General features: G+C 60.1%; 99 protein-coding genes and 3 tRNA genes (2 of these 102 running past the window's edge). 35 read left to right on the plus strand and 67 right to left on the minus strand.

Features of this window, described 5'->3' with window-relative positions:
* Window positions 1-455 carry the beginning of an adenylate/guanylate cyclase domain-containing protein gene (locus HPY65_01110; protein ID NPU83058.1) on the minus strand. 994 nt of this gene lie to the left of the window's left edge, so the window shows 455 of its 1,449 coding nt (coding positions 1-455); its start codon is at window positions 453-455; the stop codon falls past the left edge of the window.
* A 755-nt stretch (window positions 456-1,210) separates the two neighbouring features.
* Here HPY65_01110 and HPY65_01115 point away from each other — a divergent pair.
* Entirely contained in the window at window positions 1,211-2,314 is a 1,104-nt protein-coding gene (locus tag HPY65_01115; protein ID NPU83059.1) for a B12-binding domain-containing radical SAM protein, read from the plus strand.
* A 157-nt stretch (window positions 2,315-2,471) separates the two neighbouring features.
* Here HPY65_01115 and HPY65_01120 read toward each other — a convergent pair whose 3' ends face one another.
* Complete coding sequence (locus HPY65_01120; GenBank protein ID NPU83060.1) at window positions 2,472-3,611, minus strand: acyl-CoA dehydrogenase; 1,140 nt, start codon at window positions 3,609-3,611, stop codon at window positions 2,472-2,474.
* A gap of 273 nt (window positions 3,612-3,884) precedes the next feature.
* Between HPY65_01120 and HPY65_01125 the strand changes: the two genes are divergently transcribed.
* The 11 genes from HPY65_01125 (at window position 3,885) to HPY65_01175 (ending at window position 18,328) form a co-directional block, all read left to right on the plus strand.
* Window positions 3,885-5,024 carry an acyl-CoA dehydrogenase gene (locus HPY65_01125; protein NPU83061.1) on the plus strand — a complete coding sequence of 380 codons (1,140 nt, stop codon included), beginning with the start codon at window positions 3,885-3,887 and terminating at the stop codon, window positions 5,022-5,024.
* Between the two features lie 39 nt (window positions 5,025-5,063).
* The gene (locus HPY65_01130; GenBank protein ID NPU83062.1) at window positions 5,064-5,834 is read left to right on the plus strand and encodes an electron transfer flavoprotein subunit beta/FixA family protein; all 771 of its coding nucleotides are present in this window, start codon (window positions 5,064-5,066) and stop codon (window positions 5,832-5,834) included.
* 11 nt (window positions 5,835-5,845) lie between these two features.
* The gene (locus HPY65_01135) at window positions 5,846-6,808 is read left to right on the plus strand and encodes an electron transfer flavoprotein subunit alpha/FixB family protein (protein ID NPU83063.1); all 963 of its coding nucleotides are present in this window, start codon (window positions 5,846-5,848) and stop codon (window positions 6,806-6,808) included.
* The gene (locus HPY65_01140) at window positions 6,809-7,090 is read left to right on the plus strand and encodes a hypothetical protein (protein ID NPU83064.1); all 282 of its coding nucleotides are present in this window, start codon (window positions 6,809-6,811) and stop codon (window positions 7,088-7,090) included.
* Window positions 7,074-8,570 carry an insulinase family protein gene (locus tag HPY65_01145; protein ID NPU83065.1) on the plus strand — a complete coding sequence of 499 codons (1,497 nt, stop codon included), beginning with the start codon at window positions 7,074-7,076 and terminating at the stop codon, window positions 8,568-8,570. Before HPY65_01140 ends, HPY65_01145 begins: the two co-directional genes overlap by 17 nt.
* Window positions 8,567-10,000: an insulinase family protein gene (locus tag HPY65_01150; protein ID NPU83066.1), complete on the plus strand. Its 1,434-nt coding sequence runs from the start codon at window positions 8,567-8,569 to the stop codon at window positions 9,998-10,000. The genes HPY65_01145 and HPY65_01150 overlap by 4 nt, the downstream gene beginning before the upstream one ends.
* 154 nt (window positions 10,001-10,154) lie before the next feature.
* Entirely contained in the window at window positions 10,155-11,399 is a 1,245-nt protein-coding gene (locus HPY65_01155; protein NPU83067.1) for a M20 family metallo-hydrolase, read from the plus strand.
* A 311-nt stretch (window positions 11,400-11,710) separates the two neighbouring features.
* Complete coding sequence (locus tag HPY65_01160) at window positions 11,711-15,151, plus strand: FAD-dependent oxidoreductase (protein NPU83068.1); 3,441 nt, start codon at window positions 11,711-11,713, stop codon at window positions 15,149-15,151.
* 11 nt (window positions 15,152-15,162) lie between these two features.
* On the plus strand, window positions 15,163-15,438 hold the full coding sequence (locus tag HPY65_01165; protein ID NPU83069.1) for a (2Fe-2S) ferredoxin domain-containing protein: 276 nt from the start codon (window positions 15,163-15,165) through the stop codon (window positions 15,436-15,438).
* On the plus strand, window positions 15,435-17,153 hold the full coding sequence (locus tag HPY65_01170; protein NPU83070.1) for a 4Fe-4S binding protein: 1,719 nt from the start codon (window positions 15,435-15,437) through the stop codon (window positions 17,151-17,153). The genes HPY65_01165 and HPY65_01170 overlap by 4 nt, the downstream gene beginning before the upstream one ends.
* Window positions 17,150-18,328, plus strand: a complete 1,179-nt coding sequence (locus HPY65_01175) for a SpoIIE family protein phosphatase (GenBank protein ID NPU83071.1) — start codon at window positions 17,150-17,152, stop codon at window positions 18,326-18,328. The genes HPY65_01170 and HPY65_01175 overlap by 4 nt, the downstream gene beginning before the upstream one ends.
* Before the next feature lie 11 nt (window positions 18,329-18,339).
* On the opposite strand, the gene HPY65_01180 is transcribed toward HPY65_01175, so the two are convergent.
* Window positions 18,340-18,861, minus strand: a complete 522-nt coding sequence (locus tag HPY65_01180; GenBank protein ID NPU83072.1) for a hypothetical protein — start codon at window positions 18,859-18,861, stop codon at window positions 18,340-18,342.
* 24 nt (window positions 18,862-18,885) lie between these two features.
* On the opposite strand from HPY65_01180, the gene HPY65_01185 reads away from it, so the two are divergent.
* The 3 genes from HPY65_01185 to ybeY are packed head-to-tail and all read left to right on the plus strand — an operon-like array spanning window position 18,886 to window position 22,929.
* Window positions 18,886-20,130 (plus strand): PhoH family protein, encoded by a 1,245-nt coding sequence (locus HPY65_01185; protein ID NPU83073.1) that lies wholly within the window; start codon window positions 18,886-18,888, stop codon window positions 20,128-20,130.
* On the plus strand, window positions 20,127-22,541 hold the full coding sequence (locus HPY65_01190; protein NPU83074.1) for an HDIG domain-containing protein: 2,415 nt from the start codon (window positions 20,127-20,129) through the stop codon (window positions 22,539-22,541). Before HPY65_01185 ends, HPY65_01190 begins: the two co-directional genes overlap by 4 nt.
* Entirely contained in the window at window positions 22,468-22,929 is a 462-nt protein-coding gene (gene ybeY / locus HPY65_01195; protein ID NPU83075.1) for an rRNA maturation RNase YbeY, read from the plus strand. Before HPY65_01190 ends, ybeY begins: the two co-directional genes overlap by 74 nt.
* A 67-nt stretch (window positions 22,930-22,996) precedes the next feature.
* Here the strand turns inward: ybeY and HPY65_01200 are convergent, their stop codons facing one another.
* From HPY65_01200 to HPY65_01265, 14 genes are all read right to left on the minus strand, one after another.
* A complete protein-coding gene (locus tag HPY65_01200; protein ID NPU83076.1) occupies window positions 22,997-24,865 on the minus strand; it encodes a LysM peptidoglycan-binding domain-containing protein in 1,869 nt (622 codons plus the stop codon).
* Window positions 24,866-24,882: 17 nt separating this feature from the next.
* Window positions 24,883-25,953 (minus strand): peptide chain release factor 2, encoded by a 1,071-nt coding sequence (prfB, locus tag HPY65_01205; protein NPU83077.1) that lies wholly within the window; start codon window positions 25,951-25,953, stop codon window positions 24,883-24,885.
* Between the two features lie 52 nt (window positions 25,954-26,005).
* Window positions 26,006-27,643 (minus strand): apolipoprotein N-acyltransferase, encoded by a 1,638-nt coding sequence (gene lnt / locus HPY65_01210; protein ID NPU83078.1) that lies wholly within the window; start codon window positions 27,641-27,643, stop codon window positions 26,006-26,008.
* On the minus strand, window positions 27,630-28,460 hold the full coding sequence (locus HPY65_01215) for an HlyC/CorC family transporter (GenBank protein NPU83079.1): 831 nt from the start codon (window positions 28,458-28,460) through the stop codon (window positions 27,630-27,632). The genes lnt and HPY65_01215 overlap by 14 nt, the downstream gene beginning before the upstream one ends.
* Window positions 28,461-28,506: 46 nt before the next feature.
* Window positions 28,507-29,388 (minus strand): radical SAM protein, encoded by an 882-nt coding sequence (locus tag HPY65_01220; GenBank protein ID NPU83080.1) that lies wholly within the window; start codon window positions 29,386-29,388, stop codon window positions 28,507-28,509.
* Window positions 29,389-29,451: 63 nt separating this feature from the next.
* Window positions 29,452-29,528, minus strand: a tRNA-Asp gene (locus HPY65_01225).
* A gap of 73 nt (window positions 29,529-29,601) precedes the next feature.
* Window positions 29,602-29,677 (minus strand) — tRNA-Val (locus HPY65_01230).
* Between the two features lie 68 nt (window positions 29,678-29,745).
* Complete coding sequence (gene lon, locus HPY65_01235) at window positions 29,746-32,202, minus strand: endopeptidase La (GenBank protein ID NPU83081.1); 2,457 nt, start codon at window positions 32,200-32,202, stop codon at window positions 29,746-29,748.
* Window positions 32,203-32,253: 51 nt separating this feature from the next.
* Window positions 32,254-33,516: an ATP-dependent Clp protease ATP-binding subunit ClpX gene (gene clpX / locus HPY65_01240; protein ID NPU83082.1), complete on the minus strand. Its 1,263-nt coding sequence runs from the start codon at window positions 33,514-33,516 to the stop codon at window positions 32,254-32,256.
* A gap of 75 nt (window positions 33,517-33,591) precedes the next feature.
* Window positions 33,592-34,191 carry an ATP-dependent Clp endopeptidase proteolytic subunit ClpP gene (clpP, locus tag HPY65_01245; protein ID NPU83083.1) on the minus strand — a complete coding sequence of 200 codons (600 nt, stop codon included), beginning with the start codon at window positions 34,189-34,191 and terminating at the stop codon, window positions 33,592-33,594.
* Entirely contained in the window at window positions 34,191-35,519 is a 1,329-nt protein-coding gene (gene tig / locus HPY65_01250; protein NPU83084.1) for a trigger factor, read from the minus strand. Before tig ends, clpP begins: the two co-directional genes overlap by 1 nt.
* A gap of 386 nt (window positions 35,520-35,905) precedes the next feature.
* Window positions 35,906-36,406, minus strand: coding sequence for an acyl-CoA thioesterase (locus tag HPY65_01255; protein NPU83085.1), 501 nt, complete (start codon window positions 36,404-36,406; stop codon window positions 35,906-35,908).
* 133 nt (window positions 36,407-36,539) lie between these two features.
* Complete coding sequence (locus HPY65_01260) at window positions 36,540-36,968, minus strand: MaoC family dehydratase (GenBank protein NPU83086.1); 429 nt, start codon at window positions 36,966-36,968, stop codon at window positions 36,540-36,542.
* Window positions 36,969-37,224: 256 nt separating this feature from the next.
* Window positions 37,225-37,311: transfer RNA gene (locus tag HPY65_01265), tRNA-Leu, on the minus strand.
* 420 nt (window positions 37,312-37,731) lie between these two features.
* Between HPY65_01265 and HPY65_01270 the strand changes: the two genes are divergently transcribed.
* Together HPY65_01270 and HPY65_01275 are read left to right on the plus strand one after the other, a co-directional pair.
* On the plus strand, window positions 37,732-38,424 hold the full coding sequence (locus tag HPY65_01270; protein ID NPU83087.1) for a hypothetical protein: 693 nt from the start codon (window positions 37,732-37,734) through the stop codon (window positions 38,422-38,424).
* Between the two features lie 316 nt (window positions 38,425-38,740).
* On the plus strand, window positions 38,741-40,384 hold the full coding sequence (locus HPY65_01275) for an HD domain-containing protein (protein ID NPU83088.1): 1,644 nt from the start codon (window positions 38,741-38,743) through the stop codon (window positions 40,382-40,384).
* A 116-nt stretch (window positions 40,385-40,500) separates the two neighbouring features.
* Here the strand turns inward: HPY65_01275 and HPY65_01280 are convergent, their stop codons facing one another.
* The 5 genes from HPY65_01280 to HPY65_01300 all read right to left on the minus strand — a co-directional run bounded on the left by HPY65_01280 (window position 40,501) and on the right by HPY65_01300 (window position 46,346).
* Entirely contained in the window at window positions 40,501-41,238 is a 738-nt protein-coding gene (locus HPY65_01280; GenBank protein NPU83089.1) for a radical SAM protein, read from the minus strand.
* 62 nt (window positions 41,239-41,300) lie between these two features.
* Window positions 41,301-41,921 (minus strand): hypothetical protein, encoded by a 621-nt coding sequence (locus HPY65_01285; protein NPU83090.1) that lies wholly within the window; start codon window positions 41,919-41,921, stop codon window positions 41,301-41,303.
* Window positions 41,918-42,709 carry an energy-coupling factor transporter transmembrane protein EcfT gene (locus tag HPY65_01290; protein ID NPU83091.1) on the minus strand — a complete coding sequence of 264 codons (792 nt, stop codon included), beginning with the start codon at window positions 42,707-42,709 and terminating at the stop codon, window positions 41,918-41,920. Before HPY65_01290 ends, HPY65_01285 begins: the two co-directional genes overlap by 4 nt.
* Entirely contained in the window at window positions 42,693-44,063 is a 1,371-nt protein-coding gene (locus HPY65_01295) for an ATP-binding cassette domain-containing protein (protein ID NPU83092.1), read from the minus strand. The genes HPY65_01290 and HPY65_01295 overlap by 17 nt, the downstream gene beginning before the upstream one ends.
* Window positions 44,064-44,135: 72 nt before the next feature.
* Entirely contained in the window at window positions 44,136-46,346 is a 2,211-nt protein-coding gene (locus tag HPY65_01300) for a TonB-dependent receptor (protein NPU83093.1), read from the minus strand.
* 760 nt (window positions 46,347-47,106) lie between these two features.
* Here HPY65_01300 and amt point away from each other — a divergent pair.
* The 3 genes from amt (at window position 47,107) to HPY65_01315 (ending at window position 49,568) form a co-directional block, all read left to right on the plus strand.
* Entirely contained in the window at window positions 47,107-48,567 is a 1,461-nt protein-coding gene (gene amt / locus HPY65_01305; GenBank protein ID NPU83094.1) for an ammonium transporter, read from the plus strand.
* A 46-nt stretch (window positions 48,568-48,613) separates the two neighbouring features.
* Window positions 48,614-48,955: a P-II family nitrogen regulator gene (locus HPY65_01310; GenBank protein NPU83095.1), complete on the plus strand. Its 342-nt coding sequence runs from the start codon at window positions 48,614-48,616 to the stop codon at window positions 48,953-48,955.
* A gap of 94 nt (window positions 48,956-49,049) precedes the next feature.
* Complete coding sequence (locus HPY65_01315) at window positions 49,050-49,568, plus strand: GNAT family N-acetyltransferase (protein ID NPU83096.1); 519 nt, start codon at window positions 49,050-49,052, stop codon at window positions 49,566-49,568.
* 25 nt (window positions 49,569-49,593) lie between these two features.
* Here HPY65_01315 and HPY65_01320 read toward each other — a convergent pair whose 3' ends face one another.
* From HPY65_01320 to HPY65_01360, 9 genes are all read right to left on the minus strand, one after another.
* Window positions 49,594-51,792, minus strand: a complete 2,199-nt coding sequence (locus tag HPY65_01320) for a CoA-binding protein (protein NPU83097.1) — start codon at window positions 51,790-51,792, stop codon at window positions 49,594-49,596.
* Between the two features lie 485 nt (window positions 51,793-52,277).
* Entirely contained in the window at window positions 52,278-53,201 is a 924-nt protein-coding gene (locus tag HPY65_01325; GenBank protein NPU83098.1) for a 3-keto-5-aminohexanoate cleavage protein, read from the minus strand.
* A 49-nt stretch (window positions 53,202-53,250) separates the two neighbouring features.
* Complete coding sequence (locus HPY65_01330; protein ID NPU83099.1) at window positions 53,251-54,270, minus strand: 2-dehydropantoate 2-reductase; 1,020 nt, start codon at window positions 54,268-54,270, stop codon at window positions 53,251-53,253.
* 227 nt (window positions 54,271-54,497) lie between these two features.
* Window positions 54,498-55,466: a 3-hydroxyacyl-CoA dehydrogenase family protein gene (locus tag HPY65_01335; protein ID NPU83100.1), complete on the minus strand. Its 969-nt coding sequence runs from the start codon at window positions 55,464-55,466 to the stop codon at window positions 54,498-54,500.
* 25 nt (window positions 55,467-55,491) lie between these two features.
* Complete coding sequence (locus HPY65_01340; protein NPU83101.1) at window positions 55,492-56,802, minus strand: GntP family permease; 1,311 nt, start codon at window positions 56,800-56,802, stop codon at window positions 55,492-55,494.
* Window positions 56,803-56,929: 127 nt separating this feature from the next.
* Window positions 56,930-57,598 (minus strand): response regulator transcription factor, encoded by a 669-nt coding sequence (locus tag HPY65_01345; protein ID NPU83102.1) that lies wholly within the window; start codon window positions 57,596-57,598, stop codon window positions 56,930-56,932.
* Window positions 57,595-59,103, minus strand: coding sequence for a PAS domain S-box protein (locus HPY65_01350; protein NPU83103.1), 1,509 nt, complete (start codon window positions 59,101-59,103; stop codon window positions 57,595-57,597). The genes HPY65_01345 and HPY65_01350 overlap by 4 nt, the downstream gene beginning before the upstream one ends.
* 124 nt (window positions 59,104-59,227) lie before the next feature.
* Window positions 59,228-60,829 (minus strand): hypothetical protein, encoded by a 1,602-nt coding sequence (locus tag HPY65_01355; GenBank protein NPU83104.1) that lies wholly within the window; start codon window positions 60,827-60,829, stop codon window positions 59,228-59,230.
* Window positions 60,830-61,124: 295 nt separating this feature from the next.
* Window positions 61,125-62,183: an alpha/beta fold hydrolase gene (locus HPY65_01360; protein ID NPU83105.1), complete on the minus strand. Its 1,059-nt coding sequence runs from the start codon at window positions 62,181-62,183 to the stop codon at window positions 61,125-61,127.
* Between the two features lie 439 nt (window positions 62,184-62,622).
* Here HPY65_01360 and HPY65_01365 point away from each other — a divergent pair, with 439 nt between their 5' ends.
* From HPY65_01365 to greA, 3 genes are all read left to right on the plus strand, one after another.
* The gene (locus HPY65_01365; protein ID NPU83106.1) at window positions 62,623-63,720 is read left to right on the plus strand and encodes a CoA transferase subunit A; all 1,098 of its coding nucleotides are present in this window, start codon (window positions 62,623-62,625) and stop codon (window positions 63,718-63,720) included.
* A 14-nt stretch (window positions 63,721-63,734) separates the two neighbouring features.
* Window positions 63,735-64,523 carry a 3-oxoacid CoA-transferase gene (locus HPY65_01370; protein ID NPU83107.1) on the plus strand — a complete coding sequence of 263 codons (789 nt, stop codon included), beginning with the start codon at window positions 63,735-63,737 and terminating at the stop codon, window positions 64,521-64,523.
* 122 nt (window positions 64,524-64,645) lie between these two features.
* Window positions 64,646-65,128, plus strand: a complete 483-nt coding sequence (gene greA, locus HPY65_01375) for a transcription elongation factor GreA (protein ID NPU83108.1) — start codon at window positions 64,646-64,648, stop codon at window positions 65,126-65,128.
* Window positions 65,129-65,227: 99 nt separating this feature from the next.
* On the opposite strand, the gene HPY65_01380 is transcribed toward greA, so the two are convergent.
* The 13 genes from HPY65_01380 to HPY65_01440 all read right to left on the minus strand — a co-directional run bounded on the left by HPY65_01380 (window position 65,228) and on the right by HPY65_01440 (window position 77,469).
* Window positions 65,228-65,635 carry a F0F1 ATP synthase subunit epsilon gene (locus HPY65_01380; protein NPU83109.1) on the minus strand — a complete coding sequence of 136 codons (408 nt, stop codon included), beginning with the start codon at window positions 65,633-65,635 and terminating at the stop codon, window positions 65,228-65,230.
* A gap of 4 nt (window positions 65,636-65,639) precedes the next feature.
* The gene (atpD, locus tag HPY65_01385; protein NPU83110.1) at window positions 65,640-67,049 is read right to left on the minus strand and encodes a F0F1 ATP synthase subunit beta; all 1,410 of its coding nucleotides are present in this window, start codon (window positions 67,047-67,049) and stop codon (window positions 65,640-65,642) included.
* Between the two features lie 40 nt (window positions 67,050-67,089).
* Window positions 67,090-67,965, minus strand: a complete 876-nt coding sequence (atpG, locus tag HPY65_01390) for an ATP synthase F1 subunit gamma (protein NPU83111.1) — start codon at window positions 67,963-67,965, stop codon at window positions 67,090-67,092.
* A 51-nt stretch (window positions 67,966-68,016) separates the two neighbouring features.
* Window positions 68,017-69,528 (minus strand): F0F1 ATP synthase subunit alpha, encoded by a 1,512-nt coding sequence (locus tag HPY65_01395; GenBank protein ID NPU83112.1) that lies wholly within the window; start codon window positions 69,526-69,528, stop codon window positions 68,017-68,019.
* 3 nt (window positions 69,529-69,531) lie between these two features.
* Window positions 69,532-70,077 carry an ATP synthase F1 subunit delta gene (gene atpH, locus HPY65_01400; GenBank protein ID NPU83113.1) on the minus strand — a complete coding sequence of 182 codons (546 nt, stop codon included), beginning with the start codon at window positions 70,075-70,077 and terminating at the stop codon, window positions 69,532-69,534.
* Complete coding sequence (locus tag HPY65_01405) at window positions 70,074-70,688, minus strand: ATP synthase F0 subunit B (GenBank protein NPU83114.1); 615 nt, start codon at window positions 70,686-70,688, stop codon at window positions 70,074-70,076. The genes atpH and HPY65_01405 overlap by 4 nt, the downstream gene beginning before the upstream one ends.
* On the minus strand, window positions 70,688-71,116 hold the full coding sequence (locus tag HPY65_01410) for an ATP synthase F0 subunit B (GenBank protein NPU83115.1): 429 nt from the start codon (window positions 71,114-71,116) through the stop codon (window positions 70,688-70,690). The genes HPY65_01405 and HPY65_01410 overlap by 1 nt, the downstream gene beginning before the upstream one ends.
* Window positions 71,117-71,410: 294 nt before the next feature.
* Entirely contained in the window at window positions 71,411-71,776 is a 366-nt protein-coding gene (locus HPY65_01415; GenBank protein ID NPU83116.1) for a polymer-forming cytoskeletal protein, read from the minus strand.
* A gap of 63 nt (window positions 71,777-71,839) precedes the next feature.
* A complete protein-coding gene (gene rodA, locus HPY65_01420; protein ID NPU83117.1) occupies window positions 71,840-72,949 on the minus strand; it encodes a rod shape-determining protein RodA in 1,110 nt (369 codons plus the stop codon).
* Complete coding sequence (mrdA, locus tag HPY65_01425; GenBank protein ID NPU83118.1) at window positions 72,946-74,868, minus strand: penicillin-binding protein 2; 1,923 nt, start codon at window positions 74,866-74,868, stop codon at window positions 72,946-72,948. The genes rodA and mrdA overlap by 4 nt, the downstream gene beginning before the upstream one ends.
* Window positions 74,834-75,355 carry a hypothetical protein gene (locus HPY65_01430; protein NPU83119.1) on the minus strand — a complete coding sequence of 174 codons (522 nt, stop codon included), beginning with the start codon at window positions 75,353-75,355 and terminating at the stop codon, window positions 74,834-74,836. Before HPY65_01430 ends, mrdA begins: the two co-directional genes overlap by 35 nt.
* Entirely contained in the window at window positions 75,352-76,173 is an 822-nt protein-coding gene (mreC, locus tag HPY65_01435; protein ID NPU83120.1) for a rod shape-determining protein MreC, read from the minus strand. The genes HPY65_01430 and mreC overlap by 4 nt, the downstream gene beginning before the upstream one ends.
* Window positions 76,174-76,431: 258 nt before the next feature.
* On the minus strand, window positions 76,432-77,469 hold the full coding sequence (locus tag HPY65_01440; GenBank protein NPU83121.1) for a rod shape-determining protein: 1,038 nt from the start codon (window positions 77,467-77,469) through the stop codon (window positions 76,432-76,434).
* A gap of 346 nt (window positions 77,470-77,815) precedes the next feature.
* Here HPY65_01440 and HPY65_01445 point away from each other — a divergent pair, with 346 nt between their 5' ends.
* Window positions 77,816-78,223 (plus strand): single-stranded DNA-binding protein, encoded by a 408-nt coding sequence (locus tag HPY65_01445; GenBank protein NPU83122.1) that lies wholly within the window; start codon window positions 77,816-77,818, stop codon window positions 78,221-78,223.
* 10 nt (window positions 78,224-78,233) lie between these two features.
* Here the strand turns inward: HPY65_01445 and HPY65_01450 are convergent, their stop codons facing one another.
* Together HPY65_01450 and HPY65_01455 are read right to left on the minus strand one after the other, a co-directional pair.
* A complete protein-coding gene (locus HPY65_01450; GenBank protein NPU83123.1) occupies window positions 78,234-78,419 on the minus strand; it encodes a twin-arginine translocase TatA/TatE family subunit in 186 nt (61 codons plus the stop codon).
* An 80-nt stretch (window positions 78,420-78,499) separates the two neighbouring features.
* Window positions 78,500-79,354, minus strand: a complete 855-nt coding sequence (locus HPY65_01455) for a helix-turn-helix domain-containing protein (protein NPU83124.1) — start codon at window positions 79,352-79,354, stop codon at window positions 78,500-78,502.
* A gap of 183 nt (window positions 79,355-79,537) precedes the next feature.
* Between HPY65_01455 and HPY65_01460 the strand changes: the two genes are divergently transcribed.
* From HPY65_01460 to HPY65_01475, 4 genes are all read left to right on the plus strand, one after another.
* Window positions 79,538-80,323, plus strand: coding sequence for an inositol monophosphatase (locus tag HPY65_01460; protein ID NPU83125.1), 786 nt, complete (start codon window positions 79,538-79,540; stop codon window positions 80,321-80,323).
* Window positions 80,324-80,655: 332 nt separating this feature from the next.
* Complete coding sequence (locus tag HPY65_01465) at window positions 80,656-81,054, plus strand: Hsp20/alpha crystallin family protein (protein NPU83126.1); 399 nt, start codon at window positions 80,656-80,658, stop codon at window positions 81,052-81,054.
* Between the two features lie 18 nt (window positions 81,055-81,072).
* Window positions 81,073-81,471, plus strand: a complete 399-nt coding sequence (locus HPY65_01470) for an Hsp20/alpha crystallin family protein (GenBank protein ID NPU83127.1) — start codon at window positions 81,073-81,075, stop codon at window positions 81,469-81,471.
* Between the two features lie 17 nt (window positions 81,472-81,488).
* Window positions 81,489-81,995 (plus strand): Hsp20/alpha crystallin family protein, encoded by a 507-nt coding sequence (locus HPY65_01475; GenBank protein ID NPU83128.1) that lies wholly within the window; start codon window positions 81,489-81,491, stop codon window positions 81,993-81,995.
* 563 nt (window positions 81,996-82,558) lie between these two features.
* Here the strand turns inward: HPY65_01475 and HPY65_01480 are convergent.
* Genes HPY65_01480 through maf form a run of 4 tightly spaced genes read right to left on the minus strand, consistent with a single transcriptional unit; the run spans window position 82,559 to window position 85,025 of the window.
* On the minus strand, window positions 82,559-82,957 hold the full coding sequence (locus HPY65_01480) for a YjbQ family protein (GenBank protein ID NPU83129.1): 399 nt from the start codon (window positions 82,955-82,957) through the stop codon (window positions 82,559-82,561).
* Window positions 82,954-83,712 (minus strand): hypothetical protein, encoded by a 759-nt coding sequence (locus HPY65_01485; protein NPU83130.1) that lies wholly within the window; start codon window positions 83,710-83,712, stop codon window positions 82,954-82,956. Before HPY65_01485 ends, HPY65_01480 begins: the two co-directional genes overlap by 4 nt.
* Before the next feature lie 16 nt (window positions 83,713-83,728).
* A complete protein-coding gene (locus HPY65_01490) occupies window positions 83,729-84,430 on the minus strand; it encodes a YggS family pyridoxal phosphate-dependent enzyme (protein NPU83131.1) in 702 nt (233 codons plus the stop codon).
* Window positions 84,408-85,025 (minus strand): septum formation inhibitor Maf, encoded by a 618-nt coding sequence (maf, locus tag HPY65_01495; GenBank protein ID NPU83132.1) that lies wholly within the window; start codon window positions 85,023-85,025, stop codon window positions 84,408-84,410. Before maf ends, HPY65_01490 begins: the two co-directional genes overlap by 23 nt.
* 100 nt (window positions 85,026-85,125) lie before the next feature.
* Here maf and HPY65_01500 point away from each other — a divergent pair, with 100 nt between their 5' ends.
* Window positions 85,126-85,644, plus strand: coding sequence for a GNAT family N-acetyltransferase (locus HPY65_01500; protein NPU83133.1), 519 nt, complete (start codon window positions 85,126-85,128; stop codon window positions 85,642-85,644).
* 27 nt (window positions 85,645-85,671) lie between these two features.
* Here HPY65_01500 and HPY65_01505 read toward each other — a convergent pair whose 3' ends face one another.
* From HPY65_01505 to HPY65_01540, 8 genes are all read right to left on the minus strand, one after another.
* The gene (locus HPY65_01505) at window positions 85,672-86,724 is read right to left on the minus strand and encodes an AI-2E family transporter (protein ID NPU83134.1); all 1,053 of its coding nucleotides are present in this window, start codon (window positions 86,722-86,724) and stop codon (window positions 85,672-85,674) included.
* A 162-nt stretch (window positions 86,725-86,886) separates the two neighbouring features.
* The gene (ilvD, locus tag HPY65_01510) at window positions 86,887-88,548 is read right to left on the minus strand and encodes a dihydroxy-acid dehydratase (protein NPU83135.1); all 1,662 of its coding nucleotides are present in this window, start codon (window positions 88,546-88,548) and stop codon (window positions 86,887-86,889) included.
* A 103-nt stretch (window positions 88,549-88,651) separates the two neighbouring features.
* Window positions 88,652-89,704 (minus strand): ketol-acid reductoisomerase, encoded by a 1,053-nt coding sequence (ilvC, locus tag HPY65_01515; protein NPU83136.1) that lies wholly within the window; start codon window positions 89,702-89,704, stop codon window positions 88,652-88,654.
* Window positions 89,705-89,770: 66 nt separating this feature from the next.
* Window positions 89,771-90,262 carry an acetolactate synthase small subunit gene (ilvN, locus tag HPY65_01520; GenBank protein NPU83137.1) on the minus strand — a complete coding sequence of 164 codons (492 nt, stop codon included), beginning with the start codon at window positions 90,260-90,262 and terminating at the stop codon, window positions 89,771-89,773.
* Between the two features lie 99 nt (window positions 90,263-90,361).
* Window positions 90,362-92,113: a biosynthetic-type acetolactate synthase large subunit gene (gene ilvB, locus HPY65_01525; protein NPU83138.1), complete on the minus strand. Its 1,752-nt coding sequence runs from the start codon at window positions 92,111-92,113 to the stop codon at window positions 90,362-90,364.
* Window positions 92,114-92,382: 269 nt separating this feature from the next.
* On the minus strand, window positions 92,383-93,162 hold the full coding sequence (gene hisF, locus HPY65_01530) for an imidazole glycerol phosphate synthase subunit HisF (protein NPU83139.1): 780 nt from the start codon (window positions 93,160-93,162) through the stop codon (window positions 92,383-92,385).
* Window positions 93,152-93,790: an imidazole glycerol phosphate synthase subunit HisH gene (gene hisH, locus HPY65_01535; protein NPU83140.1), complete on the minus strand. Its 639-nt coding sequence runs from the start codon at window positions 93,788-93,790 to the stop codon at window positions 93,152-93,154. Before hisH ends, hisF begins: the two co-directional genes overlap by 11 nt.
* The gene (locus HPY65_01540; GenBank protein NPU83141.1) at window positions 93,787-94,734 is read right to left on the minus strand and encodes a TIGR01212 family radical SAM protein; all 948 of its coding nucleotides are present in this window, start codon (window positions 94,732-94,734) and stop codon (window positions 93,787-93,789) included. Before HPY65_01540 ends, hisH begins: the two co-directional genes overlap by 4 nt.
* Before the next feature lie 645 nt (window positions 94,735-95,379).
* Here HPY65_01540 and HPY65_01545 point away from each other — a divergent pair.
* The 3 genes from HPY65_01545 (at window position 95,380) to ychF (ending at window position 98,708) form a co-directional block, all read left to right on the plus strand.
* On the plus strand, window positions 95,380-96,195 hold the full coding sequence (locus HPY65_01545; GenBank protein NPU83142.1) for a magnesium transporter: 816 nt from the start codon (window positions 95,380-95,382) through the stop codon (window positions 96,193-96,195).
* A gap of 76 nt (window positions 96,196-96,271) precedes the next feature.
* On the plus strand, window positions 96,272-97,507 hold the full coding sequence (locus HPY65_01550; GenBank protein NPU83143.1) for an Nramp family divalent metal transporter: 1,236 nt from the start codon (window positions 96,272-96,274) through the stop codon (window positions 97,505-97,507).
* 169 nt (window positions 97,508-97,676) lie between these two features.
* Window positions 97,677-98,708 (plus strand): redox-regulated ATPase YchF, encoded by a 1,032-nt coding sequence (ychF, locus tag HPY65_01555; GenBank protein NPU83144.1) that lies wholly within the window; start codon window positions 97,677-97,679, stop codon window positions 98,706-98,708.
* A gap of 520 nt (window positions 98,709-99,228) precedes the next feature.
* Here the strand turns inward: ychF and HPY65_01560 are convergent.
* The 5 genes from HPY65_01560 to HPY65_01580 form a co-directional block, all read right to left on the minus strand.
* Window positions 99,229-100,341 carry a DUF362 domain-containing protein gene (locus HPY65_01560; protein NPU83145.1) on the minus strand — a complete coding sequence of 371 codons (1,113 nt, stop codon included), beginning with the start codon at window positions 100,339-100,341 and terminating at the stop codon, window positions 99,229-99,231.
* A complete protein-coding gene (locus HPY65_01565; protein ID NPU83146.1) occupies window positions 100,338-101,312 on the minus strand; it encodes an alpha/beta hydrolase family protein in 975 nt (324 codons plus the stop codon). The genes HPY65_01560 and HPY65_01565 overlap by 4 nt, the downstream gene beginning before the upstream one ends.
* A 10-nt stretch (window positions 101,313-101,322) precedes the next feature.
* A complete protein-coding gene (locus HPY65_01570; GenBank protein NPU83147.1) occupies window positions 101,323-101,970 on the minus strand; it encodes a zinc ribbon domain-containing protein in 648 nt (215 codons plus the stop codon).
* Window positions 101,971-101,992: 22 nt separating this feature from the next.
* Window positions 101,993-103,159: an LL-diaminopimelate aminotransferase gene (locus tag HPY65_01575; GenBank protein ID NPU83148.1), complete on the minus strand. Its 1,167-nt coding sequence runs from the start codon at window positions 103,157-103,159 to the stop codon at window positions 101,993-101,995.
* A gap of 73 nt (window positions 103,160-103,232) precedes the next feature.
* Window positions 103,233-104,108 (minus strand): diaminopimelate epimerase, encoded by an 876-nt coding sequence (locus tag HPY65_01580; protein ID NPU83149.1) that lies wholly within the window; start codon window positions 104,106-104,108, stop codon window positions 103,233-103,235.
* Between the two features lie 304 nt (window positions 104,109-104,412).
* On the opposite strand from HPY65_01580, the gene HPY65_01585 reads away from it, so the two are divergent.
* The 3 genes from HPY65_01585 (at window position 104,413) to HPY65_01595 (ending at window position 107,155) form a co-directional block, all read left to right on the plus strand.
* Window positions 104,413-105,645 carry an ammonium transporter gene (locus tag HPY65_01585; protein ID NPU83150.1) on the plus strand — a complete coding sequence of 411 codons (1,233 nt, stop codon included), beginning with the start codon at window positions 104,413-104,415 and terminating at the stop codon, window positions 105,643-105,645.
* Between the two features lie 15 nt (window positions 105,646-105,660).
* A complete protein-coding gene (locus tag HPY65_01590) occupies window positions 105,661-106,005 on the plus strand; it encodes a P-II family nitrogen regulator (protein NPU83151.1) in 345 nt (114 codons plus the stop codon).
* A 526-nt stretch (window positions 106,006-106,531) separates the two neighbouring features.
* Complete coding sequence (locus HPY65_01595; GenBank protein ID NPU83152.1) at window positions 106,532-107,155, plus strand: glycerol acyltransferase; 624 nt, start codon at window positions 106,532-106,534, stop codon at window positions 107,153-107,155.
* Between the two features lie 90 nt (window positions 107,156-107,245).
* Here the strand turns inward: HPY65_01595 and HPY65_01600 are convergent, their stop codons facing one another.
* The 4 genes from HPY65_01600 to guaA form a co-directional block, all read right to left on the minus strand.
* A complete protein-coding gene (locus tag HPY65_01600; GenBank protein NPU83153.1) occupies window positions 107,246-110,140 on the minus strand; it encodes a PAS domain S-box protein in 2,895 nt (964 codons plus the stop codon).
* Window positions 110,141-110,402: 262 nt separating this feature from the next.
* Window positions 110,403-111,845 carry an amidophosphoribosyltransferase gene (locus HPY65_01605; GenBank protein ID NPU83154.1) on the minus strand — a complete coding sequence of 481 codons (1,443 nt, stop codon included), beginning with the start codon at window positions 111,843-111,845 and terminating at the stop codon, window positions 110,403-110,405.
* A 16-nt stretch (window positions 111,846-111,861) separates the two neighbouring features.
* Window positions 111,862-115,101, minus strand: coding sequence for a carbamoyl-phosphate synthase large subunit (gene carB / locus HPY65_01610; GenBank protein ID NPU83155.1), 3,240 nt, complete (start codon window positions 115,099-115,101; stop codon window positions 111,862-111,864).
* Window positions 115,102-115,103: 2 nt separating this feature from the next.
* Window positions 115,104-115,343, minus strand: partial view of a glutamine-hydrolyzing GMP synthase gene (gene guaA, locus HPY65_01615; GenBank protein NPU83156.1) — the final stretch only. 1,290 nt of this gene lie beyond the right edge of the window; the window shows 240 of its 1,530 coding nt (coding positions 1,291-1,530); the start codon falls outside the window, past its right edge; its stop codon occupies window positions 115,104-115,106.

Here is a 115,343-nt window from a genome sequence, read left to right on the forward strand (position 1 = left end):
AGGTCGAGATCCATGCTTCCCAAGGTTCGGCTTGAGGCCCCACATCGGAGGAGAAGACGAAAAACATTACGATTTTCAGCCTCCCGGATGGTGCGAACGGATCTGCGAAAAATTTTCTCCTCCGCCAGAGGATTGATCCAGTCGATTTCGAAATTATTGTTCAAAAGGTACGCAGGACAGGGAATCTCATCGATTGTGACCTGCAGCGACATCCCCCTTCGCCGGGCCTCTCCCTCCCTGGCTGCGAGGTTGGAATGGCCCGATCCTTTGGATGGCTCCTCATGGAGGGTCTCGGTCAATACTTCACCTTGCTTTGCTCCTGAGAGAGCCGCCGGCGGCTCTTCAGGATTCAAAATTGCTGTCTCCTGTGCTTCCTTCCCTGTTTTTTTTTCCACGGGAAAACGAACGCCAAGTTCATCGAGAATACTGTGCATATTTCTTCCCTCCCTCTTCATTCGTTGCACCGCTTCGATCCGTTCGACCACGGAAAGCGGAAAGTAGCCGATCCGTCTTGCTTTGACACGATCTCCCTCCGGCTTTGCGACGCGCGGTTTCGGTATCAGGCCCATCTGAATGTAATTGTTCAGAGTTGCCCGCGAGATTCCGGTCTTGTGCAGGATGTCCAGGCTGCTGATCCAGGAGGTTTCACTCGAGTTGTCCACGGCATCTCCTCTGCGTCTTCTCGTATGAACAGTCCAAAAATACGAATTATCGTCTTTACGTGTCCAGAATAAGTAAACAATGGTGGGTTGTCAAGAAAAAAATGGACAGTCCACGGCAATTTATTGCCATTACCGGCTGGAGTGTATAATACAACGTAAAAGAAATATCTTGTACAGTATAATGGCATTTATGCCCGCCCTCATGCCGCCTTCCGACTTTACCGTTGTCCTTTCCTCCGGCTGTGTGCTATGGTTTTCCAAATTCACGAATATGTCGAGAATCTCTCATGCTTTATTCTTACCGCAAAAAAAACATCCTTCTGGTCAATCCGTGGATCCACGACTTCGCAGCGCATGATCATTGGGCAAAACCAATGGGGCTCCTCTATATTGCATCTATTCTTAGAAAATATAACTATAATATAAAATATTTGGACTGTTTATGTTTGTGTTCTGAGTTAGGCTGTGGGCTGGATCAGGCATTCTCTCGGCGCAAGGGAGACGGGCGAGGATCATATCCGAAGGAAGAGATCCCGAAGCCCGATATTTTGGGCGGAATCCCGAGAAAGTACAGTCGATACGGATTCTCTCCCCGGCTCGTGGAGGACCGGCTGAAAAAAATGGCCAGGCCCGATCTCGTTCTCGTAACATCCTTCATGACCTACTGGTACCCGGGAGTCATCGAGACGATCAGTCTCATACGATCCGCCTGGAAGTCCGTGCCCGTGGTCCTCGGTGGCATCTATGCGACGCTCTGTACCGAACATGCTATCAGATACTCGGGGGCCGACCTCGTTCATCCCGGTGATGGAATCGCGACGCTTCCCGCTCTCCTGGAGGAGGTTTTCGCGGAGCGGCATGAACCGTCCAAATGCACAGATACGCTGGACAACCTTCCCTATCCGGCCTTCGATCTTCTGCCATATCTGGACCAGATTCCGATTCTCACCTCACGAGGTTGCCCTTTCCGCTGTACTTATTGTGCATCCCGCCGGATGGAGCCCCGGTTTCGCAGGCGAAGTCCTCAGGCTGTCGCCGATGAAATCGTCTATTGGCATGAACGTTTCGGAATTTCCGACTTTTCGTTTTATGACGATGCCCTGCTGACGAATCCGAAGGAGATGATTCTACCGCTGATCCGGGAGATGATCCGCCGGAATCTACTATGCCGTTTTCATTGTCCCAATGGCCTGCATCTGCGGGACGTCGACGAAGAGCTCAGTCGGCAACTCTTCCGGGCTGGATTCAAAACCCTTCGCTTTGGTTTCGAGACGGCGGACGCGGACCGGCAGCGGGAAACGGGTGGCAAGGCCTGCTCCGGCGACCTGAAAAATGCGATGGAATGCCTCCGGAAGGCCGGTTACCGCGACGGAGAGGTGGGGGTATACCTGCTTTGCGGACTGCCGGGACAGGGTGTTGCGGAAATCGGCGAGGGAATCGACTTCGTCCGCTCCTGCGGGGCGAGACCCATCCTTGCGGAGTATTCGCCCATTCCGGGAACGGAACTCTGGGACCAGGCGGTGTCTGTCTCACCCTACCCAATCGCCGAAGAGCCCCTTTTTCACAACAACACCTTGCTTCCCTGCGCGGAGAAGGAACTGACACTGCCGGTTTTCAGGGAATTGAAGAGACGGGCGCTGGCTCCGGACTGAATGCCGGGATTAATAAAATCCTGAAGGGAGTGAAAGCCGGGGGACAGGACGTGCCGGTGTGGTTTTCAAAGGACCGGAAACCGGACATTCGGGGAGGGGCTGCTTTGGTTTTGTCGGCCACGCAGGTAGCCGAAGGGCGACGACCGGAAGAATCGAATCAGGACCCGGCCCGGCGGAGAATCTCCGTCGCCTGGATGATCTTCATGACCTCCACCGTCCCGGAAGCCGGGAAAAGCTCCAAGGCATCATTGAGAAGCCTGGGCAGGTGGGATTGAGGATTCACGCCTTGCCCTCCCAGGATCTGCATGGCCTTCTGGGTGACCAGCAGGGCCGTTTCGGCGCCGACGGCCTTGGCCCGGGCCGCCCACTTCCCGATGCGCCGCGGCTGCACACCACGGTCCAGGGCTGCTCCGGGATAGTAAACGACCCACCGGGCCTTTTCGATCTCCGTTTCCATTTCTGCCAGCATGAACTGGATGTGCTGAAGCCGGCTGATCGGTTTCCCATAAAGGACCCTTTCCCGGGCAAAGCGGAGGGCGATTTCGAAGGCGCCCTCGGCGATGCCGAGACCGATGGCCCCGATGGTGGGACGGGAAACGATGAAGCTGGAAAGGGCAATCGCATGCCCGTCGCCTTCCCGGCCGATCAGGTTCCCGCCGGGAACGCGGCAGTCCTCGAAAAGGAGTTCGCTGATTGGGACGGAGCGGAACCCCGTCTGGCTCTCCCTTCGTCCGACCCGAAAACCGGGCGTCTTCTTCTCGACCATGAGCATGCTGGCACGGTTTCCTGTCCGGACCAGAAGGAGACAGTAATCCGCAATGCCGCCGTTTGTAATGTAAACCTTTCGTCCCCGGACCCGGAACGTATCTCCTTCCCGCGCCGCTTCCGTATTGAGGTTGGCCACGTCGGAGCCGCCGGTGGGCTCCGTGGCGGCAAGGCAGATGATCCGCTTTCCCCGAAGTACCGGGGTCAGATACCGCTTTCGCTGTTCCTCGGTGCCGTATCGCTCGAGGGCATGGACAGGGGCCAGGGTACCTTCCAGAAAGAAGGCGATGGACGGATAGACCCGGGATATTTCCTCGGCAGCGACCAGTCCCGCCAGATAACCAAGGCCCGATCCGCCGGTTTCCCGGTCCTGGGCCGCACCGATGATTCCTAGAGACGCAAGGGAAGCCGGCAGTTTACGGGGAAATTCACCTACTGCGTCCAGATCGAGGGCCCGGGGAGCAAGTTCCTCTTCCGCCATTCGACGCACGGTTGCCCGAAACTCCTGAAGTTCTTCGCTCAACTCAAACATCGTTTCATTCCTCATCGCAGGATGGTCCGATACACGCGGGGTGCAATTCTCTATCACATTACTGTCGGGAATGCCCTTCCCTTTCTTCCTCCTGGGATGAGGTCCCCCCAGATATTGCAGGAGCAGATCCGCCTCTTTGCCGGTTGAAAAAAACTCAGCCACCTGTTAGTGACAGAGAACGAAACGGCAAACCCCGACCGGCGTATCACTCCTGCCGTGAACTGCGGGAAGTCCGCTTCCGGTCCTGAACAATCCCATCGAAGGAGGGCGATCATGGATTTCAGACTTACGGAAGAGCAGGAACTCATTCGCAAGAACATGAGGGAATTCGCGGAGAAGTATGTGGACCCCATCGCCGCCGAGATTGACGAAAACAGCAGGCATCCTGTCGAGCTGTTCCGGAAGCTCGCAGAGGGAGACTGGATGGGGATTCCAATTCCCCAGGAGTACGGCGGAGCCGGAGCGGATTACCTGACGCACACGCTGGTCGTGGAGGAATTGTCGCGATCCTGCTCGTCAACGGGATTCACCGTCTCCATTCACGTGGGCATCGCCTGCATGCTGATCAACCTCTTCGGCAGCGAAGACCAGAAAAAAAAATTCCTCGTTCCCATGGCCAGAGGCCGGCACCTGGGCGCCTTTGTCCTGACGGAGCCGGGGGCCGGGACGGACGTTATGGCCGCTACGACCACCGCCGTGGCGGACGGAGGCGATTATGTAATCAACGGAACAAAGACCTTTACGTCCAACGGACCGACGGGCGACACCTACATGGTCTTCGCATGGACAGACAAGGCGGCAGGTCGGAAGGGCATGAGCGCCTTCATCGTTCCCAAGGAAACCATAGGTATGAAAGCAGGCGAACACTTTGACAAGATGGGTCTCCGCTCCTCCCAGACCTCCGAAATGGTCTTCAAGGACTGCCGGGTCCCGAAGGAAAACCTGCTGGGCAAGGAAGGAAACGGTATGGCCATGGCCATGGCGGGCTTCGACCACGGCCGAGTCGGGATTGCGGCCCAGTCCGTCGGAATCCTGCAGGCGGCCCTGGATGAGTCCATCCGGTATTCCAAGGAGCGGGTCCAGTTCGGCACCCCCATTGCCCGGCACCAGGCCATTTCCTGGATGATCGCCGACATGGCCACGGACCTGTCCGCCGCTCGCTACCTGACCTATGCCGCCGCCTGGCTGAAAGACCAGAAACAGCCCTTCAGCAAGGAGGCCTCCATGGCCAAGCTGTTCGCCGCCGAGGCCGCCATGAAACACACGATCAAGGCCGTTCAGATCCACGGCGGATACGGGTACTGCAAGGGTGCCAAGGTGGAGCGACTGATGCGGGACGCGAAGATCACCGAGATTTACGAAGGAACGTCGGAGGCACAGAGGATGGTGATATCCGGAAACGTGCTCCGCTAGGAAACCGGGGTTCGGGAATGCCCGGACGGAGGGATGAGGATGGCAGTCCTGGTTGCATGCTTCAAATGGGTCATCGACGAGGCCTACATCCGGCGGACCTCCGCCGGTGAACTGGACCTGTCTTCTGTCAGTTACAAGATCAGCGACTACGACCGGAACGCCCTGGAAGAGGCGGCCCGCCTGAAGGAAGCAGCCGGAGGATCCGTCGCCGCCGTAACCGTGGGTATCCCCGAAGCGACCAAAGGCGTCAAGGACGCCCTCTCCCGGGGCGCCGATCAGGCCTTTTTCATTGCCGATCCCTCCTTTGAAAAGCTTGATGCCTCCCGGACGGCCGCCGTTCTGGCGGATGTCATCCGGACACGCATCGGTCATTTTGATCTGATCCTCTGCGGCGAAGGATCGAGCGATCGCTACGACCAGCAGGTTGGGATCCGCCTGGCGGAGCGGCTGGGCATCCCCTGCGTGTCCTTTGTCCAGAAGATCGATCTGGAGGAAGGGCGCCTGTCGGCCGAACGGCGTCTGGAGGACGGGATCGAGCAGGTTTCCGCCCCGTTGCCCGCCGTTGTGACGGTCCTTCCGGACATCAACGTTCCCAGAATCCCCGGCGTGAAAGACACGCTGTCGGCCTCCCGCAAGCCCATCGTCACGATCGGCAGGGAGGAACTGTCCGTCACGCAGGACGACGGGCATTTTCGCACCGTTTCACTCACGGCTTCCCGACTGGAGCGGCAGTGCGAGCGTTTCGGGATGGACGAGGCGGAAATCAGCCGTTTTGTCGGAATGCTTCGACAAAAGGGAGTTCTCCGATAAAGGAACACGCCATGGCAGGAATCTGGATATTCGCTGAAAAGATCGGGCAGGCCCTGGAACTTCTCGAGGCGGGGCAAACACTCATCGCCGCAGGAATGAGCGGAGAACTCGCGGCCTTTTCGTGGCCGGGCGGACCCGACCCGGAGGTACTCGGAACGGGAGGCGCCGCCGAAGTGTTGCTGCTTCCGCCTCTGGCCGAAGATCAGCCTCTTGAGGCCTATGGACCCGCCATTTTGGCGGAAGCCCGGCAAGCAGGGCCGGACTTATTGCTCTTTTCCGCCACGGCCCGCGGCAAGGACCTGGCGGCCCGGATCGCCGGCGGTCTCGATGCCGGACTCTGCAGCGGATGCACCGCTCTCCGCTGGGACAGCGAATCCGAAACACTGGAAATGGAGAGGCTTTTGTACGGCGGAGCGGCGGTTCACAGGATCGCGGCCCTCGCCTTCCCCATTCTGGCGGCCGTGCCCCCCGGAACGTTCCGTCCGGGCGCCGGAAACCCGGACCGGAAACCCCGAACCCGTCATCTGCCGGCGCCTCCCCTTTCTTCGGTCCGCGTACTGGAACGAAAGCCCAAGGAGCGGCAGGGACTGGACGTCGCGGCGTCGAAGATCGTCGTATGCGCCGGCCGCGGCTTCGACAAAAGGGAAGATCTTGCCCTTGCCCGCGACCTGGCGGATGCCCTGGGTGGCGCCCTGGCCTGCACGAGGCCGATTTCTGAGGAAATGCACTGGCTTCCGGAAGACCTCTGCATCGGACTGTCGGGCATCCAGGTCAAGCCGGACCTGTATATCGGTATCGGCGTCTCCGGCCAGGTCCAGCACCTGACGGGAATCCGCGGCGCCAAGGTCGTCTGTGCCGTCAACCGCGACGATCAGGCGCCGATCTTTGCCGCAGCCGACCTGGGCATCGTCGGCGACCTCTATGCGGTCCTTCCCCGTCTCCTTCAGGCGTTGAAGGAAACGGCGTCTCCCTGAATGGCCGGACACGAGAAGGAGCAGAGAGGCACATTCATGGGTACTCCCCGCTGGTGGATCAGGAACGCCGTTATCGCTCTGGGATCGGCTTTTTTTCTTGCCTTCGGCGTCGAAGCCCTCGTCGCGGCCTACCGTCTTCGGAACGCCCATGAATTCATCGTTTATTTCTTCTCTTCCAGTTTCATCATCCTCATCAGCCTGGTGGGGCTTCTCTACCCGCTCCTGCAGATTCATGCCTTTTTCCGGGCCAGGAAAGGTGAAGGCCATGATGACCAGCCCTGACAGGCGCCTTGTTCTTCTCATTCTCTCGGCGCTGCTTCTCTGGGGAGGCATTGCCCAGGCCGAGGACCTGGAGGGAAGGGTCCTCCGCAAGATTTTGCCCAACGGCCTGACGGTTCTTCTCCTGGAGCGCCCCCTGAGTCCCACCGTGTCGCTCTATATTCGCTACAGAGCGGGAGCGGCCGACGATCCGGACGGCCGGACCGGGACGGCCCACCTGTTGGAACACATGCTCTTCAAGGGCACCGAAACCATCGGCCCCCTGGATCCGGCCGGAGATGCAGAGCTTCTGGAGCGGATCTTCCAGGTCGGCGGAGAGCTCGACAGGGAACGAGCCCGGGGGGACCAGGCCGATACGGGAAAAGTGAAGGATCTCATCGCCCGGCTCGAGGACCTTCAATCCCGGCACCGGAAGACGTTCAAATCCAACGAAATCGACCGGCTGTACTCCATGAACGGCGCCGTGGGTCTCAATGCCTCCACGGGGCAGGATGTGACTACCTATCATGTCAGCCTGCCCATGAACCGCATCGAACTCTGGGCCAGGATCGAGTCGGACAGGATGATCCGTCCGGTATTTCGTGAGTTCTACGCCGAGCGCGACGTGGTTCAGGAAGAGCGCAGGCAGCGCACCGATACGGATCCGGGCGGCCTCCTCTATGAGCGTTTCATGGCCGCCGCATTCATTTCCCATCCCTATCGCAGGCCGATCCTCGGCTGGCCTTCCGATCTTGCGTTCCTCGATCCGACGGTACTGAGGTCTTTTCTTCTCCATCACCACGCTCCGAACAATACCGTCATCGCCGTCGTCGGGCGGATCCGAACCGATGACGTTATCCGACTGATCGAGAGATACTTCGGAGACATTCCCCGGCAGGCCCCTCTTTTCGGACATCTAACGGAGGAGCTTACCCAGCGGGGCGAACGGAGGGTTCGAGTGGAATTCGACGCCCGTCCGCAGGTGATGATCGGCTGGCATAAACCGGCTCTCCCCCATTTCGACGACTACGTCTTTGACGTCATCGAGGCGCTGCTCTCCCGCGGCCGGACCTCCCGGTTCTATCAAAAACTCGTGGAGGAAACGGGAGTGGCGGAAAGCGCCGCCGCCGCGAGCAGCCTGCCCGGCTCCCGGTACCCGAACCTGTTCGTGTTCTTCGGAACGCCCCGGGACCCGCATACTCCGGAAGCACTGGAGAAAGCCGTCCAAGCCGAGATCGCAATACTGCAGAAGGAGCCCGTCCCGGAAAAGGAGTTGGAAAAAGTGAAGAACCGGATGCGGGCCGATTACATCCGGGAGCTGGCTTCCAACGAGGGGCTGGCGAGCAAGCTGTCCTATTACGAAGCCATTGCGGGCGACTGGCGATACATCACCGGACACCTGAAGGTCATCGATCGGATCACCCCGGCGGACGTCCAGCGCGTGGCCCGGACCTACCTGGTTCCGGAGAACCGCACCGTCGGTGTGCTGGAGAAAAAACCATGAGACGCCTGCCGGTTGTCTTTCTCGTGATTTTGCTGACTCTTATTTCCTTCCTCCCAGCATCGGCAAAGGCTGAAGATCGTTCCAAGACGGTGCCGCTGATCCGGATTTCCCCTGACCGCCTCTCCTATCCGCCCCTCGATTTTCAGGTCCCGCGGGCCGAACGCTTCCTCATGAAAAACGGCATGGTCGTCTATTTCTTTCAGGACCGCGAGGTTCCGGTCGTAAACGTCCAGGCCTTCCTGAAGGCCGGTTCCCTGCAGGACCCGGACGGCAAGGAGGGGCTCGCGGAGCTGACTGCCACGGTGATGAGGACCGGCGGCATCCGCTCCCTGTCGGGACGCGGGGTGGATGAACGACTGGACTTCCTGGCCGCCGAAGCGGGACTGGCGGCGGGCCCGCAGACCATCACGGCCACCTTTTCGGTCCTGAAAAAAGATCTGGAAGAGGGACTCGCGATCTTCTCCGGCATCCTGCGGTATCCCGTCTTTGAGGAAGAAAAGCTGCATCTGGCGAAAGAACTGAAGAAGGAAGATCTGCGGAGGATCGCCGACGATCCCCAGCGACTGGCCTTTCGTGAATTCAACCGCTTTTTTTACCGGAACAGCCCCTGGGGCCGCCTCTCTTCCCTGGCGTCGATCGACGCCGTCCGCCGGCAGGACCTGGTTCGCTGGCACCAGCGCTTCTTCTCACCCCGAAATCTGTGGATCGCCGTCAGCGGCGATGTAACCCGAAAAGAGGCCGAGGCCGCCCTGGAGCGCCATTTCGGAACCTGGCCCGCCGCGGAGCCCGCCGGGACTTCGACGCCCCCGCCCTCTCCACAGCGGCGAGGAATCCGCTTTATTCCCAAGGAGATATCGCAATCCATCGTCATCGTCGGTCACCCGGCGCCGCCGAAAAGCGCCCCGGATTACTATGCCTTTGAGGTCCTCGACTTTCTCCTGGGCAGCGGCGGCTTTTTCTCACGAATTTTCCAGGAAGTCCGCACCGACCGGGGGCTTGCCTACAGTACGGGCAGCTTTTATCGGGACCGCCGCGACCACGGGCTATTCGGCGCCTATGCATTCACCGGGGCGAAGTCAACCCTCCCGGTCCTGACACTCCTGGAACAGATCCTTGCGGAAAGCGAAAAACGCGGCTTCACGGAGAAAGACCTGCAGCTGGCCAAGGATTCCCTGCTCAACAGCTTCCTCTTTTCTTTCCAGTCACCGGAGCAGATCGTCAAGAGCCGTCTTTCCGTTGAGTTCAACGGCCTTCCCGCCGATTTTCTCGAGACCTACCGGGAAAGAATCCGCCGCGTAACCCTGGATGATCTGCAGGTGGCGGCGAACCGCTGGCTGGACGCAGGCAGGGCGTCGATCCTCGTCCTCGGAAATCCCGGCGATTTCGGAGGCAGCCTCGAATCCTTCGGAAGCGTGACCAAAGCCCCGTAGCCCGGCGGTTCCCGTTTGGACCCGGCGGAAACCGGCCTCCGGATCGGGAAATACAGGCCCCCCTCCCGCCACAGTTTTCTTTGCCTCCGGACCCTTCCTGTGGTAGAAATCGCGCTCCGTTTATCATTCAAGGAGCAGTGACCCGACGAACATGATCCGGCAAGACACCTTCCAGCGCATATCCGCGCGCATCGATCGTTACGAAGCGGACATGATCCGCCTCCAGGCCGAGTTGACGGCCATTCCCGCCCTGGCCCCGGAAAACGGCGGGGACGGCGAATACAGAAAATCGCGCCGTCTGAAAGAGCTTCTCGAAGAGTATGGCTTCCCGGAGGTCCGGGAGATCAATGCCCCCGACGAGCGGGTATCGGACGGCGTCCGCCCGAACCTGGTGACCCTGATCCCTGGGCGGACCGACCGGAGGGTCTGGATCCTGTCGCATATGGACATCGTTCCGCCGGGAGAGCTCTCCTTCTGGGACGGAGATCCCTACACGGTCCGCGTCCGCGACGGCAAGGTCTTCGGAAGGGGGACGGAAGACAACCAGCAGGATCTGGTCGCCTCCGTCTTCGCCGCCAAGGCGTTCCTCGACGAAGGAGTCGTTCCGGAGGCCGCAATGGGGCTTGCTTTCGTAGCCGACGAGGAAACGGCCAGCCACAAGGGGCTGGATTATATCCTGCAAAGCCCTGATAATCCGTTCCGCCGGGACGACCTGCTGGTCGTCCCCGATTCGGGAAACGAAGACGGCTCCCTCATCGAGATCGCCGAGAAGAGCATCCTCTGGCTGCGCTTAGAGACCATTGGAAAGCAGTGCCATGCCAGCCGGCCCGATATGGGCCTCAACGCCTTCCGGGCGGCGTCCCACCTGGTGGTTCGCCTGAACGGGCTTCACGACCGTTTCGAAGCCGTCGATCCCCTTTTCAATCCTCCGCGAAGCACCTTCGAACCAACCCGGAAGGACGCCAACGTCCCCAACGTCAACACGATCCCCGGCGAAGACGTTTTCTACCTGGACTGCCGTATACTCCCACAATACGACCTTTCGGAGGTCGAAGCGGTCATCCGGTCCATGGCCGATGAAATCGAAAAAAGCTTCGGTGTCTCCATCTCCATCGCACCGGTGCAGCGGATCCAGTCCCCCCCGGCGACTCCCGCCTCGTCACCGGTCGTTTCCGCTCTGAAGAACGCCATCCGGGATGTGTACGCTGTTTCCGCCACGCCCCAGGGGGTGGGAGCGGGAACCGTTGCCGCCTTTTTCCGGGCCGCCGGGTACCCCGTGGCCGTCTGGAGCCGCTGCCGCTACATGGCCCATCAACCGAACGAATACTGCCTCCTGTCAAGCATGACGGGCAATGCCAAGGTCTTCGCCCATCTGGTCCTCCAGGAAGCGGGATACTGAACGGCATCGGGTCCTTGCAAACCGAACGGAACAGTGTCCGGAATCGTCCGCTCCATCCGCCACATTTCCATTGACACGTCCTCATGATTTCCCTATGCTCGTTTGGAATTTCAAGCACTTGAATTGTGTGTTGAAAATAACAGAGGACCTTTCGGACACTCGGTCCTGATTCATCCAGCGGGGGCGCGTTACAGCAAAGGGGGGTTTGCTCTTTCGGGCAAGCCCCTCGCTTGTCTGTCGCAGTCCGCTGCGGCAGGGCGCCGGACAAACGAAGCGCAATGAATATACGGAAGGCTTAGGACAGGTTCCATATGATCAGCATTCGCATCGACGGGCAAGACTATCTGGTGGAAAAAGGACAGACCATCATCGATGCCGCGCGGGCCCACGGCATCGACATCCCCTTTCTCGGATACGACCCCCGGGTCAGCCCGCCAAGCAACGTGGAAGCGGCCTTTGTGGAGCTTCATGCAGGAGGCGGCATCAGATTCGTCTCGGCGACGGCCACCGAGGCGTCGGAAGGCATGGTCATCCGTACAGAATCGGATGCCCTGGCAAGTTACCGGAAAATCTACCTTCAGGCCATACTCCGCCATCACTACGGCGACTGCACCGCACCGTGCGTCCGGCGCTGTCCCGCCCACATCGACATCCAGAAGTATATCTACCACGTGGATGCCGGCAATTTCCGGGAGGCCCTGGAAGTCATAAAAGACAGCAATCCGATGCCCGCCGTCTGCGGCCGCGTATGCCCCCATCCCTGCGAATCCGACTGCCGGAGAAACGCCGTCGACGGCGCCGTCAACATCAACGGCATCAAGCGATTCGTCGCCGACAGGGACCGCTGCCAACTCACCCCCTACCGGCCGGAGTGTGCGTCCGATACGGGCTTTCGAGTCGCCGTCATCGGTGCCGGTCCCGCGGGTTTGACAGCGGCCTGGTTTCTCCGGAGGGCCGGGCATCGGGTAACGATCTTCGAGATGCAGGAAGCGGCTGGAGGAATGCTGCGCTGGGGAATCCCCTTCTACCGTCTTCCCGAGGAAGAACTCGATGCGGAGATCCAGTCCATTCTCGAACTCGGTATCGACATTCATTACGGGAAGAAGCTTGGCCGCGATTTTACGCTGGATTCCCTGAAAAAGGACGGGTTTGACGCCGTGTTCGCCGGCCTGGGCGCACAGAAGGCATCCCCGATCGGAGTGGAGGGAGAAAACCTCCCCGGCGTCGTCTCGGGACTTGATTTTCTCGCGGCACTGGCGCGGGGGGGGAAACCGGAAACGGGGGAGCGGGTGATCGTTCTGGGCGGTGGAAACACCGCCATGGACGCGGCCCGCAGTGCCGTCCGGCTCGGAGTCAGGGATGTCGTCGTAGCCTACCGGAGAACCCGTCGCGAAATGCCGGCCCAGGAGGATGAGATCGAAGAGGCCCTGGAGGAAGGAGTCGACATCCGATACCTGACAGCCCCGCTGGCCATCGAGAAGGAAGGCCCCTTGCTTCGGCTCACGTGTACAAAAATGGAACTGGGGGAACCGGACAAGAGCGGAAGAAGACGGCCTGTTCCCGTTCCGGGGTCCGAGTTCACCCTCATGGCGACGATGATCATCTCCGCCATCGGGCAGACCGTGGACGGCCTCTGCCTGGGACACGAAAAGCTTCTCGACCGGTGGGGAAATGTCCAGGCCGATCCCGCGACCATGCAGACGGCGATTCCCTGGGTCTTCTCAGGCGGCGACTGCGTAACGGGTCCCGACATCGCCATTGCCGCCATCGGGGCCGGCAGGAAAGCGGCCGCATCCATCGACCGTTATCTCCGGGAGGGAACGGTCCTGTCTCCCGACGAACCATACTCCTGCACGAAGGGTGACTGGAAGGACATCCCGAAGGATGCCTTCAAGGACGTCCGGCCCGCCCGGAGAAACGGGATCATCGTTCTGCCGCCCGAAGAAAGGAAATCAACCTTTGCGGAATCGACCCGGACCTGGGACGCCGATACGGCCATGGAGGAAGCCTCCCGGTGCCTCCTGTGCGGTTGCTCGGAGCGCTACGGATGCGATCTCCGAAGTTACGCAAGCCGCTACGGCGTCCAGCACGATGAATCACGGCCGGGAACACTCCTGCCGGTGGACGACAACCACCCGATCATCCGGCGTGACGCCGGAAAGTGCATCCTCTGCGGACTCTGCCTGAAGGTATGCCGTGAGATGGAGGGAGTCTCCGCGCTGAGCTTTTACGAGACGAACAACGTTCTCACCATCGGACCGAACGACCACCGCCCCCTGGATCTGACGACCTGTGTCGCCTGCGGTCACTGTACAACCATCTGCCCAACGGGAGCGCTGACCCTGAGGCCGGTCCTGCCTTCCGTGTACCGGGCCCTCCACACGCCGGAATGGACGGTCGTCGCCCAGATCGCTCCGGCGGTGCGCGCCGCCTTCGGCCAGCACTACGGCATTCTGCCGGAAAACGTCATGCCCGTGTTGAGCGCGGGGCTGAAGGAACTGGGATTCGATTTTGTCTTCGACACCTGCTGGGCCGCTGACCTGACCATCATGGAGGAGGGCACGGAATTCCTGTCGCGCCTGGCGGAGGGCGGCGTGATGCCCCAGATCACGTCCTGCTGCCCTGCCTGGGTGAATTACTGCGAAAAAATGGCACCGGACATCCTGCCCAACCTTTCCTCCTGCAAATCTCCCCAGCAGATGTTCGGCGCGGTCATGAAGCGCTATTTTGCAAAGCAGTTGCGGGTGAGGCCGGAACTTCTCTGCTTCATCTCCATCATGCCCTGCAATGCCAAAAAATACGAAGCCAGCCGTCCGGAGTTCCGATCGGGAGACGTTCCCGACGTGGATATCGTCATGACGACAACCGACGTCATCGCCATGTTCGAGGAGAGGCACATCGATCCCCTGTCGATCAAACCCGTTCCCGTGGACGCGTTCTTCGGGAAGGCCAGCGGCGCCGGCATCATTTTCGGGGCCAGCGGCGGCGTGGCGGAAGCGGCCCTGCGGCTGGCATCGGAGAAGATCAGCGGCCGGAGAATGGAGAGCTTCAATTACGAAGGCGTGCGGGGGATGCAGGGGGTCAAGGAGACCAGGGTCCGGCTGGGCGAGACCGACGTCCGGCTGGCTGTCGTCAGCGGGCTGCAGAACGCCCAGCGGTTGATCGACCGGATTCGGGCCGGCGACGCCCCCTACGACCTCATCGAGGTCATGGCCTGCCCGGGCGGATGCATCAACGGCTCGGGCAATCCGGCTCCACAGCTGAAAAGCGACACGGAATACCGCCTGGAGGTTCTGTACCGTCTTGATCAGGAGGCGTCCATCCGGACCAGCCAGGACAATCCCTCGGTCCAGGACGTCTATCGAAACTGGCTGGGGCGGCCGGACAGCGACGCCTCCCATCATGCCCTTCACACGACCTACCGCCGCCGCTCCATGCGCCCGCAGGAACCGGCCGCTGCCGTTCCCCGTACCGAATATCCGGTGGTTGATGTGGGGGTCTGCATCGGAACGAACTGCTACGTCAAGGGATCCTGGAAATTGCTGGAGGGCCTGTCGGCCGAGTTGAAAAGGCGGGGTCTCACGGAACGGTGCCGAGTGAAGGCCCGTTTCTGTACGGGACAGTGCCAGGACGGCCCGAACATCGCCGTCAACGGCCGGATCATCGGCATCGCGAATCCGGACGACGCGGTGGGCATCGTCGATCGGCACCTGATTCCCGCTCTGGACGGCCCCTTCAAGGAAAAAGAATAGGAATAACGCCCATGCTTGTGGTCACCATCTGTGTCGGCAGTTCGTGCAGCCTCCGGGGATCGGATGAACTGGCGTCCGGAATCCAGCGGCTCATCGTCAAGGAGCAACTCGAGGGACTGGTCGACATCGTCGGCGCCTTCTGCATGGATGCCTGTTCAAAAGGCGTTTCGGTGACAGTGGGCAGCCGCGAGTTCAACGGCATTCGCCCGGAAGACGCCGACGCCTTTTTTTATCGCGAGATCTTTCCCCTGCTCGGCAACAACGAACTCGTGAGGGCTCGCTCATGAACGAACCGGTCATCATCACGAATCCCGCCCTGTGTCACGACTGCTACCGCTGCGTGCGGAACTGCGACGTCAAGGCAATCCGCGTCCGGGACGGACAGGCCCAGGTCGTCCCCGAGCTCTGCATCCTCTGCGGCACCTGCATCCGCGTCTGCCCCCAGAAGGCCAAAGGCGTGCGGGCCTCCAGGCCGGACGTCTTGAAGGCGCACCGGGAAGGCCGGAAAATCATCGCCTCGGTGGCTCCTTCTATTCCCGCGTTCTTTCCGCTCCGAAGCTTCGCACAGGTTGAACATGCATTGAAAGCAATCGGGTTTCACGCCGCCGAGGAAACGGCCGTCGGCGCCCACATCGTGGCCCAGGCCCACCGGGACTACATGGAACAATCGAGAGACCGCTGGCCCGTGATCACCTCTTCCTGTCCTGTCATCGTCAATCTGGTCGAGCAGTATTATCCGGATCTCATCGGCCACCTGGTGCCCATCGTATCGCCCATGATCGCCCACGGCCGGATTCTGGCCCGGAAATACGGCCCCGAGGCGTACATCGTCTTCATCGGCCCCTGCATCGCCAAGAAAATGGAAATCCATGACGAGGCCGTAAGCGGCGTTGTCCATGCGGCCATAACCTTCCAGGGCCTGCAGGAATGGATGGCCGGGGCGGACGTTGCATGGCCCGAGCCGGCGGACGTGCCCGAAAAATCCGTTGAGGAAAAAGCGAGGCTGTTCCCCGTCGAGGGGGGACTGATCGGGACGGCCAGGATGAGTACGGACATCCTGGACAAGCATCTGGTCATCGCCTCTGGTCTTCGCGCCTGCCGGGACGTTCTGAACGATATCCGCTCGGGGCAGCTTCACGCCTCCATGGTGGAGCTCATGGCCTGCAAGGGGGGATGCGTCAACGGACCGGTCATGGCCGACATGGAAGGCGGTATCTACGCGGCCCGGGAGAAGGTGATCCGTTTTCACGGCCGTTGCCAGCCGGAATTGCCCGTTCCCCAAGACGAATGGCCCGATCTGGCCAGGGGATACCGGGACCGAAAGGAGCACGGCCCGGAATTCAGCGAGGAAGACATTCAGAAGGTCCTGCACCGCATCAACAAGTACGGCCCCGACGACGAGCTGAACTGCGGCGCCTGCGGCTATTCATCCTGTCGGGAAAAGGCGCTGGCGACCCTGCGGGGCATGGCGGAAGTGACGATGTGCATCCCCTACATGCGGCGCCGCTCCGAATCACTGCGCCAGGTGGTCATGGATGCCACGCCGAACGCGATCATCATCGTCGACAACGACCTTCTGGTTCAGGACATGTCCCCCTCGGCGGAAACACTGTTTCGGAAAACCCTGTCCGATGTGAAGGGGAAGCACCTTTCGAACCTCATCACGGTCATGGACGATTTCATTCATGTCCGCGACACGGGGCAGCCCGTCATCGGCAGGGCGAGACGGCTGAAGGAAGACTTGGTGGGTGAACAGTCCATTGTCCGTGTCGAGGGACAGCTTCTCATGGTCGCCATTATCCGCGATGTCACGGAGCGAGAGAAGGAACGGGAGCAGTTCCGCTCCATCCGCGAGGAAACCCTGGAGCGGACACGGGAGGTCCTGGGCAAGCAGATGCGGGTTGCCCATGAGATCGCCCACCTCCTCGGAGAGACCACGGCGGAAAGCAAGACCATCGTGACCCATCTGGCCCGGTTACTGGAAGGGGATGATCAGGAGTGAGGCAGGTCGTTGAATTTGCCTGGCGCAGTTTGAACAAGGCCGGGGAAGAACTCTGCGGCGATTCGGTCATCATCCGGACCCGCCCCGATTCGTTCGTCGCCGTCCTGTCGGACGGCCTGGGCAGCGGCGTCAAGGCGAGCATCCTTTCCACCTTGACGGCAGAGATCGCCGCCCGCCTCTTCGAATCGGGGATCTCCGTGGAAGAGGTCATGCAGACACTCGTGGAGACCCTTCCGGAATGCAATGTGAGAAAACTGGCCTATGCCACGTTCTCCGTACTCACCGTGATCGAGGGCCGTCGCGCCCATCTCGTGGAATTCGATTCTCCGCCCCTGATCATGATCCGGGACAATGCCCTCTTCGACATCCAGACGGAAAAACGGGAGGTAAGCGGCCGGTTGATCCGGGAAGCCCGTTTCGATGTCCGGGAAAACGATTACCTGGTCCTGATCAGCGACGGCTATGAGCACGCGGGCCTCGGAGGCATTTACCGCATGGGGTGGAGATGGCCGAACATCGCCTTGGCCGTGCAGCGCTTCGTCCAGACGGGCGTGGACACGCACAGGCTCATGCTCGCCCTTTCGCGGACCTGCATGAAGCTTTACGACGACAAGCCCGGTGACGATTCGACGGTCATCGCCATGAAAATCCGGCCGGCCGTGTCCATCGCCATTCTCACGGGGCCCCCCGCCGACAGGGATCTGGACGCTCATGCCGTTTCCAGGCTGATGGACGCCGAAGGCTGCAAGATCATCTGCGGAGGGAGCACCGCCCAGATGGCCGCCCGTGTTCTGGACAGGAAACTGGAGGTGGAGTGGGTTCCGCCCTGGAAACGGACGGAGGAAAAGCCCGCCCGGAAAAAAGGCTCCCCTCCCACGGCCCTCCTGCAGGGGGTCGATCTCGTCACCGAAGGGATCCTGACGCTGGGCCAGGCCGTCGAACTCATGCGCAACGCCGGAACAAGCGACGATCTTCCCCGCGACGACGACGCCGCCACCCGCCTTGCCCGCCATCTTCTGGGGGCCGACGACATCCATCTGATCGTCGGCACGGCCATCAACCCCAACCAGGTTGCCGACCTGATCCGCGGCGAGCCCATGCGCATGGTTTACATTCGTGAACTCGTTCAGGATCTTACACAGCGAAACAAGCAGGTCCGGGTCGAGCGGATATGACCTGCACCGAATCAGTCATGATCCAGAATGATCGAACGTTGCGAGGACGGGGGCTGGATCAACCGTCTGGGGAGTGCAATTCTCACCGTTGTACCCGTCGGGCCACGTTCCGGATCGGCATTCGATTCAATTCTCATTTCGCCTCGATGCGCTTTGACCGTACTGTACGCCGACGGCAGGCCGAGGCCCGTTCCCTCACCGACCGGTTTGGTCGAGAAAAAGGGCGTGAGCAGTTCGTCCAGGTGCTCCTGCGGGATTCCCGTTCCCGTGTCGCGGATCGTAATCATGATCCTTTCACCGTCGGCGCTCTCCTCCCCGAATACCGTGAGTATGCCCCCCTGGGGCATGGCCTCGATGGCGTTCCGTTCGAGATCGATCAACGCTTTCACGATGCGCTCATGATCCAGCCAGACGTCTTTGTCCTTGATTTCCGACCGGAGGGCTACATGAACGGATTCCGGTACGGAGAGGGACCGGAGGCTGTCATCCAGGATAAGGACAATGTCCGTTTTTCTAAATTTTAGTCCCTGCAAGGCCTGAAGTATCCCCCTTTGGTCATGTCTTTCATTCTGCCGCTCTCCTCCGGTATATTCCACTTTGATTGCAGAAGGAAGGCAGCTTCCGGAGGCATCCGGATTCCTGAAACCGTCCCCTGCCTTCGTACTTTTCCTGCGGGTGAAGACTATACACGAGATCGGGGTGTCCCAGCAAAACGTTTGCAATGGGAAAAGGATCATGATAGCGTCTCCTCTCGTTTTTGGGTGTATTCAATTCCCTTGTCCCTTCATGCGATTAACGGTTTGAAGCCTAGATCCGACTCCACATCCGAGGAAAGAATCGTTTTCCCGGACAACAACACTCTTCGGACGCTGCTGGGTGAACATGACCGGCACGTCAAACTTCTCGAAAAACTCCGGGCGGTCAGGGTGGGGGTTCGCGGTAATGTCCTGTCCATCTCAGGAGAAGCGGAGGCGGTGGAACTGGTCAGGAATCTTCTAACCCAGTTGTATTCCCTGACGGAAAAGGGATATCCGCTCTATTCCTCCGACATCGATTACGCACACCGGATTTTATCGGAAGATTCGCAGACGAACCTGGAGAAGATCTTCCTCGATACGGTCTTCATCCCCTCGAAAAAGCGTCCCATCTCCCCCAAGAGCATTGCCCAGAAGGGGTACATCGATGCCATCCGCAAACATGACATGGTCTTCGGAATCGGGCCGGCCGGAACAGGCAAGACGTATCTCGCCATGGCCATGGCGGTATCCTGTCTCATGGAAAAGAAAGTCCACCGGATCGTTCTGGCGCGACCGGCCGTCGAGGCGGGTGAAAAACTCGGGTTCCTTCCCGGAGACCTTTCCGAGAAGGTCAATCCGTATCTGCGCCCCCTGTATGACGCCCTGCACGACATGATGGATTTCGACCGGGCCTCGGCCATGATCTCCAAGGGCATCATCGAGGTGGCGCCTCTCGCTTTCATGCGCGGCCGCACTCTGAACGACTCCTTCGTGATTCTGGATGAAGCCCAGAACACAACGTCGGAACAGATGAAAATGTTCCTGACCCGTCTTGGCTTCGGATCGAAGGCGGTCATCACGGGCGACATCACCCAGATCGACCTGCCGGAGGAAAAAGTATCCGGTCTCGTGGAGGCCGAGCGGATCCTCGGGCAGATTTCCGGGATTCGATTCGTTTATTTCAGCGAACTGGATGTGGTCCGCCATCCTCTTGTTCAGGACGTGATCCGCGCATACAACCATCTGGGACGCAGCCGCAGGCGGGCAGACGAAAACGGAAAATGAACCCCATTGACCGCACCGTCGAGAGCATATCCTCCTGGCTTCGACAGGCCATCCGTCAGGTGGATTTCCTGCCGCCTTTCGCGCGGAACAGGCAGTTCCAGATGTGGAGCACCGCCATTTTCCTGTCGATCGTTGTGGCCTATCTGCTGACTCCCAGCGTTCATATCATCCCGCCCAATTACAAGCTTGGCTCCATTGCTACCCGCGACATCCGTGCGGACCGCGATTTCTTCGTTGAAGACAAGGCGGCCACTGAACTGAAACGCATGGAAGCCACCAACACCGTTCCTTCGATATACGACTGGGATGTGGAAGTGTCCGATCGGCAGCGGCTGCAGATCACCCGCGCCTTCTCCGCCATGGAGGGTGTCATTCGAGGAATCGACCGAACCGCATTGTCGGTGGGCGTCCTCACGGTCAGGGACCTGGCGGATATCGGGCGGGGCCGCAAGGAGTTTGAGCAGATCCTCGGCGTTACCATTCCCGAGCAGGACTTCCAGGTGTTGTTGAAACACCGTTTCTCGGCGGAAACAGCGGCAAAGGTAATCAAGCTGATCAACGCCGTTTACCGTACGGAATGGATCACAAATGTCAGTTTTCTCACCCGGGATACCAGGAACGGCATCATTGTCCGTGATCTCAAGACACAGCAGCAGGAACGGCTGACGGACCTGTCTCCCATCTGGCATGTGCAGGATGCGGCGAACCTGGCGCGCAGAAAAGCCGCACTGGCCCTGAAGGAAGAACGGGAAGACATCCGCAGGGCCGCCATCACCCTGACGGAAAGGCTCATTCAACCGAATCTGACCCTGAACCAGCCGGCCACGGAAAAGGAGCGCCAACACGCCCTCGACAGCGTCAAGCCCGTTCTCTACCAGGTCCAGAAGGGTGAGGTGATTACCCGGGAAGGGCAAAAGATCACACCGACCGACCTGGAAAAAATCGCAGCCCTTTACAAACTCGATGGCGAAAACGTCCACGACAAAATCGCCATGCTCACCGGCATGTTTCTCCTGGTGATGTTTTTTGCATTGACGATATATACCGTCGCCCGCCGGTGGCTTCGCAAACCGTATCGGGAAAATGCAGACCGCATCTTCCTTTCCCTGACGATCCTGCTTCAGTTTCTGTTGATCAAGGCGGGCATTTTCGTCGCCGGAGCCGTCAACCGCGCCTTCCCCTTCATCCCGACGGAAGCGGTCTATTACGCCATCCCATTTGCGTTCGGCCCTATGCTGGTCGCCTTCCTCATCATGAGGAAGCTGTCACTCCTGTTCGCCGTGTTTACGTCGGTCCTGGCCTCATTTCTCTTCGACAGCCTGATCTCCATGACACTGTTTGCCCTGCTGGGCAGCATCGTGGGTGCCTACTATATCGCTCATTGCCGCCAGCGGTCCTCCTTTCTGCGAGCCGGAGTCCTGCTCGGAATCGTCAACGTGGGAGTTATTCTCTGCCTGGGACTCCTGGAAGGATCCCTGTCGGATCTGTCCATTCTGGCGAAACTGTCCATGGGCTTCATCGGAGGCCTCGTGTCCGGCATTTTCGTGGCCGGCATCAGTCCCCTGTTTGAAAGCGTGTTCCCCTATACGACCGATATCAAGCTCCTCGAACTGGCGAACCTCAACCAGCCAATTTTTCAGCGCATGATCCTCGAGGCGCCCGGAACCTATCATCACAGCGTCGTCCTCGGCTCCATGGTCGAGGCGGCAGCGGAGAGCATCGGTGCCAATTCCCTGCTTGCGAAAGTGGGTGCTTACTACCATGACATCGGCAAGCTGACGAAACCCCTCTATTTCATCGAAAACCAGCGAAACGGGGAAAACCGGCACGAAAAACTCTCTCCCCGCATGAGCGCACGCGTCATAACCGCCCACATCAAGGACGGATGCGATCTGGCCATTCAGGCTGGACTGAGCCGCGACGTCCTCAACATCATCCGGGAACACCACGGGACGAGCCTGGTCACGTACTTCTACGAAAAGGCGCGCAAGGATAAGGATCCTTCCATTCGGGCCCTCCCGGAAAGCGATTTTCGTTACCCGGGTCCGAAGCCTCAGAGCCGGGAGTCGGGTCTCGTTCTCCTGGGGGATGTCATGGAGGCATCGTCCAGAACGCTGACGAATCCGACTCCCGCACGAATCCGGCATTTCGTTCAGGAGCGGATCGAGCGCGTGGTCGCAGACGGGCAGCTTGACTCCTGCGCCCTGACGCTGATGGACCTTAAACTGATCGCCGAGAGTTTTACCCGCATCCTGACCGGGATGTTCCACCATCGCATCGACTATCCCGCTCCGCCCGCCCGGGAGACAAACGGCCGGAAGGAACTGCCCGCAACCAATGGACATCTGGATCGAAAACCGGCAGAAAAAGGAAAAGATCGACCGGCGTCGAGTGCGGAGCGTGCTGCGTAAAGCGCTTCGCCGACTTGGCCGGGAAGATTCCGAAATCAGTCTGCTTTTCCTGGACGACGAAGGGATTCGGGAAATCAACCGGACCTACCTGAATCGCGACTATCCCACCAACGTCATTTCCTTCTCCATGACCGAAGGCCCCTTCGGAGACCTGAATCCCCGCGTTCTTGGCGACATTGTGATTTCCGTGGAGCGGTCCCGCCGGGAGGCCCTTGAATCAGGTCTGCCTCCGGAAGATTACCAGGACTATTTGTTGATTCACGGGCTTCTGCACCTGCTGGGATACGATCACGAAACTCCCCGGGAACAGGATGGGGAGTGTATGCGGGAGATGGAGAGGGAACTGTTTTATCGAGTTAAAGGGTATCGGATGGAGGGAGAGGATTGACCGGATCGCCGGCAGTGCCGTCCCGGTCTGGAAACGGCCATGCGGGCGCCCTGTCTGTTCCCTGATCTCACCGGATCTGAATGATCTGCCCGGGATGGATGGAATCACCATTTCCCAGGTTGTTGGCCTTCCGTAAAATTTCAACGCTTGTTCCGTTGCGGACGGCGATTCGAAACAGGTTGTCGCCTTTCCGAACCTTGTATGTCTTCCCTTCTTCTCCGGCCGATGTTCCGGCCGCCTTCCCTTTTTTCCGGTTCTTCTGAGCCTTCTGGTCCGCCGTATCTTCGGAAGTTTCCTCATTCCGCTGGGAAGGGATCTTCAGCAGCTGTCCCGTAAAAAGCTTGTTTCCCTTGACCCTGTTGAGTCTGCTGAGCTGCGCAGGAGTCGTGTTGAACCGTTCCGCCAGTTCCGAAAGGGTGTCCCCCTTTTTCACCCGGTATGATCCACTGGATCCGGCCGACCCTTTTTTCGTGATGCGGACCGGTGAAGCAGCCGCCGATCGACGTTTCGCCGGAATGACCAGCGTCTGTCCGGATCGCAACCGCGCTTTCGCCAGCGACGGATTGCAGGACCGGATGGCCTGGGGCGTCGTTCTGTGTTTTCGGGCGATGGAAGCGAGGGAGTCCCCCCTCCTCACCCGATAGCGGACAAACCGGTGTGATTCACGGTCCGGCGCCGGAAGCTCCCAGCGCGGAATGTCATCGATCCTGGCGAGCAGGACCTCCGCCTTCTCGATGGGCACCTTTAGGTCGTAATCCTTATCCGGCGTGATCCCGTGCCGCAGTTCCGAGTTCAGAAAAGACATGGTTTCCTCGGAGGTCTCGATCCGGGTGGCGATGTCCGCCAGCTTCATGGATTTCTGGATTTTCACGGTCTCGAAGGGAATCTCCTTTTCCAGCGCCTCCGGCAGTTCCATGCCATATTTCTTCGGGTCCCGAATGATGTGGATCGTGGCGAGAAAGCGGGGAACATAGCGGGCCGTTTCGTACGGCAGGAGATGGTAAAGATCCCAGAAACGGTCAAGATAGTTGAGCTTTTGCTGGGAAATGACCCGGAGCACCCTTCCCTCTCCACAATTGTATGCAGCCAGCACCGTAAGCCAGTCGCCGAACATTTCATGAAGAGCCTTCATGTAGTCGATGGCCGCCCGGGTTGACTTTTCCAGGTCCATGCGCTCGTCGACCCAGTCCGTCCGGTTCAGGCCGTATTTATAACCCGTCGAGGGAATGAACTGCCAGAGGCCGAGGGCGCGGGCCCTGGAGAGTGCGTGAATCTTGAAACCGCTCTCCACCAGGGGCAGCCAGGAAAGCTCTTCCGGCAGCCCCGCTTTCTTAAGCTGCCGGACCATGGCCGGCCGATAGATGCCGGAACGGCGATAGGACTCCATGAAGAAATTCCGCTCCACCGTTTGAAAGGAACGGATCTCCTTCTCCACATCGGCGTTCATCAACAGGGGGATTTCGCTGCGTTTCCCTTTGGCCACCGTTCGCATGGACGTGTAGATGGCGACGATGCGCCGGGCGACAAGGAGCCTCAGGTCGTCTTTCTGCCGGGCGACGGAAGGATCGCCATCCGTATCCAGCACCAGGGCATAGGCCTGATCCAGGAGCTCCAGGGCTCCCTCCAGATCCCCACGCGACCAGGAGACCTGTGACTCTTCCAGGAGGGCCAGGGCTTCCTCCATCAGGTCCTGATCCTGTCCCTCTCCGTTGTTCGCCTCCTGCGGTGATGCCGTTTCCCCGATCGGTTTCTGCTCCCCGGCAGACATCGGTTTATCGGCTGTACGAGTCTTCTCCGCAGACGGATCCCTCACATCTGCCGATGCGGCAACCGCGCTCTTCGCTTTCGACTGTTCCTCCGCACCCCATGACGTTCCGAGGAAACAAAACACGATAACAATCGAGAGGATGATCCAGCTGACGGATCTTTTCTGCATGCCGCAACTCCTTCCCTTCATCGCTTGGAGGCCGCGAGGAGATAAGCCTCGATAAAATCGTCGATTTCCCCGTCGAGGACCCGGGTTACATTGCCTGTTTCAAGGTTTGTCCGGTGATCTTTGACCATCTTGTAGGGATGAAGGACATAGGACCGGATCTGGCTCCCCCAGGCGATGTCCTTCTTCGACTTCTCCATTTCATCCAGCTTGGCCCTCTGTTCCGTGAGCTTGCGCTCATACAGGCGGGACTTGAGGTATTTCATGGCCATGGATTTGTTTTTGTGCTGGGACCGTTCATTCTGGCACTGGACGACAATGCCCGTCGGAATATGCGTGATGCGGACGGCCGAGTCCGTTTTGTTGACGTGCTGTCCCCCGGCACCCGTGGACCGATAGGTATCGACGCGCAGGTCGCCCTCATCGATTTCAATGACGATCTCGTCGCTCACTTCGGGAAAGACAAACACGGATGCAAAGGATGTATGGCGCCGGGCACCGGCATCGAAAGGAGATATCCGGACAAGACGATGGATGCCGATCTCCGCTTTCGCGTAGCCGTAGGCATACGGCCCCTCCAGGGTTATGGAAGCGCTCTTGATGCCCGCCTCTTCCCCGGGGAGCAGATCGATGACCTGCATCCGGTAGCCTTTTCTCTCCGCCCATCGGCCGTACATGCGGAAGAGCATTTCCGCCCAGTCCTGGGCCTCGGTACCGCCGGCGCCTGCATTGATGTTCATGATGGCGTTGAGGCGGTCCTCTTCCGCGCCCAGCATGAGGCGGAATTCGTCATCCCGGACATTCGTTTCGAGGTGGTCGAGATCCCGGGAAATGTCCCGGATCGTATCCTCGTCCCCTTCCTCGGACGCCAGTTCATAAAGTTGCGCCAGATCCCGGTAAACCCGATCCCGTTCTTTCCAGCCGCCGATGACCTCCTCCAAGCGGCTTTTCCTCTTCAGGATTTCCCTGGCCGTTTCCTGATCACTCCAGAAATCATCTTTCAGGACCTGGGCATCCAGGGTGCTTTTTTCAGCTTCCTTGCCGGCGACGTCAAAGACACACCCCGAGGTTTTCAATTCGTTTCTGAAGATCCTCCAATGTCTGTGCCAGTGCCTCTGACCCTTCGATCATGGTTCTTTCTCCTTACTTTTTTCGTTCTCTCGGGGGATCTTTCCGGCTGGAACGGGGCCGGCCGAAGCGGCCCGGTGATGAAAAGCCGATCACCACGAGGGTGCCGCCCAGGCAAAGGTAAACAAAGATGTCCCCATATGCCCCATAAAACGTCTTCTCGTCAATGAAATTCACGCTTCCGGCCAGGGCTGTCCTCTCGAAGATGCCCGTCTGCGCTGCGATTCTCCCGGTAGGATCCACAATGGCCGAGATGCCCGTATTGGCCGCCCGAATCAGGAACAGGCGGGTTTCCACGGCCCGGAATACCGTCATCGAAAGGTGCTGATAGGGAGCGGACGTCCGGCCGAACCAGGCATCGTTGGTAATGTTCACCAGCAGATCCGCTCCCTGGCGTTTGTAGGCCCGGCCGGCCTCTGCAAGAATCCCTTCATAGCAGATGAGGACCCCGGGCCGGTGGGCGCCCATCGTCAGAACCTGATATCCGGATCCGGACTCGAAATCGCCGATTCCTTCCGTCAGTGCCGTCAGAAAGGGGATGATCCGGCGGAACGGAACGTATTCCCCATAGGGCACAAGGTGGACCTTGTCGTACCGGCTTTGCACGGCTCCTTCCGGTGAAACGAGGAAGGCGCTGTTGAAGGAGGCGATCTCGCGCTCCCTTTGTTCGTAGCGCGGACTGCCCAGGATCAGCCAGGAAGCGGTTTCGCGGGGGAGGAATGTCACCTGTCGGTGCAGGTCGTTCCGGTCCTGGAAATAGAAAGGGGCGGCCGTCTCCGGCCAGACGACGAGACCGCCCGGCGGGGCGGGCGTCCGGCGCGAGAGGGAGGTGTAGATGTCGACCGTCTCCTGCTGGTATGCAGGGTCCCACTTCACGTCCTGCTCGATGTTTCCCTGGACGAGGCGAACGGCCAGAGAGGGGGCTCCTTCGAGCTTCTTCCCGATGTCTCCGATCCGCCACCATCCGTAACCGTGAACGGCGGCGATCAGAACGATACAGACCAGGACCTCCCGAAGCCATCGCCGGTTATCGGCCCGTTCGAAGAGAAGGCGGAAGAGAGCGGCATTCGCCATCACGACCAGGAACGTCAGGCCGTAGGTTCCGGTGAACTCGGCCGTCTGAATGAAAGGCAGGTTCGGATACTGGGAGGCTCCCAGGTCCGCCCAGGGAAAACCGCTCAGGAGGCGGGACTTGACGAACTCGAGGGAAGTCCATACCAGCGGGGCTCCCAGGAGCAGCGGAAAGCCCCGATGCCTGAAGAAGACAAGAGCGCCTGCAAAGATGGAGACATAGAGCCCCAGGTACGCCGCCAGGAGGAGCATGACCGGGATTCCTACGGCGAAGGGAAGGCGGCCGTAGTGTACCACTACGTGAACGATCCAGTAGAGAATCCCGACATAGCCCGTGAAACCGGCCGCCCACCCCAATCCGAACGCCTGCAGGATGGAGGCGTTCCGGACAGCGAGAAAAAGGGGCACGAGAGCCGCCCAGGCCACGACGGCCGACCCGTAACGCGGAAACGACAGACAGAGAAGCGCGCCGCTTGCCAGCGCCAGGAGCCAGGCACGGGATCCGTCGGCAGCCGGAATCCTTCCGGGTTCGCTGCTTCCGGCGGCTCCGTTTCTTTTCCCCGTCCGATCAGATCGCGTCATGATCGCCAGGCAGTTTCTTCATCCGGATCTTGCGTATGGTTCTCTCGTTTGCAGATTCAATTATGATTTCAAATGGATCGATAATGATGGTCTCCCCCGGCTCCGGAATCCGCATGATGTGATGGAGAATCAGTCCGCCCACGGTCTCGAACTTGCCCCGCGGCAGCTTCACGTCGAAGTGCTCCTCGATCTCCTCGATCTCGACACGGCCGTCCAGAAGAAAATAGCCGTCCGCGGCGGGCACAATCCGCCCTTCCCGGCTGTCATGCTCGTCGTGAATCTCCCCCACGATCTCCTCGATCAGGTCCTCGAACGTCACCAGCCCGGAGGTTCCTCCGTACTCGTCGATGACGATGGCCATATGGTGCTTCCGCTGCTTGAGTTCATGGAGAAGGATGTGGGTGTTCTTCGTTTCCGGGATGTAGTAGGGCTTGCGAAGAACCTGCAGAATGTCTTTTTCATCCAGGGATTTGGACCAGAATTTGAGCAGATCCTTCACGTTCATGACGCCGACGATGTTGTCGATGTTTCCCTGGTAGACGGGCATCCGGGTGTGACCGTGAACCCTCACCAGTTCCAGGATCTCCTCGATAGTCGAGCGGGAACTGATCGCCACCATCTCCGTTCTCGGGATCATGACCTCCCGGACGACGGTGTCGCGAAACGCCAGGATGTTCTGGATCATGTCTCCCGACTGCGAATCCAGAAGCCCCTTTTCCTCGCCGTCGTCGACGATGGACTGGATCTCCTTTTCCAGCCGGTCGGGATCGCTGGAAGAAAGAATTCCCCTGAGAAACGTGGATACCTTTTTCTTCAAGCCTTCCCCCCTTGTCCACCTTGTGGCAGGTCGACCACGGGCCGTATCACAGTCCGCGAAGATATTCGGGCCTCAGCAGCCTCTTGTCCCGGGATTCGACCACTTCCCGGATGAGCCGCACCGTTTCTTCCTTCTCTTCCGGAAGCCGGGCCCGGATCGGAAGATAATTCGAGGCATGGTTGGACGTAAAGAAACAGTTCGTGAACCGGGAACGGCCGATCATGATCCCCAGTTCTTCAAGAAAGCCATATTGATCGGGAAGAACGAACCGACCTGCCTTCCAGTCGTCGTACAGCGGGGTCCCCGGAACCAGCATCAGGGTCAGGGCGCCGGTATAATCCGGATCCATCTCCGTCAGGATGTTCGCCGTCTCCAGCGCATGGACTGCGCTGTCCTCCACCCCGCCGATGCCCAGCAGAACGGTCACTGACAGGCCAATGCCCGCTTCCTTCAGTTTTCTCCCGGCATCCACTAATTGTCGGGGCGTTGCACCTTTCCGGATTTTCTCCAGGATGGCCCCGCTTCCGGATTCAACGCCCAGATAAGCGATCCCCAATCCCAGCGCCCGAAGCTCCTTCAACTCCTCGGGGCTCTTTTTCCGCACGCTCTTGGCGTTTGCATAGAGTCCGACCCGCTCGATTCCTCGAACATTGGCCCTGAGGTCGGTGAGAATTTCAATAAGCCTGGCCTGCGGGAGAATCAGGGCGTCGCCGCCTACGAGAAAAACCTTCCCGACAGGCCGCCTCAGAGAGAAACGGGCCGCCTCCCGGATGTCCTCCCGGATCTCGTCAAAGGATTTGATCCTAAATTTCTCCCCTTTATAGGTCGGACAGAAGGTGCATTTGTTGTGGGAGCAGCCGACGCTGACCTGAAGAAGCAGGCTTTCTGCCTCACTGGGCGGTCTGATGATCATTCCCTCGTATTTCATGTGCCATCGCCTCTGGACGAAAAAGGGGGGTTGACCTGTCTGGCCAACCCCCCTCAGCATATTTGGCGGGGCCGATGGGACTCGAACCCACGGCCTCCGGCGTGACAGGCCGGCGTTATAACCGACTTAACTACGACCCCGTTATGCTCACTGTCTTTTTGTAAAAGAATACTCCTGTTTTTCCGCGAATGCAAACAAGAGTCTCGCTCTATCTGGTAGGCGGAACAGGACTCGAACCTGTGACATCCACGGTGTAAGCGTGGCGCTCTCCCAGCTGAGCTACCCGCCCAAATCCGGAGGACGCCCTTTAGCAGATCGAAAAGAGTCTTGTCAAGTCCAACCTTGCTCAATATCCCGTTAATGCGTGATCGAAGTCGATACGGATTCTCCGCGTGAACCGGATGCCGCGTCTTCCCCGGTTTCCCGGCGAAGGGTTCCCGCAAACAAGGGCGCTTCAGTGGATGGATCCCCTGCGAAGGCCACCTTGAGAACATCGTCCATATGCTCCACGAAGACAATCTCCAACGCCTTCAGGACATTGGATGGAACCTCCGCCAGGTCCTTCTCGTTATCCTTGGGAATGATGACGGTCTTCAGATTTCCCCGATGGGCCGCCAGAAGCTTTTCTTTCAGTCCGCCGATCGGCAGAACCCTTCCCCGGAGTGTGATTTCTCCGGTCATGGCCAGATCGCCCCTGATTTTTCTGCGAATGAATGCAGAAGCGATGGAGGTCGCCATGGCGATGCCCGCCGAGGGACCATCCTTGGGGATCGCTCCCTCGGGGACATGGATATGGACGTCAATATCTTTGTAGAAGTTCTCTTCGAGGCCGAATTTTTCCGCTCTGGCACGCACATAGGTCAATGCCGCCTGAACCGACTCCTGCATGACATCTCCTAGCTTGCCCGTCATGACCATCCGTCCCGTTCCCTTCATGAGGGAAGACTCGATATTGAGCAGTTCCCCGCCCACTTCCGTCCAGGCCAGGCCGATACAGAGGCCGATCTCGTCCCTTCCTTCCGCCTCGCCATGGCGGAACTTGGGCACGCCAAGGTACTTGGAGACATTTTTCGACGTGATCTTCAACTGGTTCTTCTTCCCGTTCGTCACGATCTCCCGGGCCACCTTCCGGCAAATGGAGGCGATTTCCCGCTCCAGGTTCCGCACACCCGCTTCCCGTGTGTACTGGCGGATGATGCCCAGGATGGACCCGTCTGTAAAAAGGATATGCTCAGCTTGCAGCCCGTTGGCCTCCATGGACTTTTTAACCAGGAATTTCTTTGCGATATTGAGCTTTTCCGGTTCCGTGTAGCCGGCAATCCGGATGACCTCCATGCGGTCCTGCAGTGGAGCCGGGATCGTCTGCAGAACATTGGCGGTGGTGATGAACATGACGTCGGACAAGTCGTAGTCGACTTCCAGGTAATGGTCATTGAAGCTGCCGTTCTGCTCCGGATCAAGCACTTCCAGAAGGGCCGACGAGGGATCGCCGCGGAAATCGGACGAGAGCTTGTCCACTTCGTCCAGGCAGAAGACCGGGTTGCTCGTGCCGGCCTTCTTCATCAGCTGTACGATCTTGCCCGGAAGCGCGCCGATGTAGGTTCTTCTGTGTCCGCGAATCTCCGCCTCGTCCCGCACGCCCCCCAGGGAGAAGCGGACGAACTTCCGGTTCGTGGAACGGGCCACGGACTTGGCGATGGAGGTTTTCCCCACCCCCGGCGGACCTACGAGGCAGAGGATGGAACCCTTGTTTTTCTTCACCAGGCTCTGGACTGCCAGGTACTCCAGGATTCGCTCCTTCACCTGCTTGAGCCCGTAATGGTCTTCCTCGAGGATGGCCTCCGATTCCTTCAGGGTGTAAGCGTTGTCCGTCTTCTCGAACCAGGGAATGTCGAGGAGCCAGTCTATATAGTTGCGGACCACCGTCGCTTCCGCCGACATAGGGGCCATCATCTGCAGTTTTTTGATCTCCTGGCGGACTTTCTTGTCCGCCTCCTCGGAGAGTTTTTTCGCCTTGAGCTTTTTCTCAAGATCCTGAATCTCGTTTTTGAAGTCGTCCTTCTCCCCCATCTCCTTCTGGATGGCCCGCATCTGCTCGTTGAGGTAGTAGTCTTTCTGGGTCTTCTCCATCTGCTTTTTGACCCGCTTCTTGATCTTCTCCTCAACCTGCAGGATCTCAATCTCTCCGATCATCAGCTCATAAACGGCCTCCAACCGCTCGTTGAGATTCGTGATCTCGAGAACCCGCTGTTTCTCCTCCAGCTTGACGTTCAGATGGGAAACGACGATATCCGACATCTTGGCGGCGTCTTCCATGGCGGAAACGGTAGCTATCATTTCCACGTGAATCTTTTTGCTGAGCTTCACATAACTCTCAAAGGCTTCCTTGAGGTTTCTTACCAAAGCCTCCGTTTTTACTGTATCTTCTCCTTCGTCACTTTCCACCTCCCGAACGCGGACCAGAAAATAGTCCTCGTTGGGGAGATATTCTTCGATAACTCCCCGACTTTTACCCTCAACGAGCACTTTCACGGTGCCGTCGGGAAGCCTCAGAAGCTGGATGATGATGCCGATGGTCCCGATCGAATAGATATCTTCTTCCGCGGGCTCGTCTTTCTGAGCCAGTTTCTGGGCCACGAGAAAAATGCCCTTCTCGTGCTTCATGGCCGATTCGAGGGCGGAGATCGACTTTTCCCGTCCCACGAAAAGAGGGACGATCATGTGCGGGAAAACGACTACATCCCGAAGCGGCAGGAGCGGAATGGAAACGATCCTGGATTTGTTTTCGTCGGCACTGCTGTCAAATATGGCCACTGGGTCACCCCGTTCTATTGTCTCTGTTTAGGCATCCGGCGTGATCGCCGCTCAGGCCGTCTCCGTTTTCTTTTCCATGACGAAGAGCGGCATTTCCTTCCGGAGCACGACCTCATCGCTGATAATGCACTCCTGGATATCGTTCCGGGAGGGAAGCTCGTACATGATGTCCAGCATCGTATTTTCGAGAATGGCACGCAATCCTCTCGCGCCGGCCTTGCGGTCTACAGACAGCTTGGCGATGGACCGAAGGGCTCCGTCGGTAAACTTCAGAGCCACGTTTTCCATCTCAAATATTTTCCGGTACTGCTTGATGATCGCGTCTTTCGGCTCCACAAGGATCCGGATCATGTCGTCCTGGGTCAACTCGTCGAGGGTTGACACGACGGGAAGCCGGCCGATAAACTCGGGAATCATTCCGTATTTCAGGAGATCTTCCGGCTGAACCTCCGCGAGGAGTTCGCTCAGCCGCCGATCCCGCTTGCTCCGCACATCGGCACCGAATCCCATGGAGGTCGCTCCGATGCGCTTGGCAATGATGTCTTCGATCCCGTTGAAAGCCCCGCCACAGATGAACAGGATGTTCGTCGTGTCCACCTGGATGAATTCCTGTTGGGGATGCTTCCGTCCCCCTTTCGGCGGAATGTTCGCCAGGGTACCCTCGATGATCTTGAGCAAGGCCTGCTGGACGCCTTCCCCGGAAACGTCCCGGGTGATCGAAGGATTTCCCGATTTCTTGGCGATCTTGTCGATTTCGTCGATGTAGACGATCCCCCGGGACGCACGCTCTACGTCATAGTCGGCATTCTGAAGGAGGCTCAGGATGATGTTCTCAACGTCCTCCCCCACATATCCCGCCTCGGTCAAAGTCGTCGCATCGGCAATGGTGAACGGGACGTTCAGGATTTTCGCCAGGGTCTTGGCGAGCAGGGTTTTTCCCGAACCCGTGGGACCGATGAGCAGGATGTTGCTCTTCTGGATTTCAACCCCGTCCAGGCTCACATTCGAGGAGAGCCGGCGGTAGTGGTTGTAGACCGCCACGGAGAGCACCTTCTTCGGCTTCTCCTGGCCGATTACGTACTGATCGAGAAAAGACTTTATTTCCCGGGGCTCCGGAATCGTCTGGCGAGGCTCGTCGAGGAGGGGCGCATCGGTCTCCTCGTCTACGATGCAACGGCAGAGTTCGATGCATTCGTCACAAATATAGGCCGTGGGCCCGGCGACGAGCTTGCGTACCTCGTTCTGGCTCTTTCCGCAGAACGAGCAATAAAGCATTCCCGGACCGCCGTGCACATCCCGTCCTTTCCTAACCATGTCATTCTCCTGTTCGCTTCAACCGCTATTTCCCGGCTTAACCAGTTCAATCCGGCAATGGATGCCGAACCGGTGTTACTTGTTATCCTTCGCAGGCCTTTTCTGCAGGATCTCATCGATGATTCCGTACTCCTTGGCCTGTTGGCTGTCCATGTAATAATCACGCTCCGTGTCTGCCTGGATTTTCGCCAGGGCCTGTCCGGTCAGGTCGGACAGAATGGCATTGAGCTCATCCTTCAGGCGCAGGATTTCCCTCGCTTGAATGTCGATATCGGTCGCCTGCCCCTGAAATCCGCCGAGGGGCTGATGGATCAGGATCCTCGAGTGTGGAAGGGCGAAACGCTTCCCCTTCTCACCCGCTGCAAGCAGGAGGGCACACATGCTGGCTGCCTGTCCCATGCAAAATGTATGGACGGGACAGCGAACGTACCGCATCGTGTCGTAGATGGCGAGTCCCGAACTGACATGACCGCCCGGCGAGTTCAGGTAAAAGAATATTTCCCGGTCCGGATCCTCCGATTCCAGGTAGAGGAGTTGGGCGATGATGAGGTTCGAGACGTGATCGTCGATCGGCGTTCCCAGGAAAATGATCCGATCCTTCAGAAGGCGCGAATAGATATCGAAGGCCCGCTCTCCACGACCATCCTGTTCAACGACCATTGGAATCAGAGGCATCAGGCAACCTCCCCGGCTCCGGCAGGTGCCGCTACGGGAGTGATCTTCGCGCGGTCGATGATGAACTCGAATACCTTCTCGTTCCGCAACTCCAGGCGAATGTCTTCGATCCGCTCCTCCTCCTCGAACTGCTGCTTCAGCGTCTCGACAGGCACCCCCCTCTTCGCGGCCAGTTCGCCGATCCTGCTCTCGACCTCCTCGTCGTTGACGTCGATCGCTTCGATCTGGGCGATCTTCTTCAAGATCAGGATCGATTTCACGACCTTTTTCGCCTCTTCGCGCATCCGTTCGAGCTGGGAGAAGGCCCGTTGCGAGGCCTGTTCCTTGGGCATTCCCTGTGCCATAAGGGACCGGTGCAGATCGCCCATCATGAGGATCACCTGCCGATCCTGAAAAGAGGGCGGAATTTCAAAATCATGACCCGTTACCAGCTTGTCCAGAATCTGGTCCCGAAGGGCGCTCCGTGAACGCGCCTCCGCTTCCTCTCCGAGGGATTTTTGAAGATCGGCACGGAATTCTTCCATGTTTTCATATTTTTCGAAGTTCTTGACAAATTCTTCGTTTACTTCGGGAAGCTTCTTTTCGCGGATATCCCGGATCTTCACCTTGAAGACGGCCTCCTTGCCGGCCATGTCCGGCACTCCGTACTCCGCCGGAAAGGTGATGGGAAACTCCTTCTCTTCCTCCTTGGACAAACCGACGAGCTGGTCTTCAAACCCCGGGATGAACCGGCCCGATCCCACTTCCAGAAAATACCCGTCCGCCTTCATTTCATCCCGGGCAACACCATCCAGGGATCCCTGGAAATCAAGCGTGACGAAATCGCCATGGATGATCGCCCTGTCGCTGCTGAGTTCTCCCAGCGTAGCGAACATTTCCCGGATCTGGTCGATCCGCCGGTCGACGTCCTCGTTAGTGACGGAGACTTCCTGCCTCTCCAACTCCATCCCGGCATAATCCTTCGGTTCCACCAGCGGTTCCACTTCCACCGTCGCCGTGAAGGAAAAGTTCTTGTCCGGCTCGATCCCCTTCTGGTCGATGACCGGCTGCGCAACGGCCTGGATATCACGAGCCTGCAGGGCATCCCAATAATGCCGGTTTACCAGGTTGGTCACGGCTTCCCCTTCCGCCTGGTCCTTATAATACACTTCCAGAACCTGCCTGGGTACCTTACCCTGCCGAAAGCCCTTGACATGAGCCTTTTTCCCGACCTGGCGGTAAGCTGCCTCCAGTTCCTTTTTTACATCCTCCCAAGGAACGTCGAATGACAGTTTCTTCTGGACAGGACTGATCTCTTCAACCTGAACCGCTGCTGTCGTTTCCGTCACAATTTGTCTCCTGAGCTGGGATAACGGCTGATGGAGAAAGGGGGTCGGGAACAAACCGGGGAATGGCGTTGTGAGAAAAATGGAAAGTGAACCCTGATCACGTCACCCGATGGATCCTGAATCCTTCAGCCGTGGTATGATAATCATCCTACAGGGGTGCGTCAATAGTGAAAACGACCCGTGCTGTCAAGCAAAACCTAACTCATGGCAGGGAAAGGGGATTTATTCGATGGTGGCATGTTTGGAGCACACCACCCGACCGTTTCCTTCCTTGCTTCGCCTGTAACCGGCTCTGTTTCAATTCCGCCGGGAAGATTCCTGATCGTACCGTGCTCAGCGTATTCAACTCCGGCCCTCTTGCTTCCCTGAACATCCGGCCTGATCGCTTAAATATGCTCCGGTTTCCGTTGGGATTCCTTTTCCCTCGTTTTTTCAGCCAGACGCGATTCCCTTCTGATCTTCGCTTCCCGGTTGCGGCGCTCCTCGACGGCCGTCTCCAGAATCAGTTCCGGCAGGGGCTGGGGGCGGTTGTTCTTGTCGAGAGCCACAAAGGTTAGGTAGGCCGTCGAGGTATGGCGTATTTCACCGGTGCAGACATCCTCCGACTCCACACGAACCCCCACTTCCATTGAGGTCCGCCCCACGAAGTTCAAGCTGGCCCGCATTGTGACCAGGTTGCCGACAAATACGGGATGATAAAAGTCCAGGCGGTCGATGGAGGCCGTCACGGCCATCGATCCGGCGTGCCGCATGGCAACGACTCCGGCGACCGTATCGATGAGCTTCATGATGACTCCTCCGTGGACGTTCCCGGCCGGATTCGCATCCTGGGGATTCATTACCTGAGCCATGACGGCTGAGCTGTTCTGCACCGTTTTTGCTGTCATTTCAATTCTCTCCCATTATCCTTTCCGATCTGTTCCCTATTCATTTCCATAACGACCTCCCGGCACATTCCGGGGATGACAAAGCCGGTCCCCTACCTTTGCCTGTCTTGACCAACGACGATGCCCTGAATCTTCAGGGGCGGTCGGTGACGAGCGTCTTGCTTGACGCCGTGATGTACCTGTTCCCCAGAGTATCGGAAACCGTTCCCTTCAACGTCACGACGGTTCCGGAAAGAGACGGTTTGTCCCGGACGTCCGTCACCTCCCAGGAGATTTCCACTTCCTGCCCTGCCTTCACCGCCCCATGGGCAATGCAGGAGAACTCGATCCCGACACCGATGCGGCCGGAGGGCCGGTAGAAATGGGTGGCCACCAGGCCCGTCATAAGCGATATCAGTTGGCCCCCCGGGACGACCAGGTCCCCGAAGCGGCTCCGGCGTGCGAAGTCCGCATCGCTGTGGATCGGGCTCACGTCTCCGGTTATGGAGGCAAAGCTCTTTGCTTCTTCGGCGGTTACCATGATTTTGCGTTTGAACCGTTCACCGATGACGATATTCTCCATACAGGGTCGCCTCCTCTGTTTCCCCGAAATTGTTCAGGCAAGGATCGGCCGAGTGGCCATCCAAATCCTGGAACTCTTCCGAACTGCTGTGCGAAATGATGGCTGCGCATGGTAGGCCCCTCAATCATGCATCATACCTGCAGAGCACAGCATTCATGCCGGTTCTCGAGAATTTACCCACAATATCACCCACAATCAGCGATTTGAAGAGCGTGGGCATCAAAACGGAAGACAGGTAAGCTCTTGATTAATATGATGGTGCGAAAGGAGGGATTTGAACCCTCAAGGGCTCTCGCCCGCTGGATCCTAAGTCCAGTGCGTCTGCCAGTTCCGCCACTCTCGCAATTTGAATGAGGTTTTTCCTTATACGCGGGATCCCCCCGCTTGTCAATGAAGGGTTCCCCGGCGGACAGCATTCCGGATAACCGCCGGGAACGCTCCCCTCATGAAAGCTGTGCAACGAAGCGGTCTCCCTTCCGGCCGCTCCGGCTTCACGGGAATTTACCGGAAGGGATGTCCCGCAGGCGGGGCGCACAATATGCCAGACCGTCCGGACGGTCAAGCCGAAATCTCCGCTACCGCTCCCGTTCCTTCTTGTGAATCAATAGCTTCCACCCTCTTGAAGGGTCACAGAACACCGGCCCCGTCCAGCCGGCGACGGTTTGTTGCCTTGATCCCCCGAGCCGTGTTATTGAGTGCAAGTGGTCGATCGGATTGAGCAAACCATTGTCAGAATTTCTGAAAGGTGCAATGGATGGGTTCCTTGGGCTGGATAAAACGAATTCTCTTTTCTTTTCTTCTCGTTGCCGCCTCCTGCGGCCTTGTCTCGGCTGCGCCTTCACACACACCGGAGTCTGCGGATGCCGTCAAAGAGGCCTCCCCCTGCCCCTCCCCGGCCAGGATTCTCATCGCCTACTGCAGCAAGTACGGCAGCACGCGCCAGTACGCCCTCTGGCTTGGTGAGCGCATTCCCGCCGATCTCGCAGAACTGGGCAAGGATGATCCGGACATCTCCCGTTACGATGTCGTCGTGATCGGAAGCTATGTAAGGATAGGACGGATCGTTGCCGCCTCCTTCATCGAGAAGATGTGGCCGCTCCTCAGGGACAAAAAGATCATTCTCTTCACCGTTTCAGGAACTCCTCCCGATCATCCTGCTCTTGCGGAATCCTACAAACGGAGCATCCCTTCCGAAATGAGAAGCAAAATGGTCCACTTCGCCCTCCCGGGCCGGCTGATTCGAGAAAACCTGAGCCTCTTCGACCGAATCCTGCTCTTCTTCGGCCGATCCTTTGAAAAGGACGAAGTCATGCGCAAGACCATGGAGGAAGACTACGATCATGTGCGCCGTGAGAATCTGCAATCTCTGGTTTCCGACATCCGGAAAATCACCGACTCTGCATGCAGCCGGCAACGCATCGATAACACAGGCGATACAAACGGAACGAAACCTTGAGATGCAGGACCGCAAGTACGATCCTTCTCATTTGTGATTCAGACCAATCCATGGATAATCCCGATGCTGTCTGGGGTCCTGGAGCATCTAAAAATCGATTCCGTCCAACTTGAATCCGCGGGAAGATCAATCATCGGGTTGACTTGCCGAGCCAATTTCAGTAGGGTTCGTTTTGATTTCCGCATTTTGCACGCACTGAAAGGAATAACCCGGCGCAGGCTTTTTTAATGCTACGCATCGGCCTTGCGACCCGGAAGCGGAATCCGCTCTTCACTGGACAGGGATCCGCATTCCACTGCTTCGATCGGGTGAACTGATGGCGCTGGTAAAATCCGTGGCGGGGAACAAGTCCAGAAAAATCTTTCTTGTTTTTTTCATTCTCTCTTCCCTTCTCCCCATCTTTTTCATGACTTACATGATCTATGAATACATCCTTCCCCAAGCGGGCACGAGGGATATCGAGGATATCAAACAAGCGATCATATTCGGCCTTCTTGTGATGCTCCCGCTGCCGCTGGTCAGTTTCCTGCTCATGTCCCGCTGGATCGGTTCGCTGGAAGTCGTAACCGGCGAGATCCAGGCAAGATCGACGGAGGTCGCGGAAGGCAGGATCGCCTTCTCCGACCAGGGCATCGACGTTCAACAAAAGGTACCGAAAGAAATTCTGGTTCGGGAAGAAAATTCGAGTCGTGACAATGAAATCCGGGTCCTGATCGACTCTTTCAACACCGTTTTCCAGACTGCGGCGGACCAGATTGCGGAGCGCCAGCGCCTTCGGGAACTGCTGGCCAAATTGATCGCCATTGCCTCCGATCTGACCTCGGAGCTGGACTTCGACCGCCTTTTTCCGCTCATCGTCGGCGAAGTAACGGCGGTGATGGGGGCGGAGCGAACCAGCCTGTATGTCATTGATTGGGAGCGCCACGAGATATGGACGAAAGTCGCCGAGGGAATTCCGCCCATCCGCCTGCCCTTCGGCAAGGGGATCAGCGGCCGCGTTGCCCAGACCGGAGAAACCATCAATGCCGCCGACGCCTGGGAACTACCCTATTTTGATCGCACCTTCGATGAAAAGAACAATTTTCGGACCCGATCCGTCCTTTGTGTGCCGATCAAGGGCCGGCTGGGGGAGCGGATTGGCGTTCTGCAGGTCATCAACAAGCTGGATCGGAAGCAATATTTCGACCTGGAGGACGAGGTCTTCATGAACGCTCTCGGCTCCCAGGTAGGGATCTCCCTGGAAAACTCCCTGCTCGTGGAAGAGGTCCGTCTCTCCTTCACGAGTTTCGTCGTCACCCTGTCCGCCATCGTCGACGCCCGCCATCCCTTCACGGCCGGCCATTCGGAACGAGTCACCGAATATTCTCTGCTGATCGCGTCGGATCTGAAGCGCCTGTCCATCGATCGTGAAGCCCTGCGTTACGCCGCCATGCTTCACGACATCGGCAAGATCGGGGTGAGCGATGCGGTCCTTCTGAAAAATGGTCCGTATACAGAAGAGGAACGGGACGAGATGAACAAGCATCCGGTCATGACGCGGAGCATCCTGGAGAAGTTCCGGTTTCCCAGAGCTCTGTCCCGGGTGCCCGTCATCGCCTGCTATCATCATGAAAAGATGAACGGGCAGGGATATCCCGACGGATTGAAGGGGGAACAGATCCCCATGGAATCGAGGATCATCGCCGTAGCCGACGTCTTCGACGCCCTGACCTCAAAGCGGGATTATCCCAAGTATGACGAGGATTCCCTGCTGACATCGGACCCGCTGCCGCTGGAAAAAGCGATCTCGATTCTTAAGGATGGATCCGGGAGCCAGTTCGATCCCAGCGTCGTGGAGAGTTTCCTGCGCTGCCTGCCCAAGGCCCTCATGATGTACCGGGGGGTTCATTTCGACCCCGAGTATGTCGATTCGTTTCTGCGGACCCGGGAACATGCGGATACGCGGGCAACGATCCACTGATCCGTGTTCACCTTCAACCTGCCGATCCCGTACGGAAACCCGAAAAAGAATCCAACTCCGGCCCTTGAATTCCCGCCTGCAGGTTCATTCTCCCGCAGCTGAACCGATCCCCATCCCTACAGCAGGCGGGTAACGGCGAAGCGGTCGTCCCGGTCTGCAAGGTTCAGGGCATGGTTCGGTGTAAGCAGCGAACTGGCTACATCCGGAAGATGCCTCCGGCTGACCGCCTCCGCCGCTGCCATCTGCTCCGGCGTCGGGGGCGGATAAGGCTGCCCGGGTACGGGGATGTATCCCATGATGTGAAACGGGATGTCACTGCTCACCGAAGACAGCCAGGCGGCGATCCCTTCCACCTGGTCGAGTTCCACGAGCCCCGGCACATAGACGACGTTCACCTTCAGTTTCATGCCCGCTTCGTGGGCGGCGGCCACATTGTCGAAAACCCGTTTCCGGTCCTGCCCCGTGACGGCCCGGTGGAGATCCTCGTCCCAGGCCTTGAGGCCGACGTTGGCCCCGTCCAGGTGCGGCAGGGGCAGCCTGCTGCCGTTCGTATGGCCCAGGCGGGTGCCGACCCGGAGTTCCTCCTTGGCGAAGCGGAGCATTTCCGGCAGATCCTTCGCCACGGTGGGTTCCCCTCCCATGAAAGACAGGTTCTCGATGGGCAGGCGGCGGAGGGCTTCCTTGATCTCCCCCGTCTCAAGGTAGCGCTCCGGAGCCGGAGATGCGAAGCCCGGCTTTCCCCCGGGACCGCTCCGCAGCTTGTAGCTGCACGTGGGGCAGCGGAAGGTGCATCCGTAATTGTGGACGGTCGCGAATCGGTGCTGCTTGTTGTAGGTCAGCTTGTAGAAGGCCACGGTTCAGTCCTTTCTTGCATGGCGGTTCTGCGGCTTCGGACGGCCGCGCTCCTTGACGTTCATCATATTCCCCCGTAGCGGGTGGCGCTGATGATGGGCTTACTGAGATACAGGCCCAGGGAGGCACCGATCATGGATCCCGCGATCCCCTGGGCCGTCTGGACGGCGATGTACCAGGGCGCGAAGAACTGGTGCCAGATGAAAGGGGCGGAGAAGCAGTAGAAGTAGAGATAGACCGTCAGCCCACGCAGAAATCCCGCCCCCAGCGCGTTTTTCATGGAGCCCAGGTAATTCCCGGTGGCAAGGAAATAGAGCTCCAGGATGAAGCTTGCTAGGAGCGCGTAGGGCCACCACAGAGGATTGATGCCGCTGGAGATCGTCTGGGCCAGGAGGCTGTGCCCGCAGATGATCAGGGTGGCCGTTCCCGCCCTGGGAATGAGACGGATGCCGATGAACAGCGTAGCCGTGTAGGGTATGGAAAAGAAGAACGACTGGATCAGGGGAACCCGGCTCAGGCCGAACTTGAACGGCAGGATGGCGATGTAGAGGAGGCTGCAGAACAGGGCCGCAGTAACCAGGTCCTGGATGCTGAAAGACGGAACCGCCCTGCGCGTCCACAGGATGTGGAAAAGGACGGCGCCCAGGACGGTAACGAGGATCAGCGAGCCGATGTAAAGGTTCATGAGAAGGCCCCCTGGAACATAACGAGCAGGACCATTCCCGTCGTGGAAAAACCGAGAACGAGCCAGTCCCGCAGGGAAAAGCTCAACTCCCGCACCAGCGTCTTCTTACCCGTGAAAGCCCGGACCTCGGCGGCAAGGGCGATGCGCCGGGCGTTTCTCAGGCTGTCGATGATCAGCGGCGGCAGGAGGTAGCGGCAGGCCCGGAATCCCCCCCGCACGCCCTTCAGGTCGAGCCCGCGCAGCTTCTGGGCCAGCAGGATGCGGTTCGCCTCGTCGATCAGGGCGGGAAGGAAACGGATGCTGACCGTGACCAGGAATCCGATCCGCCCGGGCACGCCCAGCCTCTCCATGCCGAGCAGCAGATCGGACGGATACGTGGACATGACGATGACGGCGCTCAGGAGCATGGCCGAAAACAGCCTGAGGCTCTGCAGCGCCCCGTACAGTAAACCTTCTCGGTAAATGGCGATCCCTCCAGTGATTCTACCGAGGAGACCCGAATCGGGGGCCACAATTGTCAGGATGGCAGTCCGGGGCTCGAGGCCGTAAAAGAACCCCTGGGAGATCATGGTGAAGCACAGGGCCGTCGCCATGAGTACGGCCGTCGTGCGGACGGTTCCCCGGGCCGGCCGGAGCAGCCCGAAGGCTCCCAGGAGCATCGCGAACAGGAGAAAAAGACCGAACGGCGTCCGGAGCGCGACGATCATGACGGCCCCCAGCAGGCCCAGAACAATCTTGGCCCGCGGATCCAGATGGTGCAGAAAGGTCTCCCTATCCAGATACTTCATCGTTTTCCGCCCCGCCGTCCCGCAGGATGATCCGGCGTTCGGCCACGGCGGCCGCCTTTTCATTGTGCGTCGTAAAGACGACCGTCCCGCCGTCCCCGGCATACTGGAAGATGAGGGAAAAGAGCCTGTGCCAGCTCCGGTCGTCCAGACCGGTTGTCGGCTCGTCGAGGAGGAGAATCTCCGGTCCCATGGCCATGACGGAAACCACGGCCAGGATCTGCCTCTGCCCCCGGGAGAGGGTCTGGGGATGGCGTTTGCGGAAGGCGCGCAGTCCGGCAATGTCGAGATAATAGGCCACGTCCGCTTTTCTGCCGAGCCGGGCGGGCCCGAAGGCGATCTCCTCTTCGACCGATCCCGCGAAAAGCTGTTCGTCCGGATTCTGGAAGAGAAATCCCACGCGCCCCACCAGCGATTCCAGTTTCGGCCCGGGCATTCCCAGAACGGTGATCTTTCCGCGTTTGGGCTGAAGGAGTCCCCCCAGGATCTTCAGAAGGGTCGTTTTGCCGCTGCCGTTGTCGCCCAGCAGGGCGACGACCTCCCCGCGCATGATCTCGACGCTCAGCCCGGCCAGCACCTCCCCTCCCCCGCCATAACGAAAATCGACGCCCTCAAGGGCAAGGACCGCCGGAGCAGTCGACGGGCCGACCTTCCTTCCCAGGACCGGGATATCGCCAGTCTCTCCGTTCCCGGAGATCCGTCCGTTTTCCAGCGTCACGACCCGGTCCATCAGGGGCAGGGCTTCTTCATACTGATGCTCCACCAGGACAACGGTCTTCCCCTCCTCCTTCAGGCTCCGGACGATGCCGAAAAAATCCAGCCTTCCCGCCGCATCCAGGTCCGTTGTCGGTTCATCGAAAAGGAACACTTGCGGCCCCATGGCATAGATGGAGCTGATCGCCAGGCGCTGTTTCTGCCCCCCGGAAAGCTTGAAGGTCTCCCGTCTCCGCAGGTCCCAGAGCCCCATCGAACGGAGGGCCTGATCCCGGCGATGAAGGATCTGCTCCCGGGACAGCAGGAGGTTCTCGCAGCCGAAGGACACGTCGTCCTCCACCCGCATCATGAAAATCTGGCTCTCCGGGTTCTGGAAGACTGTACCCACCGTGCGGGCGATCTCCCGGAGAGGCGTCTCGGACGGGGAAAAACCGCCGATCCTTACCGCTCCCGAGCTCTCTCCGGCAAAGACGTGAGGGACAAGCCCGTTGAGGCAGTACAGGAGCGTCGACTTCCCGGACCCGGATCTCCCGCGGACCAGTACCGCCTCGCCCGGCTCGATCCGGAGGCTGACGTCCTGCAAGGCCGGGATTTCCGATCCCGGATAACGGAAACTGAAGGATTCGACGGAGATCATCGCCAATGGATCCTCCCGTTCACCGTCCCGGAATCCCGCATTGGATGAATGCCGGTTGTTTCGACCGCACGAACAGTCTCACTCGAAATGCAGGGCAACCTCGGCAAACCACCAGCGCCCCGGTGCCCGGTAATAGTCGTAATACGTCCTGTTCAGGATGTTCTCCACCGAAAGGGAGATCGTGGCCCAGGACAGAACCCGGCAGGATACTTTCCCGTCGGCGGTGAAGTAGGACTCCCGGGAACCGTACCCGCTATCGGACGTATCGCTGTTGTCGTCACTGGAAAACCGCTGCGCCACGTACCTGCCCGTCAGGGAGAGGTCGAATATTCCAAGCTTGGCGGCGGCCCCGGCGTTGAAAGTCTGGCGCGGAACCTGGGGTATCTGCTTGCCCACACTGTTCGGATTGGCGACGTTCTCCGTGATCCTGGAATCCGTATAGGTGTAATTAGTGAAGATCCTGAATCCCTTGTCCAGGCGCTGTTCAAGTTCCATTTCGATGCCCGTTCCCTTCGCTTTTCCTGCGTTGTCATACTGATAGGTGTTTGTTCCGACGGTCCTCTGGTAAATCAGGTCCGTCATGTAATTTTCGAAATAGGTCGCCTTGAAGACGGCTCCCTTCCAGAGACGCTGCTCCACCCCCGCATCCCAGGAAAAGACTTTCTCAGGAGACAGACAGGGATTGTATTGATAGGTGCTCGTGCCCGAGGTGTAGGAGCGATAGAGTTCATAGACGGTCGGTGCACGGAACGATTTTCCGGCGGAGAGCCGCAGCACCGTCCCGGAAATGGGGCGGTAGGCGATGGAGCCCTTGGGGCTGAAGGCGGAATCGCTGCGGGAGGCATAATTCTTTGGATAGCCGGCATTGCCCACGGAATTTGCGTAGCCGTCGATGGTCTCCCACCAGTCCTCCCGAAAACCGGCGTAAAGGGTCAGGCTATCGAGAAGATTCACTTCTCCCTGGAGAAAGAGGGCATAGGTCCGATCCCGGCCTTTGGATTCGTAGGTCAGGTTGGTCGTGCTGCTGTTGTCTCCCCAGTTTGTCATGGCGTACTCTTTTGTTGTCGCCGTTGCATATTTATAGGCGCCGCCGACGGTCACCTTGTGCCTCTGGAGGATGGGAATTGCGAACTGAAGGTCCGCGTTATAGCCTTGGGAGGGCGTTTCCGCTTTGGTGCCCGGTCCGCCGTTCATCGTTGCGGACGAGGAAGAACTCACGGATACATACCAGGCGTCGCTCTGGTCGTTCATTCCGAGGGAGAGCTTTCCCTCCACGGGACCAAGAGCCTGTTCCCAGGTCACATTGTAGAGGTTCTGCGCCCGGTGGCCGTAACCGGAGAGAAACGTCGCTGCCTTGGCTCCGGTATAGGAATAAACGGGAATGCCGCTGCCGTTCACGACATAGGAATGGGGATTGTCCGCATTGTAGTCGAAGCTGGTGCGTATAAACTGTGCCTGCAGCTTCGAATCGGGTGTGAATTCATACCGCAACTTCGCCGTGCCGTGGTAATCGGTCCAGTTGTTGTCGCCCCGGTCTCCGATGAGATACCGGGTTTCGCCTTTGTTGCTGGTAGTCACGATCCAGCCGGAGATGCCCGCTGTAGGCCTCGTCGAGACCAGATTGTAGTCGGTCACGTACCCGTTGGTCCTCTCGTTTCCGAGGCTCAGGAACCATCGCCATTTCCCGATGTGGTCGCCGTAGGAGGCATAGGACCGCCAGAGGTCCGTCGGCGCCTCGCCGCTGTTCCAGGCGGTGCCGTAACCGGTCTTCAGGATAACCTCCCGCTTGTCCGGCCACTTCGTCAGGTACTGGACCACACCGCCCATGGCATTGCCTCCGTAGAGGCTCGAAAACGCCCCTCGGGCCACCTCGATTCGCTCCAAATCCTCGGGCACCAGGCCTCCGAAATTGACCGTTCCCACCCGCGGATCGTTGAGGGTGATGCCGTCCAGCAGAACCAGGGTCCGCTTCTGGTCGGGAATCCCCCGGAGGGTGACGGCCGCCTGGGTATCCATGAAGCTCTTGCCACGTCGATTGAAGACGCCGGGCAGTTCATTCACTGCCTGATCGAGGGTTTTCACGCCCCGTTGCGACATTTCATCCTTCTTGACGACGCTGACGGCCGCCGGCGACCGCGACGCATCCTGCTCCATTCGCGTGGCCGTCACGACCACTTCTTCCAGACGGACCGTCCCGGGGATGGTCCGCTCGGCCGCAAATCCGGGAAGTTTCAGCAGCAACAAGATTACGATTGGTCCCCAGTACCTGATTCGACAGACCCGGTTCATGTGTCGTTGTTCCTTTCCATGGGATCCATTCACAAGTGTTACGTATTACATAACGGTGTCTGATAGCACGCTTCGCTTACATGTCAACCGAAATCACGTTTTCGAGATTAAAATACGATGTATTTCTTTATGTTATTAGTGAGATACGATTTGATTGTTGTTACGGTTACGGACGATGTCAGGACATACCCTATACTCTGTCTGTTCGTGCTTTGAGGGGCACATCGCGCAAATAATCCGGGATAGGGCTTTCCATAATCTCTTTTTGAACACAAACGAACGAAACGGACAATATTGAACCGCAGACCTGTTTCACCGGCCCGTCCATTCGCGATTCCCTTCACTATATCTAATACTTATAACTTGAGGGCGAAAAGAGAAGATTGGCCCTAGGCAGGAGAGACGAAGGGATTCCGTTCCTTGCATGATACTCTATTGTTCCATTCGTTTTTTGCTGAAGTAACATTCAATCCTTATTTCGCAATGTTGCGATCATGGCACGCCGCTGGCAAAGGATCGGTCAAAGAGCATTGCCACGATTCGGGTGATCAGTCACTCAATACTTATCAAGGAGGACACACGATGAAGGCGCATCGCACATACGCAGGATTCGGATAATCCGTTTCCGGGCATCGGACAGCGGCCGTTTCATTCAATACGCTCTATTCCAATTTAGACAGTTTATCGGACAGAAACAGCATTTTTCCGTATTTGAAAAAGCAGCGTGAACGGGAGGTGTTCCATGAAAAAGTCTGTCAGCATGCTGATCGTTCTGATCGGATTCATTTTCATCTTATTGAATATGCCGGTCTTTGCCGAAGAGGTGGTGACGGGACCGGCGGGGGCGACAGTCGCAGATGCCGCCACGGTGGCTGCTCCGGCAAAAGCCGTAACGCAGGAAGCCCTGGATGCGCTGAAAGGTTCCCTCCAGGTGGGCATCGACACCACGTGGGTGCTCTTCACGGCCTTTCTGGTCTTCTTTATGAACCTGGGGTTCGCCATGGTGGAATCGGGACTTTGCCGCGCCAAGAACACGGTGAACATCCTGGCGAAAAACTTCATCGTCTTCGCCATTTCCTCGGCCGCCTTCTGGGTGGTCGGCTGGGGGCTCATGTTCGGAAACGGCAACCCCTTTGCGGGTCTGGAGGGGCTCTTCTTTGTCGGCGGGGCCGACAACAGCCCTGCCATCGGAGATGCCTACAGGGGCGTCTACGCGGCGATCAACTGGACCGGCGTGCCGTTGTGGGCGAAATTCTTCTTCCAGCTCGTTTTCGCCGGCACCGCGGCGACCATCGTGTCGGGGGCCGTTGCGGAGCGGATCAAATTCCATTCCTTCATCTTCTTCTCCTTCCTGCTGGTGGGCATCCTGTATCCTATCACCGGCCACTGGATCTGGGGAGGCGGTTTCCTCGCGTCCCTGGGAATGTTTGACTTCGCCGGCTCCACGGTCGTCCATTCCGTCGGCGGCTGGGCGGCCCTTGCAGGCGTGCTGCTCCTGGGATCCCGGATCGGCAAGTATCGCAAAGACGGCTCCATCCATCCGATCTTCGGACACAACATGTCCATGGCCACCCTCGGCGGGCTCGTCCTGTGGTTCGGCTGGTTCGGATTCAATCCCGGCTCCACCATGGGCGTGGGCGACGGCAGCGCCATCGCGCATATCGCCGTCACCACCAACACCGCCGCCGCGATGGCGATCCTCAGTTCAGCCGCAACATCGTGGATGATCCAGAAAAAACCGGATCTCTCCATGATCATCAACGGGGCGCTGGCCGGCCTGGTGGCCATCACCGCTCCCTGCGCCTTTGTCAGCGTCGGCTCGGCTGCGATCATCGGCCTGATCGCCGGCGTGCTCGTGGTCCTGGCCGTCATGATGTTCGACCGGATCAGGATCGACGATCCCGTCGGCGCCCTCTCCGTTCACCTGGTCAACGGCATCTGGGGAACCCTGGCGGTCGGTCTGTTCGCGGTCGACAAGATTACGGGAACGGCCACGGGGAACGGCCTTTTCTTCGGCGGCGGCTTCAAGCTCCTCGGCGCCCAGGCTGCAGGCGTCGCGGCAGTCGGCGCCTTTACTTTCATCGCTTCGCTCATTGTATGGTTTGTCATCAAGCAGGTGGCAGGCCTGAGGGTCTCCCGCGAGGAGGAGATCACCGGACTGGATCTCGGCGAGCACGGCACGAAGGCCTACCCTGATTTCCAGGGATTCCTGACGAAGTAGGAACCGCTGCAGGGAAGACCCTGTTTATTGAAAAAGGAGAATGATGATGAAACTGATCGTCGCAATCGTACAGCCGGAAAAGCTGACGGATGTCAAACAGGCCCTTTCTGAGGCCAAAGTGGGGAAAATGACTGTCTCCAATGTGATCGGCTGCGGATCGCAGGGCGGACATACCGAATCCTATCGCGGCATCTTTACCGAGGTCAATCTTCTGGACAAGGTCCGCTTCGAGATTGCCGTAAACGACGAGTTCGTCAAACCCGCCGTGGACGCAATCATCCGGGGCGCACGCACGGGGAAGATCGGGGATGGCAAGATCTTCGTGGTGCCCCTGGAGGAATGCATCCGTGTGCGAACGGGAGAGTCGGGCACCGATGCGATCGGTTAAGACCGCAGGCCGGCAATGATTCCTTGTCTACAAGGGGAGACCCTGGGAACGGGGTCTCCCGCCCGTTTCACCCATGCATCATGAAGCGCATGCCATGAGCATCGCCAGCCTGGTTCATTTTACCGGATCCGCAAGCATGACGAGAATCCGCATTCGACGGGGAGAGCCTCGGGATGTCGAGATGCTGGTAATATTTCTCCGGGATCTCTTCACGATGGAAACGGATTTTGCGACGGACGCCGAGAGTCACCGGGCGGGACTGCTTCTGCTCCTTGCGAATCCCGGCGCAGCGGTCGTTTTCGTTGCCGAGGCCGACGGAGTTGTCGTCGGCATGGCCGCGGCCCAGATCGTCGTCTCGACGTCCATCGGCGGATATTCGATCCTGCTGGAGGACATGTATGTCACTGCCGGATTCCGCCGGAAAGGGGTCGGGTCGAAGCTCCTGGAAAACGTCCTCGCCTGGGGGTCTGAACGCGGCGCGCGCCGCGTTCAACTCGTCGTCGCCTCGGCAAACGCCCGGGCATTCCGGTTTTACCGGCAGGCAGGCCTGCTGAAAAGCCGCATGACGGCGTTTTACGGAAAACTGGACGTCATGAACCCGGATTTCTCATGACCCGCCCGGAAGGACACGCCTCGATTCACGCTCCGTCCACTGACCGGGCATTTTCTTTCCTCAGCCACTCCTCGTAGTCCACCATCCGGGCCAGGGTCTTGACGGCACGCTCCGGCGTCAGGAAGGCGATGCCTTTGTAGGGACTGCCCTCCACCTCTCGGACGGTCTTGCTTTTCTCGTCGTCCAGGAACACGCCCAGGACCGGTTTCCCGTATTTTTCCATCATCCTCGCGCTGAAGGCGAAAAATTCCTCTTCGGCCCCATTATACAGTTTCTCCCCCTCATCGTAGAAAACCTGTTCGATGGCCTGCCCGGAGGCGCGGGCTGCATCAAGTGATTTGAGGACCATCCGGGTTCTCCCGACGACGCCCAGATGGATGACGGCATCGCATTGATCCCATGCGATGAGGGCTTCCAGGATTTTCCCGGGCAGCGAGGGCTCGAATTCACCGACGAGATCGACGGGGTTCTCACGGCTCCAGTACGGCGGAAGGATCCCGTCAATCCGGGCGATGACGTCCGGCGTCAGGTGAGGGACCTCCAGGCCCATCTCGACGCAGACGTCCGTTGCCACGACGCCCCACCCGCCTCCCAGGGTCATGATGGCCACCCTCTTGCCCCTGGGCAGGGGCAGAGAGGAGAAGGCAGCCGACAGATCCAGGAGATCCATCGGCTGATCGGCCAGAACCACGCCGGCCTGCCTGCAGGCTGTATTGAAAATCCGGATGTTGGACGCCATGGCCCCCGTATGGCTGGCCGCCGCCCTGCTGCCCGCCGCGGTCCGGCCGCCCTTGAGAACAACGACGGGTTTTTTCCTGGAAACCTGCCGGGCCGTCGAATAGAACCGCCGTCCGTCCTTGGTGCTTTCGACGTAGAGGACGACCGTTTTCGTAATGTCGTCGACTTCAAAGGTCCGAAGGTAGTCTTCGATGGTGATCATGGCCTCGTTCCCGGATCCGCAGAAGGCGCGGATGCCGATCCCTTCCGCCTCGGCAAAATCCAGGAGCTGGATCCCCATGTTGCCGGACTGCGAGACCAGGCCGACCGGCCCGGGCTTCGGCCAGCATGAAGTTCCGATACAGAAAAACTTTGCATGGGGGTTGCAGATGCCCATCGTGTTGGGACCGAGGATCGTGACGCCCGCCTCCGCGGCGGCTTTCACGAGGTCCGCTTCGGCTTGGCGGCCCTCGGCGCCCAATTCCCCGAAGCCAGACGTGATCAGGAGCATGTGCCGGATTCCCTTCGCCTTGAATTCGGGAATCAGGGCGGAGACATGGGCCGCCGGAATCGTGACGACGCCGAGATCGACCTCCCCCTGGATTTCCATGACGTTCCGGTACACCTTCCGGCCGGCAATCTCCCCTCCCCTTTGATTGACAGGATAAACCTCTCCCCTGTAACCGCCGGCCAGAACGTTCGAGAAAAGCATGTTGCCCCATTTCCCGATCTGGGGCGACGCACCGATCAGGGCGATGGAACGGGGATAGAAAATCTTTTCCAGCTCCCTCGGATCCACGGGATGATGGGTGGTCTTTCCCGCGGGCCGGTCGCCGAGGATGATCAGCGCGTCCACCGCGGTCACCCGGCCGTCGGCCCCGATCACCAGGGGATTGATGTCGACCTCCGCAATATCGGCCACATCCTCCGCCAGGCGGGACAGACCGACGAGCGTTCGGACGATGTCTTCCCTCCGGGCCGGAGAGTCTCCCCGGAAAGCGCCCAGCAGCTTCGAGGAACGGATCTCGTCGATCATCCGTCCGGCCTCGGCTTCGTCCAGGGGGGTAAGGCGGAATACGACGTCCCCCAGGGCCTCCGTGAAGATCCCGCCGAGGCCGAACATGACGATGGGGCCGAACTGCGGGTCGCAGAACAGGCCCGCCACGAATTCCCGGCGCCCCCGGATCATCGGCTGAACGAGATATCCCTCCAGGTCATCCCCCGCCGAGCGGGCGATGGCCTTCGCTGCCGACAGGACATCGCGCTTGTTTCCAAGGTTCAGGCGGACGAGCCCCCGCTCCGTTTTATGCGTCAGTCTGGCCCCCAATCCCTTGAGGACAATGGGAAATCCATATTGCTGAGCCTGCCGAACCGCATCCTCCGGATCGGCGGCGACCGATTCTTCCACAACGGGTATGCCGTAACGGCGCAGGACCTGTTTTGCCTCCGCCTCCGTCAAGGCCTTCCGGCCTTCCTTTTTTGCCGTTTCAATCTGCTTCTGATCCATTCTGTTCTCCTGTTTCTGCATCCTTATTGGAATCCCTGCTCCGATGCGTGCCGGACAACGTTTTGGCACGGTTCTAAAAGACAGATAGCATTGGATCATTATTCATTTTCCGGCCGGTGTGCAATCTTTCTTTCGCCCGCCTGATCACGGGAGTTGTGCCTGACCATGCCCCTGTTCTCAGACCGCGGGACTGCGAGATGCCCCGGTCGCACGGGCTCTGTCTTCCATGACCCGTTACATTTGTTTTATCAGCGGATCGATCCGTTACCGCGAGGATCTGTCCGTATGCCGAACAACTGCGGCATGAAGGCCGATAAGCAGGGTCGGGATGTGGAGGAAATGACGGGTTACCGGTCTGCACCGCAAAACCGTTCCGGTTTTCAGGGAGAGAGTCCGCTCCGGAGGGACGGGACGGCAAGACCGATACCGTACGAGGGGGGGAGGGAGCCGGCCAGGCTATCAACCGGCCCCCTCCAAAGGAGGGATCAATAGTTCACGTTGGCAATGCCCTTGAGGCCCAGGATCCGGCGGGCTTCATCCGGTGTCGCCGGCTCGATGCCGAGTTCCTTGGTGACCCGGACCATCTTGGCCACCTGCTCGGCGTTGCTCTGCGCCATCCTGCCCTTCTCCAGCCAGAGGTTGTCCTCCAGGCCCACCCGGCAGTTCCCGCCCAGGAGCAGCGACTGCGTGCAGATGGGAACCTGGGCCCGGCCGGCCACGCACACGGAGAACTCGAACTCGCCGATGTGCCGCTTCGCGTGCTCCACGAGGAACATCAGGTTCTCGGGGCTCGCCGAGAGCCCGCCCAGGATGCCCAGGACGAACTGGATGTAGACGGGCTTCTTGATGTAGCCGGCCTGGATCAGGAAAGCCACGTTGTTCACCATGCCCGCGTCGTAGATCTCGAACTCGGGCTTCGTGTTGTTTTCGCTGAAGACCGCGCAGTACTCCCTCAGGGTCTTGAAGGTATTGGTGAAGATGAAGTCTTCCGTCATGCCCAGCATCACCTTCTCCCACTCGTGCTTCCACTCCTTGTAGCGAGTCACCATCGGGAAGAGTCCCCAGTTCATGGACCCGGCGTTGCAGGAGGCCAGCTCGGGCTTGTATGCCGTAACCGGGGCAACCCGCTGTTCCAGGGTCATGCCGGCTCCGCCGCCGGTCGTGATGCAGACGACGGCGTTGCAGCGGCTCTTGATGCTGGTGATGATTTCCTTCATCAGGTTGATGTCCGGGGAAGGAAGCCCGTTTTCCGGATTACGGGCGTGAACGTGGACCACCGCCGCCCCTGCCTCGTAGGCCCGGACGGCCTCGTCGGCGATCTGCTGGGGCGTGATGGGGAGGTAGTCCGACATGGTCGGGGTGTGGATGCTGCCCGTGATGGCGCAGGTAATGACCGCTTTTTCTTTCATGTTTTGAGACTCCTTTCCTTCATTTGCAGACTCTATGGCGCAAACGCTTCTACTCGGGCAGCTGCGTCAGTTGAAACAAGGACAGATTCCCGAATTCCGCCTTGTATTTTCCCTGTTCGATTCCCTTGACGGTGGATACGACCGTGTCGTTGATCGGCGTCGGCACGCCCGTCTTCCGGCCGTTTTCACAGACAACGCCGTTGATGGCGTCGATTTCCGTCTTCAGACCCTTCTCGATGTCCTGGAGCATGCTGGCCTTCAGAAGCCGGTGGGGACCGAAGACCATCTTGTAGATCCCGGCGCGTGCCACCATTTCGGCCTGGGTCTGGAAGGCCAGGATGTTCAGGTCCGCTCCCTGGATCTTCTCCAGGGTCACGCCCAGCTTTCGGGTGACGGCGATGGTCTCGTTGCCGATCAGCGCAACGCAGGCCAGGGCTTTTTCATTGTCGAGAACGTCTCCGAACGTGCAGCCCAGGGAAGCGGACATGCCGCTCAGGGTGGCGTTGATGAGAAGTTTCGACCACCGGATGCCCGGTAGGTTGGTCGTGATCTCCGTCGGGCAGATCTTCTCAAGCACGGCCGCCACGGCCTTAGTTCGATCCTTGATCGTTCCGTCCAGTTCCCCCAGGTCCAGGGTCATCTTATCCGATTCGGACGTCAACTCCGACACGCCGGGGCGAAGCCATGTGGCGCCCCAGCCGACGGCGCAGCCCATGACCTTCTCGCGCCCGACATGGGCCGCCACGGCTTCCTCGGGTACCCCGTTCTGGAGCGTGCATACGATGCTGTCCTTGTGAAGATGCGGAACGAGGGCCTTCAAGGCCGATTCGTTGTATGTCTGCTTGACCAGGTACAGGACCAGGTCATACGTGCCCGACATCGCGTCCGGCGTGATGGCCTTGACGGGCACGGTGAGGTCCATCTTGCCTGCAATGGTCGCTCCGTTCTTGTTCAGGGCCTCGACGTGTTCTTTGTTGGCGTCGATAAGAACAACGTCTCCCCCGTTTTTCGTAATCAGCGCCCCGGAGATGGTTCCCAGGGACCCTGCTCCCAATATTGCCACTTTCATGTCGACACCTCGCTATCTCCTGCTTTTCGGCAGGCATGATTGTGTAGGATGACTGATCCCTCAATGTCTCTTGAGATCAGGGGCTATCCTCCCGGTCCGCTGGAACGGCCCCCTGGGGTCGCCTCGCAGCGGCCCCGAGGAAGGCCGTATCCCGGACTCGTTCTTTTTTTACCTGTTGCCGACGCGCCGGGGCATGATTCGGAACAGGCGGTTCTTGCTACGATGCTTTACAGCTTGCCGTGGAACTTGAGCAGGGCCAGAAGTCCGTCATCCCGCCAGCGGGCGATATCCTCGCTGGTCCGACCCTGTTCCGGCGGCCTATTCGCCATTTCCTGGAGCACACCCTCGTGGGCTGCATCCAGCCAGTTTTCCGGCCACTTTTTCCAGTCTGCCATGTCTTCCCACCACCACTCCACGGTGGGACCGATATGGTGCATGACTCCTTTGAGACCGAAGGGTCCCCCGGCCAGGTGATAGATCATGTTGGGTCCCATGAGCCCGTAACGGAGACCGGGCCCGAAGGTCACGCACTTGTCCACGTCCTCCACGGAGCACACGCCGCGGACCACCAAGTCCACCGCTTCCCGGTAAAGGGCCACGGAAAGGCGGTTGGCGATGAACCCCAGGGCCTCCTTCCGGAGGACGACGGGCTCCTTGCCGAGGGCCTTGTAAAAGGCGACAGCAGTCTCGACGGCCGCCTCGGACGTCTTTTCTCCCTTCCCTATCTCCACGAGGGGGATCAGGTGGGGAGGATTGTAGGGATGGGCCCCGAGACAGCGCTCCGGGTGGGCCGATCCCTTGGCGATCTCCGTGATCAGGAGACCCGACGTGCTGGAGGCAAAAATCGCCTCCGCCGGGGCATGGCGGTCCACCTCGGCCAGCAGGGCCTGTTTCACTTCGTATCGTTCCGGGGACGCCTCCTGGATGAACTGGACGTCCGCCACGGCCTCTGCCAGATCGGTCGTGTATTTGGCGAGACCCATGGCAACGTGCGCCTTGTCCGCCGTCAGGATGTTCCGTTTCACCAGGAAATCGAAGCCCGCCGCGATCCGGTTCCGGGCGTTCTGAAGGGCCTCTTCGTTGATGTCGAATATGTGGGCGGGGTAGCCCTTCCACAGGAAATTCAGGGCCCAGCAGGATCCGATCATCCCTCCTCCGCCCAGTACGGCTGTTTTCTTGATGTCCTTGACGTTCATGATTTCCTCCGCGATCCGGCTCCTCTTAGTAGATCATGATGCCCAGGGGGATCACGATCAGGAGGGCGATGATCGTCGCCACGATGTGGCCCCACCAGATATGCTTGTAACCGTTCATGTGGGTCAGACCGGTGACGGCCAGGAAGGTGATGACCACGCCGTTGTGCGGCAGGGCGTCGAAGCAGCCCGCCGACATGGTGGCAACCCGGTGAATCAGGTCGGGGGAGAGGCCGAGGGCCAGGTACTTCGGCGCCAGGGTCTCCAGAATGATGCCCAGACCGCCGGAGGCCGAACCGGTGATGCCGGCCATCATGTTCGTGGCGATCGCCAGGGAGACGATGGGATGCATCGGCAGGGTGAGGAGCCAGCCGGCGATGACCTTGAATCCGGCCGTGGCCGCGATGGCCATTCCGTACCCGACGTCCGCGCAGGTGTTCACGATCGGGATGACGGTGTTTACGGCACCCTTGTTCAGGGTCTCCGGGAGGTTCTTGAAGTACTTCCAGAAGAAGACGATGCAGAAGGCGACGCCGCCCAGCAGTGCCCATACGGCGTCGAGCTTGAAGGCATTCAGCATGATGACGACGACGATCATGGGAACGATGCTCAGGAACACATTGGGAAGCTTTTCCATGGCGACCACTTCGCCGGCCACGACGCCGATGCCGCTCGGGGCCACGTAGCCTTCACCGCGCGCCTTGGCTTTCTTGAGCTGATACTTGAAGTAGAAGACGTTGAAAGCCGCCACGACAATCGCACCCAGGATGCCCAGCAGAGGGGCCGACATAGTGGACGAGGCCATGTACTTGGTCGGCATGATGTTCAGGATCTGGGGAGAACCGGGCATCATGGTCATGGTGATCGAGCCGATGCTGAAGGCATAGGGGATCACGAAGAGGTGCCACGGAAGGTCCAGTTCCTTGAAGATGGGGCGGCCGATGGGGATGAGGGCGAAGATGACGACGAAGAGGCTCACGCCGCCGTAGGTCAGGGCGATGCCGATCAGGGCGATGGCCATGACGCCGTTCATCGGGTTCCCCCGGCCGACGACCTTCAGGATTCCCTCGGCGATGGCCCGGGCAGCACCGCTGTCCTCCATGACCTTGCCGAAGAGGGACCCCATCAGGAAGATGAGGTAGAATTTCCCCGCGTAACTGACGAAGCCCTTCATGTATGGGCCTAACAGGGTGGGAAGAATGTCCAGGCCGGAAAAGACCGCGACGAAAACAACAGCCAGAGGGGCCAGGATGATGATGTGCCATCCCCGGAGGGCAAAGACAACGATGAATGCCAGGGATAGAACAATGCCGATGATGCTGAGGGTACTAGGATCCATTTCCATCTCTCCTTTCTTTGTATTTCTCTGGCATCCGTTTTAGGAGAGATGGACAGGAAAGAACAATGGGGGACGACCCCCATTTCGAAGGGATCGTCCCCCATTCGATGGAAAATGGACGGACCGGCTATCCTTCCCAGAGGTCCGGGTCGGCGATCCCGATCTTGATGGCGTATTTCAGGAGTTCAAGCCGGTCGTGGATGCCCAGCTTGCTCATGACGCTGGCACGGTGCTTTTCCACCGTCTTGGCGCTGACACACAGGATATCGGCGATCCGGGCCGTCGAGTTCCCCTCCACGACGAGGCGAAATACCTGCTGTTCCCGCTCCGTCAGGAGCTCGTAGCCCTTGGGGGCGGGCGTCTTTTCACGACTCCGCACGTAGCTGCCGATGACATCCGCCCGGATCTTGGAGCTGAGGAAGTATTCTCCCCGATGGGCCGCCCGGATCGCCTCGATGATGTCCGTGCTTGGTGACGCCTTCAGGACATAGCCGATGGCTCCGGAGGCCAGGGCCTGGTGGACGTAGCTTTCCTTGGCATGCATGGACAGGACGACCATCCGGGCGGAGGGCAGGGTCTCCCGGATCAGGCTGATCACGTCCAGGCCGCTGAGTCCGGGCATGCCGATGTCCAGCACGATGACGTCGGGATGATGGGATTTCGCAAATTCCAGGGCCTGGCAACCGTCTTCGGCCTCACCGACGACTTCCATATCGGGCTGCGCATTGAGCAACTGGTGCAGTCCTTCCCGGATAATGGCATGATCGTCGGCGATCAGGATGCGGATCTTTCTCATACGGCGCCTCCCTCCTCGGGTATTTCCACCCTGACGGTTGTTCCCCGACCGGGGGCGGAGGTGATATCGATGGTTCCGCCCAGGGAGGCCACCCGTTCCTGCATGCTCAAAAGGCCGATTCCCCTGGGCCTTCCGCCGGGAAGGCCTTCTTCGGCCGTCACGAATCCAACGCCGTCGTCCCGGATGACAAGAATCGTTTTCGGGTGGCTGTGGGTCAGGAGGATCTTAACATTTTTTGCCTGGGCGTGCTTGGCGATGTTGGTGAGGGACTCCTGGAAGATTCGGTACAGGACGATCTCGGCCGCACCCCCGAGGCGTCGCTTGAATCCCGTTGCCTGGAACTGGATGTCCAGTCCTTCGCGATGGCTGAGGAAATCCTGGATGTGCCACTCCAGGGTCGGAATGAGGCCCATGTGATCCAGCACGTCCGGCCTCAGGCGGGCGGTGGTCTTCCGTACCTGGTCGGCCAGTTGCTCCACCCGGCGGACAAGCGTCCGGCACCGCTCCTTGCTGTCTCCGCCGCTGTCACCGAGGGAGGTCTCCAGCGCCTCCAGGCCGAAATGCAGGGACGTGAGAGACTGGCCGAACTCGTCGTGGAGATCCGCCGCGAGGCGCCGGCTTTCCTCTTCCATGACGTCGATCAGGCGCCGGGACAGGAGATGGATTTTTTCCTCCGCTTCTTTGCGGCTCGTGATGTCGATGACAATGGCCACGACGGCAGGCCTCCCCTGATAGATGGCGGGGCTGGCCCAGAGCTCGACCCAGATGATCGAACCATCCTTTTGGAGCGCCCGGAAGATGTACTGGGCGGGTGAGAAGGAGATTTTCTGGCGTTTGATCCCCCTCTTTTTCACCATGTCCCGATCCGCCGGATGAATCACCTCCCAGAACTGCCTGCCGACGATTTCGTCGGGAGAATCGTAACCCAGCATGTCGATGAGCCGCTGGTTCACATAGCGAAAGATGCCGTTCTGATGAACGTTGATCCCGGCGATGGAGTTTTCCACCACGGTTCGATACTTCTCCTCGGACTCCTGGAGCTCTCGCTCGGCCCGCTTCCTGTCCGTCACGTCCACGACAAATCCCTCGTATCCCTCGGGTTCTCCCTGCTTGTTCCGCCGGATTGCCGAGGTGATGTGGACGTCGATGACGGTCCCGTCCTTCCGTCGCATCTCCGTTTCGAATTCCCGGACAGACCCGTGCCGGCCCATCACCTCTTTGAACCGGAGGCGGCTTTTCGGATCCGTATACAGGGACTTCGTCGAGTCGAGACCGATCATCTCTTCCCGGGAATCGTATCCGAGCATGCGGACACCCGAGTCGTTGATGTCGAGGATAATCCCGTCGAGGTCGGTCAGGTTGACCATGGCCGGAGAGTGTTCAAAAAGATGTCGGTACTTCCGTTCCGACTCGCGGAGGGCTTTCAGTTCCCGCCGGCAGGCCTTCAGCTTTTCTTCCAGCCCGGCAATCCGATCCTCTGCAGACGGCTCAATCGGCGAATTCATGACAAGCGACCTTTCCTGTTCGTTGCATCCGGGGTCGAGGGGTTTCCATTCCGGCACCGCTCGCTTTTTTCTTTGTGTCATACAATCAGGCCGATTCCGGGAACCATCCGAGTAAAAGGATGGTTTATCGGATTGTGAATGTGCCTTCTCCGAAGGGTTTCCCGTCGACGAGAATGACGACCCTGTATCTTCCGCCGGGCCAGTGGCCGGGTTCATCCCACCCCCAGCTGTGGCTGACCCAGGCGGTCCGCCAGTCCTTCCGGACCGTGAAGGGAAGCGTCAGCTCTCCTTGAATGCTGCCGTCGGAATGGATGTACTGCCAGTCGAACGTGTAGAGCCGGCTTTTGTCCTGCCACAGGCCGTTTTCCATGTTCACCTGGCACCAGATGTATCGGGACGCATCCCGCGAGAATTCCGATGCATAGCGACGGTTGTCTATGGGAACGTTGGACGTCCCACCCTCATAAAACCGGATATCCACCAAGTGGAGGGGAATTCCGGCGGAGGCGTCGTCCCGGTGCTCGCCCGCGGCTTTCCGTTCGATGCCGGCAATCCATTCTTCCTGCCAGAAACCGGGTTTTGTCCGGATGATGATCCGGTCCCCGGGGCGAACCGTCCGGAACAAGTCGACGGTGACGGAGAGTCGGTCGGTCTCGCCCGGATGCTGCCAGGAGGGGAAGGTGAGATAATATGTCCGGCTGTCTTTGTTTTTCGTTACATATCGGTCTGTTACGGGAACATCCCGGGTCGTTTCGACTCCCTGGTCCAGATATCCGTTCGTGACGACGGCGCTTCCGGTCAAGGCGAGCGGAAATCCCACCAGCGAAAGGATCAGGGCGAGGAGATAAATCCGGTGGGATGTCGAACGGCCCCGGATCCAGCGGAATGCGAGATAGAGGAAGACCAGCGCCGCAGGTGCGGAAATGGCCAGGGCATTTAGAATAAGACGGTTTCCGAGGGGTTCGTACTCGCTGAGCCCGAATCCGAGACAGACGGCCCCTCCAAGAATGAGCAGTCCGATGAAGGAAAACAGGAGGACGAGGCCGGCGGGAGATACGGGCGGCCGCAGGGTGCCCGGAAAGAGAGAGGGGCCATAGGAAAGGGGGTGACCTGCATCCGCCAATCCCCCGGAAAGGGAAAGCAGGCCATCCAGGTACCGGTCCGCCTGCACCGCCGCGAGCGCATCCACCTTAAGCGGCGACAGGACAATCCGGATCCCTTTCTTATCAAAGACGATTTCCCGGATAGGCGATCCCATATTGAAGAGCCCGTCAATCTGCTGTCGCCGGGACGGTTCCGAAAGGTAGGGCAGAAAGACATCACTTCGGTCGGTGTCGAAGAAGTAGGCATTGTCAAACGAGGGGTCGCCCGTCTGGAGTTCCGCCACCAGGCCGATCCGCTTCGCAAAACGGTCGTACCATGCTTCTTCCCGGATCGTGATCCTGTCCGCGCAGGAAATCCTGACCAGGATGGTCAGGGAAGGCGGGCTGTTCTTGGAGCCCAAGAAATAACGGCAGGTGAAGGGAACGCCATCATGGAGACCTTCCAGGAGATCTCCCGTAAAGAGGGATTTCCGGATGACCCGGCCGTTGAGCTTTTCAGCCAGATCCTTGAAGGCCCGGCGGCTCCCGGAGAGTTTCCGACGGTAAACGTACAGGAACGCCAGGAGAACGGCTACACTGAGGAAGACGAATGCAAAAGCGGCGCTCAGGAAGATCTCGGCCATGATGTCTCCGGGAAGCACGCCTGACCGGTCGATCCGGATGTCGCTTCCGTCCCGGGTCCCGGGCATGCATCAGAATGCTGGAGGAAACATAGGCGATATGGCCCGTTTCTGTCAATTCAAACAGGCCGAACAGGGAAGCTCCTGAAAATGTCCGCCTGCCTTCCCGTCCCGGGCGGCGCTGCTCGTCGGGGACTCCGTGTTCGTTTGTTCCCGGGCCTTCCGCGTCTCTTCAATGCTCATGAAAGTAAACGCCTCCTGCCAAGGTCCTTAGGGAGACCGCTTCCGCGGAAGTTTTTCAGTGGAATGCCTTGTCTTGTGCCTGTCCTGTACCGGCGAGAAAAGCCATGGCTCGGGGCCATATTTCCTTCAGCGACTGGTTGCCCATGAGGGTGCCGATGTGTCCCCCCGGGGAAAGCAGCTTCAGGATCCGTCGGGAGGAGACAAGACGCTCCATGGCGAATACCTGCCCGGGCGGTGTGATGTGATCCTTACTGCCGCCGATGAGGACCAGAGGACAGTGGATGTTCCTCAGATCCACGGACCGCTGGTCGATGACGAGACTGCCGGGGTGGGTCAGGCTGTTTTTCCGGAAGATCCAGTCCACGGCCTCAAGGTAGAAGCGGCCCGGCAGATTCTGAGTCGATTCGTACCAGTTGGTGAAACGCTTGAATCGCTCCAGTCCCTGCATGTCCTCCCGGAGGCACAGACCCCAGATGTTGAAATATTTGTTGAAATAATGCTCGTGGGGCTGGAGGGCCTTGAAACCCCCGAGCATGAATCCACCGGGCATCACGCCGTTGAAGGATTGAACGGCCATGCGGTAGCAGTTGTCGGGGATTTTCGAGCAGTCGCCGATGAAGGAATCCTCCGCCTCCAGGTCGATGGGGGCGGCGGCAACAATCAGCCCCGAGATTTTTTCCGGGTAGAGGGAGGCATAGATGGCCGCCTGCCATCCGCCCTGACATTGCCCTACTAGAGCGATCTTCCTGGCTTTCACGGCCTTCATGACCTTGTCGATGCCGATGTCCGTCAGCCGGATGTAATCGAAAATGCCCAGGTTCCGGTATTCTTCCGTTGCCGGAAGCCATTCGGTCACGGCAACCTGATAGCCGTGCTCCAGGAAGACCCGTACCAGGCTTTGATCGGGCAGGTAGTCGGCGATGGTGCCGGCATGCCCGGCCTGGGGGGGAAGAATCAAGACGGTCTTTCTGGCGCCGGGATTGCGGAACAGCCTCAAGCGAAGGGTCTGGTATTCGAACAGCACCTCATTTTCGGTTGCCCAGTCCTCTTTCAGGGGCCGATAGCAGACCGCTTTCAGGAACTCCTGGATCTGGTCCGTCATGAAATCGATCATGTTGTGTTTTTATTCCTTTCTGTCTTTTGGTTCCTGCCTTGGCGTCGTGTACCCAATAAAAAAAGGGAGCCCGTATCACGTGGAACGGTTCCCCCCTTTTTCAAGGCGCCTTCATGCCTGAAGAGGCGAAAAATGGCAATGGTAAAAATTTTTTATTTTAAAATATTGATGCCAATCCAACTGTTATCATGTTGTGTGTTCTGTCGGTCGGAGCCGTTGGACTTGGAGGAGGCGTCGAATCGTCCGATCGGACGGACGCCGATTCATGAAAAGGACGTCTGTCTTTGACCTTTCAGGGCAACGCCGATTGACGGTTTCGCTTTTTCTGGTAGGGTCCCCATCGGAAAACTCGAAGCGGTTTACCAGCTGAAGCGGGCCTTTATCGGCCGCTATGATCTCGTGGTGTGCCGCTCCGTTCGCAAAGGAAGGAGTACGTCTCATGAGCAGCTTTTCTTACAGCCGGGAGGCCCTGGAGAATCTCCGGATTGCCGATCCCGCCATTCTGGACCCGCTGGTTGACATCGAGTCCGCCCGCAAGGCTCATTTGCGCAAGGACCATGCGAAGCGGGACAAGAGGATGTCCATCCGGGAAGCCGTGGCCGAGTTCGTACAGGATGGCGACATTGCCACCGACTCGGGGTTTGCCTACGTGAGAACACCTCACCAGGCCTACTTCGAAATGATGCGCCAGGGGAAAAAGAGACTTCATTTCATCGGTTCCCCCAATACCAACCAGAGCTATCTGATCAACTACGGAGTCTGCGCATACTCTCACAATTCATACGTAGGGGCGGAAATGCGTGGGAGCGACCGGAATTACTCCCGCCAGCTCCTGAACGGCAAGGTCGCGATCCTCTCGGAATGGAGTCACGGTTCCATGGCCCAGGGTTTCAAGGCAGCGCAGCTTGGCGCACCGGGCGTTTTCAGCAAGCAGCTGCTGGGATCGGATATTCTGCGATTCAATCCCTATGTGAAAGTCATGCAGAACCCCATGCGGGTCGATCCGGACCCGGTGACCTTCATCCCCGCCCTCTATCCGGATGTGACGGTCATTCACGTCCATGCCGCGGATAAATACGGAAACGCCAGGATCTATGGACCGGCCGTGAACGACGTCGCCCTGGCGGCGTCGGCTCGCAAGGTCATTATCACGGCTGAGGAAATCGTTCCGGAAACGGATATCCGCTACAACAACAAGGGAGTCGTCATTCCCTTCGTGTATGTGGACGCTGTTGTGGAGCTCCCGTACGGTGCCGTCCCGGGGAACATGCCCGGGTGCTATTACTGGTCCCGCCAGTGGTGGGAGAAGTTCCTGCGGTGGGGCACGCTGTCCGATGAGAACATCCGGGAGTTCCTGGATTACTGGGTCATGGACAGCAAGGACCCCTTCGACTTCGTGGAGAAGCTCGGAGGCGCCAAATGGGTCGCCCTGTCCCGCCGGATGACGAAGACGGCCGAATATGACAACGAGGACGACGGATACGATTTTGCCTACCAGTCCTACAAGCCCGGGAGCGATTCCGGTATCTACTATTGAGGAAAGGGGATGTCATGGAAGCAGCAAAACCCGCCAATCCTCTGGAAATGATTGCCTATGTTCTCTCGCTGCAGATCCGGGACCATCAGGTTGTCTATGTCGGAACGGGTCTGCCCATGGTTGCGGCGATCCTGGCGAGAAAGACCCACGCCCCGCACATCACGATGGTCTATGAATCGGGCGGGCAGGACCCCATCCCGGGAGACATGCCGTGGTCCGTCGGGGATCCCTTCACGTGGAGAAAAGCGGCGCTGATCCAGGAAATGGCCTATTCCTTCGCCCAGGCCTACAACGGTTATGTGGACATCGCCTTCCTGGGATTCGCCCAGGTCGACATGTACGGCAATGTCAACACCCATCAGATCGGGACGGATTTTCTCCACCCCAAGGTCCGCCTGACCGGTTCCGGAGGTAACAATGATCTCACCTCCGTCACCGAAAATATCGTACTCGTGGGACTGCACACTCCGGACAAGTTTCTCCCCCGGGTGGATTTTATTACAAGTGTTGGCCACCTGAACGGAGGGAACTCGAGAAGGGAAGCGGGACTCCCGGGAAACGGCCCCGTGGCGGTGGTGACCAACGCCGGTGTCCTCGACTTTGAACCGGCTACCAAGCGCATGCGCGTTCAATCCCTGCAACCCGGGATGACCTTCGAATTTGCCCAGATGTGCACCGGCTTCGAGCTGTTGAGGCCGGAAGGAGACATTCCGGTGACGCCAGTACCCGACCGGGCCGTTCTGGATATCCTGCGAACGGAGGTGGATCCTCACGGCATCTTCACGAAGATTCCAGGCCTGTAGGACAGGCCCGCGCCGAGGCCATACAGCGCTTGAATCCCCTTGACATGGGGGGCCTTTCTCCGCTACAAGCGAAGCCTCTTGCCGGTGGGAATGGAGGGTTCCCCGGGACAGGGAGGGATTGTATGGAAAAGATGCCTATCACCCGGGCCGGGTTCGAGAAGCTGAAGAAGGACTTGGAGCATCTGAGAAACGTAGATCTTCCGGAAAACGTCCGGGACATCGAAGTGGCCAGGGCACACGGAGATCTTTCGGAAAATGCGGAATACAAGTCCGCCAAGGAGCGGCAGGCTTTTATCCACGCGCGGATCAAGGAAGTGGAGCAGAACCTGTCCGCCTGTCAGGTCATCGAGGTGAAAGCGGCCGCCGACGGCCGGGCCGTCTTCGGCTGCACCGTGGCTATTGACGATCTCAAGAGCGGCGATACCACCGAGTACCGTCTGGTCGGTCCCTTTGAATCGGATATCGCGGAGAACAAGATCTCCGTGACCTCACCCATCGGCCGGGCTCTCGTCGGGCGGAAGATCGGCGAGCAGATCCGGGTCCAGGTCCCGGGCGGTGTGCGGGAGATTGAGATCGCCGACGTTTTCGTGGAGCCGGAAGACTGATCGCCGGCTCACGGTAAAATGATAAAAGAAAAGCCGGGAATGGATGTTCCCGGCTTTTCTGCATTCGGATCCGGCCCCGAGGGGCCATACCGGCTCGGTTCAGTTTTTCTCAGCTACGCTCAGGCGGATCAGGGCCTTGTCCAGCGTGGCCTTCGCCTTGTCGTATTCGGGGTCTTCCTTGGAGAGTTTTGCCATCTTCTCCTCGGCAAGCTGCTTCGCCCGCTGGGCGCGCTCCTTGTCGATCATATCCGACCGCTCGGCGCTCTCCACCAGAATCGTAACTTTCGTCGCGGTAACTTCCACGTAGCCGTCGGCAACGGCGAAGTTCCGCTTTTTCCCCTCCTGGGTGAAGCTCAGGGCACCAATGTCCACCCCGCTCAAGAGAGCCGCATGCCCTTTCAGGACCCCAAACTCTCCCTCCGATCCGGGAACGGTGATCTCTTCAACTTTCCCGTTGAATACCATCCGCTCGGGGGTGACAATTTCCACCATCAACTCATCAGCCATGGAATTATCCCTCAGACAGTTTCTTCGCCTTCTCGATCACTTCTTCGATGCCGCCGACCATGTAGAAGGCCTGTTCAGGCAGGTCGTCGTGCTTTCCTTCCAGGATCTCCTTGAAGCCGCGGACCGTGTCCGCCACGGAGACGAACTTGCCGTCCGTACCGGTGAACTGGGCGGCGACGAAGAACGGTTGGGACAGGAAGCGCTGAATCTTTCGGGCCCGGCTGACCGTCAGCTTGTCTTCCTCCGACAGTTCGTCCATGCCGAGAATGGCGATGATGTCCTGCAGATCCTTGTACTTCTGCAGGGTAACCTGGACATTCCGGGCCACCTGGTAATGCTCGAGGCCGAGGACGTTGGGGTCCAGGATGCGGGAGGTCGAGTCCAGCGGGTCCACGGCGGGATAGATCCCCAGCTCCGCGATGGGACGGGACAAGACGACGGTTCCGTCGAGATGGGCGAAGGTGGTGGCCGGGGCGGGGTCCGTCAGGTCGTCGGCCGGAACGTATACGCACTGGACGGCGGTAATGGAGCCCTTTGTCGTCGAGGTGATGCGCTCCTGGAGTTCCCCGAGGTCCGTGGCCAGAGTCGGCTGGTAACCGACGGCCGAGGGCATGCGGCCCAGAAGGGCGGACACCTCGGAGCCTGCCTGGGTGAACCGGAAGATGTTATCGACGAAAAGAAGCACGTCCTGGCCTTCCACATCGCGGAAGTACTCCGCCGCTGCCAGGGCCGTCAGGGCGACCCGCGCGCGGGCTCCCGGCGGCTCCGTCATCTGGCCGTAGATCAGTGCGGCCTGCTTGATAACGCCGGACTGCTTCATTTCCAGGTACAGGTCGTTTCCTTCGCGGGTCCGCTCGCCCACGCCGGCGAACACGGAGATGCCGCCGTGGTGCATGGCGATATTGTGGATCATTTCCATCATAACGACGGTCTTGCCCACGCCGGCGCCGCCGAACATCCCCATCTTGCCGCCCCGGGGAAAGGGGACCAGAAGATCGATCACCTTGACACCCGTTTCGAGAACGTGGACCGAAGTGTCCTGCTCAAGAAATGAAGGCGCTTCCCGGTGGATCGGGGCGAAATTTTTGCCCACGATCGGTCCGAGGCCGTCCACGGGCCGGCCGACGACGTTCATGATCCGCCCCAGGCATTCCTGGCCTACGGCTACGGTAATGGGAGCGCCCGTATCCTTGACCTGCATGCCCCGCACGAGGCCGTCAGTGATGTCCATGGCGATGCAGCGGACCACGTTGTCCCCCAGATGCTGGGCGACCTCGACGATCAGGTTGTCCTCTTCGTCATTGATCGCGGGGTTCGTGATGGTGATTGCGTTCATGATGGCTGGCAGTTTTCCCTCCTCGAACTCCACGTCAACCACCGGTCCGATGACCTGTACAATGGTTCCGATATTCATACCCATCTCCTTTGATAATGGTTGGCTTTGTTCCTTGTTGCTATGATTTGGCCAAGGCTTCCGTACCGCCTACGATGTCCATGAGTTCGGCGGTGATCGCGGCCTGCCGGGCCTTGTTGTACTTGAGGGAAAGACTCGTGATCAGCTCCTCGCAGTTCTTTGTCGCGTTGTCCATGGCGGCCATCCGGGCGCCGTTCTCTCCGGCACTCGTTTCCAGGAGTGCCCGGAAGAGGAGGACATGGACGTACATCCGGAGCATCTTGTCCAGAAGGTACTCCTCAGAGGGCTCATAGATGTAATCGAGCCGTTTTTCCGGTTCCACCTCTTCCTGCTGCCCGATGGTCGGGAGAGGGAACAGGCGAACAACCGACGGCCTCTGGATGGAGACGTTCCGGAACTCGTTATAGATCAGATACAGCTCATCGTACTCCTCCGCCAGAAACGAGGGGATGATGGCATCGCCGATCTGAACACCCAGGTTCATGGTGAAGCGACCGAGCTGATCGACCCACTCCGCCGTTATCTTTTCCTTCTTGCGGAAAAAATCCCTTCCCTTGCGGCCCACGGTCACCAAAGTCACCTCCGCCCCTTCCTGCTTCTTGGCGGTGATGAACCTTTCTGTGGTCTTCGTCAGATTTGTATTGAACCCGCCGCAGAGCCCCCGGTCTGAGGTCATGCAGATGATCCGGATCCGCTTTGCCGGACGCACCGCCAGGAGCGGGTGGGAGGATGCATCCACCCGGAGGGCGAGGCTGCTCATGACGTCCATGAACTTGATGGCATAGGGACGGAAATTTTCCATCCGCATCTGTGCCGACTTGAACTTGGAAGCGGCCACCATGTTCATGGCCTTGGTGATCTGCCTCGTCTTCTGGACGGCGGATATTTTACGTTTGATGTCTTTTAATGCGGCCACGACAACGGACTCCCTTTCTGTTTACGGATGCTTCGGTTCTCCCCCGGGGGATCAGGCGACGTATACCGTGTCAAACTCGGTGAGAATATCCCGCATCTTCTTTTCCAGTTCGGGGCTGATGACCTGCTTCTCGTCGATTTCCTTCAGGATTTCCGGATACTTGCTTTCGACGAAGCTCAGCATCTGCGGTTCGTAGTTTTTCAGCTTGTCTACATCGTACTTGTCCAGGAAGCCGCGGGTGCCGGCAAAGAGGATAGCGACCTGCTTGCCAAGGGACATCGGCTGGAACTGGGGCTGTTTCAGGATTTCCACGAGCCGGATGCCACGGTCGAGCTGGGCCTGGGTGGCCTTGTCCAGATCGCTGCCGAACTGGGCGAACGCAGCCAGTTCGCGGTACTGGGCGAGGTCGAGCTTCAGGGTTCCCGCCACCTGCTTCATGGCCTTCACCTGAGCAGCACCGCCGACGCGGGAGACCGACAGACCGACGTTGATGGCCGGACGGATGCCGGAGAAGAAGAGGCTTGGCTCCAGGTAGACCTGGCCGTCGGTAATGGAAATAACGTTTGTGGGGATGTAGGCGGAAACGTCGCCGGCCTGGGTCTCGATGATCGGCAGGGCCGTGAGGGACCCGCTGCCCAGACTCTCGCTGACGCGGGCGGCGCGCTCGAGAAGCCGCGAATGGTTGTAAAAAATGTCGCCGGGGTAGGCTTCCCGTCCGGGGGGACGCCGCAGGAGCAGGGAGATCTGCCGGTAGGCGACCGCCTGCTTGGAAAGGTCATCATAGATGATCAAGGCATCCTGCTTGCGGTCCCGGAAGTATTCGCCAATGCTGCATCCTGCGTAGGCAGCGATGTATTGGACCGTTGCCGGGTCGCTGGCGCAGGCGGAGACGACGCAGGTGTAAGGCATGGCACCGTGTTTGCGGAGGTTCTCGACCACCTGGGCGACGGTGGATTTCTTCTGGCCGATGGCCACGTAAATGCACTTCACGCCCGTGTCCTTCTGGCGGATGATGGCGTCGACGCAAATGGCCGTTTTGCCGATCTGGCGGTCACCGATGACCAGCTCGCGCTGGCCGCGGCCGATGGGGGTCATGGCGTCGATGGCCTTGAGTCCCGTGTACATGGGCTGGTTGACCGGCTGGCGCTGAATGACGCCGGGGGCGACCATTTCGATACGGCGGAATTCCGTCGTATCGATGGGTCCCTTGCCGTCAATGGGGGCGCCTGTTCCGTCGATGACCCGGCCGAGGACGGCCTCGCCGACGGGGACCTGAGCGATTTTACCGGTCCGCTTGACAATGTCCCCCTCCTTGATGTGGGTCACTTCTCCGAGGACGGCGACACCGACGTTATCCCGCTCCAGGTTCAGAACCATGCCGAGGATCCCGCCGGGGAACTCCAGCAGTTCCATGGCCATGGCATTCTGAACGCCGTACACTCTGGCAATACCGTCTCCCACGGAGAGGACCGTGCCGGTTTCGCTGATATCCAGCTTCTTCTGGTAGTCTTTGATCTGCTGGGATATGATCTGACTGATTTCTTCTGCTTTGATGCTCTCCATGCCTTATATTTCCTCCCCTAAGAGATTCCTGATGTTGTTCAATTGCGTCCGGACGCTCCCGTCATAGACCGTATCACCGACACGGACCACAATACCGGCCAGAAGGGAGGGATCCTCCATGACGGACATGTCCGCCTTTCTCTTCGTGATCTCCTCCAACTGCTTCAAGAGACTGGCCTGCTGTTCCGCGCTCAGCGGATAAGCCGTCCGAACGGATACCTGGACCCTCTGAAGGGTCTTGTCCATCATGTCCCGGTAACTGGCGACGATCTCATCCAAAAGACCGATCCGGCCCTTGTCCACCAGGAGGCCGAGAAAGTTGGCCGTCAGCGGGGACAATTCGATCCGCCCGAGCAGATAGTCCATGATCTGCTTCTTTTCGATGTGGTTGAAGACAGGGTTGGCGAAGAATTCCTTGAGATCCTTACTGGAGGCCAAAACCCCGGAAAAGCGGTTCAGGTCCTCGTAGAACACCTCATACTTGTTTTCCTCGCCGGCGAGTTCAAAGAACGCCTTGGCATATCGCTTGGAAATCTCGCTGCCGATCAATGTTTGGTCACCACCTTGTCTAAGTAGTCCCGCACCATGTCATTGTGATCCTGGGCGGTGATGTTCTTTTTGAGGATCTCTTCGGCCATTTCCACGGCAAGCTGGGCCGCTTCCAATCGAAGCGCCGCACTCCCCTTCTGGAACTCCTGTTCCATCCGGGCTTTCGTGTCTTCCTGCATTTTTTCCGCCGCTTTCTTGGCGTCGGCGATGATCTTATCCTTTTCCGCCTGTCCCTGAGCCTTGATGATTTCAGCGATCCCGCTGATCTCATCGGTCATCTTGGTCAGCCGGGAAGAATATTCATCGAACTTCTTCCGGGCCTCGGCCTTCTGGGCCTCCGTGTCATCAATCTCGGTACGGATTGAGGCACGCCGTCCGACAAAGAACTCCTTGACCTTCTTGGCCAGAAGCCACCAGAGAAGACCCACGAGGATGGCGAAGTTGATGACCTTGAACATGAATTCTTTCATATTGGCGCCGCCGCCCTCGCTGTGCTCTCCACCACCCGCGGCCAGTAAATCGGGCGACCAGGCGAGAATCAGGAGCCCCGTAAGGGTCAGGGCGAGGTACATTCCGCGCGAGCGCAACATTTCAGTAAACCGATCCTTCATTACTGGAGACTCCTTCCCAACACTTTCTCAGCGATCTCCAAGGACAGGCGCTGGGACTGGTTTTTCAGGACGCCACGGGCCTCGTCGATCTCGCGGTTCATTTTCCCCTGGAACTCTTCCATCATCTTCGGAATGACGCCTCGTACCGCATCGACAATCTTCCGAGCCTCTTCGGCGCCTTCCTTTACGTATTCCGCTTTTTGTTCCATGGCGGCCTGCTTGGCCTTGCGGACGGCCTCCTCGTACTCGGCCATCTTCTTTTCGACGGCCTCGTGAAGACCGCGAACCTCGTCCCGGGCACCATCGAACTGCTGTTTGCGCTTCTCCATAATCCCGAGAATGGGTTTGTAAAGGAGAACATTCAGGATAAAGATTAGAACGATGAAATTAACCAGTTGCAGCCAAAGGGTGGAGTCGATGTCGATCACGGCGTCTTACCTCTCTTGAAACATAAAAAAGCCGAGTGGAGAAACTTCTACACTCGGCTACTATTTCTTAGCGATCTGGCGAATCGATAAATGAAGGCGATTATCTCAACAGGCTTTACCCTGTATTGCATGTCCCCGAATACAGTCACCCAACACCCCTGCGTGAAACCCCATGGTAGTAAAGCGCGGACTTCTAACCATAACTGGGAAGGCTTGTCAAGCAGTTTTTGCCGTTTATGACTCTTGGTCAGCGTTGCGATGCGGGCCGCATATATGTATGAAATGACAGATCATTCATCCGTCGTTCGGCGGGTCGTCGTCGGCCTGTTGCATCTGGCAATGCCCGGTGTAAAAACCTCCCGCTTCGCATACAAGAACAGCCGTGTGAATGTCACCCCGGAGGCTTCCCGTCGGGGTCACGTGGATCGACTCGCGTGCCGTTATGGCTCCCAGAACGGCACCGCTGATCCGGACCGACGGGACGTCGATGTCGGCCTCGATCCGCGCCCCCTCGCCGATCACGAGCAAGCCGTCCCCGATGATGCGACCCGACACGTCTCCATCGATTCGGATGGAGCCGCGAAAGGTCAGGTTTCCCTGAAAGGACGAGCCCCTGCTCAGAAATGCCTGGATATCATCCGCCTTTTTTTTCCCGAACATGATTCCTCCTGCCGATGGAATCCCGTCCGCCCCGGATTGCCGGATGCATCTTCCCGGCCATGGTCAGGACTGGAGGATGTAGCGACGAACGCTAATATTCAAGAGCAGTCCCACGGCGGTCATCATAACCACCAGAGAGGACCCCCCGTAACTGATGAAGGGCAGAGGAATGCCCACGACGGGAAGAAGCCCCAGCACCATGCCGATGTTGATGAAGACCTCCCAGAAGAAAAGCATCGTGATTCCGAAGGCAATCAGCATCCCTGCGTAGTCCCGGGCATGGCGGGCAATTTTGACTCCCCAGAGAATGAGGGCCAGAAACAGCAGCACCAGCACCAGGCCGCCCAGGAATCCCCACTCTTCGGCAAATACGGAGAAGATGAAATCCGTCTGCTGTTCCGGAAGGAATTTGAGCTGGGTCTGGGTTCCTTTCAGAAATCCCTTCCCGAGGAAACCGCCGGAGCCCACGGCTATCATGGATTGGAGAATGTGATAGCCCGTCCCCAGCGGATCCTGGTTCGGGTCCAGAAACGTCATGAGCCGCTGCTTTTGATAGTCCTTCAGGAAAAACCAGGCCGCCGGAAGCAGGGTCAGGATTCCTCCCGCTGCCAGCAGGAAGGATTTCAGGCGCACGCCGACAAAAAAGACCATCGAAACGAAGATGATCAGCAGCATCAGGGCGGTCCCCAGGTCCGGCTGCTTGAGAATGATCAGGAACGGCAGGAAAGCAATCAGGAACGGGATCGCCAGTTCGCGCAGGCGATAGGGCCGCGGGATGCGGTGTTCGTGAAAGTATCGGGCCAGCGCCGGGATGAGGGTGAGCTTCATCAGCTCCGATGGCTGAAACGAGAACCCTCCCAGGTTGATCCACCGCTGGGACCCCTTGACGGCGGTTCCGAGAAAGAAGACGGTAATCAGCAGAGCGATGGAGAATCCGTAAATAACATATGCATGGCGGGCGATGAACCGGTAATCCACGGAAAAGGCGATGAACATGGCCAGGATGCCGATGGTCAGCGACTGCATCTGCTTGATGTAGAGAGGCGTATGGCGGGCATCGGCCAGGCTGTAACCCGTGCTGTAGATGTTCATGACACCGACGAAACAGATGATCAGAATCATCCCGAACAGCGTCCAGTCGAAATTGAGAAGCAGCCTGCGGTCGAACTTCACGGATCCTCCTTCCGGACCGGATCCGGCTGAACGGCCGCCATGGCCGGCTTCACCCGGGAAGGAGGATCCCGGCGGGCCGTCTGTTCCTTTGCGGCCGGATTCTTCTGCTCGAAATAAGCATCAATGACCTTGCGGGCAACGGGAGCCGCCGCCGAGCCTCCATGTCCGGCGTTTTCCGCAATGACGGCGACGACGATTTCCGGATGTTCATGGGGGGCGAAACAGACAAACAGGGCATGATCGCGGAATCGGCCGGAGAAGCTTTTGACTTTTCCATCCGGGGCGTTTCCCACAACCTGGGCGGTGCCTGTTTTTCCGGCCACGTCGGCTTCCTTCCTGCGGAGCGCTCCTCCGGTTCCGCCCGGCTCGTTCACGACCCCCCACAGGGCGTCCCGGAGGAGGATGCGGTTCTCCTCACGGATCGGCAGGACGCTCTTTTTCTCCGGTGGAAAGGCCTGGACGACCTTTCCGTCAATAGCTTCGATCTGGCGGATAACGCGGGGACGCCAGAGGGTGCCCCCGTTCGCCAAGGCGCCGTATGCCGAGGCAAGTTGCAGCGTCGTCACGGTGTTATAACCCTGGCCGATGGAAATGGAAATGGTTTCCCCCGGCTGCCAGGGAGCCTTGAAGCGGGCGAGCTTCCAGTCCCTTGTTGGGATGATGCCCCCCTTTTCCCGGGGCAGGTCGATGCCGGTGACGTCGCCGAATCCGAAGGCGCGGGCATACCGGGCGATCTTGTCGACGCCGAGAAGTTTGCCCAGGTTGTAGAAGTAGACGTCGCAGGACTCAACGATGGCCCGGTGGAGGGAGACGCGGCCGTGGCCGTGCTTCTGCCAGCAGCGGAAGGTCCGGTTTCCCAGGGTAAAGGATCCGGTGCAGTTGAAGGAGGTGGACGGGGTGATGAGTCCCTCTTCGAGGGCCGCTGCAGCGACGACCAGCTTATAGGTGGACCCCGGTGGATACTGACCGGAGATGGCCCGGTTCTCCAGAGGGTGGGCTGGATCCTGGCTCAGCTTTTTCCAGTCCCTGGCGGAAATCCCTCCCCGAAACAGGTTCGGATCGAAGGAGGGGGAACTGAGCAGGGCCAGGACGGCTCCGTTGCGGGGGTCCAGGGCGACGACCGATCCGGGCCTGCCATCCAGGGCCTTCCAGGCGGCCTCCTGGAGGACGGAATCGATGTTCAGGACGACGTTGTGCCCTGCGACGGGCGAGAGTCGTCCCAGGATCCGGACCTCTTTGCCCACCACGTTGACGACGACGTTCTCGGCGCCGTTGACTCCCCGCAGGGGTGCGTCCAGGTACCGCTCGATGCCGAACTTGCCAACCATGTCTCCACTGCTGTACCGCAATCCTTCTTTTCCCAGTTCTTCGGGGCTGATCTCGCCCATGTACCCGATGACATGGGCCATCCTTTCCCCCTGCAGATACTGGCGGACAGGCACGACCTCGGAGACCATGCCCGGCAGTTCCAGGGTGTGGGCTTCCACGAGGGCGAGTTTTTCGCGGCTGATGTTCCGTTCGATTCTCAACGGCTCCACGGAACGGGTTTTGCGAATTTCAAGGATCTCTTCGGGATAGGGGAGGGAACGCTCCGTGCAGAGAGCCGCGAATCGTTTCGTTACCTCCTGAACGTTTCCAGCCCGCTGGGGGTGAAACAGGATGTCGAACGCGGCCTGGTTATCCACCAGCACCTTGCGGTTCGTGTCGAGGATCACGCCCCGAATTGCCCGGATGGTGCGGTTGCGCATGCTGTTGCTTTCGGAGCGCTGATACAGCTCGCTCCCCTTGATGACCTGAAGATGCCACATCCGCACCAGAAGGACCGACATGGCGCAGACAATGATCAGAAGCAGCAGCCTGAACCGCTTATGGAATTCGGCAGAGTCATGGCCATTGAGCCTGTTGTGCCGACTTGCCATTCCCGTATCCCTCCAGTTCCAGTCGGCGGCAGAAATGGAATATCGTCGGGGAGAGCCCGCTGAGAATGCACGCCTGGGGAAGATAGATCTTCAGTCCCGTTACGAGGACGTTCATGTCATATATTATATAGTAAATGGAGACAAGAATGATTCCCTCGGCCAGTACGGAAAGAAAAGTGATGGAAATCAGGAAGAAGGTTTTCGTCGAATAGACCCGTGCGGAAACGGAGGATAGACCGAAGAAAATGATTCCATAGGTCAGGATATAGAGCCCCGGGAAGGGAGTGATCAGGGCATCCATGAAGTAGCCCATCAGAAAGGTCAGAACGGCTCCTCTCCCCGTCTCCATGAACAGACCCGCGTAGATCACCGCCACCGTGGTGAGTTCCAGGCTGAGCCGTTCGGCCGTGAAGACCTCCACGATGGATGTCTGAAGGATGACGAGGCCCAGGGCAAGCGGCGGAAGGACAAGGTAGCGACGGATCATTTTTTCTGTTTGTATACCAGGACCAGGACTTCTTCCAACCGGCTGAAGTCCGTTGCCGGAATAACCTCGATCTTCTGGAAAAGACTATCCGCCTTCTTGTCGAAGGCGGTGACCGAACCCAGGACGAGTCCCTTGGGATAGCGTCCGGAGAGACCGGAAGTCAGGACAATGTCCCCCGCCTGAACCTCTTCCAGGTTGGACAGGTATTTCAGGCGTCCGCCGCCGGAACCGTCGCCCTGTAGAATGCCCTCCGCCCGGGTCCTCTGGATCAGGGCATCGATGTTGCTCTTTTCATCCGTGATCAGCAGAACCTTCGAGACATTTGGGGAAGCCTCGATGACGAAGCCCGCCACCCCCTTGCTCGAAACAACGGGCTGCCCTGTCCGGACGCCGGCGGCAGTCCCCTTGTCAAGCAGCACCGTCTTGAAAAGAGTGGCCTGGCTCTTGTCGATGATTCTCGCAGCCACGGAAGGGATTTTCAGTTCCTGCTGCATGTTAAAAAGGGCCTGGAGTCGATGGGCTTCCAGGTATCCCTCCCGATACCGGGTCAGTTCGTTTGTCAGCTCGTCGTTTTTCTTTTCCAGTTCCCGGTTTTTCTGACGGAGTCCGATCAGGTGCAGATAATCCGTCCAGGCGTTCTGCAGGGCGTGGAAGGACGTAGTCAGGGCGGACTGCACAGGGCCGGTGATTTCGAAGACGGCGATGCGGACCGGTCCCGGCCTGTCGGGGAACCGGAGGTGGTAAGAGATCATGGCCAGCGTCAACAGAAGAAACAGAGCCAGGATGATCAGGTTTTTTTTTCGTTTCGGTGCGCTCATGTCCATCCCACAATCATGGCGGAATGGAGGTGCCTTGCATCGCGAGAGCCGGTTCATACCGCTTTTGATACAAGGAACAGATCCCGTTTCGGTTCCGGTGGAAGCGTTGGAAGATACCCGGGGAAACCATCCGGTGCCTTCGGCTGGGAGTGATGGCTGCTTCGTTGATTGTGCCCGGAAGTCGACAGGTCGGGGCGGGAAGCGGCTTCAGGATAACCTCCTCCTCATCGGGACCCGAATCCGCCCGGAAGCCGCCACCTACGGCTGGACGGCCACCTCTTTCAGCAGATTCATGTGGTCCAGGGCCATGCCCGCGCCGCGAACAACGGTAGACAGGGGGTCCTCCGCAACCGTCACGGGCAGCCCCGTTTCCTCCTTCAGAAGGAGATCGAGATTTCTCAGCAGGGCGCCGCCGCCGGTCAGAGTGATGCCGCGGTCCACAATATCCCCTGCGAGTTCGGGCGGTGCATTTTCGAGGGCGTCCTTGACGGCGTCCACAATGAGGCTGATGGGTTCCATAATGGCCTCCCGGATTTCCTCCGAGTTGACCTCGATGATTTTGGGAATTCCGGAGATCAGATCCCGGCCCTTCACATCCACTTTACGGATCTCGTTGTCCGGAAACGCGGAGCCGATGGTCGTCTTGATGATTTCGCCGGACCGCTCGCCGATGAGAAGACTGTATTTTCGCTTCAGATACTGGACGATTTCCTCATCGATCCGGTCGCCGGCGCAGCGCACGGATTTAGCATAAACGATGCCGGCCAGAGAGATAACGGCTACTTCGGTAGTCCCGCCGCCGATGTCTACGACCATGGAACTGATGGGATCCATGATGGGAAGCCCGGCGCCGATGGCGGCAGCCATGGGTTCCTCGATCAGGTAGACCTCACGGGCTCCCGCCGATTCGACGGTCTCCCGTACGGCCCGACGTTCCACCTGGGTGATGCCGGACGGGATGGAGACGATGATGCGGGGACGGATCAGGGTCCGGCGGTTATGAACCCGCTGGATGAAATGCCGCAGCATCACCTCGGTGATGTCGAAATCGGCAATCACCCCGTCCCGGAGGGGGCGGACGGCCTCGATGTTCCCGGGTGTTCTGCCGAGCATTTTTTTCGCATCCGTGCCCACGGCAAGAACCTTTTTTGTTCCCCTTGCGTCTCGATGAACGGCCACCACGGACGGTTCGCTCAGGACGATGCCTTCTCCCTTGACGTAGACAAGCGTATTGGCCGTGCCCAGATCGATCGCCAGATCATTGGAAAACTTCCCCAGAATAAAATCAAACAGCAAGGCGGGACCTCCTGGTCGTTTGCTTTGAAAAAACGAATACTTATGTTCGAAAACCCCAAAGGACAGACCCTTATACTGTATTTCGAAACCCTGATCAATCCATTTTTCCGTTACTTTGGTGCGGATGACCGGTTTGGAGCAATCTCCGTTTCACGGGCTGGAAAGGGACCTCGGACTCGGTTTCCAGGCGTTCGCTGATGGATTGTGGAACGATCACCTGCAACTGTGTCCGTATTGAAGCCGGTGCCCGGTGATGATGCAACGGCGGGTTTTTTCTTGAAAAATCTGTTGCCTGTGGAGGATCCCTTGTGTATAAAAGCCCATCTTCTTGAGGGGAGGAAGCGGCATGCTCAACAAAGCGATGCTCATCGGACGGCTGGGGGCGGACCCCGAGGTTCGCTATACTCCGGATGGAGCCATGATCACGACATTCCGGCTGGCGACGGACGAGCAATGGAAAGACAAGAGCGGCGAGCGGGTCCAGCGGACCGAATGGCATCGTGTCGTCACGTTCGGCCGTCTGGCGGAAATCTGCGGAAACTACCTGAACAAGGGAAAGCTGGTTTACGTGGAAGGACGGATCCAGACGCGCTCTTGGGAAGACAAGGAAGGTCAGAAGCGGTACATGACGGAAATCGTTGCCGCGAACATGCAGATGCTGGACGGGAGGGGCCAGGCGAAACCCACGTCGGGAGATGAGCCGTCACCCGGCGTGCCGGACGGCGGGTACCCGGAAGACGACGTGCCGTTCTAGAGAAGGGGGATTATTTCGGTTCGACCTTTTTGTTCTGGGGGGTCACGTCGATTTCATCGGGTTCCCGGGTGGCTTTCTTGAAGTTCCGGATTCCCTTTCCCAGGGCATTGCCGATCTCCGGTAGCTTGCCGGCACCGAAAATGATCAGAATGATCACCAGGATGATCAGCAACTCTGGAATACCGATACCAAACATTTTTTATTACTCCCTGAAGGGTTTTCTTTCTCCATAGATCATCGCATGAAGCTTGTCAAACCCATCTTTCCGGAGGGTCTTCAGGGAAGCCGAAGGTGAACGACCTGTCCGGGGCTTCCCAGGGGCCCCAGCGGTTTTCCCTGGAAGATCAACAGGGTTCCTCCGGCGTTTCCCACATCGATATCGAAAGAGCGCGATGCCCGTCGCTCCAGCCTTTCCCCCGGTTTCAGCAGGACCTGGTACGGCTGGCTCTGGTCTTCGCTGAGGCGGATCCAGGTATAATCCCGGGCCTCGATGACGAGGGAGTATCCATCCGTTGCTGCTACTGCCGCCGGCGGCGACGGCTGCTGGGGTTGTTGAGCCGGCTCTGTCGGCGCCGGTGCAGGGACGGGCGCGGAAGGTGCGGGGGGCGTCGCCGGGGGAGTGGTTGTGCCGGTCTGGACCGGCGACGAGGCCGGTTCAGGGGCTGTGGGAGCGGCGGTTTCTGCCGGCTTGGCAGTAGGGAAGGATGATGGCGACGGTGCCTTGACCGGCTCCCGGAGCATCAGGACGGCGGCCGCGATGAGCAGGGCCAGCGTCAGGCAGCAGGCTGTGACGATCCATTTCTTGAAGGACTTTCTCTTCGGTGGTATGGGCGCTTCGTCCGGAGGGGGGCTCTGGGATTCCGCCAGGAATCGATTGTACCGTTCCAGCAGTTTTCCTTCGTCGGCGCCGATCGCCTGGGCGTAATTCCGGATGAAGGAACGGGCGATGACCGGGGCAGGCAGTTTTCCGAAACGGCCGCTTTCGATTGCCTCCAGGTTGACCACGGTAATCCTCGTGGCCTCGAAAATGTCCTTCAGTTGAATCCCTCTCGATTCCCGGAGGGATTTCAGATCCTGGACAGGAGATGTCTCTTCCTGTGCGGCTCTCTGAGTGGTTTCGTCCTTTTCCATGGCTGCGCCGTTTTTGCCCCCGAGGATGAAATGATGTCGGACCTTACCATTCTCGGCAGTTTCCATGCAAACGGAAATGGTCGAGTTTCGGCGGAGGATAGGATTTCACCCGTTCCGTCGGCTTTCGAATGATGCGGAGGCAGAGTCGGGACGAACAATTCATCGGCGGAGAGAGATGGAACCATGGATTCCTTCGGCACATTCATGACGGATATCGCCCGGCAGGCCGGGACCTGGCTGAAACGGAGACTCGATGAAGAGCACACCATCGATTACAAGGGAGTGATCAATATTGTCACGGAAGCGGATCGCCAATCGGAAGAGATGATCGTCTCGGCGATTCTCGACCGGTATCCCGATCATGACATCCTGGCGGAAGAGCGGGACCGGGCTTCCAAGGGATCGCCTTGCCGATGGATTATCGACCCTCTCGACGGGACGACGAACTATGCCCACGGCTATCCTGTGTTCTGTGTGTCCATCGCCTTCGAAGAGAACGGAATCGTCCAGTATGGAGCTGTTTACAACCCGATGTTGGAGGAAATGTTCTATGCCCGCCGCGGTGAAGGCGCTTTTCTGAACGGCCGTCCCATTCGCGTTTCCGGAGTCCGGGACCTCTCCCGCAGCCTCCTGGCCACGGGGTTTCCCTACGACATCCGGGAAAACGCCGACAACAACATGGATTATTTCAACATCATGGCCAGAAGGGCCCAGGCGATCCGGCGGGCCGGATCGGCCGCACTGGACATGGCATATGTGGCGGCCGGCCGTTTTGACGGTTTCTGGGAACTCCGCCTGATGCCCTGGGATACGGCGGCCGGGTGGCTCCTGATCATCGAGGCCGGCGGCATGGTTACGAGCCTGTCGGGTGGTCCTTTTACTTTCAACGCACCTCACATCCTGGCCTCGAATGGACAGATTCACGAATCCATGATCGCCGCCCTTCGTCTTGCCGCCCCTCCGGCCTGATCCGGAGACCCTGTCCCTTGTTCCATCCGTTCCGTGAGGCCGGCCGGGTCCTCCGGCGACAGCGGTGATCGTTCCGCCGGGACCCGGCGGAGGCAGGGTTTTTCTCGACCGGAGCCCCTGTCACGGCATCCCTTGACAATGCCGGCTCGGTGTTTATATTAACGCCAAAAGCTGAGAATCAAAAACAATATTAATGGGTTGTCGCTTTCTCGGCTGCTGGTGGAAGTCCGTTTCGACCTCCACAGCAGCAAATCGGGGAAGGCGATGAACCGGAAAAGGAGGTTGAGGATATGTTCGGACCGGTCTGGAGATTTGGAAGAATCGTGGATCTCATGCCGGAGGTACAGCGCCTCCAGCGGGAAATGAACCGGCTGTTCTCGGGTGTCAGCCAGCCTTTCAGCCAGGATTTTCCGGCCATCAACGTTTGGAGCGGTGAAAGCGAGATCGTTGTCTCCGCGGAGTTGCCGGGGGCGGATCCCGACGGCATGGAAATCTCCGTCGTGGGTGAAAGCCTGACTCTCAGCGGTGTCCGGAATCCGGAAGCCTTGAAGGAAGGCGAGAATTATCATCGCCAGGAAAGAAGCAGCGGGCGCTTCAGTCGAACCCTGCAGCTGCCGTTTCGCGTGGATGCGGCAAACGTGGCGGCCCGTTTTGAAAAGGGCATCCTTCACATCACGCTGCCGCGGGCGGAAGCGGACAAGCCCAGGAAGATCAGCATCAAGGCAGAGTAGAAAGGGGGGACGACCAAGATGAAGGAACAGGATCTGCAGAAACAGACGGCTTCGAACCCGGTGGAAATGGAACGGACAAGAAACCGCAAGGTGTATGTTCCCCGGGTCGATATCTATGAGACGAAGGAGTCCATCGTACTGCTGGCCGATATGCCGGGCGTGGACGAGGGTTCAGTGGACATCGTGCTGGAAAAGAACGTGCTGGCCATCAACGGAACGGTGGAACCCGTCAGTTTCCCGGGTCACAATCTTGTGTATGCCGAGTATGACACGGGGGATTATCAGCGGGCCTTCACCCTTCCCGAGGAAATCGACCAGAACAGGATTGAGGCTACAGTGAAAAACGGGGTTCTTCGCGTCGTTCTTCAGAAAGCGGAGAAATCCAAGGCCAGAAAGATCGCCATCAAGGCTGCATGAGAAAGGAGGTGGCAGGTATGCCAATCCGCAGGCTGTTGCCATCGCTCCGGGGAGAACCCGCGGTTCCGGCGGGAAAGGAAAACGTTCATCCTTTCTCAGTCCTCCAGCAGGAAATGAACCGGATCTTCGAAGATTTTTTCCAAGGCACGGCCCTCTCGACGTTTCCCGCCTCCGGCGAGCATGTCGGGTCGTTCTATCCATCCGTGGACGTGAAGGAAGGGGAGAAGGAGATCGTCGTCCATGCGGAACTTCCCGGAATGGAGGAGAAGGACGTGGATCTCCTTCTGGAGGAGTCTTCGCTGGTTCTCAAGGGGGAGAAGAAATTCGAGAAGGAAGACAAGGGTGAGGGCTACCATACCATTGAACGAAGCTACGGGTCGTTTCGCCGGGTCATTCCCCTGCCCCGGGAGATCGATTTGAACAAGACGCAGGCTCGTTTCAAGAACGGCGTCCTGACGGTCACCTTGCCCAAGAAGGAGCAGGCGAAGGCGAAAGGGAAGAAGATACCCATTCAGTCCGCCTGATCGCGTCAAGACGGAGATTCGGCTGCAACATGAAAGAGCCTTTCATCTCCGGAAGAGAAAACGCCAACAAAGAGGAGGAGCGGATTTGAAATCCGCTCCTCCTTTTCTTTCTTTTTGCATCGTGGCGCGGGGGCTGTCACGGGGATTCCCGCCGTCGCGGAGAATTTTCCGCGGAGTGCATTATCCGACCGAGCAGCCATCCGGGTGGAAAATTCTCCTGATTGCTCCTCTGGGAACCCCCGGCCGCCCCCCGCGGATGGCGGGGAGTGGGGCTTCCCGGAGCGCGAATAGAGGCTTTTTCGGGGCACCCTGCCGTCGCAGCGCAGCGCCCGCAAAGTCATCTGTCTGAGCGCCGCAGGCGCGAGTTATGACTTTGCAGCGGAGGAGACGCTGCAGGGTCGAAAAAACTCTTCTGAGCGCGAGGGAAGCCCTCTCCTGCGAGTCGGCTTCTCAGCCAGGGACGCCGGGTTGCTTAAAAAAAGAATAAAAGAAAAGAAGGGGAGCGGATTTCAAATCCGTCCATCCTCTTTATTCCTGATTCGTATCGGCTCCGGGGATTCCTGTCAGGGATCCGACACCAGCTTCACCATAACGTTTCGCGTCCTCGGACCGTCGAACTCGCAGAAGAAGACGGACTGCCATGTGCCGAGCACAAGGCGGCCCCCTTCGATGATGAGCGTCTCCGAGGCTCCGAAGAGAGAAGCTTTCACGTGGGCGTCGGAGTTGCCCTCCCGGTGGCGGTAGGGGCCGTCGGCCGGGACCAGCTTTCCTGTGGTCGCGAGGATGTCCCGGACGACGTCCGGATCCGCGTTTTCATTGATGGTCACCGCGGCGGTGGTGTGGGGCACGAAGACGATGCAGATGCCGTTCTCTAGACCTTGCTCGCGAACGGCGGACTGCAGGGCGTCGGTGATGTCGATCATCTGGATGCGGGCGCCGGTCCGGACGGTGATCGTTTTCATGGATTCTCCGGATTGTTACGCTCCATCAGGGCGTCGTAGAGGTTTCGGCCGATGAGAAGCCCCCGGTCGATGAAGTCCGGCCCGTAGCGGCGCCCCGTCTCCGTCCGGAAGGTCTCCCGGATTCTCCGGAGGCTGTCGAGTCCCTGGAGAAAGCGGGGAAGGACAACCTTCAGGGGGATCCGGCGCGGAAGGAGCATGGCCCAGAGGGTTTCCGTGAAATTGTCCGGTCCCCAACGGAACTTGTCGGCGTCGTACAGGGCGTTCGAAATCAGCCGGGCCGCCTGATCCTCCAGTTCCTCGTGGGGCTGGAAGGCCTCGTGGTTCCGGATGGCCCGGGTCACGGCCTGACGTTCCCCGTCGCTGAGGGCAAAGGCGCCGAGAATCCGCTCCGCCTCTTCCGCCCCCCGATGCGCGTGCTGCCGCTCCGTACGCCGGATGTCGTGCAGGATGCCCGCCAGATGGACGAGGAGGATCACCCGCTGGAGATCGCCCTCGTCCCATGTACGGGCGCCTTCCATGAGGATGATGGCCCCGGCGTCCACCGCCACTTTCTGCACGTGAAGCAGCCCGTGTCCGATGGGGTCGTCCTGATCGGAGATAATGCGTACGGCCTCCCGGACCATGGCTTCGGAAGTGAGAAGCCCCCTGGATTTCTCAACCGCCTTTTCCCCTTCCAGGTAGAAGAGGGGTACACCGGCCTCCGCGGCGAACCGTTCGGCCATTTCCTTTGCCTGCCGGTACTGCTCTTCCATCAAGAGTAGCCTTCCCACCTTATACCGGCCGCTCGCCGAAAATCGCGCGGCCGACCCGTACGATGGTTGCCCCTTCCTCCACGGCAATCCGGTAATCGTTGGTCATGCCCATGGAGAGCTCCTCCATGTGAACGTTCTCGATCCGTTCCCGGCGGATTGTCTCCGCGAGCTGCCGGAGAGTTGAGAAATGAGGCCGGGCCTCTTCGGGATCGTCGAACCAGGGGGGCATCGTCATCAGCCCCCGGATCGAGAGGCCTGGCAATACCGCCAGGGCGCGGACGAGTCCAAGGGCCTGGACGGCAGGAACGCCGCTCTTGCTGGCCTCGCCGCTCACGTTGACCTCCACGAGAATCTTGAGGATCACTCCCGCTGCGGCGGCCCGGCGGTCCAGCTCCCGGCCCAGCTCCATCCGGTCCAGCGAGTGGATCAGGTCGAAGAGCCGCACGGCGTACTTTGCCTTGTTCGTCTGCAGGTGGCCGATAAAGTGCCACGGGAGCGGCCGGCCAAGGAGATCGATCTTGCGCCGGGCCTCCTGGACGTAATTCTCGCCGATGAGGTCCACGCCCGCGGCAATGGCCTCCCGGATCCGGTTGTCGTCGACGGTTTTGGTAACCGCCAGGAGGCGAATGTCCTCCGGGGAACGTCCGGCTTTTCGGGCTGCCCGGGCGATTTCCTCCCGGACGAGGGCGATGTTTTCGCTAACCGATCGGATTGTTTCCATTGGTCGAAAACCGGATGGCCCCCGCCTCGCAGAGGACCTCCATGACTTCGCAGAGGGGCAGGCCCATCACGTTCGTATAGGAGCCCCTGATTTCCTGGATGAAAAAGGCTCCCATTCCCTGGACGGCGTACCCGCCCGCCTTGTCGTACGGCTCGTCCGTGCGGACGTACCAGTTCATTTCCTCGTCTGACAGGTTCTTGAACAGAACGGCTGAGGAGATCGCCCGGGAGACCGCGCGGCTTCCGCCCCCGGACAGAACGGAAAAACCCGTGAAAACCGTGTGCACCCGGCCGCTGAGCGTCTGGAGCATGGCCTTTGCCCCCTCCCGGTCGGCCGGTTTTCCCAGGACCCGACCGTCGATGACGACGATCGTATCGGCACCCAGCACCCAGGCGTCCGGATTCTTCCGGGCAAGGGCTTCCGCCTTGGCCGCCGAGAGCCTGAGCACATGCTCCTCCGGGGATTCCTCAGGGTGTGCCGCTTCCTCCACGCCGCTGGGGACCACCTGGAATGTCAGGCCGACCCTCTCCAGGAGCTCGATCCGCCGCGGTGAAGCGGAGGCCAGGATCAGTTTGTTTTCTTGAATGATTCCCATCTGGTTGAACTCAACTTTCCTCAGGATGCTCCTGTTCTGTAACACAGTTCGTCTCGCCTTGACGACGGGATTTTGATATGCCCCTGAACAGGAGGCGGGAATGGAGGCGCATATGCTGGTATGGAAGCGATTTGTGGAGCCGTCCGACCGGGTCCGGATCCGGGAGATCGTTCAGGCCGCCGGGGCCTTCTCCGACGAGGAGGCGGACATTGCCGTGGAGCTGGTAGACGAGCGCCTGGCCCGAGGTGGGGACAGCGGCTATGAGTTTCTGCTGGCCGAAGTGGAGGGGTGTCTGGCCGGATATACCTGCTTCGGCCGGATTCCCGGGACCGTCTTCAGCTTCGACCTCTACTGGATCGTCGTGGCCCCGGAACGGCAGCGGGAGGGGATCGGCGGCCTGCTGCTGGCCGGGACGGAACGGGCCGCCCGGGAGAAGGGGGCGACGCGGATCTACGCGGACACGTCGTCCAGCCCCCGCTACGAAGCGGCCCGTCGCTTCTATGAGGGATGCGGTTATCGCCGCGAAGCATGTCTCCCGGATTTTTATCGGCCCGGCGACGGGAAGGTGATCTATGCCAAGGTCCTGCCGAAGGAAGATGCGGGCGGAGGGACTTCCTGAAAAACCCGGGGGATGGCTCATCTGTGCTTAGGGATTTTCCGGCGGACGGAGGGAGACCTCGTACATGTCCAGAATGGAGAGGAGGAGCGAGGCCACGATCGGCCCGATGACAAAGCCCGAAATGCCGAACAGGGCGATCCCGCCCAGGGTGGATAGGAAAATGAGGAGCGGGTGCATCTGCACGTCCCGCCCCAGGAGAACGGGCCGGAAGAGATTGTCCACCATGCTGATGACCAGCACGCCTGCCAGAATTACAATGATTCCCTCCCACATATGTCCGGTAACCAGGAGGAGCAGACCGGCGGGCGCCCAGACGATGGAGCACCCGACTCCCGGGATGATGGAGGTCAGCACCATGACGACTCCCCAGGTGAGGGCGCCCTTGATTCCTACCAGGTAAAGCAGGATCCCTCCAAGGAATCCCTGCAGGCCGCCGATGATAAAGGTGACCTTCAGTGTCGCCCGGGCGGTGGTGACGAACCGGCCGTACAGCACGGACTCCCGGTCTTTTCCGAGGGCGAAGAGGGTCTTGCCCCTCTGGAGTATCCGATCCCCGTCGCGGATGAAGAAGAACAGGGCGTAGAGCATCACGGCAAATTTGACCAGGAACATCAGGGTGTTTTGCGTGAAGCCCGTCAGGCTCTTGAAGATGGCATTCGCCAGGTTCTTGATCACCTCGGTGAAGCGTTCGATCAGGGTGTCGCTGTTCAGGTGGAGCCGGGCGGTCGTCGGATGGGCGGCCAGACGGTCCGCCCAGTCGCGGACCGTGTTTTCCAGGTTCGTGATGTCCTTATCGATGGAGTTGTAGATTTCGATGGATTCGTTCACCAGAAGGGTCGCAAGGATCCCCGCCGGGAGAATGAGGATAAAGATGATCAGAATCAGCGTGACGGCGGCGTTCAGGGAAGGAAGGTTTCGTTTTCCCTGGAGTTTGCGGTAGAGGGGCTGAAACAGGCCGGCGATGACCACGGCCCAGAAGAGAGGGAAGAAAAAAGGTTTCAGGAGATAAAGAGACAGCACGACGACCACGCCGGCCAGGGCGGCGAATAGAATCCTGCGCATTTTTACTGAATCCAACATGACGGCCTGCCGCTTTCGTCGTGATCCAATGGGATGCTGCCGCTTCCGGGGGAATCCGGCTGAGATTGCCCGGGAGAGCGACTCCGCTCTCCCGGAAAAACGAATAATGGATTTCCCCGTCCCCGTCAATCGGGAAGCTCGGATGCAGCGTTTTCCCGGAAATCAATCCTCGAAGACGGCGCCTGTGCTGGCGGAGGTGACCAGGCGGGCGTACCGCGCCAGGTATCCCCCGGTCACACGGGGCCGGAAGGGCTTCAGGGCCTTGCGGCGTTTTTCCAGCTCCTGCCTGCCGACCTTCAGGGTGATCGTTTTCTTCGGGATGTCGATGTCGATCCGGTCGCCTTCCCGAACGAGGGCGATGGGGCCTCCCTCGGCCGCTTCCGGCGAGATGTGGCCGATGGCGGCGCCCCGGGTCCCGCCGCTGAAACGGCCGTCCGTGAGAAGGGCCACGGTCTTGTCCAGGCCCATCCCGGCGATGGCTGAGGTGGGACCCAGCATCTCCCTCATCCCCGGGCCGCCCCGGGGACCCTCGTAACGGATCACGACGATATCCCCCGCCTTGATCTTCCCCCCCAGGATGGCCTTGATGGCCTCGTCCTCGCTGTCGAAGACCCGCGCTGTTCCCTCGTTGACCAGCATGTCCTCCGCTACGGCGGACTGTTTCACCACCGCCCCGTCGGGGGCCAGGTTGCCTCTCAGGATGGCCAGGCCGCCTTCCGGGTAGTAGGGATTCTCCAAGGGGCGGATCACGTCGCGGTCGAGAATCCGCGCCGATTTCAGGTTGTCGCCCACCTTTTTCCCCGTCACCGTCAACGCATCCGGATCAACAACGCCCAGTTCGCTGACGGCCAGGAGGACCGCCTGGATTCCGCCGGCCTTATGAAGGTCCTCGATGTGGTGGGCGCCGGCGGGACTGAGCTTGCAGAGATTCGGGGTCCGGGCGCTGATCTCGTTGAACAGGTCCAGGTCGAGCCGGATTCCCGCCTCATGGGCGACGGCGGGGATGTGCAGGACCGTGTTGGTCGAGCAGCCCAGGGCCATGTCCACGGCGATGGCATTACGGAAGGCCTGCAGGGTGGCCACGTCGCGGGGCCGGATCTCCTTCCGGACCAGTTCCATGATCTTCATTCCGGCCTCCTTGGCCAGGCGCCGCCGGGCCGCCTCCACGGCGGGGATGGTTCCGTTTCCCGGGAGACCCAGGCCCAGGGCCTCGGTCACGCAGTTCATCGAGTTGGCCGTGTACATCCCCGAACAGGAACCGCAGCCGGGGCAGGCACAGTCCTCCAGGGCCTTGAGCGTCTTTTTGGTCATCCGGCCGGCCTTGACGGCCCCGACGCCCTCGAAGACGGTGATCAGGTCCGCCGCCTTGTCTCCCAGACGACCCGCCAGCATGGGTCCGCCACTGACGACGATTGCGGGAATGTTCAGCCGCAGGGCTGCCATGAGCATGCCCGGAATGATCTTGTCGCAGTTGGGGACGAGGACCAGGCCGTCGAAGGGGTGGGCCATGGCCATGACCTCGACGGAGTCGGCGATCAGCTCCCTGCTGGCCAGGGAGTATTTCATGCCCGTGTGGCCCATGGCGATGCCGTCGCAGACGCCGATGGCGGGGAACTCGACGGGAGTCCCTCCGGCCAGGCGTACGCCCGCCTTGACATCCTCGGTGATCGTCCGGAGGTGTACATGGCCCGGGATGATTTCGTTGAAGGAATTCACCACGCCGATGAGCGGACGGGAGATCTCCTCGTCGGTGTAGCCCATGGCCTTGAACAGGGACCGGTGGGGGGCCCGCTCCAGGCCCTTTTTCATCAGATCGCTCCGCATCGTCTCTTTCCCCCTTGATCGGTGCCGTGAAGGTGCGTAAGGCAGGTTCTCCCCGGCCGTTCGGGGCCGGGGAGACGGTGAATGGCAAATCGACAGAAGTCGCTTATTTTTTTCGGTTTTCCGGGCGCAGGGACCGTACCGCCGCACCGGCCCGCCACATCTCCGATTCCCGCATTTCAGCCAGCTCCTTGTCCAGCTTCTGGCGGTAGTCCGGGGCGCTGTTGGCGTCCAGGACAATCTGGGTCTCCTCGCCGCTGATTACTCGTGCGTACAGATCGTCGAATACGGGGGCGACGGCGTCGCGGAAGCGGCCCTTCCAGTCCAGGGCGCCCCGCTGGGCGGTGGTGCTGCAGTTCCCGTACATCCAGTCCATGCCGTTGTCCGCCACCAGGCGGATCAGGCTCTGGGTGAGCTCCTCCACGGTCTCGTTGAAGGCCTCGCTGGGGCTGTGGCCGTGATTCCGGAGGAGATTGTACTGGGCCTCCATGATCCCCGCCAGGGCGCCCATGAGGACGCCCCGCTCGCCCGTGAGATCGCTGTGGACCTCGTTGGCGAAGGTGGTCGGGAAGAGGTACCCGGAGCCGATGGCGACTCCGAGGGCCAGTGCGCGCTCCAGGGCCCGGCCCGTGTAATCCTGGAAGACGGCGTAACTGGAATTGATGCCGCTCCCGGCCAGGAAGTTGGTCCGGACGGTCCGGCCCGACCCCTTGGGGGCCACCAGGATCACGTCCACATCGGGCGGCGGGATGACGCCCGTCCGTTCCTTGTAGACGATGGAGAAACCGTGTGAGAAGTACAGGGCGTCGCCTTCGTTCAGGCAGGCCTTGATAGCGGGCCACATGGTCTTCTGCCCCGCATCGGACAGGAGATACTGGATGACGGTTCCCCGTCGGGTCGCCTCCTCCGGCGAGAAAAGGGTCTCACCGGGAACGAAACCGTCCGCGAGGGCCTTCTCCCAGGAAGCGCCTCCTTCCCGCTGACCCACGATGACCCGGATGCCGTTGTCCCTCATGTTCAGGGCCTGCCCCGGTCCCTGGACCCCGTAGCCTACGACGGCGACGGTCTCGTCCTTCAGAACCTCCCGGGCCTTCTCCAGCGGAAACTCCTCCGCCGTGACCACCTCTTCCCAGACGCCGCCGAAGTTAATCTTTGCCATGGAACTCCTCCTGTTTCTCTCGAATGTTCGAATGGGCCGTCTCCGCCCGTTCAGGCGGTCCCGGACTCACTCGGGTTTGAATTTTTCCAGCGCCACCATTCCCGACCGGGAGAAGTCTTCGAGTCCGAGGGGATCGAGAAGCTGGATCGCCCGGTCGATGCTGTCCTTCCGGCCCGAGACCTCGATGACGCAGTACCGGTCGTCCATGCAGACGACCTTCCAGTTGTACAGGTCGACGGCGGCCATGACGGCGGGGCGGGTCTCGTCGCTCCATTTCATGCGGAACAGGACGAGCTCGCGCCGGGAGGCCATCCTTCCCGTGAGGTCGTCGACGGAAAGCACGTCCACGAGCCGGTTCAGCTGTTTCTTCAGCTTTTCCATGGTGGACGCCGATCCCTTGGTGGTGATGATGATCTTCGTTGTCTCCGGTGTCTTGGTGATGTTGGCCGTGATGCTCTCGATGTTGAATCCTCCCCCGCTGAAGGTGCCGGCGATACGCGCCAGGACATCGGGACGGTTGCGTACAAGGAGGGCGATGGTGTTTTCCTTTGCTTTCATCGGTTCATGAACCTTTCTCGAAATGGATTCCGGACGACTCCGGGAAAGTACCTCCTGCCTCCAAGCGTTTGATCCCCGGCCGTTCCGTCTTTTCTGCAATCAGTTGAAGCTGCGCGTCTGGGGATCCTCTCCCCCGTTGGTCGGGGCGGCCTTGTCGGCCGGCAGTTCCACACCCAGTTCCATGTCTGCAATGGATGCGCCGGGACGGACCATCGGGTAGACACATTCTTCTTTCTCCACCCGGATGTCCATGACCACGACCCCCGGGGTTTCCAGCCCCTTCTTCAGGACCGCTTCCAGTTCCTCGGGGCGGCTGGCCCGTAGCCCCGTCGCTCCGTATGCCTCGGCGATCTTCACGAAGTCGGGGGCGTAGCTCATGTCCGTGTGGGAGTACCGCCGCCCGTAGAACATCTGCTGCCACTGGCGGACCATCCCCAGGTACTGGTTGTTCAGGATCACAATCTTTACGGGGATGTTGTACTGCACAGCCGTGGCCAGTTCCTGGATGTTCATCTGGATGCTGCCGTCCCCGGCGATATCGACCACCGTCTTGTCCGGGCACGCCACCTGGGCGCCCACGGCAGCGGGGAAGCCGAACCCCATGGTTCCGAGGCCGCCGGAAGAAATGAAGGTGTGGGGATGGTCGTAGGTGTAATACTGGGCCGCCCACATCTGGTTCTGGCCGACCTCGGTGGCGATCAGCGCCTCCCCCTTTGTCAGCTCGTACAGCTTCCGGATGACCTGCTGCGGTTTGATCCGGTCCGTTTCCTCGCTGAAACGGAGGGGGACACGCTTTTTCCAGGCGTCGATCTGCTCCATCCATTCCCGGGTCCGTTCCACCGGGACAGGCCCTCCGGCGGCCAGCGCCGCGTTCAACAGGCCCAGTGCCGTCTTGGCGTCGCTGACGATGGACAGGTGGGAGCGGACGATCCGGTCGATGGAGACGGGGTCGATGTCGATGTGGATGATCTGTGCGTCCGGGGCAAAGGCGTCCACCTTGGAAGTCACCCGGTCATCGAAGCGCATCCCCACGGCGACCAGCAGGTCGCAGCCGGTGATGGCCATGTTGGCGTAGTACGTGCCGTGCATTCCGGGCATCCCCAGCCAGAGGGGATCCGAACCCGGGTAGGCGCCGAGGCCCATCAGGGTTGAGGTGATGGGGAAGCCTGTCCGACGGACGAACTCCCGGAGTTCCTCCGAGGCCTTTCCCAGGAGCACTCCTCCTCCGGAGACAATCACCGGTTTCCGGGCGGCCCGGATCATCTCCACGGCCTTCGCGATGTCCTCCTGCTGCGGCTTTTCAAGCCCGTTCAAGGTATTGAAGTCGTCGCGGATGTCTTCTTCTTCGATGGTCGCCTGGGACACGTCCCGGGGCAGGTCCACCAGCACGGGGCCGGGGCGTCCGGAGCGGGCGATGTGGAATGCTTCGTGAATGGTTGAAGCGAGGTCCTCGATCCGGCGGACCAGGAAATTGTGCTTCGTGCAGGGACGGGTGATCCCGGTGATGTCGACTTCCTGGAAGGCGTCGCTGCCGATCAGACCCGTCGGCACCTGGCCCGTGAAGATGACGACCGGAATGGAGTCCATGTATGCGTTGGCGATGCCCGTTACCGTGTTTGTCGCGCCGGGGCCGGAGGTGACAAGACAGACCCCGACCTTGCCGGAGGCCCGTGCGTACCCGTCGGCGGCGTGAATGGCACCCTGCTCGTGGCGTACGAGGAGATGGCGGAATTCTTCCTTGTAGAGTTCGTCATAGATCGGGAGCACGACGCCGCCGGGATAGCCAAAGATGACATCCACGTTTTCCCGGCGCAGCGTTCTCAGCAATACCTGGGATCCGGTCAGTTTCACGATGTTCCTCCTGTAAGTCGACAAGTGCGTTGTTCAGTAAATTCAAAAACAAAAAAACCGTTACCCGGGAGCCGAGTAACGGTTTTTTTTTGTTTCAAGGTTTCTTACAAGTGCACCATTACCCGGCCCCCATATGAATGGGGATGATAATTATGCCGATGATGCCGATTACGTTTCTCCTCATGAATATGTCGCAACCTTTTCCATTAAAACGAAGGCCCCTCTTAACAGCGGGAAAACCGGTTGTCAAGCGTTTTTCAGTCCGGTTTTCACCAGTAGCGCCGGGTTTTCACGCCACGCTCACTGAGAAAGGCCTTGATTCCGTCGATGGTGTACGTCCGGTAGTGGACCATGGAGGCGATCAGGGCCGCGTCGGCCTTTCCCGCCGTGAGCACGTCCACGAGATGCTGCGGCGTGCCCGCACCGCCGGAGGCGATGACGGGGATGCCGACGTGGGTCGAGATCCGTTCCGTCAGGGTCAACTCGTAACCGTCCTGGGTTCCGTCGGCGTCGATGGAGTTCAGGCAGATCTCGCCCGCGCCGAGACGTTCCGCCTCCCGGGCCCACCATAGGGCGTCGATGCCGGTGTACCGGCGGCCCCCGTGGATGACAATCTCGTAGCCAGAGGGGGTCGTGACCGAAGGCTCCACGCGCTTCACGTCCATGCCCAGGACGATGCACTGGCTGCCGAAGGCGCGGGCTCCCTCCGTGATGATGGACGGGTTCTCCACCGCGGCGGAATTGACACTCACCTTCTCGGCCCCCGCCAGGATCACCTCCCGCATGTCCTCCAGGGTCCGGATTCCTCCCCCTACGGAGAAGGGGATGAAGATCGTCTCGGCCACCCGGCGGACCACGTCGATCATAATGTTCCGACCGTCGGAGGAGGCGGTGATGTCGTAGAAGACGATCTCGTCGGCGCCCTGTTCGTAGTACTCCTTCGCGGCCTCGACGGGATCCCCGATGTCCACGTTTCCCTGGAATTTGATTCCTTTCGTCAACTTCCCGTCCCGGACGTCGAGGCAGGGAATGATCCGCTTACTCAGCATCGTCGCCCCTCCAGCGGCAGAAGTTGGACAGGATCTCAAGCCCCGGGCGGCCGCTCTTCTCGGGATGGAACTGGACGGCGACGAGATTCCGGCACGCCACGGCGGCACCGAAGGGGAACCCGTAACGGGTCTCTCCGACGATCAGTTCCCGGTCCGCCGGATCCGGATAGAAGGAGTGGACGAAATAGAACTCGGCCTCCGGCGGAATGCCTGCGAACACCGGGTGGTTCTTGCGGAAGGCCACGGAGTTCCATCCCATGTGGGGGATCTTGAGGGTCTCTTCGCCTTCCTTCATGCCGGCGGGAAAGCGGCGGACGACGCCGGGGAGGATCCCCAGGCAGGGGGTTCCGTCGTCTTCTTCGCTTTTCTCGAAGATCACCTGGGTGCCCAGGCAGATCCCCAGAACCGGCCGGCCTTCCTGGACCCAGCGGCGGATCCATTCGTCCAGGCCCGATGCGCCCAGGTTGGCCATGGCCTCCCCGGCGGCGCCCACGCCCGGAAAAATGATACGCTCCGCCCGGTCCAGCCTGTCCGGATCGTTGGTAACCTCGCAGGGGATGCCCAGGAAATGCAGAGCCCGGGCCACGCTGGTGAGGTTGCCGGCCCGATAGTCCACGATACCGATCATGTGTTTCTTTCCTCGAAGCGGATTCCCTGATGGGCGTCTCGCCGCTCCAGTTCGCGGTCGATGGCGCCCAGTACGGCCATCTTGTTGACGGCCCATTCGGGAGCGAGGAATATATCCCGGTACCCGTCGGCGGTCAACCGCTGGATTGTCATCCGCGGCGGAAGGATTTCCAGGACGTCGCAAACGGCCTCCACGTACTGCTCCCGGCTCCACAACGGGAAGGGCTCCCGTTCGTAAAGCGCTCCGAGAGGCGTTCCCGAGAGCACCAGCAGACAGTGGATCTTGATCCCGTCGACGGGCAGTCCCGCCAGCGTCCGGGCGGTTTCGAGGACGTCTCCCCGGGTCTCGCCGGGCAGCCCCGCGATGATGTGCACGCAAAGGTTGAGGTTTCGCCCGGAGGCCCGGTCCACCGCCTCCAGGAATCGTTCCGCCCGATGGCCGCGGTTGATCCGGGCCAGGGTCCGGTCATGGATCGACTGGAGGCCCAGTTCGAGCCAGACATGGCGATCCTGCGCCAGTTCCTCCAGCAGATCCAGGACCTCGTCGGGCAGGCAGTCGGGCCGGGTTCCGATGGACAGGCCGGCCACGTCCGGCAGGGCCAGGGCCTCCCGGAAGAGTTCCCGAAGGTGTTCCACGGGGGCATAGGTGTTCGTGAAGGTCTGGAAATAGGCGATGAACCGGGCGGCCCGGCGGTGTTCCCGGTAGTAGTCCATGCCCCGGAGAAGCTGGTCCGTGACGGACGGCAGGGGGCCCTCCATGCGGACCCTGGAACCGCGGCCGTCACAATAGATGCAGCCGCCCGCGGCAACGGTTCCATCGCGGTTCGGACAGGTGAAGCCGGCATCGACGGGAAGTTTGTAGACCCGGCAGCCGAACCGGTTCAGCCAGTAGCTCTTCAGGTCGTAATATCGTTTCCTGTTGTTCCAGTAATCTGGTTTGGCCAAGTGCGGCTCCGGGGACCGGTCCGCCTGCCGGCGGCGCGTGGTCGCTTGATTTGAATGGATAAAATGATTGCCATTATTTGGAAATGTAGTATAGCAAATTTCTTTTCCCGGGGCGACCGGCAAGCGTTGAGAAGATCCGCCTGCGGAATCTCCGCCTTGTTCGAAACCGGGAAAGAAGATCCCCGCGGGAGGATCCCCGGCATGGTCGTTCAAGCCGTTCAGGAACCGGAATTCTTTGTCTATCTGAGCCAGATTCTTGGCAAACCGGTTCAGGACGGTCAGGGCCGGACGATCGGGTCGATCGCCGACTTGTCGGCGAACCTGGCGGAGTTGTACCCCTCGGTCGGCACCCTCCGGATTCGTCTTCAGGGGGTAAAATCGCCCCAGTACTTTCCGTGGCAGGATGTAATTCAGGCCAACGGTTCCATCCGCTGTGAAGGCTCTCCGAAGGGGGCGCCCGCCTTGGGCGAGAACGAGTTGTTTCTCCGCGACGCCCTCCTGGACAAGCAGATCGTCGACACGAACGGTGCGAAAATCCGGCGGGTCAACGACCTGCAGTTTCTCCGGTCCCACGAGCGCCTGCACTTGGTTCACGTGGACGTCGGTTTCCGGGGCCTCATGCGCCGGGTCGGGCTGGAAAAGGCCATGGATTTTTTCCTCCAGTCCCTGTTCGATTACGAGCTGCCGAACCAGTTCATCTCCTGGAAGTACGTCCAGCCCGTCTCCTCGCCGGACCTGCTCAGGCTGTCGATCACCCAGAACCGCCTGGCGCAGCTGCATCCGGCGGACCTGGCGGACATCATCGAGGACCTGGACATCCACCAGCGGGCGGCGGTCTTTCAGTCCCTGGATGTGGAGACGGCCGCGGAGACCCTGGAGGAGACGGATCCGAAGATCCAGGTCAGCCTGATTGAGACGGTGGCGATGGACAAGGCCTCGGACATCATCGAGGAGATGTCCCTGAGCGAGGCCGCCGATCTCCTGGGGGATCTGCCGAAGGACAAGGCGGAGGGAATCCTCAAGGAGATGGAACAGGAAATCGCCGATGACGTGAAGGAACTGCTGGCCCATCCCGAGGAAGAGGCGGGCGGACTCATGACGACGGCCTTTCTGAGCGTTCCGCCCGAAGCCACCGCCGCGCAGGTCCTGGAGATCCTGAGCCGGGAGGCGATGGAGATGGATTTTGTCTATTATGTCTACGTGACGGATGCACAGGAGCGCCTGCTGGGCATGCTGAGCCTCCGGGAACTCCTGGCGGCCGCGCCGGAGGTGCAGGTCGCCGATCTGATGGATACCCGCTTCGTCACGGTCCGGCTGAACGAGGAACCCGACGAGATTGCGGAGCAGTTCGCCAAGTACGGCGTCATGGCCATCCCGGTGATGGACCGGGAAAACCGGATGAAGGGCGTCATTCCGTTCCGGAACCTCCTGGAACTGGTGGCCCCGAAACTGGGCAAGTGAGAACGATGGAAGAGGACGGAGACCACGCGTGTTTGAACGGCTGTTCGGCAGGTCGGCGGGGAGCGTTTTCGCGACCCTGTCCCGCGGCGGCGCATGGAGGCGCTTTGCGGTGTTCTTCGCCCTCATCGGCCCCGGCATCATCACGTCCAACGTGGACAACGATGCCGGCGGGATCACCACCTACTCGCTGGCCGGGGCGGAGTACGGCCTTTCCCTCCTCTGGACCCTGATTCCCATCACCGTGGTCCTCATCATCATCCAGGAGATGGGGGCCCGCATGGGGGTGATTTCCGGCAAGGGCCTGTCGGACCTGATCCGGGAGCGCTTTGGCGCCAAGGTCACCTTCTACCTGATGATCACCCTTCTCCTGACCAACCTAGGGAACACGGTTTCCGAATTCGCCGGCATCGCCGCGAGCCTGGAGATCTTCGGTGTCAGCAAGTATGTTTCCGTTCCCCTCGGGGCGGCGTTCGTCTGGTGGCTCGTGGTGAAGGGCAGCTACAAGTCCGTCGAAAAGGTTTTTCTCTTCGCCTGCTTGTTCTACCTGGCCTACATCGTTTCGGGCTTCATGGGAAAACCGGACTGGGGTAAGGTCGGGACTGCACTGGTCACGCCCACCATCCGGTTTGACCCGGGGTTCCTCACCATGGCGATGGGCCTCATCGGGACCACCATTGCCCCGTGGATGCAGTTCTATCTCCAGTCCTCGGTGGTCGACAAGGGCCTCAAGGCGGAGAACTACCCCTATGCCCGAATGGACGTCATCGTCGGCTCCGTCATGGTCAACCTGGTGGCGTTCTTCATCATCATGCTGTGTGCCATCACCCTGCACACGAACGGGGTGAAGATCGAGACCGCCAAGGACGCCGCCCAGGCCCTTGCCCCACTGGCCGGGGTTTACTGTTCCTGGCTCTTCGCCTTCGGCCTCCTCAATGCGTCCCTCTTTGCCGCGTCCATCCTGCCGCTCTCCACGGCCTACACGGTCTGCGAGGCTTTCGGCTGGGAGTCCGGGATCGACCACAAGTTCATGGACGCCCCCCAGTTCTACGGCCTCTATTCCCTGATGATCATCCTGGGGGCCGGCATCATCCTGCTGCCGGACATTCCCCTCATCGCCATCATGTACTATTCCCAGGTCATCAACGGGATTCTCCTGCCGGTGATCCTCGTGGCCATGCTGCTCCTCGTCAACGACCGGGGAATCATGGGGGAGCACATCAACGGTCCCGTCATGAACGTCCTCTCCTGGGTCGCCGTGGCGGGGCTGATCGCTCTCTCGGCGGGCCTGCTGGTCTCATCGCTCTTCTCCTGAAAAAACCCCTTGCGGAAAATCGGCTTTTTCCATGCCGTCCCGGGGAATGGCTCCTGATCGTCGGCCGGATTGCTGACCAACTCCCGGGCGTTGAGGCTCCTCTGTCTGGATTCTCCTTGCCACGGGGCCGGAGCGCTTGCTATAAGGCCAAGAAAATGGGGGTTTCACAATGGAAATCGGCATTGTCGGGCTTCCTCAGAGCGGAAAAAGCACCCTCTTCGAGATCATGACCGGGACGAAAAGCCGGGAACTCCACGGCGAGACGGTCGTCCGGGGACAGGCAACGGTTCCGGACGCGCGTTTCGACCGCCTGGCCGCCGTCTTTCCCGAACTCAAGGCGGTTCCGGCCCGGATCCCCGTCACCGACGTCCACGCAGCGGGCGAGAAGGCCTGGGAGACGCTGCGGCAGAGCCTGAGCGGGGCTGACGGCCTCCTGCACGTGGTGGATGGCTTTACGATTCCCGAGGTCGACGAGGTCATCGCCTCCTACCGCCGCCTCGAAGACGACCTAGTTCTCTCGGACCTGATGGTCGTCGAAAACCGCCTCGAGAAGCTCCGGAAAATGTCCCGAACGGCCATGAAGCCGCTGGATCAGCTCCATCTGGCCATCCTTCCCCGGGCCAGGGAACGGCTGGAGGCGGGACTCCCGCTGCGGGAGGCGGGATTTTCCGAGGAAGAGGCCTTCTCCCTCCGCAGCTTTTCCTTCTGGACGATCCGTCCCGAACTCGTGGTGATCAATACGGCTGAAGACAATCTGGCCCTGGCGGAGGCCTTTCGGGAGAAGGCGGCCCTGTCGTCGCCGGTCATCGGGATCTGCTGCCAGCTCGAGGCCGACCTGGCGGGCCTCTCGCCGGAAGAACAGAAGGAGTTCCTGGACCCCCTGGGCCTTGAAGAGCCGGCCTTTGGACGGGTCATCCGGGCGGCGTTTTCACTCTTGGGCCGCGTTTCCTTCTTCACCATCGGCAAGGAAGAGGTGAAGGCCTGGGTCATCCCAACGGAGACGAAGGCGCCTCGGGCGGCCGGGGCGATTCACAAGGACTTCGAGCGGGGTTTCATCAAAGCCGAAGTGATTCACTTCGAAGAGTTCGAGACCTCCGGGAAATCCTGGACGGCCGTGAAGGCGGCGGGAAAGCTGCGGCTGGAGGGGAAGGAATACGTCGTTCAAGACGGCGATATTATTCAGTTCCGATTCAACATCTGAGGGCGTGCCCGGAAAATGCCCGGATGCTTCGTTGTGCCGGTTCCAATGAGCGAGAAGGGGAGCGGATTTCAAATCCGCTCCTCCTTTTTCTTTCTTTTTGCATTGTGGCGCGGGGGCTGTCACGGGGATTCCCGCCGTCGCGGAGAATTTTCCGCGGAGTGCATTATCCGACCGAGCAGCCATCCGGGTGGAAAATTCTCCTGATTGCTCCTCTGGGAACCCCCGGCCGCGCCCCCGCGGATGGCGGGGAGTGGGGCTTCCCGGAGCGCGAATAGAGGCTTTTTCGGGGCACCCTGCCGTCGCAGCGCAGCGCCCGCAAAGTCATCTGTCTGAGCGCCGCAGGCGCGAGTTATGACTTTGCAGCGGAGGAGACGCTGCAGGGTCGAAAAAACTCTTCTGAGCGCGAGGGAAGCCCTCTCCTGCGAGTCGGCTTCTCAGCCAGGGACGCCGGGTTGCTTAAAAAAAGAATAAAAGAAAAGAAGGGGAGCGGATTTGAAATCCGCTCCCCTTCCTCGCATATTCAAACCAGCCGTTTCACCACCGGGCGGAGCATGCGGCCCATGAGGGGCTCCGCCGTCCGGAGGGCGCCGCGGGGGCAGACCTCGATGCAGCAGTAGCAGCGGATGCAGGCGTCGTAGTCGAAGCGGAGCCCCGCTTCTTCAACCGTGATGGCCTTTGCCGGACACATGTCCCGGCAGATGCCGCAGAGCGTACAGGATTCCGGATCGCACACGGGCCGCTGCAGCAGGTGGCGCCGGACAAGGCTGTTCATGGACGCGCTTCCGAAGAGGAGGGGCTCCGCTCCGGGGATCCGGAATCCCCGGACCTCCGGCGTTTCCCCGTCGATGGCGACCTCCTCCCCGGGCAGTCCCAACTCCTGCCCCGACCGCCAGGTCGGGAGCTTCTCCGGCTGGAGCCCCACGATGCGGCAGACCGCCTCGTCCAGGGCGAAAGGGTCCGTGGCGGCCATCAGAACACCGAGCGCCCGGGGAGTGCCGCTCCTTCCGGGTCCCTCTCCCTCCATCGCCAGAATCCCGTCCAGGACCGTGAACGCCGGCCGGACGGTCCGGGCGATCCGCACGAGGAGCCGGGCAAAGTGATCCCGGTCCACTCCCGCCCGCAGGTGCCATTCGGCCTTGCGGTACCCTACGACGCATCCGAAGAGGTTTTTCACGCCCAGCGTCATCGCCATCTGGCTGTGGGTCTTGAGCTTCGGCAGATTCAGGATTGTGTCCGCCGTCAGGACCTCCCGGGCCAACTCGATCTTTCCGAAGGGCGGTCCCACGTCGACAGGAACGGAATCGCGGAACTCGCGGACGGTCACGGGAAGGCCTTCCAGGGCCTGGTCGATCCCGTTTTCCCGGAGGATCCGGTCGAAGGAGCCGATGGCCTGGCTGTCCCCGACCTCGGGACGGGCGCCCCGCTCCAGGATGTACTCCACGGCGGCCCGGACGACGAGCGGATGGGTCAGGACGGCCTGGCCGGGCTTTGCCGCCGACAGGAGGTTCGGCTTGACGAGGACCCGCATTCCTTTTCGGATGGCCTCCCGGCCGCCCAGGCGGTCCATCAGGGCGTCGAATTCCTCCTTGAGATGCGGCCAGTCGTAGGATGCCGGTCGGACGAAGACGTTCATAGCCGGGCAAAGGATTTCCGGACGGCCTCGACCCAGAGGTCCCGGTGGAACAGAAAGGCCCCCACGTGGCCGCTCGGCACCCAGGTCAGGGTCGAGCCGGGCCAGTGGTGGTGGACGTTCTCGACGGATTCCCGGGAGATGTAAGCGTCAGCCTGGGCGCCGACGAGAAAGGCCGCCTCGGGCCGGCGAAGCGGCGGCAGGCGCCGGATGTCGGTATGATCCAGGATTTCCCGCATCCGCTCCATGGCGTTCCCGTGCCCGTCCAGCTGGCGGTTCAGGACGTCCCAGGCACAGTAGTTCTTCAGGAGCCCCTCGGTGAACACGGCGGTGGCCGAGTGGGGAGTGATCAGCGCCGTCACGGCCAGCGGCTCCGAGTCCAGGGCCGCCGTCCGGGCGGCCATCGACCCGCCCATGCTGATGCCACAGACGCCCAGCCGCTCGAATCCCTCGCGGCGCAGCCAGTCCACGAGCGATCGTCCTTCGGCGATCGTGGCCCCCGCCATGAGCCAGAGGTCGGAGAAGACGTTCAGCATCTTGCTGTGCTGGCCCGGGGGGCGGCGGCGTCCGTAGTAGGGGTTTTCCAGGATGAGAGAGCCGATTCCGGACCGGATCAGGGGCAGAGCCAGGGCCTTGCGCCGGCGCTCGAAGCCCTCGTCGCCGGTGGCGGCGAAGTGCAGGCAGACGGGCGTCCGCCGGCTCCAGTCCCGGGGCAGGACAAGCTCCACATAGGTGGTCCGGCTTTTGGCGGGAAGATTGGGATGAAGAAACGGGCTGGGGAAGGACCCCTGTTTCAAAAGGGCTTCGCCCTCCTCGCGGACGTCCTCCCAGACGGGGTGAATGGCGCTCACGGGCCCGGGGTCGTCGTCTTCCCGGAGGGCCTCCTCCAGGAGGGTGAGATCCCCCCACCCGTGGCGGAAGAAGAGCCTCCGGTTCGACCAGGCGGCATAGGTCCGGTCCAGGAGACTCGCCACGGGATCCTCCTCAGCCCTGCTTCGCGCCGCACTCGGGGCAGAATTTCACCGGTCCGGACATCTCGGCCCCGCAGCCCGTGCAGAACCGCTTCGCTTTGATCGCGGCGCCGCATTCGGGGCAGAACTTGACGTTTCCCGAAAGAGGTGCTTCGCACTGAGGGCAGGTGGCCCGGATACCCTCCCGCCAATGTTCTTTCGCCAGTTTCTTGTCTTCCTCCGCCATGGCGGCGTGGGCCCAGACCTCCTCGACGGACTTGCTCGCCTGGGCCGCCGCCATCTCGACCCCCAGGTCCGGGGCGCAGTGCTTGCACAGGCCCTTTTTTGTGTTCCAGCAGCCCTGCCGGCAGATCCAGGAGGAGCAGCGCGGGCACTGGACGAACTGGGGCTTGATCTCGTTCACGGCCTCCTCGAAGGCCTCGTCCCGGGCTTTCGTCCAGGCGGCGGACCGCAGGTCCTGCGTCAGGTTGGCGGCGTTGCCGAGGAGGCCCCCGAGCATTCCGCCGACCTTGTCGAGCATGCCCGAGGCCGTTCCCACGACGGAGGAGCGGAACTCCGTCCGGAAGCCCTTTCCGCACCGGTCGCAGGCGAACTCGAACTGAAACCCGTTCCGGGTGCTGTGATCGTGATAATTACGGACGAATTCGATGATCCTGCTCATCGGACGCCTCCTTGCAGTCCGGTTATGCGAATTCCCGGACGATCCGTTCCATGGCCTCCTTGAGGCGCTGGTTGGGAACCGTGAGAGAGATCCGGACATAGCCCTCGCCATATTGGCCGTAGGCCGTTCCCGCGGCCACGACGACGGCCGTCTTGTCGAAGAGCCGGTTGGTGAACTCGATGGACGTCATTCCCTCCGGGACGGGAACCCACAGGTAGAAGGTGCCCCTGGGGGCGTCGAAGCGGATTCCGATCTTTGCAAGGGCGTCCAGCACCATCTGCCGCCGGAACCCGTAGACGTCCAGCATGTGCCCGATGGAGGAGACCTCGTTCTTCAGGGCATGGATGCCGGCGAACTGGATGGGGTTGAAGATCCCCGAGTCGGTGTTCTCCTTGACCTTGCTGATGGCGGCGAGGATCTCCCGGTTTCCCATGGCCATGCCGATCCGCCAGCCGCACATGTTGAAAGGCTTGGACAGGGAGTTGAGCTCGACACCTACGTTCTTCGCCCCCTCGGCTATGAGGAAGCTGATGCGCTCCTGTCCTTCGAAAAGGATCTCGCTGTAGGGGTTGTCGTAACAGACGGCGATGTCCCAGGAGCGGGCGAATTCCACGAGGCGATTCAGGAACTCACGGGTGGCGCAGGCGCCGGTGGGGTTGTTCGGATAATTCAGGAACATTCCCTTTGCCCTCTTCGCCACATCCGTGGGGATGTCCTCGAAGGCCGGCAGGTAGCCGTTCTTCCTGAGGATCGGCACATTCCAGGGCTCGCCGCCCCCCATGAGGATACTGGCCCGGTAGGCCGGGTAGCCCGGGTCCGTCATGAGGACGATGTCGCCGGGGTTGATGCAGGCCAGGACGAAGTGGTGGCACCCCTCCTTCGAGCCGATGAGGCCCAGCACCTCCGTGGCCGGGTCCAGCGTCACCCCGTAACGATCGGCATACCAGCGGGCGATTTCCTGACGGAAGGCCAGCATGCCCTTTTCCTCGTCGGTGGGATACCGGTGATTCTCCGGGTCCCGGGCGGTCCGGCACAGCTCGTCGATGATCGGCTCCGGCGTGGGCTCCACGGGGTCGCCGATGGCCAGGCTGATGACATCGACGCCGTCGGCCTTTGCCTTTGCAATCTTTTTGCGAAGTTCCATAAAGAGGTAAGGGGGGATCTTGGTCAGTCTTTCGGCAGTCTGCAAGGTTCTCTGTCCTCCTTTGATATGGTTGAATGGAACCGGTGGTTCGCGATGGCCCGGAAGCCCGGCCGCCGCTTCAGTTGTCCGACGGAAGTCCCGCGGCTGCGGTTTGTGCCGCCAGGCTTCGGTAGGCCTCCTCCCAGATCGTTCCCTCATAGATCACCTGGACCCGTCCCTCGAAGTAGACCCTGGAGAAGCCGTTCGCCTCCCGCTCAAAATGGACTTTCAGGACCTCGCCGCTCTGTACCCGAACGTCGACGGGAGACTCCACCAGCCCCCGGGCGGCGGCAATCAGGACGGAGGCCACCGATCCGGTGCCGCAGGCGAGGGTTTCGTCCTCGACGCCCCGCTCGTAGGTGCGGACCTGGATCGTGCGGCGGTCGATCAACCGGACGAAATTGGCATTCGTTCCCCTGGGTGCGTAGTGCTCGTGGTAGCGGATGGCCCGTCCCGTGCCGAAGACGTCGAAGGCATCGAGCTCCTCGACGAAATGAACCACGTGGGGCACGCCGGTGTTGACGAAGTGGGTGTCCAGATTCCGGCCGCCGAGGGGGAGGGATTCCCCCAGGCGAAGGTCCGTCGGGTCGGTGAGGCGAAGCTTGACGATGTCGCCGGAAACCCGGGCGTCGATGACGCCCGCCGCCGTCTCGAAGGACATTGAGGGGCCGGCGATCTTCTTCAGAAAGGCAAACCGGGCGGCGCAGCGGCCCCCGTTGCCGCACATTTCCACTTCGCTTCCGTCGGCGTTGAAAAAGCGCCAGCGGAAAGCATGGCGGTCGGACCGCTCGATCAAAATCAGGCCGTCGGCCCCCACGGAGGCCACCCTCCGGCAGATCGAGCGAACGAAATCCAAGACCGGCACAGGGCCAAGGGCCGCCTCGACGGCATGCTCCCGGTTGTCGATGAGGATGAAGTCGTTGCCGCTGCCGCTCATTTTAAAAAAGGGAATCATTCCGAAGTCCTCCGTTTAAAAAAACGGCGGGGAACCGCCGGTGGAATTCTTCATACCGTTGTTTCGCCGGTCCGTCAATCTGCAAGAACGGCTTCGGGTCGACGGAATCGAATGCACGAATTCGTGCTCGATCGGCTGTATGGTACATAAATGTGCCTTCTCTGCGCGCCCGACACCCGGCGTATCCAGAAAACAATATCTTTTATCATGTGGTTAGAGGCTCTGCTCGTGGTTGGCGCATCCTTTGCAATTCTGGATTCAATCAGGGGTGACCCCCGATTTTTACTGCATGGGAGGTGTAATCATGAATACGGGTGATACCGCGTGGGTTTTGATTTCCACGGTCCTGGTCTTTGCCATGACGATACCCGGGCTGGCCTTTTTTTATGGGGGGCTGGTCCGGCGAAAGAACGTTCTGTCGATTCTGATGCAATGCTTCATTGTCATGTGCGTCATCAGTCTGCAGTGGGTGCTGTTCGGCTACTCCCTTTCCTTCGGGCCCGACACGGGTTCGGGGATCATCGGGGGGCTCCAGTGGGCGGGCCTGAAATCCGTGGGAGGCCAGCCGAACGGGGACTATGCGGCGACGATTCCCCACATGGTCTTCATGATCTTCCAGGCCATGTTCGCCGTCATCACACCGGCCCTGATCATCGGAGCCTTTGCCGAGCGGATGAAATTCTCCGCGTTCCTGGTCTTCACGCTTCTCTGGACGACCCTCGTTTACGACCCGCTGGCCCACTGGGTGTGGGGCACCGGCGGCTGGATGAGGAACCTGGGGGGGCTGGATTTTGCCGGGGGCATCGTCGTTCACGTCAGTTCAGGCGTCTCCGCCCTGGTCCTGTGCCTGCTTCTGGGCAGACGTCTCGGCTACCGGAAATCTCCCTTCCGGCCCCACAACCTGCCCTTTACCGTGATGGGTGGAGCCCTCCTGTGGTTTGGCTGGTTCGGTTTCAATGCCGGCAGCGCCCTGGGAGCGAACGAGCTGGCGGCCAACGCCTTCGTGACGACCCACATTGCCACGGCGGCGGCGGGACTGACCTGGGCGCTCATCGAGTGGCAGCAGCACGGGGCGCCGACGGTCCTGGGCGCGACGACAGGAGCCGTGGCCGGACTCGTTGCCATCACACCGGCCTGCGGATTCGTGAATCCCATGAATGCAATTTTCATCGGCATCCTGGTGGCGGTCTTCTGCTATGTCGCGGTGGCCGTGGTCAAGGCAAAACTGGGCTATGACGATGCGCTGGACGCTTTCGGGGTTCACGGCGTCGGCGGGATCTGGGGCACTATCGCGACGGGGCTCTTCGCCGAGAAGGCAGTCAACGCTGCGGGTGCGGACGGACTGTTCTTCGGTGGCGGGCAGCTCTGGCCGCAGCTGATCATGGTGGCGGTAGCCCCGCTCTTTGCCGGCGTCATGACCTGGATCCTCTTCAAGGTAGTGGACGCCCTGATCGGCATGCGCGTTCCGGAAAAGGACGAGACCATCGGCCTCGACCTGACTCAGCAGAGCGAAGCGGCCTACACGGTTATTGAATAGAAAGGAAGGTTTGGCATGAAATACATTGTAGCCATCATTCAGCCCCATAAACTGGATGAGGTCATGAAGGCCCTGGAAGATGTGCAGATCCCCCTTGTGACCGTCTCCACCGTGCTGGGCCGGGGCCGTCAGAAAGGCGTGACGGAAGTGTATCGCGGAGCCGTCCGTGAGGCGGGCAGTCTCCTGAAGAAGGTGAAGCTGGAGATTGCCGTGAACGAGGACTTTGTCGAGCCTGCCGTCCGGGCCATCATCGAGAGTGCACGGACCGGTGAAGTGGGGGACGGCAAGATCTTCATCCTGGACCTGGCCGAGACGCTCCGCATCCGAACGGGTGAGCGGGGCGGGGAGGCCATCGGCTGACGGACGGCGCACCACAGACGCTGAGCGTTCCACCCGGCAAACCGCTTCTTCAATCCGCCGGGCAACCGCACGAACGGCACCAAAGGAGGGGTTCCCGTATCCGCATCCCCGGGATCGGGTGCCTCTCTCTCCTCCATCTTTTTCCCCGTTGCTTCCTTTTTCCCGAATGTTATCCTTTCCGAATTGACACCCCGGGGCCGTTCGGATAAGACGGCCGTCTGGAGGGAAATTCCATCGTCAATAAGACCGGGTGAAGTGACGCAAAGCAGGCTCTTTGCACACGCTATGGTATGCCCTTCCGGCTGGACCATTGGAAGGAAGGCCGTTCCCGGGGGCGGGCCGTTCGACGGCTTCGGGGAACCCGCGCCGGTCCGCTGCGAGAACATGGAATAACGAACGGATAGAAAGAGGAGGGAAACAATCCATGGAGTTGCAACCCCATGCCGCAACGGAGGCCGATGCCGCCGCATTCCCTGTGCCGGAGCCCTCACGGGAGGCGACCAATTCGTCCGCGAAGGAGCAGGACATGCCGAGAACCATGTTCGATACGCCCGTCGTGAAGCAGGTGTTCTATTTCCTGTCTCTCTTCCTGCTCAGGGCAGCGGGCTGGAAGAAAGAAGGGGACCGGCCGGAAATACCGAAATACGTGGTCATAGCGGCCCCCCACACGTCCAACTGGGACTTCCCCCTGACTCTGATGCTCGCCTTCGCCTTCCGCCTGAAGGTTTACTGGATGGGCAAGCACACCCTGTTCCGGGGGATCATGGGTCCGATCTGCCGCTGGCTCGGGGGGATCGAGGTGGACCGGACACGCTCGACCAACCTGGTGGCCCAGTCCATTGAACGGTTCCGGATCTCGGAGACGATGGCCATGATCATTCCTCCCGAGGGGACCCGGAAAAAAGTCCGCTACTGGAAGACGGGATTCTATCACATCGCCCACGGCGCAGGCGTGCCCATCGTCCTGGGGTTCATGGATTATCGCCGCAAGGTCGGAGGACTGGGGCCCCTGTTTCATCCCACGGGGAACATCGACCGGGACATGGCGGAGATCCAGAAATACTACGAGGGCGTAACGGGCAGGAAACCCGACCAGTGGAATCACGAGAGCATCACCGCGGGAGCGGACCGGAGCGGTCCGGCAACATGATGTTGCGCCCGCGGCGGGCGGCTCGTTCCGGGAGACCGTGAGAGGGCACGTTGCGGCCGTTTCCCGCCCGGCTCAGCCGCAAGCCGGCGGTCAGCCGCTGAAAAATGCGCAGCGGTTCCTTCCCGCCCGCTTGGCCTTGTACATGGCCACGTCGGCGTTCCGGAGCAGCATGTTCATGTCGGTGCCGTGGGAGGGATAAAGGGCCGCACCGATGCTGGTGGTGACCTCCAGGACGTGGTTTCCGCAGATGAAGGGCTCCCGGATGGCCTCCACGGCCTTCTGGCAGATCCAAAGGGTATCTTCGTCGCCCCGCACTTCCGGCAGCAGGATGACGAACTCGTCGCCGCCGAAGCGGGCCACCGTGTCCACCCTCCGGAAGAGACCCTTCAGGCGCGAGCCGACAGCGATCAGGAGTTCGTCGCCGACGGAATGCCCGAGCGTATCGTTGATGTCCTTGAAGCGGTCGAGGTCCATCATCAGGACGGCAAGGACTCCTTCCTCCCGCTCGGCCCGGGCGAGGGCCATCTCCAGGCGGTCCGTGAACAGCTTTCGATTCGGCAGTCCCGTCAGGGGATCGTGGTACGCCATTTCCCGGATGGCCTCCTCGGCCCGCTTGCGGTCCGTCGTATCCCGGGCTACTCCCCGGAAACCCGTCGGGTTCCCTTCGCCGTCCCGGATCAGGGAGGCCGACATCTCCAGCGTCCTCAAGTCGCCGTCCTTGCGGACGATCTCGCTCTCGAAGCGGCTCACGGGGGCGCCCGTCCGGAGGATGCCGTCGAAGATCCGGTAGGCCTTGCGTACGTTCTCTTCGTCCGCGAATTTCCGGTAGTTCAAGCCGGGCATTTCTTCCGGCTCGAAACCCATGATTTTCCGCATGGACTCGTTGAAAAAGACAAAGTTCCCGGCCAGATCCACTTCGAAGTAGCCGTCCTCGATGTTTTCGATAATGGTCCGATACCGCTCCTCGCTCTGCTGCTGGATCTCCTCCATCCGTTTGCGCTCGCTGATGTCGCGGATGGATTCGATGGCGCCGATGATCCGGCCGTCCCGGTCATGGAGGGGCGAGGCCTTCAGGAAGATATGGGCGCCCCGGCCGCCGTACAGGGTGGGAGAGAAGACTTCCGCGGTGATGGCGTTTCCGTCTCTGCGGACGTGGGAGTAGAGGGCCTCAAGCTCGGTGTTGTCCTCCCAGACCAGATCCATCAGCAGGGGGCGGCGCTCGCCGTAGAACGGAATCGTATAGGCATAATCCCCCCGGCCGATCATTTCCGAGGCCGGAATCCCCGTCATTTCCTCAATGGCCCGGTTCCAGACGATGACCTTTCTGTCCGTGTCGATGGCCAGTGTTGCATCGGGCAGGAAACTGATAATGTCGGCCAGCCGCTGCTGTGATTCCCGGAGGGCGTCCTCCGCCTGCCGGCGGGCATGGATGTTTTCCATGATTCCTTCGTAGCAGAGAATCCGTCCGAAAGGATCCCGAACGCAATTCGCATTCATGGACACCCAGAACACATCCCCGTCTATCCTGCGGATCCGGAACTCGAAGTTTCGGACAACGCCTTCCCGCTCCAGGTTTTCCTTGAAATGCTCCCGGTCCAGCGGATCCATATAGACCTGGGTGGCGATGTTCGTTACGTCATGGACCATTTCTTCCGGCGTTTCATAACCGCACATCCTGGCCAGCGCCGGGTTCACCTGAAGGTAGCGCCCGTCGGGCGTGCTCTGGAAGATCCCTTCGGCTGCATGTTCAAAAATGTGCCGGTAATTTTCCTCGGAGATGCGCAGGCTCTCCTCGATCCGCCTGCGCTCCGTGACGTCCCGGGAAATGCCGCAGATTCCCGCTACGCTTCCCTCTTCGTCCCGGATGGGGGTCTTGATGACATGGAAGGTGATGCAGGTTTCCTGGATGCGGTGCGTCAGCTCGTATTCAACGCATTCTCCCGCCAGCACCCGGGTGTCCGTCTCTTCGATGGTATGAATCGTATCGCCCGGATTGTCGAAGATGTCGATGTCCTGGTCCTTTTTGCCGAGAAATCGTACGTCTTCGATCCCGAATCGCTTCCGGAAAAACGCATTCACCAGGGCGTACCGCCGATCAGCATCCTTGATGAAGACAAAATCCTCGATGGAATCGAAGAGGGCCCGCAGACGTCCTTCGCTCTCCCGCAGGGCCTCCTCCGCCATGCGGCGCCCCGTGATGTCGCTGAGGAAATTCAGAGTCGCCGGCTCTCCCTCCCAGTCGATCCGGACGCCGTTGAGCTCCACCCACTTTACGGTGCCTGACTTGGTGATGATCCGGAAGGGGTAGGTGTAGGACGCGGGGACCTCCCCGGTCAGGCGCTGAAGGTGCCGTTCGACGACCATCCCCTGGTCGTCCGGATGGATGAATTCCAGGAAGGATCGGGACAGAAACTCTTCTCTCGAGTAACCTGCAATTTCCGTCGATTTTGGATTGATGTAGAGGATCTGGCCGTGCCGGGCCACGAAAATGGCCTCGTTGGCGTTTTCTGCCAGGTTGCGGTACTTTTCTTCCGATGCCTGCAGGGCCTCCTCTGTCCTCCAGCGTTCGGTGATATCGACGAGATAGACCTGAACGGCGGGTCTGCCCTGGTAGACGGTTGTGTTGGAGAAGGCCTCTACCGGCAGAACGCCTCCGTCCGGACGAACGATCCGGAACCGGTGGGGCGAGGATAGGGGCTTCCCCTGGAACCGGCCGGTCAAGCGTTCCCAGGCAATGGTGCGGTCCTCCGGATGCAGGATTCCGTCCATGTCGGATCGGGAAAGCGCCAGGAGTTCCTCTCCGGTTCTCCCTGTCATTTCTTCCAGGGCGGGATTGACAACGACGAACCGGTCGTCCTGATAGACCAGGATGCCGAGAGGGGATTGTTCGAGGAAAGGGGCGTCGTCTGTCGATGCGGCGAGTTGCCGGCGGAGGGCGTTCAGTTCTTCCAGGAGCTGCATCCTGGTTTTACGTTCGTCCTTCATGGGACCTCCCGATCCGCGTGACTTCTTGCATGGATTGTCGGAAACGCTTTGCGGGGTCGGTGGGATCGAGGCTGGAAGGAAGGTCCCGGTCCCGGCGGACGGATCGCAATGAACGGGTATTCGGCCTCTATCCCAACTGGATGCAGTGTATTTATAGTGATTTCTTAATATGTTTTGCTCTGAATGGTCAAGGGGAATCGGAGAATTACGACCGCGCCCATGCGGTGCGCTGTGCGTCTCCCTGATGTCGGGCTGTGGAATCCTATGGAATGAGGGTCAGCTGAATCGGATCCGGCGTCTCCAGGCAGTACTTGCCAAAGGTCTCGGGAGGGGTGACAGGGTAGTCCCCGGTATAGCAGGCAAGGCAGAAGCCGTCGGCCTCCATGCCCGTGGCTGCGACCATGCCCTCCACGGAGAGGTAGTGGACGGAATCGAGGCCCACGAAGCGGGCGATCTCTTCCATCTCGGCCATTTCGGCGGCCAGAAGCTCCCCTTTTGAAGAGAAATCGATGCCGTACGGGCAGGGATGCCGGGTCGGCGGGCAGCTGACGGCCATGTGGACCTCCAGCGCGCCGTTGTCCCGCAGGTTCCGGACCCGGTTGCGGCTGGTCGTGCCCCGGATGATGGAGTCCTCGACGATCAGGACGCGCTGTCCCGCGATGAGCGGACGCACGGGGTTGAGTTTCACCCGTACGCCGAAGTCCCGGACCGTCTGGGTCGGCTGGATGAAGGTCCGGCCGACGTAGTGGTTGCGGATCATGCCCATCTCGAAGGGAATGCCGCTCCCTTCCGCGTAGCCCAGGGCCGCATAATTCCCCGAGTCCGGAAAGGGCATCACGAAATCCACGTCGGGCTGGTACTCCAGGGCCATCTGCCGGCCCAGGCGCTTGCGGCACAGATAGACGTTCTGGCCGAAGACCTGGCTGTCGGGGCGGGCGAAGTAGATCAGTTCGAAGATGCAGCGGGCCTGCCGGAGTTGTGGAAAGGGCATGATGCTGCGGGGGCCGTGTTCGTCGATGATGAGGATTTCCCCCGGGCGGATGTCCCGTACATACTGGGCTCCCACGAGGTCGAACGCGCATGTCTCCGAAGCGACGACCCAGCCGTCGCCGAGGCGGCCGAGGCACAGGGGGCGGAATCCCCGGGGGTCGCGGGCGGCGATGACCATGTTCCGGGTCAGCATCACCAGGCTGTAGGCGCCTTCAACCCGCGACAGGGCGTGGGAAAGGGCCGCCTCGATTCCATCCCGGATGTGCCGGGCCATCAGGTGGACAATGATCTCCGTGTCCATGGTGGACTGGAAGATGGACCCCTGCATCTCGAGCTCGTGGCGGACGGCCTGGGCGTTCGTGAGGTTCCCGTTGTGGCCGATGGCGTAATACTCTTCCCCGTGGTGCACGAGAAAAGGCTGGGCGTTCGAGAGGGTCGACGAGCCGGTGGTTGAGTAGCGGACGTGCCCGATGGCCAGGGACCCCGCCAGTTTCGCCAGGGTTCCCTCGTGGAAGACTTCGGAAACCAGCCCCATGCCCTTGTGTCCCCAGACCCGGCAGCCGTCGGCCACCTTGATGCCGGCGCTTTCCTGACCCCGGTGCTGGAGGGCGAAGAGCCCGAAATAGGTGACCCGCGCTGCCTCCCGGTGTCCGTAGACGGCGAACACACCGCACTCTTCCCGGGGTTTCCCTTCGTGCCGGTCCGGCTGTCCCATCCTGTTTCCTTTCACGCTATGCCTTCTTTCCGGAGCCTGTCCCGGCGCGGCTTTTGCCGTGGTATTCCTGCAGCGGCGCCACACTCCAGTCCCGCTCCCGGAGGGCCCGGATGGCCTCGCTGGTGGCCCGGGCGCCGGCGAGCGTGGTCGAATAGGGGACATTGTACAGGAGCGCTCCCCGCCGGATGGCCGTGGCGTCGGCGCTGGCTCTCCGGCCCACGCTGGTGTTGATCATGAGCTGGATGTCCCCGTTCTTGAGATGGTCCAGGACGTTGGGGCGGCCCTCGCTGATCCGGTGGACGGGCCAGACGTGAACCCCGTGATCGTGCAGGTAGGCCGCTGTTCCCCGGGTTCCGACGAGCTGAAACCCCATCTCCTGGAAGGACCGTGCAATGGGAACGATTCGGTCCTTGTGGAGGTCGTGGACGCTGATGAAGACCCGGCCCTCCAGGGGCAGCCGGAACCCCGCGGCCATTTGGGACTTGGCGAAGGCCATCCCAAAGGACGAATCGATGCCCATGACCTCCCCGGTGGATTTCATCTCCGGTCCCAGGATGACGTCAACGCCGGGGAAGCGGCTGAAGGGGAAGACCGCTTCCTTGACGGAGATATGCTCCGGACGCAGGGGCTTCGTGAATCCGAGTTCCTCCAGGGACTTGCCCATCATCACCTTGGTGGCCACCTTGGCCAGGGGGATGCCGATCGCTTTGCTGACGAAGGGAACCGTCCGGGAGGCCCGGGGGTTCACCTCCAGCACGAAGAGCTCCCCGTCCTTGATGGCGTACTGGATGTTCATGAGCCCCACGACGCCCAGTTCCGCGGCGATCATCCGGGTCTGCCTCTCGATCCGGGTCATCATGTCCTCGGAGAACGTCAGCGGCGGCAGGATGCAGGCGCTGTCGCCGGAGTGGATGCCCGCCTCCTCGATGTGCTCCATGATGCCGCCGATGACCGTCTCGGTTCCGTCGCTGATGGCGTCCACGTCGACCTCGACAGCGTCCTCCAGGAACTGGTCGATCAAAATCGGATGCCCCGGGGAGATGTGAATGGCCCGCTCCATGAAGGATTCCAGAGTCTGACCGTCGTAGACGATCTCCATGGACCGCCCGCCGAGGACATAGGAGGGCCTCACCACCACGGGATAACCGATGCGCTCCGCCGCCGCGATGGCCTCCGCCGCCGTCATGGCCGTGTCATTGGCGGGCTGGAGCAGATTCAGACGGTGAACGATCTCCTGGAAGCGCTTCCGGTCCTCCGCCCGGTCGATGGCATCGGGGGAGGTGCCGAGGATGTTCACCCCCGCCTCCTCCAGGCCCCGGGCCAGGTTCAGGGGGGTCTGTCCCCCGAACTGGACGATGACCCCCAGGGGGTCTTCGGCCCGGACGATGTGGAGAACGTCCTCCAGGGTCAGGGGCTCGAAATAGAGCCGGTCGGAGGTGTCGTAGTCGGTGCTGACCGTCTCCGGGTTGGAGTTCACCATGATGCTCTCGATCCCCATCTCCCGGAGGGCGAAGGAAGCGTGTACGCAGCAGTAGTCGAACTCGATGCCCTGGCCGATGCGGTTCGGTCCGCCGCCGAGGATCATGACCCGGGGGTTCGCGGAGCGCCGTGTTTCGTCTTCCGTCTCGTAGGTCGAATAGAAGTAGGGGGTATAGGCCTCGAACTCGGCGGCGCAGGTATCGACCAGCTTGTAGACGGGGAAGATTCCCTCTTCCCGGCGCCTCCGCCGGATGTCCGCTTCGCTCGTGCCCCAGAGCTCCGCCAGCCTGCGGTCGGAAAAACCCATCCGCTTGGCCTCCCGGAGCGTCTCCGCCGTCCGTTCCGCCTCCGGGAGAAGCCGCTCTGCCTCGACGATCTCCCGGATCGGGTGGAGGAACCAGGGATCGATCTTCGTCAGATCGTGGATATCCTCGACCGTCATACCATGGGCGAGGGCGCTGGCGATCCAGAACAACCGCAGGGAACTGGGCGTCCGGAGTCGCGGGGCGAAGAACTCTCGCAGATTCATGCCCTCCGTCGGGAGGGGCTGGAGCAGCCCGAAGCGCCCGATCTCCAGGGACCGTACCGCCTTCTGGAGGGCCTCCTTGAACGTCCGGCCGATGGACATGGTCTCCCCGACGGACTTCATGGACGTGGTCAAAAAGTCCTCCGTCTCGGGAAACTTCTCGAAGGTCCAGCGGGGAATCTTCACGACGCAGTAGTCGATGGAAGGCTCGAAGGAGGCCATCGTCTCCCGGGTAATGTCGTTGGGGATCTCGTCGAGGGTGCAGCCCACGGCGAGCTTGGCGGCGATCTTGGCGATGGGGAATCCCGTGGCCTTGGAGGCCAGGGCGGAGGAGCGGGACACCCGGGGATTCATCTCGATGACGATCATCTCTCCCGTCCGGGGATGGACGGCGAACTGGACGTTGGAGCCCCCGGTCTCGACGCCGATCTCCCGCATGATGGCGATCGCGGCGTCTCGCATGTCCTGGTATTCCCGGTCCGTCAGGGTCTGGGCGGGGGCGACGGTGATGGATTCGCCCGTGTGGACCCCCATGGGGTCCAGGTTTTCGATGGAGCAGATGATGACGACGTTGTCCGCCTTGTCCCGCATCACCTCCAGCTCGTATTCCTTCCAGCCCAGGGCCGACTCCTCCAGCATGATCTCGTGGATCATGCTGGCGTCGAGGCCCGCCTTGGACATCTGGGCGAGCTCCTCCCGGTTGTAGGCTACGCCGCTGCCCGTGCCTCCCAAGGTGAACGATGGACGGACGATGATGGGGTAGCCGATCTCCGTGGCGATGCGGAAGACGTCCTCCATGGAGCGGGCGAATCCGCTCCGGGGGACCCGGAGCCCGATCCGCTCCATGGCGTGGCGGAATTTTTCCCGGTCTTCCGCCTTGTGGATGACTTCCCGGGTGGCGCCGATCATCTCCACCCCGTACTGGTCGAGGACGCCCATGTCGGCCACGGCCACGGCCGTGTTCAGTCCCGTCTGTCCCCCCAGGGTGGGCAGGAGCGCGTCGGGCCGTTCCCGGGCGATGATCTTCGCCACCGCCTCCGGGGTGATGGGTTCGACGTAGGTCCGGTCCGCCGTTTCGGGATCCGTCATGATGGTGGCGGGGTTCGAATTGATCAGGACGACCTCGTAACCCTCTTCCTTGAGGGCCTTGCACGCCTGGGTGCCCGAATAGTCGAACTCGCAGGCCTGGCTGATGATGATCGGACCCGAGCCGATGATCAGGATTTTCTTGATGTCGGTGCGCTTGGGCACGGTTACTCCCACTCGATGGTGCTGGGCGGCTTGGAGCTGATGTCGTAGACCACCCGGTTGACACCCCGGACTTCGTTGATGATTCGGTTGGAGACCTTTCCCAGGAGATCGTGGGGCAGGCGCGCCCAGTCGGCCGTCATGGCGTCGTCGCTGGTGACGGCCCGGAGGGCGAGGATGTTCTCGTAGGTCCGCTGGTCCCCCATGATGCCGACGCTCTTGACGGGCAGGAGAACCGTGAAGGA

It is taken from the genome of Syntrophaceae bacterium, from assembly GCA_013177825.1.
Lineage (GTDB): Bacteria > Desulfobacterota > Syntrophia > Syntrophales > PHBD01 > PHBD01.

What these genes read in the sequence shown, in the direction of transcription:
- HPY65_01120 (NPU83060.1), bottom strand. Translation starts at nt 3,611, where the DNA reads ATGTTTGAGTTGAGCGAAGAACTTCAGGAGTTTCGGGCAACCGTGCGT.
- HPY65_01125 (NPU83061.1), top strand. Translation starts at nt 3,885, where the DNA reads ATGGATTTCAGACTTACGGAAGAGCAGGAACTCATTCGCAAGAACATG.
- HPY65_01130 (NPU83062.1), top strand. Translation starts at nt 5,064, where the DNA reads ATGGCAGTCCTGGTTGCATGCTTCAAATGGGTCATCGACGAGGCCTAC.
- HPY65_01135 (NPU83063.1), top strand. Translation starts at nt 5,846, where the DNA reads ATGGCAGGAATCTGGATATTCGCTGAAAAGATCGGGCAGGCCCTGGAA.
- HPY65_01140 (NPU83064.1), top strand. Translation starts at nt 6,809, where the DNA reads ATGGCCGGACACGAGAAGGAGCAGAGAGGCACATTCATGGGTACTCCC.
- HPY65_01145 (NPU83065.1), top strand. Translation starts at nt 7,074, where the DNA reads ATGATGACCAGCCCTGACAGGCGCCTTGTTCTTCTCATTCTCTCGGCG.
- HPY65_01150 (NPU83066.1), top strand. Translation starts at nt 8,567, where the DNA reads ATGAGACGCCTGCCGGTTGTCTTTCTCGTGATTTTGCTGACTCTTATT.
- HPY65_01160 (NPU83068.1), top strand. Translation starts at nt 11,711, where the DNA reads ATGATCAGCATTCGCATCGACGGGCAAGACTATCTGGTGGAAAAAGGA.
- HPY65_01165 (NPU83069.1), top strand. Translation starts at nt 15,163, where the DNA reads ATGCTTGTGGTCACCATCTGTGTCGGCAGTTCGTGCAGCCTCCGGGGA.
- HPY65_01170 (NPU83070.1), top strand. Translation starts at nt 15,435, where the DNA reads ATGAACGAACCGGTCATCATCACGAATCCCGCCCTGTGTCACGACTGC.
- HPY65_01185 (NPU83073.1), top strand. Translation starts at nt 18,886, where the DNA reads ATGTCTTTCATTCTGCCGCTCTCCTCCGGTATATTCCACTTTGATTGC.
- HPY65_01190 (NPU83074.1), top strand. Translation starts at nt 20,127, where the DNA reads ATGAACCCCATTGACCGCACCGTCGAGAGCATATCCTCCTGGCTTCGA.
- ybeY (NPU83075.1), top strand. Translation starts at nt 22,468, where the DNA reads ATGGACATCTGGATCGAAAACCGGCAGAAAAAGGAAAAGATCGACCGG.
- HPY65_01200 (NPU83076.1), bottom strand. Translation starts at nt 24,865, where the DNA reads ATGCAGAAAAGATCCGTCAGCTGGATCATCCTCTCGATTGTTATCGTG.
- lnt (NPU83078.1), bottom strand. Translation starts at nt 27,643, where the DNA reads ATGACGCGATCTGATCGGACGGGGAAAAGAAACGGAGCCGCCGGAAGC.
- HPY65_01220 (NPU83080.1), bottom strand. Translation starts at nt 29,388, where the DNA reads ATGAAATACGAGGGAATGATCATCAGACCGCCCAGTGAGGCAGAAAGC.
- clpX (NPU83082.1), bottom strand. Translation starts at nt 33,516, where the DNA reads ATGGTTAGGAAAGGACGGGATGTGCACGGCGGTCCGGGAATGCTTTAT.
- clpP (NPU83083.1), bottom strand. Translation starts at nt 34,191, where the DNA reads ATGCCTCTGATTCCAATGGTCGTTGAACAGGATGGTCGTGGAGAGCGG.
- HPY65_01255 (NPU83085.1), bottom strand. Translation starts at nt 36,406, where the DNA reads ATGACAGCAAAAACGGTGCAGAACAGCTCAGCCGTCATGGCTCAGGTA.
- HPY65_01260 (NPU83086.1), bottom strand. Translation starts at nt 36,968, where the DNA reads ATGGAGAATATCGTCATCGGTGAACGGTTCAAACGCAAAATCATGGTA.
- HPY65_01275 (NPU83088.1), top strand. Translation starts at nt 38,741, where the DNA reads ATGGCGCTGGTAAAATCCGTGGCGGGGAACAAGTCCAGAAAAATCTTT.
- HPY65_01285 (NPU83090.1), bottom strand. Translation starts at nt 41,921, where the DNA reads ATGAACCTTTACATCGGCTCGCTGATCCTCGTTACCGTCCTGGGCGCC.
- HPY65_01290 (NPU83091.1), bottom strand. Translation starts at nt 42,709, where the DNA reads ATGAAGTATCTGGATAGGGAGACCTTTCTGCACCATCTGGATCCGCGG.
- HPY65_01300 (NPU83093.1), bottom strand. Translation starts at nt 46,346, where the DNA reads ATGAACCGGGTCTGTCGAATCAGGTACTGGGGACCAATCGTAATCTTG.
- amt (NPU83094.1), top strand. Translation starts at nt 47,107, where the DNA reads ATGCTGATCGTTCTGATCGGATTCATTTTCATCTTATTGAATATGCCG.
- HPY65_01310 (NPU83095.1), top strand. Translation starts at nt 48,614, where the DNA reads ATGAAACTGATCGTCGCAATCGTACAGCCGGAAAAGCTGACGGATGTC.
- HPY65_01315 (NPU83096.1), top strand. Translation starts at nt 49,050, where the DNA reads ATGAGCATCGCCAGCCTGGTTCATTTTACCGGATCCGCAAGCATGACG.
- HPY65_01320 (NPU83097.1), bottom strand. Translation starts at nt 51,792, where the DNA reads ATGGATCAGAAGCAGATTGAAACGGCAAAAAAGGAAGGCCGGAAGGCC.
- HPY65_01325 (NPU83098.1), bottom strand. Translation starts at nt 53,201, where the DNA reads ATGAAAGAAAAAGCGGTCATTACCTGCGCCATCACGGGCAGCATCCAC.
- HPY65_01330 (NPU83099.1), bottom strand. Translation starts at nt 54,270, where the DNA reads ATGAAAGTGGCAATATTGGGAGCAGGGTCCCTGGGAACCATCTCCGGG.
- HPY65_01335 (NPU83100.1), bottom strand. Translation starts at nt 55,466, where the DNA reads ATGAACGTCAAGGACATCAAGAAAACAGCCGTACTGGGCGGAGGAGGG.
- HPY65_01340 (NPU83101.1), bottom strand. Translation starts at nt 56,802, where the DNA reads ATGGATCCTAGTACCCTCAGCATCATCGGCATTGTTCTATCCCTGGCA.
- HPY65_01345 (NPU83102.1), bottom strand. Translation starts at nt 57,598, where the DNA reads ATGAGAAAGATCCGCATCCTGATCGCCGACGATCATGCCATTATCCGG.
- HPY65_01350 (NPU83103.1), bottom strand. Translation starts at nt 59,103, where the DNA reads ATGAATTCGCCGATTGAGCCGTCTGCAGAGGATCGGATTGCCGGGCTG.
- HPY65_01355 (NPU83104.1), bottom strand. Translation starts at nt 60,829, where the DNA reads ATGGCCGAGATCTTCCTGAGCGCCGCTTTTGCATTCGTCTTCCTCAGT.
- HPY65_01360 (NPU83105.1), bottom strand. Translation starts at nt 62,183, where the DNA reads ATGATCGATTTCATGACGGACCAGATCCAGGAGTTCCTGAAAGCGGTC.
- HPY65_01365 (NPU83106.1), top strand. Translation starts at nt 62,623, where the DNA reads ATGAGCAGCTTTTCTTACAGCCGGGAGGCCCTGGAGAATCTCCGGATT.
- HPY65_01370 (NPU83107.1), top strand. Translation starts at nt 63,735, where the DNA reads ATGGAAGCAGCAAAACCCGCCAATCCTCTGGAAATGATTGCCTATGTT.
- greA (NPU83108.1), top strand. Translation starts at nt 64,646, where the DNA reads ATGGAAAAGATGCCTATCACCCGGGCCGGGTTCGAGAAGCTGAAGAAG.
- HPY65_01380 (NPU83109.1), bottom strand. Translation starts at nt 65,635, where the DNA reads ATGGCTGATGAGTTGATGGTGGAAATTGTCACCCCCGAGCGGATGGTA.
- atpD (NPU83110.1), bottom strand. Translation starts at nt 67,049, where the DNA reads ATGAATATCGGAACCATTGTACAGGTCATCGGACCGGTGGTTGACGTG.
- HPY65_01395 (NPU83112.1), bottom strand. Translation starts at nt 69,528, where the DNA reads ATGGAGAGCATCAAAGCAGAAGAAATCAGTCAGATCATATCCCAGCAG.
- HPY65_01405 (NPU83114.1), bottom strand. Translation starts at nt 70,688, where the DNA reads ATGAAGGATCGGTTTACTGAAATGTTGCGCTCGCGCGGAATGTACCTC.
- HPY65_01415 (NPU83116.1), bottom strand. Translation starts at nt 71,776, where the DNA reads ATGTTCGGGAAAAAAAAGGCGGATGATATCCAGGCATTTCTGAGCAGG.
- mrdA (NPU83118.1), bottom strand. Translation starts at nt 74,868, where the DNA reads ATGGCAAGTCGGCACAACAGGCTCAATGGCCATGACTCTGCCGAATTC.
- HPY65_01430 (NPU83119.1), bottom strand. Translation starts at nt 75,355, where the DNA reads ATGATCCGTCGCTACCTTGTCCTTCCGCCGCTTGCCCTGGGCCTCGTC.
- mreC (NPU83120.1), bottom strand. Translation starts at nt 76,173, where the DNA reads ATGAGCGCACCGAAACGAAAAAAAAACCTGATCATCCTGGCTCTGTTT.
- HPY65_01445 (NPU83122.1), top strand. Translation starts at nt 77,816, where the DNA reads ATGCTCAACAAAGCGATGCTCATCGGACGGCTGGGGGCGGACCCCGAG.
- HPY65_01450 (NPU83123.1), bottom strand. Translation starts at nt 78,419, where the DNA reads ATGTTTGGTATCGGTATTCCAGAGTTGCTGATCATCCTGGTGATCATT.
- HPY65_01455 (NPU83124.1), bottom strand. Translation starts at nt 79,354, where the DNA reads ATGGAAAAGGACGAAACCACTCAGAGAGCCGCACAGGAAGAGACATCT.
- HPY65_01460 (NPU83125.1), top strand. Translation starts at nt 79,538, where the DNA reads ATGGATTCCTTCGGCACATTCATGACGGATATCGCCCGGCAGGCCGGG.
- HPY65_01465 (NPU83126.1), top strand. Translation starts at nt 80,656, where the DNA reads ATGCCGGAGGTACAGCGCCTCCAGCGGGAAATGAACCGGCTGTTCTCG.
- HPY65_01470 (NPU83127.1), top strand. Translation starts at nt 81,073, where the DNA reads ATGAAGGAACAGGATCTGCAGAAACAGACGGCTTCGAACCCGGTGGAA.
- HPY65_01475 (NPU83128.1), top strand. Translation starts at nt 81,489, where the DNA reads ATGCCAATCCGCAGGCTGTTGCCATCGCTCCGGGGAGAACCCGCGGTT.
- HPY65_01480 (NPU83129.1), bottom strand. Translation starts at nt 82,957, where the DNA reads ATGAAAACGATCACCGTCCGGACCGGCGCCCGCATCCAGATGATCGAC.
- HPY65_01490 (NPU83131.1), bottom strand. Translation starts at nt 84,430, where the DNA reads ATGGAAACAATCCGATCGGTTAGCGAAAACATCGCCCTCGTCCGGGAG.
- maf (NPU83132.1), bottom strand. Translation starts at nt 85,025, where the DNA reads ATGGGAATCATTCAAGAAAACAAACTGATCCTGGCCTCCGCTTCACCG.
- HPY65_01500 (NPU83133.1), top strand. Translation starts at nt 85,126, where the DNA reads ATGGAGGCGCATATGCTGGTATGGAAGCGATTTGTGGAGCCGTCCGAC.
- HPY65_01505 (NPU83134.1), bottom strand. Translation starts at nt 86,724, where the DNA reads ATGTTGGATTCAGTAAAAATGCGCAGGATTCTATTCGCCGCCCTGGCC.
- ilvD (NPU83135.1), bottom strand. Translation starts at nt 88,548, where the DNA reads ATGCGGAGCGATCTGATGAAAAAGGGCCTGGAGCGGGCCCCCCACCGG.
- ilvC (NPU83136.1), bottom strand. Translation starts at nt 89,704, where the DNA reads ATGGCAAAGATTAACTTCGGCGGCGTCTGGGAAGAGGTGGTCACGGCG.
- ilvN (NPU83137.1), bottom strand. Translation starts at nt 90,262, where the DNA reads ATGAAAGCAAAGGAAAACACCATCGCCCTCCTTGTACGCAACCGTCCC.
- hisF (NPU83139.1), bottom strand. Translation starts at nt 93,162, where the DNA reads ATGCTGAGTAAGCGGATCATTCCCTGCCTCGACGTCCGGGACGGGAAG.
- hisH (NPU83140.1), bottom strand. Translation starts at nt 93,790, where the DNA reads ATGATCGGTATCGTGGACTATCGGGCCGGCAACCTCACCAGCGTGGCC.
- HPY65_01545 (NPU83142.1), top strand. Translation starts at nt 95,380, where the DNA reads ATGGATTTTTTCCTCCAGTCCCTGTTCGATTACGAGCTGCCGAACCAG.
- ychF (NPU83144.1), top strand. Translation starts at nt 97,677, where the DNA reads ATGGAAATCGGCATTGTCGGGCTTCCTCAGAGCGGAAAAAGCACCCTC.
- HPY65_01560 (NPU83145.1), bottom strand. Translation starts at nt 100,341, where the DNA reads ATGAACGTCTTCGTCCGACCGGCATCCTACGACTGGCCGCATCTCAAG.
- HPY65_01570 (NPU83147.1), bottom strand. Translation starts at nt 101,970, where the DNA reads ATGAGCAGGATCATCGAATTCGTCCGTAATTATCACGATCACAGCACC.
- HPY65_01580 (NPU83149.1), bottom strand. Translation starts at nt 104,108, where the DNA reads ATGATTCCCTTTTTTAAAATGAGCGGCAGCGGCAACGACTTCATCCTC.
- HPY65_01585 (NPU83150.1), top strand. Translation starts at nt 104,413, where the DNA reads ATGAATACGGGTGATACCGCGTGGGTTTTGATTTCCACGGTCCTGGTC.
- HPY65_01590 (NPU83151.1), top strand. Translation starts at nt 105,661, where the DNA reads ATGAAATACATTGTAGCCATCATTCAGCCCCATAAACTGGATGAGGTC.
- HPY65_01595 (NPU83152.1), top strand. Translation starts at nt 106,532, where the DNA reads ATGCCGAGAACCATGTTCGATACGCCCGTCGTGAAGCAGGTGTTCTAT.
- HPY65_01600 (NPU83153.1), bottom strand. Translation starts at nt 110,140, where the DNA reads ATGAAGGACGAACGTAAAACCAGGATGCAGCTCCTGGAAGAACTGAAC.
- HPY65_01605 (NPU83154.1), bottom strand. Translation starts at nt 111,845, where the DNA reads ATGGGACAGCCGGACCGGCACGAAGGGAAACCCCGGGAAGAGTGCGGT.